We start from the raw sequence: 115,343 nt of genomic DNA on the forward strand, positions 1-115,343 counted from the left end.
CAGTCACCATGACTCCGTCATGGCTCCCTCCTCCGCCTTGCGATGCATCCATCTGGATCACCGCTCGCACGGAGGACGGTTCCCAGACGCGCTCTAAGACCGCATCTGCCACGATGGCGGTGTGATCGACCTGCGCACGACGCACGCCGCTGACCTGGACACCTCGGCAGCGGACGCGATCCGGGCCCTGCTGTGGGATGTGTTCGACGAGCTGACCGAGCACGACTGGGAGCACGCGCTGGGCGGCGTTCACGTGCTCGCGTGGGCGGATGGTGAACTACTCGGCCACGGTTCGGTGATCCAGCGGCGCCTGCTGCATGGCGGCACGGCATTGCGGGCCGGCTATGTCGAGGCCGTCGCGGTCCGCGCGGAGCACCGTCGCCGTGGTGTCGGCGGCGCGGTCATGGCGGAGCTCGAACGGGTCATCCGTGCCGCCTACGACCTGGGTGCGCTCAGTTCGAGCGACGAGGGCCTGGCGTTCTATGCCGCGCGCGGCTGGCAACGCTGGCAGGGGCCGACGTTCGCGCTGACGCCGGCGGGCACCGAGCGCACGGCCGAGGACGACGACAGCGTGTTCGTGCTGCCGGTCACCAGGCCGGTGGACCTGGCGGGTGAGCTGACCTGCGACTGGCGCGACGGCGACGTGTGGTGACGCCTGTTGTGGCGGTCTTGTGCCGCACGTGGGGTGTGCCACTGCCGCGCCGGGAAGGTCGTCACCGCCGCGGCGGTTGTACCGCTTATGCGGGCTGATCATGAGACGGAGGTCGCCGTCATCGGTGCCGGGCAGGCGGGATTGTCGGCGGCTTACTTCCTGCGCAGGGCCGGGCTCGGCAACGGTTCGGGCTTCGTCGTGCTCGACCACGGCAAGCGTGCGGGCGGCGCCTGGCAGTACCGGTGGCCGTCGCTGCGGCTCGACAAGGTGCACGGTCTGCACGACCTTCCGGGCTTCGCGCTCGGCGAAGCCAACGGAACCCGGCCCGCGGCGGATGTGGTTGCCGAGTACTTCGACCGCTACGAACGCACCTTCGACCTGCCGGTACACCGGCCGGTGGACGTGCTCGCGGTACGGCGGTCGGGCGATGGCCGATTCCTCGTGGAGAGCGCGACCGAGACCTGGGCCGCCAGGGGAGTGATCAACGCGACGGGCACCTGGGACCGGCCGTTCTGGCCGTACTACCCCGGCCAGGAGACCTTCACCGGCAGGCAGTTGCACACTGCCGACTACACCGGCGCCGCGGAGTTCCGCGGCAAGCACGTCGCCGTGGTCGGCGGCGGGACCTCGGCGGTACAGCTGTTGCTGGAGATCGCACCGCAGGCCGCCGGGACCACCTGGGTCACCCGCACGCCGCCGGTGTTCCGCGACGCGGAGTTCACCCCCGAGTACGGCCGCGAGGTGGTGGCGAAGGTCGACACCTTGGTGCGTGACGGCAAACCACCGCGCAGCGTGGTCAGCGTGACCGGCCTTCAGCTCACCGCCGAGGTTCGCCGCGCCCGCACGGCGGGGATCCTGGACCGCAAGCCGATGTTCGAGCGCATCACGCCGCACGGTGTGGTGTGGGCCGGCGGCCGCGAGCAGCGTGCCGACGTGATCCTCTGGGCCACCGGCTTTCGCGCCGCACTCGATCATCTGCGCCCGCTGCGGCTACGGGAACGCGGTGGCGGAATCCGGATGGACGGCACACGGGTGGTCGCCGCGCCGAGACTGCATCTCGTCGGCTACGGCCCGTCGGCCAGCACCGTCGGGGCCAGCAGGGCAGGCCGCAGCGCGGTTCGCGAACTGCTGCAGCTACTCGGTTAACACGCTCTCGCGCCTCACCCGCCCGGGTTAAGTTGATCTTCTGCCGTGACCTTCAGATAGGTGTCCTGGTCCTCACGCCGTGCACATGTCCAATGTGTACATTATTTTCCAAAGTGGAAGGACCATTGTGGACAATTCACGACCAAGACTGAGACGCAGGGGCCGGCGGATCGCGGCGATCGGCGGGGCGGCGTCCCTGCTGGCGATCGGTGGCCTGTTGGCGAGCGGTGCGTTCGCCGGTGCTGCGACCTCCTCGTCCCAGCAGTGGATGACGAGCGTGTCCACGCCCACGTCGCCGGGTGTCGGACAGACGATGACCGGCACGTTCGGTGACAGCGGCGTGACCGCGACGATCCAGGTCGTCTCGGGAACCAACAACGATGCGTGGCCACGCCCCAGCGGCCCGTTGGCAGGGGCCAATGTGGACGAATTCATCGAGCCTGATGTCCCCGCGGACTCCGCGAGTGTCCTTCAGGGGGTGGTGGGTGACGATGCGTTCACGCAGGTGATCACCTTCAACAAGCCGGTCATCGCGCCGATCCTGCATGTCGCCAACCTCGACAGCAGCTTTGTGTCCATCGGTGGCAGGACCACGACCGGTGCCCCGATCAGCCTGTCGACGCTGTCGAAGAACGACGAGATGGACGTCACCCCGGACGGCGACTCCACGTTCCTGAACCGCGAAACCTCACCGGCTGTGGTGGGTGGCTGCCAGGCCAACGATGGCTCCAACCCGGTCGGTGCCTGCGGTTCCTTCGTGCTGGGTGGCGGGCCCGTCCAGTCGTTCATGATCTACAACCAGCACGTCGACTCTGGTGATGGCTGGGTTTACTCGCTGTCGTTCCCGACCGCGTCGCTGACCAAGAGCTTCGACCCTTCGACGATCACTGAAGGCGACTCCGGGCAGCTGAGCTTCTTCATCACCAACCCGGTCAACGTCGGCCAGCCGGATCTGTCCCCATTGGACTTCACCGACACGCTTCCGGCCGGGGTGACGATGGCCGACTCGGCATTCACCACCAACGGTCAGTGCGGCACGCCATCGGTGACCAACCCGGCTGGTAACGCGCTCAGTGCCGGTGATCCGGGCATCAGGGCGGCCAACCTGTCGGTTGCGGCGGGTGCGACGTGCATCATCACGGTGAACGTGACGTCGAGCACGGCGGGCACCTACACCAATGACAACAGCAACCTGTCGACCGATATCGCGAACCTGGTTCCCGACACCAGCACCGACCTCGTAGTGGTGCCGGTGCCGCTGATCAGCCTGCTGGTCGGCGGGGCTTCCCTGGCACTGGGTGCCGGTGGGCTCGGCCTGGCTCGCCGCAGGACGCGCGTCCAGTGACGATTCGCTAGTTGTCGTTTGTGGACTGGTGGTGGCCCCGGCAACCGGGCCACCACCAGCCCACCTGTTCCGGAGGCTTCTGCGCTAGACCCCGACGGTGCCGTCGATGCCCTCGCGCAGGAAGTCGGCATGACCGTTGTGGCGGGCGTACTCGTGGGTCAGGTGCAGCATGACCAGCCGCAGCGACACCTGCTCACCCCAGCGCGCGTTGTACCCGGTGACATCGAGTGACTCGGCTGCCTGCTCGATCCGGCGGGAGTGCTCGACCTCGGCCTGCCAGACGCCGAAGGCCTTCGCGCGGGTGGCGGTGCTCGCATCGTAGGCCGCCTGGTAGTCCCCGTCAGCCGACCACACGAGCGGGACGTCCTCGCCGCCGATGACCCTGCGGAACCACGCGCGCTCCACCTCGGCCAGGTGCCGGACCAGGCCGAGCAGCGACAGTGACGACGGGGGCATCGACCGGCGGCGCAGGTCCTCGTCGGAGAGGCCGTCGCATTTCCCGGCGAGTGTGGCGCGGTGGAAGTCGAGGAAGGCACGCAGCATCTCGCGCTCGCCTGCGATCAGAGGTGGTGTGGGGCGATCGATCACCCCGGCATTGAACGCGGGGGCTTTCCATCCAGCACACTTGGCGGGGTCGGTGTCACGTCCCGCAGCCGGTTGCGGGCCTATACACTGACGCTCACAACTGAACATCGGCCGTCACGAGCCCGAGCGGGAGAGACCTCGTCGACAGACGGGGCACCGAAGGAGCAATTTCCCCGCCAATCTCTCAGGTACCAGATACCGCTCAGGCCAGGCCACTCTGGAAAGCAGGCGCGACGTCGCGCCTCACCCAAGGTGAAAGCCGCGCCGGCGGTGAAACTCTCAGGTGCCATGACAGAGGGGGAGTTCCCGAACCGCTGAGTGAGGAGCTCCCGGATGTCCACGTTCGCCGATCGTCACATCGGGCCCGCCGAGCACGAGCAGTCCAAGATGCTCGCCGAGTGCGGCTACCGCAGTCTCGACGCACTGGTCGCCGCAGCCGTGCCCGCCGCCATCCGCAGCGCGGGCGAGCTGGACCTGCCGCCCGCGGCCACCGAGGTGGAGGCCATCGCGGAGCTGCGGCAGCTCGCATCGCGTAACCGTCCGATGACGCAGATGATCGGCCTCGGCTACTACGACACGATCACACCCGCCGTGATCCGGCGCAACGTGCTGGAGAACCCGGCGTGGTACACCGCCTACACCCCGTACCAGCCGGAGATCTCGCAGGGCAGGCTCGAAGCGCTCCTCAACTTCCAGACCATGGTCGCCGACCTGACCGGGCTGACCACCGCCAACGCCTCCATGCTTGACGAGGGCACCGCGGTGGCCGAGGCCATGATGCTCATGCGCCGCGCGGCCAAGGCGAAGTCGGCGACGCTCGTGCTCGACGCGGAGTGCCTGCCGCAGACGATCGCCGTCGTGCGGACCCGCGCCGAGGCGGTCGGCATCAAGGTCGACGTCCGTGACCTCACCCAGGGCCTGCCCGCGGAGTTCTTCGGCGTGGTCGTGCAGTACCCCGGCGTGTCCGGCGTGCTGCGGGAGCCCGGCTTCTACACCGCCATCGGCGAGGCCGCCGAGCAGGCCAGCGCACTCTATTGCGTGGCAGCCGACCTGCTCGCACTGACGCTGATCAGCGCACCCGGCGAGTTCGGCGCCGACCTGTCCGCCGGATCGACACAGCGCTTCGGCGTCCCGCTCGGGTACGGAGGCCCGCACGCCGGATACCTCGCCGTGCGCGCCGGGCTGGAGCGCTCACTGCCCGGCCGCCTGGTCGGGGTGTCGATCGACGCCGCGGAAGCGCCGGCCTACCGGCTCGCGCTGCAGACCAGGGAACAGCACATCCGCCGGGAGAAGGCCACCAGCAACATCTGTACCGCGCAGGTGCTGCTCGCGGTGATCGCCTCGATGTACGCCGTCTACCACGGTCCGGATGGGCTCAAGCGCATTGCCGAACGCGTGCACGGTCACGCCGCGGCCCTGGCGGCCGCGCTGCGCGCCGGTGGGGTCGAGGTCGTGCACGACACGTTATTCGACACGGTGCTGGCGCGGGTACCCGGCAGGGCTGCAGAGGTGGTCGCGACCGCGCGCGATGCGCGCATCAACCTCGGCCACGTCGACGCCGACCACGTGCGGGTGGCGTGTGACGAGGCCACAACGCCGGAAATCCTCGCCGGCGTGCTGCGGGCCTTCGGGGTGCCCACCGGGGCAGGGCAGGCGAGTGCGCTGCCCCAGGCGTTGCTGCGCACCAGCGAGTACCTCACGCACGAGGTCTTCCACACCCACCGCTCCGAGACGGCGATGCTGCGGTACCTACGGCGACTCGCGGACCTGGACTACGCGCTCGACCGCGGGATGATCCCACTCGGTTCCTGCACGATGAAGCTCAATGCGACCACCGAGATGGAGCCGGTCACCTGGCCGGAGTTCGCCGGGCTGCACCCGTTCGCCCCTGCCGGGGACGCCGCCGGTTACCACGAGCTGGTCCGCCAGTTGTCGTCGTGGCTGTGCGAGGTCACCGGCTACGACAGCGTGTCACTGCAGCCCAACGCCGGCAGCCAGGGTGAGCTGGCCGGCCTGCTGGCGATCCGCGCCTACCACCGGGCCAACGGGCAGCCCGAGCGGGACGTGTGCCTGATCCCGTCGTCGGCGCACGGCACCAACGCCGCGTCCGCGGTGCTCGCCGGGATGCGCGTGGTGGTGGTCGCCTGCACTGCAGACGGCGACGTCGACCTCGCCGACCTGCGCTCCAAAGTGGACAAGCATCGCGACACCCTTGCCGCGATCATGGTCACCTACCCGTCCACGCATGGCGTCTACGAGACCGGCATCGCTGAGCTGGCGGGCATCGTGCACGAGGCAGGCGGCCAGGTCTATGTGGACGGTGCGAACCTCAACGCGCTGCTCGGCCTCGCCAAGCCGGGCGAGTTCGGCGGCGATGTCTCACATCTGAACCTGCACAAGACTTTCTGCATCCCGCACGGCGGTGGTGGTCCTGGCGTCGGCCCGGTCGCGGTGCGCGCGCACCTGGCGCCGTACCTGCCCAACCACCCGCTGCTCGACGAGGCCGGACCGGACACCGGCGTCGGTCCGATCTCGGCAGCGCCGTACGGTTCGGCCTCGATCCTGCCGATCTCGTGGGCGTACGTGCGCATGATGGGCGCGGCGGGACTGACCGAGGCGACCCAGGTCGCCGTGCTGGCGGCCAACTACGTCGCGGCCCGGCTAGCCCCGCACTACCCGGTGCTCTACACCGGACAGAACGCGCTCGTCGCCCACGAGTGCATCCTGGATCTGCGCCCGCTGACCAAGCAGACGGGCGTGACGGTCGAGGACGTGGCCAAGCGCCTGATCGACTACGGTTTCCACGCACCGACGATGTCGTTCCCCGTCGCGGGCACACTCATGGTCGAGCCGACCGAGAGCGAGGACCTCGCCGAGATCGACCGGTTCTGCGAGGCCATGATTTCGATTCGCCGCGAGATCGACGAGGTCGCGGCGGGCCGCTGGCCGGTGGAGCAGAGCCCGCTGCGGGGCGCCCCGCACACCGCGGAACAGCTCGCCGGGGACTGGGACCTGCCCTACGACAGGGCCCTCGCCGTCTATCCCGGCCGGACCGCGGCCAAGGGCAAGTACTGGTCGCCGGTGCGGCGCATCGAGGGCGCCTACGGCGACCGCAACCTCGTGTGCTCGTGCCCGCCCGTCACCTCCTACGAAGGCTGATGCACAGAATGCAGCGGCGGCACTCGACGCAACCACAGAGCGCGCTCCGGCCGAAGGCCCCGCGATCGCGTTGCGCGCGACGCCGCCACAACACAGAAGGCTGATCCGTCCAATGAAGACTCCACTGTACGAAGTACACGCAGGCCTCGGTGCGTCGTTCACCGATTTCGCCGGCTGGTCCATGCCGGTGCGCTATTCCAGCGAGCTCGCCGAGCATCGCGCGGTGCGGGAAACGGCCGGGTTGTTCGACCTCTCGCACATGGGCGAGATCGAACTGACCGGGCCACAGGCGGGTGCGGCGCTCGACTACGCGCTCGTCGGCCAGCTGTCCGCGGTCGCGCAGGGTAGGGCCCGCTACACCATGATGTGCACTCCTGCTGGTGGTGTGCTGGACGACCTCGTCGTGTACCGCCTTGCCGAGGACCGTTTCCTGGTGGTGGCCAACGCAGGCAACGCCGCGGTGGTCGCCGCGGAACTCGCCGTGCGCGCAGGCGGATTCGAGGCGGAGGTCACCGACCGCTCGGCCGGTACGGCACTCATCGCCGTCCAGGGACCGGCCGCCGCCACCATCGTCGGTTCACTCGCCGACGTGGACCTGCCGGCACTGAAGTACTACGCCAGCACACCCGCCGTGGTCGGCGGACAGGACGTGCTGCTCGCCAGGACCGGGTATACCGGGGAGGACGGCTTCGAGCTGTACGTGCCTGCCGAACAGGCAGCCGGAGTCTGGCGCGCGCTGGCCGAGGCGGGCGAGCCGCACGGCCTGCTGCCCGCCGGGCTCGCCTGCCGGGACACCCTGCGCCTGGAGGCCGGCATGCCGTTGTACGGCAACGAACTGGGCACCGGGCGTTCGCCGTCCGCTGCCGGGCTCGGCCGTGTCGTGAAGTTCGGTAAGCCCGGCGACTTCGTCGGCAGGGCGGCACTGGTGGCGCTGGGCGAACCCGAGCACGTGCTGGTGGGGCTGCGCGGCACCGGACGCCGCGCACCCCGGCACGGCTACCGGATCCTCGCCGACGGCGCCGAGGTCGGCGAGGTCACCAGCGGTGCGCTGTCCCCGACGCTGGGCTACCCGATCGCCATGGCCTACGTTTCCCGCGAGGTCGCCGAGCCCGGCACGGCCCTGTCCGCTGACATCCGTGGCCGCCTGGAACCGGTCGAGATCGTTTCCCTGCCCTTCTACAAGCGACAGTCCTGATCCCCGAGAGGCCTTCCATGAACATTCCGCAGAATCTCAGCTACACCAAGGAACACGAGTGGGTTCAGCTCGACGATGGAGTGGCCACCGTCGGTGTCACCGCGTTCGCGGCCGAGTCGCTCGGTGACGTCGTGTTCGTCCAGCTGCCCGCCGTCGGTGACACCGTCACCGCGGGTGAGGTGTGTGGGGAGATCGAGTCGACCAAGTCGGTCAGCGAGCTGTTCTCACCGGTCAGCGGCGAGGTGACCGAGGTCAATAAGTCTGTTGTGGACGCACCGGAGACCGTGAACGCCGATCCCTACGAGGCGGGCTGGCTGTTCCGGGTGCGTACCGCGACCGTGCCGGATCTGCTGGATGCCGCAGCTTACGCCGAGCTGATCCAGGAGGCGTGACCATGAGTTCGTTCGATGCCCCACTGTCTGTTGTGGACCCCGAGGTGGCGGCGGCGGTCGCGGCCGAGCTGGACCGGCAGCAGTCGACGCTGGAGATGATCGCCTCCGAGAACTTCGCACCGGTCAGCGTCCTCGAGGCGCAGGGCTCGGTGCTGACGAACAAGTACGCCGAGGGCTACCCGGGCAGGCGCTACTACGGCGGTTGCGAGCACGTCGACGTGGTGGAAACGCTGGCCATCGAGCGGGCGAAGGCGCTTTTCGGCGCTGAGCACGCCAATGTGCAACCACATTCCGGCGCGCAGGCCAACGCGGCGGCGATGGCCGCGCTGCTGGAGCCCGGCGACACGATCCTCGGCCTCGACCTTGCGCACGGTGGGCACCTCACCCACGGCATGCGGCTCAACTTCTCTGGCAAGCTCTACGAAGTCGTGGCCTACCACGTCGACCGCGAGACCGGCCGCATCGACATGGCCGAGGTCGAGAGGCTGGCCGTCGAGCACCGGCCGAAGCTCGTGATCGCGGGCTGGTCGGCCTACCCGCGTCAGCTGGACTTCGCCGAGTTCCGGCGCATCGCCGACTCCGTCGGGGCGTTGCTCATGGTGGACATGGCACATTTCGCCGGCCTGGTGGCGGCCGGCCTGCACCCGAACCCGGTACCGCATGCCGATGTGGTGACCACGACGACACACAAAACGCTCGGCGGTCCGCGTGGCGGCATCATCCTCAGCCGTGCCGAGCACGCCAAGAAGATCAACTCGGCGGTGTTCCCCGGTCAGCAGGGCGGACCGCTCGAGCATGTGATCGCCGGCAAGGCGGTGGCGTTGAAGATCGCCGCGAGCGAGGAGTTCCAGCAGCGGCAGGGGCGGGTGCTCGACGGTGCCAAGATCCTCGCCGCACGACTGTCGCATCCGGACTGTGCCGCCGCCGGAGTTCGGGTTCTCACCGGTGGAACCGATGTGCACCTCGTTCTCGTCGACCTCGTGGAGTCCACATTGGACGGAAAGCAGGCGGAGGACCGGCTGCATTCCATCGGCATCACGGTGAACCGCAACGCGGTGCCGTTCGACCCGCGGCCGCCCATGATCACCTCGGGATTGCGGATCGGCACACCGGCGCTGGCCACGCGCGGCTTCGGCGCCGACGACTTCACCGAGGTCGCCGACATCATCGCGCTCGCGCTGCGGTCCGACTTCGACGAGGCCACCCGGCGCGAGCTCGGCGCGCGGGTGACGTTGCTGGCCGAGAAGCACCCGCTGTACGCGGACGTGGCTGAGGCACCAGGGCCCGGAGTGCGGCAGTAGTGCGCCCGTGTCCGAACTGTTGCTGACGTCACTTGGGTGTCTCGAATGCCTGGGTTAGGCTCAGCTAAGCCTTCCCTAAGTGAGGGTTGGCTCAGCTAGCTAGTCGTCGGCTCGAGGGCAGTCGACCCGAGCCGGGAGTGAGTCGACCCGTGACACTGGACGTGGCCCCGCCGGAGGTGGCACAGCCTGCCGCCCTCGGCGTGCCGTTCGCCCAGGGGCTGGCCCGCTACGGTGACCGGCTGGCCATGGTCGGCCCCGACGGCACGGCCATCACCTATGCCGAACTCGCCGATCGCGTGGCGGCGACCGCGCAACGCCTCGGCACTGTCCGGCGCCTCGTCCTGGTGGCTGCCACGAACGACGTCGAGCCGCTCGTCACCTACCTCGCCGCGCTCGCCGCCGGGCATCCGGTGCTGGTCACCGCCGCCGACGAGGGCGGGCGCCTCGACTCACTCATCGCGGCCTACGACCCCGACGTGGTGCTGCGGCAACAGGGCCGTACCTGGCGGCTCACCGAGCGGCGCGCAGGTACCCGGCACCGGCTGCATCCCGAGCTGGCTCTGCTGCTGTCGACATCCGGCTCCACCGGGTCGCCGAAGCTCGTGCGGCTCTCGCGGGACAACCTGCAGTCCAATGCCACCGCCATCGCGGACTATCTCGGCATCCGCGGCACCGATCGCGTGCTCACCTCGCTGCCCCTGCACTACTGCTACGGGCTGTCGGTGGTCAACAGCAACCTGCTGAGCGGTGCCGCCCTGCTGCTCACCGCCGACTCCGTCGTCGAGGACGCGTTCTGGGAGCTGGCCCGGCGCTGGCGGGCGACCAGCCTGCACGGCGTGCCGCACACCTTCGAGCTGCTGGAGGCCGTCGGGCGGGAGCTGGACCTGCCGAGCCTGCGCTACGTCACGCAGGCGGGTGGGCGGCTCGACCCCGCCAGGGTCCGCGATCTGACCGCTCGCGCCGCGCGGCAGGGGTGGCGGCTTTTCGTCATGTACGGCCAGACGGAGGCCACTGCGCGGATGGCGTACCTGCCGCCCGAACTGGCCGCCACATACCCGGGGGCCATCGGGGTGCCGATCCCGGGCGGGTCGTTCGAGCTCGACGACGACGGCAGCGGTGAGGGCGAGCTCATCTACCGCGGACCGAACGTGATGCTCGGCTATGCCGAGTCGCCCGCGGACCTCGCGCTGGGCCGCAGCGTCCACGCGCTCGCCACCGGCGACATCGCCCGCCGCACCGACGCCGGGCTGTACGAGATCGTCGGCCGCAGGAACCGGTTCCTGAAACTGTTCGGGTTGCGCGTCGATCTCGGACAGGTGGAGCGGCTGCTCGCCGAGCACGGCTACACCGCGGCCTGCTCCGGCGACGACGAGGGGCTGGTCGTCGCGGTCACCCGGGACGCGGGCGGGGCGCGGGCACTGGTGTGCGAACGCGTCGGGCTGCCCCCGGACCGTGTCCACGTCACGGCGTCCGCCGACCTGCCGCGCCTGGCCAGCGGCAAGGTGGACTACACCCGCATCCGGCGTGCGCCCAGCACGTTGCGCGAGGCGTTCGGCAGGGTCCTCGGCCACACCGGCATCGACGGCGACGCCACCTTCGTGAGCCTCGGCGGCGACTCGCTGACCTACGTGCGCATGTCCATGGAGCTGCAGAAGCTCCTCGGCGCCGTCCCGGACCGCTGGCCCACGATGACCGTGCGGGAACTCGAACGGCTCACACCGCGGCGCCGCCTGCTGCGCACGGTGGAGACCGGCGTCGTGCTGTGGGCGGTCGCGATCCTGCTGGTCGTCGGCACGCACATCGCCCTGTTCGACATCAGGGGCGGCGCGCATCTGCTGCTGATACTGGCCGGGTGGAGCTTCGCCCGGTTCGGCCTCGCGCAGGCACAGCACGACAAGGCCGGTTCGCGTGTCCTGCGCGGCGCGGCCAGGATCGCGGTGCCCAGCGTGCTGTGGCTCGCCTACCGTGCCGTGACCGAAGGCGATGTCGTCCTGCCGAACGTGTTGTTGATCAGTAACTACGCGCCGGGCGCGGTCGCACGCGGCTACTGGTTCATCGAGGTGCTGGTGCAGACGTTGCTCGTCTTCGGGCTGCTGTTCTGCATTCCCGCCCTCCGGCGTTTCGAGCGCGCGCACGCCTTCGGCCTCCCGTTGGCCACGCTCGGCGGCGCGCTCGTGCTGAACCTCGCACTCGACGGTGTCGGCCAGGCCTTCGACAACGCCATGAGCACCCACGGCGCGCTGTGGTTCTTCGTGCTCGGCTGGCTGGCCCAGCGGGCGGCGACCAGACCACAGGCGTGGCTCGTCGCGGCGCTCGCACTGCTGCTCGTGCCGGGCTACTTCGGCAGCCAGGTGCGCGAGGCGGTCGTCATCGGGGGACTGGTGCTGCTGCTCGCGGTGCCGCGCCTGGCGTTGCCGGCGCCGCTCGCACGGCTGGCCGGCGTCGTGGCGAGCGCGTCACTGGCCATCTACCTCACCCACTACGCCGTCTACCCCGAACTGCTCCCGCATCTGTCCCCGCTGACGGTGCTGCTGGTCAGCGTCGTCAGCGGGATCGGTGCGTGGCTGATCGCCGACCGCGGTGTCCGCGCGGCCCGAACGTTGTTGTGAAACAAGGAGGATCTGTGTTGTTCCGTCATCGTGTCCGGGTCGGTGCGCTCGTCGCCGCGCTCGTTCTGCCGCTCGCCGCCTGTGGTGGGGACCAAGCGGGCGCCGACTCACTGGTGATCTACTCAGGGCGCAACGAGGGGCTGGTCGGCGGTCTGCTGGACCAGTTGGAGGACGCGGTCGGGATGCCGGTCGAGGTCCGCTACGGCGGCAGCGCCGAGATGGCCGCGCAGCTGCTCGAGGAGGGCGAGAGCACGCAGGCCGACGTGTTCTTCTCCCAGGACGCCGGCGCGCTCGGTGCGTTGAGCCAGGCGGGCAGGCTGGCCGCGTTGCCTGCCGACGTGCTCGACCTGGTGCCGGAGAAGTACCGCGCCCACGACGGCACCTGGGTGGCGACCTCGGCGCGCGCCCGTGTCGTCGCCTACGACCCGGCGCAGGTCGCCGAGGCCGACCTCCCGGCGAACGCCGACGACGTACTGGACCCGAAGTGGCGCGGCAAGATCGGCTTCGCGCCGACGAACGCGTCCTGGCAGTCCTTCGTCACCGGTCTGCGGGTGCTCCGTGGCGACGACGGCGCGCGTGAATGGCTGACCGCGTTCGCCGCGAACGACCCGCAGTCGTACAAGAACAACGGCGCCGTGCTCGACGCAATCGACAGCGGCCAGATCTCACTCGGCCTCGTCAACCACTACTACTGGTACGAGCGGGTCGCCGAGCGGGGCCGCGATGCGGTCACGACACAGCTGCACTTCGTCAGTGGCAACGATCCGCTCGCGCTGGTCAACGTTGCGGGTGCCGGTGTACTCGCGGGCAACGACTCCAGCGACGCGGCCGTGAGCGCCGTGCGCTTCCTGCTGTCCGAGCAGGCACAGCGCTACTACGCCGACACCACCGCCGAGTACCCGGTGACGCCAGGCGTGACTTCCACCGAGCACGATCTGCCGGCGCTGTCGGACGTGCAGTCACCGGACATCGACCTGTCCCAGCTGGCATCGCTGCAGGAGACGCTCGCCATGCTGCAGGAAGTGGGCCTGACCTGACCACCCTCGCCCGCGCCCGTTCGGCGCCCCTGCTCACCGCGGCCGCGCTCGTGGCCGCGGTGGCGGCGTTGCTGCCACTGGGGTACCTCGTCGTCCGGGCCTGGGAGGGCGGCGGTGACACGGTCTGGCGCGTGCTGTGGCAGGAACGCACGCTCGCGCTGGCCGCCCGCAGCATCGGACTCGCCGCGGCCGTCGCACTCGCCTGCCTGGTGCTCGGCGTGCTCGGTGCCTGGCTCGTCGTGCGCAGTGACCTGCCGGGCAGGCGGGTGGCGGGCACCCTGCTCGTGCTGCCGCTCGCCGTACCGTCCTATGTGGCCGCATTCACGTGGATCGCCCAGTGGCCCTCGCTCAGCGGGTTCGGTGGCGCGTTCCTGGTACTGACGCTCGTGCTGTTCCCGTACGTGCTGCTGCCCGTCGCCGCCGCGTTGCGCTCGGCCGACCCCGCGCTGGAGGAGGTCGCCCGCTCACTGGGAAAGTCGGCACCACGGACGTTCATGCTCGTGACGTTGCGCCACATTCGCCCGGCGGCGACAGCGGGAGCGCTGCTCGTCGCGCTGTACGTGCTCAGCGACTTCGGTTCCGTGTCGCTGCTGCGCTTCGACGCCTTCACCATGGGGATCTACACCAGCTACCAGGGCACCTTCGACCGCACGCCGGCGGCGATCCTCGGCTGCGTGCTCGTGGCGCTCGCACTGGTGCTGACCGCGGGGGAGCGGCGCGCCCGCGGCGCCGCGGCTGTCGCCAGCGCCCGTGGCGCCGCACGGGCGTCGGCGCCGGTTCCGCTCGGCAAGGCGCGGATACCTGCGCTGCTGGGTGTCGTCGTGCTCGTGGTGCTCTCGCTCGGCGTTCCCGTCTACAGCCTCGCGCGCTGGCTGCTCGTCGGCCGCTCGGCGGGCGTGGATGTACCGGACCTGCTCGCGGCGACGTGGGGCACGGTCACGGTTTCCGGGCTGGGCACCGCGCTCACGGTGGTACTGGCGATCCCGGTGGGCATCCTCGCCGCCCGGTACCCCGGCAGGCTGGCCAGGGGTGTTGAGCTCGGCAGCTTCGCCGGGCACGCGCTGCCCGGCATCACGGTGGGCCTCGCGCTGGTGTTCTTCGGCATCCGGGTCGCACCGGAGCTGTACCAGCGCACGCCGATGCTCGCTTTCGCCTACGCCGTTTTGTTCCTGCCGCTCGCCGTCGGTGCGGTGCGCACGGCGGTGACCAACGCCCCGCCGGTGCTGGAGGAGGTCTCCCGCTCGCTGGGCAAGGGCAGGCTGGCGACCCAGCTGCTCGTCACGATGCCGCTGGCCGCGCCCGGCGTGCTCGCCGGCGCGGCGCTGGTGTTCCTGACCTGTGCCAAGGAGTTGCCCGCCACGCTGATGCTGCGGCCAACTGGGACGGACACGCTGGCCACCGAGCTGTGGTCGAGCACCGAGATCGCCGCTTTCGCCGCCGCCGCACCGTATGCCGCGGTGCTGCTGATCGTGGCGGCGGTGCCCGCCGTGCTGCTGGATCAGTTCCTGCGCAGGGGAGGACGACAATGACCGCGTTGACCGTCGAGGGGCTCATCGCCGGATACGGGCCGGAGCCTGTGCTGCGTGGACTCGACCTCGCTGTGCCCGAGGGCAGCCTCGCTGCGGTGCTCGGGCCCTCCGGATGTGGCAAGACCACGCTGCTGCGGGTGCTCGCCGGACTGCACCCGCTGCGCGAGGGCCGCGTCGCGCTCGGCGAGCGGGTGCTCTCGGCGCGGAACGTCCACATTGCACCGGAGCGCCGCGGGATCGGTCTCGTTCCTCAGGAAGGCGCGCTTTTCCCGCATCTGAGCGTTGCCGGCAATGTCGCGTTCGGACTGTCGCGGGCGCAGCGGCGGGACGGCAGGGTGGACGAGCTGCTCGACCTGGTGGGGCTCGGCGGTTACGGCGCGCGGATGCCTGCGCAGCTGTCCGGTGGGCAGCAGCAGCGGGTGGCGCTCGCGCGGGCGCTCGCACCCCGGCCCGGTGTGGTGCTGCTGGACGAGCCGTTCTCCTCGCTCGACGCGGGGCTGCGTGAGGAGCTGCGTGCTGACGTGCGTGCCGCGCTGCGGGCCACCGGCGCGACGGCGCTGCTCGTCACGCACGATCAGGAGGAGGCGCTCGGCGTGGCCGATCTCGTGGCGGTGCTGCGGGACGGGACGATGGCGCAACTCGGTACGCCGCAACAGGTGTACCTGCAGCCCGCTGATCTCGGGGTGGCCCTGTTCGTCGGTGACGCCGTGGTGTTCGAGGCCCGCACCGGGGCCGGCGTCGCCGAGACGCCACTGGGCCAGGTGCCGGTCGAGGGCGGCGACACCGGCGTTGGCACCGTGCTGGTCCGTCCCGAGCAGGTGCACATCGATGCCGCCGGGCGGGCCGGCGTCGCCGCGACCGTGACGGACGTGTTCTTCCACGGTCACGACGCCACCGTGCTGCTGCGGCTGGACGACGGTGCCGAGGTGCGTTCGCGCGTGCAGGGGCCGCTGCAGGCCAGGCCAGGGGACGGCGTCGCACTGACGGTGTCGGGCACCGCGCGTTTCTTTCCCGCCGCTACTCAGCCGGTGACGAGTGCGATGGCGAGCCCGTCGTAGCCCTTGACGCCCACGGTCTGCACGGCCGTGGCGTCGACCCTCGGCTCCGCGGCCATCAGCTCGACCATGTGCTGGACGCCGCGGGCCGCGGGGTCGTCGCTGTCGCGGTCGGCCACCGCGCCGCTGCGGACCACGTTGTCGACGATGATCACGCTGCCCGGTCGGGTCAGCTCCAGCGCCCACCGGAAGTACTCCGGGTTGCCCGGCTTGTCGGCGTCGACGAACACGAGGTCGAACGGCGCCTCGCCGCGTAGGTTCGGCAACGTGTCGAGGGCGCGGCCGACACGGACGTCGACGACGCCGGACAGTCCGGCCCTGTCGATGTTCTCCTTGGCGACCGCAGCATGCCGCGGCTGGGCCTCCAGTGTGATCAGCTTCCCGTCGGCGGGCAGCGCCCTCGCAAGCCAGATGGTGCTGTAGCCGCCGAGCGTGCCGATCTCCAGGATGGTGCGAGCGCGCGCCATGCGTGCGAGGAGGTACAGCAGCTTGCCCTGGTTCGGTGCGACGGCGATCGCGGGCAGGTCGGCGTCGTTACTGGCCCGCAGCGCGGCATCGAGCGCGGCGTCCGGTGGGATCAGGTGCGAGCTGAAGTAGTCGTCGACCGCGGCCCAGGTCCTGTTCTCCATACGCCCGAGCGTAACAACGGATACCTACGAGTCGTCGTCCTCGACCTGGCTGCCCTGGTGGGCCTCGACCACCGCGTCCCGCAGCGCCGCGCGCAGCCTGCCGACGTCCAGCGGGCCGAGCACGGCCGCTTCACCCGGTGGCGCGATCAGGACCACGCGGTCACTGCTGACCAGAACTGTCAGTTCCCTTCTCCGGCCGGCGAGGTCCCGGCAGGAGACTGCCCACTCGTTTCGCACCGCCACGTCGATCGCCTCTCGTCCGCCTCCGCAGTCGCTTCGCGCGTGCGAGGGTGCGACGGCCGAACCGGGCCGTCATGACGCGAACGCGGCGACGTCTTGTGCGTTGTTCACCGGGCTGCCGCGACCGGCCTGGAGTTGTAGCGTCGGGATGGCGCAGGTCATAACCCGAGCGGGGGAGGAAGCATGGCTGAGCCGAGCCGGATCGTCGTCATCGGCAGCGGTCTCGCGGGTGCCTCGGCGGCCGCCGGGCTGCGGGAGCGGGGCTACTCCGGGGAGGTGCTGGTGCTGGGTTCGGAACCGCACCGGCCCTATGAACTACCCCCGCTGTCGAAGGGGCTGCTGCTCGGGGACACCGACGAGCCGGACTGGGTGCGCGAAGCCGGGTTCTACGCCGAGCACGACATCGACCTGTGCTCCGGCGTCACGGCGACGCGCATCGACACCGAGGCTCGACGGGTCGTGGACGAGCGCGGCGAGGAGCACGGTTACGACCGGCTGCTGCTGGCGACCGGCTCGCGCCCACGGTCGCTGCCGGTGCCCGGCGGCGACCTGCCCGGCCTGCGTACCCTGCGCACCCTCGACAACGCGATCGAGCTCCGGGAGGAACTGCGGGAGGCCGAGCGGGCGGTGATCGTCGGGGCGGGATGGATCGGCACTGAGGCCGCCGCCGCGGCCCGCAGGCACGACACCGAGGTGACAGTGGTGGAACCGGCCACGCTTCCGCTGCTGAGAACCCTCGGCGAGCCGGTGTCCAGGGTGTTCCACGACATGCACGCCGAGCACGGTGTGAGCTGGCGGCTGGGCGCGAAGGTCGCCGAGTTCACCCGCGCCGGCGACGGTGCGCCGGGGGTACGGCTGTCGGACGGCACGGAGCTGACCGGTGACGTCGTCCTGGTCGCCGTGGGGGCGGCACCCCGGGTGGAACTCGCCGACGCGGCAGGGCTCGGGCTCGCCGCTGACGGCGGTGTCCGCGTCGATGCCGGGCTGCGCACGACGGTGCCGGATGTCTACGCGGTGGGCGACATCGCGTCGCACGCCCACCCGCGCTACGAGCGGCCGGTGCGCGTCGAGCACTGGGCCAACGCGAAGGACCAGGGCGCGCATGTGGTGAGCAACCTCATGGGTGCGCACGAGCCGTACCTCAGGAGTCCTTATTTCTTTACTGATCAGTACGAGCTCGGAATGGAGTACCGCGGGCTCGCCGACGCGGCGTCTGATCGGCTGGTTGTGCGCGGTGACCTCGGTGCGCGGGAGTTCATCGCGTTCTGGTTACGGGACGGCCGGGTCCGGGCGGCGATGAACGTGAACGTCTGGGACTACGGCGATGCGCTCGAACGCATGGTGGACGGGCAGCTCGCCGTCGACGAGGCGACCTTGACCAAGGGGGATCTGGCGAGCGTCGAATAGCCTCACGCCTGAGCGGTGGCGTACTGCTGCACCGGGCGAACCCGGCGGCGCGTCAGCACAGCGAAGCTCAGCAGCGCGAGCACGCCGAAGGCGGTCATGATCGCCGCCATCGGCAGTGCCGAGGCGCCGCCGACGATGCCGGCGAGTGCGGAGGCGACGCCGCCGCTGCTGAACTGCACCACACCCAGCAGCGCTGAGGCCGTCCCCGCCGTGTCCGGGTGGTCGGCGAGGGCGAGCGAGGTCGCGTTGGGCATGATCATCCCGATGCTGGAGACCGCGAGGAACAGCGGCGGCAGCACACCGGTGAGGCCGAGATCGAGTGCCGTGGCGGCGACCAGGCCGAGCGAGCCCGCGGCGCCGGCGACGAGCCCAATGCGCAGCAGCGTGCGTTGCGGGACGCGGCCGACGATGCGGCCGTTGACCTGACCGGCGAGTACCAGGCCGAGGCCACCGGTGCCGAACACGAGGCTGTACTGCTGGGGACTGAGCCCGTACACCTCCTGCAGGACGAACGACGAGTTCGAGATGTAGCTGAAGAGCGCCGCGAACGCCAGGCCGCCCGCGAGTGCGTACCCGACGAACACGCGATCCCGCAGCAGGGTCCCGTAGGTCCGGACGATGGCGCCGGGTCGTGCCGGCTTGCGGAGCCGGGAGGGCAGCGTCTCCGGCAGTACGAACGCCGCGACCACGAGCAGCACGCCGCCGAACACGGTGAGCGCGGCGAAGATGCCGCGCCAGGAGGCGATTGCGAGGAGTTGCCCGCCGATGACGGGGGCCAGGATCGGCGCGAGCCCGGTGACCAGCATGAGCATCGAGAAGAACCGGGCCATCGCGACGCCGGAGTACAGGTCGCGCACGGCGGCGCGCGCGATGACCATGCCCGCGGCGGCGCCGAACGCCTGCACGACGCGAGCCGCGATGAGTACCTCGATGGACGGGCTGACCGTGCACACCACGGACGCCGCGATGAACACCGCGACCCCGGCCAGCAGCGGCCTCCGCCGGCCGAAGGCGTCGGACAGCGGGCCGATGACGAGCTGGCCGAGACCAAGGCCCACGACGAAGGCGGCCAGCGTGATCTGCAGTGTGGCGTCGCCGGTGCGCAGGTCGGTGGCCATGCTCGGTAGCGCAGGCAGGTACATGTCGACCGCGAGTGGGCCGAACGCGGTGAAGCCGCCCAGGATCAGCGCGTGGCGCGCGGTGCGCATCCGGCGCCCGGGTACGGCGGTGTCGAGGTGCTCGGGTCTGGTTGTGGTCTCTGCCGTCACGCTGTGTGGTCTCCCGCCGGTCGCTGCTGGGCCCTCACAACAACTTGCGTAGCGGTACTAAATATTCCCGCTCGCGGGAGACCGGCGGCTATGTCAGAGCCAGGCGGTGCGGATCTGGACCGTCTCGACCGCCAACTCGCTGTCGCGGCGGTTCGCCATGGTCCAGATCCCGGTGCCGTGTTGCGGTGTGCCGTAGAGGTAGTCGGCGTGGCCGCAGCCGAAAGTGGGCGGTTCGCCGTTCAGTGTCGGCAGTGTGTCGCCGGCTACCTGGGCGCACATCCTGCCGTCGGCGAGCTCGACGAACCACGGCTGAGGCGTACCGGCGTCCTGGCGCCGTGGCCCAAGGTCCGCGGTCATCGTGAAACGGACCGCCTCGGTGCTGGTGGGGTCGGGCAGGCACAGCGCGACGAAGTGCTGACCCGTCGGCGGCACGAAACAGGGGTCCAGCACGAGGAACACCGGGGTGACGCAGCGGCGCGCGGCGGTGTTGCCGACGCTGACGTTCGAGGGGGAGCAGGTGCCGGTCGTGTCCTCGACGACTCGCAGGCCGGGCGCGGGCTCGTCGTCCGGCGTGAACGGGTTGGTCATGACCTGCTCGGTCGCGGTGACCGGGGCCGTCCGCGGCTCGGGGGTGTTGGTGCAGGCGCCTGCGACCAGCAGGAGCACGAACAGTCCGGGCAGCCACCTCAGCCGGTTGTGCCGCACGGCCTGCCGCCTCCCTCCAGTGATACCGCCGCAGAGCCTAGCCGACGGGCGGCACACCGCCGTGCGGTGGCGCAGACTGGAAGGGGGTCGCCTTGCCGGCGGGCGATATGGCCCGCCTGGTGACCCGAGGAGAGCCAGGCGATGTGATGGAACACCCGCGCGTTCTCGCCTTCATCGCGGCGGTGCTCGGCATCACCGCGGCGATCGTCCTCAGCGATGGCTGGTGGTTCATGCTCGGGGTGATGGCGTTCACGGTGCTCCTGCTCTCCGGCGAGGAGCAGGCGCAGTGACTCCTCAGGCGGCGGTGTCCGTTGCCTGCAGCAGACCGATGATCTCGCTCAGCTCCTGCTGCTCACGGCTCCCCAGCCTCCGCTGGGCATGCAGCATCAACAGGGCCTGTGCCCTGGCGTCCCGGTCTTCGGCGCTGCCGAGGTCGGCGTAGCAGGCCGGCAGGAGCAGACACAGTGAGACCAGGTCCTGCTGCGTGCACAGCTGCCGCAGCAACGCGGTGAGGCGTTGCTCGCCCTCGGTGACCTCGGCGGTGTCCGTCTGCCGTTGCCCCTCGGCGATGCCGAGGCGCAGCCAGTTGCGGTAGGGCCCCGCTGGCACGGCGCCCAGGTGCGTGGCGGCGAGCCGGAAATGCTGTGCGGCCTGGATGTCGTCGCCGAGGTCGCGGTGGGCCTGGCCGAGGTTGACGTGCAGGGAGGCGTAGAACCCGGCGACGCGGTCGTCGCCGACGCGGTCCGCCCGCTCGAGGCACACCTGGTTCCAGTGCAGCGTGTCCCGCGGTGTCGTCTGGTGCCGGGCGACGTAGTGCGCGGCAACGCAGGCCTCGTAGTCGTCGGTGGCCGTGTCCCAGGCCTGCTCGAACAGGGCACGGGCGGCGTCGGCGCGGCCCTGTGCCTCGGCGCGCATGCCTTCCGAGCACAGGCGGATGACGGGGTTGGCGGTATCCATGCGATTTCTCCTTTGCGGTTATGGCAGCGCGACGGGCATGACGAGGGTGGTGAAGCTGCCTTGATCGGCCGAGCGCACCAGCACCGGCCGGTCGGCGGCGGCGATCTCGAGCAGCACGTCGGGACCGACCCCGGCTTCCAGCGCCGCACCGAGCACGGCGGGGTCGAACGCGATGCGCGGGCCTGTGGAGCAGATCGCGGGCATGGTCGCCCCGGCGAGGGCGAGCTCGTCGGAGCGCACGTCGAGCACCACCGGAGCCGGTCCGGCCGCGGCCAGCGCGTCGCGCAGCGCCGCGCGGTCGGCGAGCACGCGGTGCGCGGGCAGATCGAGCGCAGCCAGCAGGTCGCGGTAGGCGGGGAACTCCCCGTCGAGCACCGGCAGCGGGTAGCTGTCCTCACCTGCCACCAGGCGTAGTCCGGCGTCGTCGGCATGCACCGTCAGCACCGGGTGCCGCAGCGCCCACGCCGCGGCGGCGACCAGGTCGTCGGCGGGCACCAGTGCCTGCCGGGCGCCGCCGTCGGCGGCCAGTGGGGTGAGCTCGCGGATCGCGAGCCGGTAGCGGTCGGTGGCCACCAGCCGGACGTGGGTGTCGCCCAGTTCGAGGAGCACACCGCGCAGCTGGGGGAACTCCCCGCCGGTCGCCGCGGCAGGCACGACCTGGCGCACGGCGCTGGCCAGCTCGGCGCCGCCGATCCGGATCTGGACGGAGCCCTCCGGCAGCGCGGCCAGCAGCTCACCGAGCGTGGCCCGCGCGGCCGAGGCCTCCTCGCGCAGCCGGATGGCATGGGCCCGCAGCACCTCCCGCGCCTCGGTGGGGGAGCCGTCCAGCACCACGGCGATCCCGGCGAGCGCTACCCCGGCGGCGCGCAGCCGCCGCAGCAGCACGGCGCGCTCCTCCTGGTCGCTGCTGTAGTAGCGGTAGCCGGTGAGCGGATCCACCCGCGCGGGTGTGAGGATCGAGCAGTCGTCATAGAAGCGCAGGGCACTCGGGGTGAGCCCGACGCGGCGCGCGAACGCGCTGATGCTGTGCATGCCGGTGATTCTGGGCGTTCAACCAGCTCGAAGGTCAAACGCCTGCGCCCCGCGTAGGATCTCGCCCACACAATGGTGTGGGCCGGGGAGGTTACGTGGCTGAGCGGTTCGGTTCCTATCAGAACGAAATCTACCTGCAGGGCTACGGCGGCACCAAACCCGCGTTCTCCACCGATGCGACCCGGCTCGAGGAGTCGGCGGCGCAGGTGCTCGAACCGGAGCCGTTCTTCTACGTCGCCGGCGCAGCAGGTTCAGGCGCCACCGCGCGGGCCAACCGGGCGGCGTTCGACCGGTGGAAGATCGTGCCGCGCATGCTCACCGACGCCACCGAGCGGGACCTGTCCACCACTGTTCTCGGTACGCCGATGCCGGCGCCCGTGCTTCTCGCGCCGGTGGGTGTCCAGTCCATCGTGCATCCGGAGGCGGAGGCCGCCACCGCTCGGGCTGCGGCCGGGCTCGGCCTGCCGACCGTGCTGTCCACGGCGTCCTCGACGAGCATCGAGGACGTTGCGCGGGCCTGCGGCGACGGGGCGCGCTGGTTCCAGCTGTACTGGCCCAACGACCCGGAGGTGTGCGCCAGCATCCTCGGCCGCGCCCAGCGGGCCGGGTACTCGGTGCTGGTCGTCACGCTGGACACCTGGACGCTCGCCTGGCGGCCTGCCGACCTGGACCGGGCGTACCTGCCTTTCCTGCACGGGCTGGGTATGGCGGTGCCGTTCACCGACCCGGTGTTCCGGTCCCGCCTGGACAAGGCGCCGGAAGACGACACGCCCTCGGCGGTGCTGCGCTGGATCTCCATGGTCACCGGCACGGACCGCGACTGGACCGCGCTGCCGTTCCTGCGGGAGCACTGGGACGGCCCGATCGTGCTCAAGGGCATCCAGCACGTCGATGATGCGCGGCGCGCTGCCGATGCCGGGATGGACGGCATCGCCGTGTCCAACCATGGTGGCAGGCAGGTGGACGGGGCGGTCGCCTCGCTGGAGGTGCTCCCGGAGATCGCGGCGGCGGTCGGCGACCGGATCGAGGTGCTGTTCGACTCGGGCATCCGCACCGGTGCCGATGTCCTCAAGGCTCTGGCGCTCGGCGCGCGGGCGGTGCTGCTCGGCAGGCCGTACGTGTATGGGCTCGCGCACAGCGGTGAGGAGGGCGTGCGGCATGTGTTGCGTAGCCTGCTCGCCGATTTCGACCTGACCATGGGCCTGTCCGGATACCGGAAGGTCGCCGAGCTCACCCCGGCTGCCCTCCGACGCTCCTGACGACCACCACCTGCGCGAGTCCCCCGCTCCTGCGCGCGAGTCCCCCGCCCAGGCTCGCGAGTTGCCCGCTCAGGCTCGCGAGTCCCGCATTCAGGCTCGCGAGTTGCCCGCTCAGGCTCGCGAGTGCCCCGTTGGACGCGGCCCTAGCCGTTGTGCGCGAGGATCGCGAAGGCGTCGCCGACCATGTCCAGCGCTCTGGCGACCGTACGTTCCTCCTCGGGAAGGGCGGAGTAGGCCAGCAACGTGCTCCGCATGGCTCCCACTGAGGCCCGTGCCAGCACGGACGCACGGAAGGCAGCCGCGTCCGGCTCCGCCTCGGCGGCGAGGCGTTCGGCGAGCGCGGCGGCGACGCCCTCCTCGAACTCGAGCAGCACCGGGCTCGCCGAGCGCCCGGGGCTTGCCAGGAAGCGTGCCGGCGGGCCGCTGAACAGGATGCCGAGGCCGGACTCCCGGCGGGCCGCGATGGCGAGCAGAGCACCGAGCACGGCCTGGTAAGGACCCTCCGCGGCGGGCCTGCCGACGATCTGCTCGCGAAGCTCCGGGATCAGGTCGAGGACCTCCCCGAGTACCAGTTCCTCCTTGGCGGAGAAGTACCGGAAGAACGTCCGTTCCGTGACCCCGGCCGCCGATGCGACGTCCCGCACGGTCGTGTTCTCGTAGCCGCGCTCGGCGAACAAGCGCAGCGCCGCCTCCTGTAGCGCCGTGCGCGTCGCCGCCTTGTGCTGTTCCCGCCGCCCCAGCGTGGTCATGACCACAGTATCCCGGTTTTCGCAAAGTGTCAGTCCTGACACTTTGTAGTACGGTGATCGCGGCGTCGATTTCATCCGTTGTCGCTCGCGGGACCGGGAGTTCCTTTAATGGCAACAGTTCTCTACCGGGTCGGTCGGTTCGCATTCTGACGCCGCCGGTTCGTCCTCGCGGCGTGGCCGGCCACGCTCGCGCTCGTGGCTCGGAGTCGCAGCAGGCGATGGACCGGATGGCCACCGAGTTCCCCGCGGCAGCGGGTGCAACCGCGCAGATCGTGTTCCAGGCGCCGGAGGGCGCTACGCCGCTGCGATCAACGAAACCCTTGCGGCAGCAGCGAAAGCGCCTCAGGTGGCAGGCATCGTCGATCCGGCGACCGTCGGCACCGTGTCGGCTGACCGGCGCACTGCCATCGCGCAGGTGCAGTATCCCGTGCAGCGCGAGAAGCTGGCCGACGGCTCCCTCGACGGGCTCGAACAGACCACCGGGCCCGCCGAGCGAGCCGGGCCCGTCGAGGTGGGCGGTACCGCCTACGGCAACGGCATGGTGTCGATCAGTGTCCTCGAACTGATCGGTGTGCTGGTGGCGCTTGCCGTACTGGCCATCACGTTCGGCTCGCTGCTGGCCGCGGGCATGCCGCTGGTGACCGTGCTCATCGGCGTGGCGATCGGCATCGCCGGGCTGCTCATCGTCAGCGGAGTGGTCACGCTCTCGTCGACCGCGGTGACACCGGCCACGGATCTGCGCTTCGCCTTGCCAGACAACGGTTCCGCCGCAGCGGAGGAAACCCGCTGGCCAGCGAGCTCGGTAGCTTGCGCGGAGTCGCTGCTGTGGCGCCACCGCGGTACAACCCCGGGACCGGCAGCGCGGTGGTCACTCTCGTACCGACGACCGCGCCGCAGGACACCGCGACCCGTGAGCTCGTCGACGAGATCCGCGCCCAGGCGGCACAGCTGCGGGAGCGGACCGGTGCCGCCATCGCGGTCACCGGCAGCACCGCGATCAGCGCCGACGCCTCCGAACGGCTGGCGGACTCGCTGGTGCCGTTCCTCGCCGTCCTTTTCGGACTCGCCATGGACTATGGGGTTTTCCTCGTCTCCAGCATGCGTGAGGAGTGGGTGCGCACCGGGCAGCCACGGGCGGTCCTTGCCGGCGCGGGCGCCGCGTCGCGAGTCGTGACCGCTGCCGCGTTGATCATGTTCTCGGTGTTCGCGAGCTTCGTGACCACGGAGGACGCCGTCATCAAACCGATCGCCCTCGCGCTCGCGGTCGGCGTGCTCGTCGACGCGTTCGTGGTCAGGATGACCTTCGTGCCGGCCGTGCTGACCCTGGTGGGCCGCGGTGCCTGGCGGCTGCCACGGTGGCTGGACCGGCTGCTGCCCAGCGTGGACATCGAGGGGGACCGCCTTCGCCACAGCGACCAACTCGCACCGGCCATCACGTCCACAAAGGAGTAGACACTGGACCGCGAGGTGCGCGAGTCCCCCGCTCCAGCCCGCGAGTCCCCCGCTCCGGTGTGCGAGTCTCCCGCTCGGGCACGCGAGTTGCCCGTTAGGGCACGCGGGTGGCCGGACGGCGTGCCCCCCTCAGCGATCATGCCGCCTGCCGGGGTCGGTACCGGCCCGCTTCCGGTTAAGCTGGTCACCGTATGTCCACACGTTCCCCCCTCGATCAGCTGCGTTCCCGGTTGCCCGAGCTCACCCTGCGTGACGCCCACCGGCTGCGCCGCCGGATCGACGGCGCGCGCCGGGCACGTGACGCCGACGCGGTCACTGCCCGCATCGCCGCCGATATCGAGACCGCCCTGGCGCGGGTCGAACGGCGCCGTGCCGCCGTTCCGAAGATCGAGTACCCGGCGGAGCTGCCGGTCAGCCAGCACAAGGACGACCTGGCCGCGGTGATCCGCGAGCACCAGGTCGTGATCGTCGCGGGGGAGACCGGTTCGGGCAAGACGACGCAGCTGCCCAAGATCTGCCTCGAACTCGGTCTCGGGATACGTGGACAAATCGGGCACACGCAGCCGCGCCGGCTCGCCGCCCGCACGGTCGCCGAACGTATCGCGAGCGAACTCAGCACCGAGCTGGATGCGGCGGTCGGCTACAAGGTGCGGTTCACCGATACCTCCGGCGACGACACGCTGGTCAAACTGATGACCGACGGCATCCTGCTCGCCGAGATCCAGCAGGACCGGATGCTGCGGCAGTACGACACGATCATCATCGACGAGGCACACGAGCGCAGCCTCAACATCGACTTCCTGCTCGGCTACCTCAAGCAGCTGCTGCCGCGCAGGCCGGACCTCAAGGTCATCATCACCTCGGCCACGATCGACCCGGAGCGGTTCTCACGACACTTCTCCGATGCGCCGATCGTGGAGGTTTCGGGGCGTACCTACCCGGTCGAGGTACGGTACCGGCCGGTCGTCGACCCCGACGATCCGGACATCGATCCGGACCGCGACCAGGTGCAGGCGATCAGCGATGCGGTACGGGAGCTGATCGCCGAAGGCCCCGGCGACGTCCTCGTGTTCCTCTCCGGTGAGCGCGAGATCCGCGACACCCAGGAGGCACTGGGCGCGCTTGCGCTACCCAACACCGAGATCCTGCCGCTCTACGCGCGGCTGTCGGCAGGCGACCAGCATCGCGTGTTCCAGCGGCACAGCGGGCGGCGGATCGTGCTCGCCACGAACGTCGCCGAGACGTCGCTGACGGTGCCGGGCATCAAGTACGTCGTCGACCCGGGCACCGCCCGCATCTCCCGGTACAGCCACCGAACCAAGGTGCAGCGGCTGCCGATCGAGCCGATCTCGCAGGCCTCGGCCAACCAGCGCAAGGGCCGCTGCGGTCGTACCTCCGACGGCATCTGCGTCCGGCTGTACGCCGAGGCCGACTTCGAGTCCCGGCCCGAGTTCACCGACCCGGAAATCCTGCGCACCAACCTCGCGTCGGTGATCCTGCAGATGACCTCGCTCGGCCTCGGTGACATCGCGGCGTTCCCGTTCGTGGAACCGCCGGATCGCCGCCAGGTCACCGCGGGCGTTCAGCTGTTGACCGAGCTCGGTGCGCTGGACACCGGCAAGCTCACCGGCGTCGGGCAGCAGCTCGCGCAGCTGCCGGTCGACCCTCGGCTCGGCCGCATGATCGTCGAGGCTGCCGAGAACGGTTGCGTGCGCGAAGTGATGATCATCGCGGCAGGACTGTCCATTCAGGACCCTCGCGAACGGCCAGCGGACAAGCAGCAGGCTGCGGCGCAACAGCATGCCCGTTTCGCCGATCCGAGCTCCGACTTCCTCGCCTACCTCGCAATGTGGGAGTATTTGCACGAGCAGCAACGTGCGTTGTCCAACAACCAGTTCCGCAAGCTGTGCCGCACCGAATTCCTGAACTACCTGCGCGTGCGGGAGTGGCAGGACATCTACGGCCAGCTCCGCCAGCTGGCCAAGCCGTTGGGTATCACGCTCAACACCGTTGCCGGTGACCCGCAACGGATCCACACATCGCTGCTGGCGGGACTGCTGTCCCATGTCGGGCTGAAGGATCCGTCCAATGGCGACTACGTCGGTGCGCGCGGGACTCGCTTCTCGGTGTTTCCCGGCTCGGCGCTGTTCAAGAAGCAGCCACGGTGGATCGCTTCGGCCGAACTGGTGGAGACCTCGAAGCTGTGGGCACGGGTCAACGCGCGGGTCGAACCGGAATGGATCGAGCCGCTCGCGCAGCATCTGGTGAAGCGCACCTATTCGGAGCCGCACTGGGAACGCAAACAGGGCGCGGTGATGGCCAACGAGCGCGTGACGTTGTACGGTATCCCGCTCGTCGCCGGGCGCAAGGTCAACTACGGGCGGATCGATCCGGAGACCTCACGTGAGCTGTTCATCCGGCACGCGCTCGTCGAGGGTGACTGGGACACCAACCATCGCTTCTTCCGCGAGAACCTCGACCTGCTGGACGAGGTGGAAGACCTGGAGAACCGGGCCCGCCGCAGGGACATCCTCGTCGACGACGAGACGTTGTTCGCCTTCTACGACAAGCGTGTCGGGGCGGAGGTCGTGTCGGCACGGCACTTCGACACCTGGTGGAAGAAGGCTCGCCGCGAGCAGCCCGACCTGCTCAACTTCGAGAAGGCGATGCTCATCAACGTCGGTGCCGACGAGGTGCGTGCCGCCGACTATCCGGACACCTGGACGCAGGGTGATCTGCTTTTCCCGCTGACGTACCAGTTCGAGCCAGGTGCCGACGCCGATGGTGTGACCGTCCACATTCCACTGCCAGTGCTGAACCAGGTGAGTGTGGACGGTTTCGACTGGCTGGTTCCGGGGCTTCGCGAGGAGTTGGTGACCGTTCTGATCAAGTCGCTGCCCAAGGTGATCCGCCGCAACTTCGTGCCGGCACCGGACACCGCGAAGCTCGTACTGTCCAGAGTGGACGCGTCAGACGGCCTGCTGCTCGATGTGCTGGCGCGCGAACTCGAGGCGCTGCGCGGGGTTGCTGTCGATCCCGGGGCGTTCGAGCCGGATGTGATCGCCGACCACCTGAGGATGACGTTCCGCGTCGTCGACGAGCGCAAGCGGACACTCGCGGAGGGCAAGGACCTGGAGGTGTTGCGGCAGCGGCTCGATGACCGGCTGCGCAAGACCATTTCTGCCGCCGCCGACAGCGTTGAGCGGTCTGGCCTGCGTACGCCGACGTTCGGGGAGCTGCCCCAGGTGTTCCAGGCTCGGCGGCGCGGGCACGAGGTCAAGGCGTACCCGGCACTGGTCGACGAAGGTGACAGCGTGGCCGTGCGCATGCTCGACACGCCGGGGCAACAGCGCAAGGCTATGTGGGAGGGCACGCGGCGGCTGTTGCGGCTGAACGTGCCGTCGCCGATGAAGTACCTCAATCGTCACCTCAGCAACACCTCGAAGCTGGTGCTGACGCGCAACCCGCACGGCAGCGTCGGCGCGCTGCTGGAGGACTGCGCCGACTGCGCGGTGGACAAGCTCGTCGCGGAGGCCGGCGGCCCGACGTGGGACGAGGCGGGGTTCGCCACACTGCTGGGGCGGGTCCGGACGGGGCTGAACGGCACCGTCCTGTCGGTCCTGCGTGAGGTGGAGGACATTCTGCGGGCGGCACACGACGTGGAGGCCCGGCTGGCGGACACCCGTGGTGACGCGCTGCGGGAGTCCCTGGCCGACATCCGGGAGCAACTCGACGGTCTCGTGCGTCCCGGTTTCGTGACCGGCACCGGCTACGACCGGCTGCCCGATCTCGTGCGGTACGTCCGGGCGATCGAGCGCAGGCTGGAGAAGCTGCCGGCGGATCCGGTGCGCGACGTCGAGCGGCTCCGGGAGGTCCAGTGGCTCCGTCAGGAGTACCAGGCGGCGCTCGATGCGGTGCCGCCGCGTACCGATCCGAGCCCGGAACTGGGCGAGATCCGGTGGATGATCGAGGAGCTGCGGGTGAGTTTTTTCGCGCAGACGTTGCGAACCGCCTACCCGGTGTCGGTGAAGCGGATCCTGCGCGCGCTCGACGACGCTGCCGTCTGACGCCCGCGAGTCCCCCGCTCCTGCTCGCGAGTCCCCCGCTCCCGCCCGCGAGTTCCCCGTTCCGGACGGTGAGTTGCGCGGTCTGGACGGTGAGTTGCCCGTTCCGGACGCCGAGTTGCCCCATTTCGGGCGGTGGGTGGGCCATCGCACGGTTGCCGCCAGCCCGGCGCGGACCAGGTGGGTGCCGGGCGTGCGCCCCGTTTCCGGACCGGCAGCCGGTGTGGGGGACTCGCGCGTTGGGGTGGGCAACTCGCGCCCCAGAGCGCGGGACTCGCATGCCTGGGCGGGGGACTCGCGTGCTGGGGTGGGGGACTCGCGCCCCAGAGCGCGGGACTCGGGTGCTGGAGCGGGCAACTCGCGTGCTGGGGTGGGGGACTCGCGCGCTGGGGCGGGCAACTCGTGGTTACTTGGCGTCGGCGTACCGGTCCACGATGGCGGCGGGCATGGGGAAACGGACGGGGCAGGCGGAGCCGAACACCAGCGTGGTGGTGTCGTGTACCGCGGCGGCGAGGCACGCGACCACCTCGTCGGCCAGCTCGGCCAGCGTGTGCACGAGTACCTCGTCGTGCTGGAAGAACACCAGATGCGCCGGCGCGGGCAGGCGCTGCCGCAGGGTCGCCAGCAGCACCGCGGTCCAGTCGGCGGCGCTGGCCTGCACCACGAAGTTGCGGGTGAACCGGCCCCAGTCACGCGCGGCGCGCCGGGCCTGGTCCTCGTTGGCCGTACCGCCGGTGAGCGCCCGCCACGCGGCCGACGGCGGGGGCGAGGTGCGGCCGAGCCGCGAGCGCACCATTTCGCCGCGCTCGCCCGCCAGCGCGGCGCGCTCCACATAGGACGCGGCAGTCGGAAACCGCTGCCGCAGCAGTGCCAGCAGCGACGCCGCCTCGCCTGCCGTACCGCCGTACATGGCCGACAGCATGGCGATCTTCGCGCGACCCCGGTTGGCGGCATCCACAGGCACACCGGGGAACATCGCCTCGGCGAGGCTGGTGTAGAGATCAGCCGACGCGGAGACCTCGGCCAGCCTGCGGTCACCCGCCAGCGCGGCGAGGACGCGGGGTTCCAGCTGCGCTGCGTCGGACACCACCAGCTTCCAGCCGGGATCCGCGGTCACGCACGCGCGCAGCATGCGCGGGATCTGCAGTGCGGCGCCACCGCGGCTGGCCCACCGGCCGGACACCACTCCGCCCACCACAAAGACCGGACGGAACCGGTTGCCGTGCACCCACTGGTCCAGCCACGTCCAGCCGTGCGCGGAGTGCAGCCTGGCGAGCTCCTTGTACTCCAGCAGCGGCGCGACCGCGGGATGATCGATACCTCGCAGCACGTGGGCCCTGGCGGAGGGCACCGTGATGCCGGCGCGGCCGAACGCGCGCACGATGCTGCCGGGGTGGTCCAGGGTCAGGGGCCTGCCACCGAATGCCTGCTGGATCCGCTCGGCCAGCTCGGCGAGCCGGCGCGGCCGTTGCCCCGTGGGAACCCGTGGGCCGAGCAGTTCGGTGAGCAACGCGTCATGAACGTCCGCGCGCCAGGGCAGCCCATCGGCCGACATCTCGGCGGCCGCCAGCGCGCTCGCCGACTCCGCCGCCGCCAGCAGGCGCAGCCGTGCCGGGTGGGGAAGCCGCTCGATGCGGCGCCGCTGCTCGGCGTAGACCACCTCGGCGGCCTCGGCCGCGGCCACCCCGGCGGGCAGTCCCGAGCCGCGCGGATCGAACAGTGTGGGCTGCTCGTCCAGGTCGGGGTGGCCGGGGCCGGCCTCGGCGGGCGGTTCCAGCCCGCGTGCCCTGGCGTAGGCGGCGGCGAGCCAGCGTGCCTGGTCATGCCGTCCCTCGTAGGCGAGCAGGATCCCCTCGACCAGGGAAAGATCATGACAACGTCGCACCCGCACACCACCGCCGAGCAGTGCCGGATAGTCGTGCTCCACCGCCGCGAACACCCACCGCGGCCGCAGCTCGGCCTCCACCCGGGCCGCGTGCCGCACCAGCTCGGCCTCACCGAGCCGGGGCGGTAGCCCGGCATCGCCGCCGAGCGCGCGCACGGTGTAGCCACCGTCCGGTTCCCGCGCGACGATTACCTCCACGCCGATGATTGTCGACGGTGGCACCGACAGTCAGCGGACAGAGGATCGACGGAGCGGATAGATTGACCGATTCGAGCTGGAGGAGGTGCCCGGATGAGAAGGCCGCGCACTGTGGCCGAGGTGGCGACTCGCGTCACGGAAACGGCTCGCAGCGTCGAAGTGATGTGGCGAGCGGGACTGGTGCCGTTTCCGCGGCTCGACGAGAGTCTGCGCTCGCTGGTCACCACCCGCAGGTACGGCCCGCTCGCCGGTGCCGTGCGCATCGCCGCCCGGCGCGATCCGATGGCGATCGGCATCGTCGACGAGCGCGGGCCGCTCACCTTCTCGCAGCTCGACAGGCAGTCCAACGCGCTCGCCCGCGCGTGGACGCAGCGTGGGGTGCGTGCCGGCTCGGCCATCGCGGCACTGTGCCGCGATCATCGCGGACTGGTGGTCACCATGCTCGCCGCCGGCAAGCTCGGCTCGCCGCTGCTGCTGCTCAACACCGGCTTCGCCAAGCCGCAGCTGACCGATGTCGCCGCGCGCGAGCGGGTCGACGTGCTCGTGTCCGACGAGGAGTTCACCGAGCTGCTCAGCGGTGTCGAGGGCGTCGACCACTACCTGGCGTGGGCCGACTCGGACCTGGCAGTCCGGCAGTTCCCGGTACTCGACGAGGTCATCGCGAGCACCGACGACCGGCCGCTGCCCCCACCGGAGCAGCCCGGTGGGCTGATCCTGCTGACCAGCGGCACCACGGGCACGCCGAAGGGGGCGCCGAGGCCGAGGATCTCGCCGTTGGACTCCGCGCAGTTCCTGGACCGGATCCCGTTGAGGGTGGGCGAGGCGACGTTCATGGGTGCACCGCTCTTCCACGGCACCGGCATCTCGCAGTTCATCCTGTCGCTCGCGCTCGGGTGCACCATCGTGCTGCGCCGCCGCTTCGATGCGGAGGAGACGCTGCGCGGCGTGGAACGGTACCACTGCACCGCGATCGTGCTGGTGCCGACCATGTTGCAGCGCATCATCGACCTCGGACCCGAGGTGATCGGCAAGTACGACACCTCGTGTCTGCGGATCATCTTCGTCTCGGGCTCGGCGCTCGCGCCCGGTGTCGGCAACCGGGCCACCGAGCTCTTCGGTCCGGTCGTCCACAATCTCTATGGCTCCACCGAGGTGTCCGTCGCGACGGTCGCGACACCCGAGGACTGGCGCCAGGCACCGGGCACCGTCGGCCGGGCGCCCGTGGGTTGCCGGGTCGCGCTCTACGACCAGCACGACAACGAGATCACCGCGCCACACGCGACCGGCCGGGTGTTCGTCGGCAGCGGGCTGGCGTTCGAGTCCTACACCGACGGCAGGCGGAAGGAGACCATCGACGGGCTGCTGGCCACCGGCGATGTCGGGCACTTCGACGAGCGCGGGCTGCTGTTCATCGACGGCCGCGCCGACGAGATGATCGTCTCCGGTGGCGAGAACGTCTATCCGGTGGAGGTGGAGAACCTCCTCATGGGGCATGACGAGGTGGCGGACGTTGCGGTGATCGGTGTGCCGGACGAGGAGTTCGGCCAGCGGCTCAAGGCGTTCGTCGTGCGTGCTCCTGGAGCGGAGCTGGATGCCGACGCCGTGCGCGAGTTCGTCAGGCGGAACCTGGCGCGGTACAAGGTGCCGAGGGACGTGGAGTTCGTCGTGGAGCTGCCCCGCAACGCCACCGGCAAGATCTTGCGCAACACGCTGTCCTGACCCCCGGCGGGTCATCCGGTCCAGGCGATGCCGAAGACGCCGGGTCCGAAGTCGAGGGCGAGGGCCTGCACGCCGTTGTCGTCATCGAGCCGCAGCTCGCTGGACTCGGTCAGGCCGCCATGCGCAGGGCGCGCGTACCGCCAGCAGCGCTCGGGCAGTGCTGTCTGTCCAAAACGGACCTCCAGCAGGTATTCGGATACCGGGTGGAAGAACTCCCGGAAATGCGACTTCCGTGCCCGCCGGTGTCGTGGATGCTCGTAGCGCAGCGAGTACTCCACGAGCTGGGTTCCGCCGTCGTCGAGCGTGCGGCCGAACAGCAGTTCGGCAAGGGTGAGGCCGCGGGCATGGTCCACCTCGACCCGGCCGAGCGTGCAGTTGCGCTCCGCCCGCAGCACCGGCGGCCGCCCGCCGTTCTGCTGGCAGGTGAGCAGCCAGCGATCCTGCCCACTCGTGTCGGCCCGGAGGACGGTGGTGGCCGTCACCATGCTTTGCGTGCCGCCGGGGTCGACGTCGCACCGATCGCGCAGACTCAGCAGGGTCATGGCGGGAGTGTCCACAGTGAGTGGTTGGGTGCCCTTGCGTAGCGGCGGCAGCAGGCCCAACAGCGAGCCGGTGGGCAGGCCGAGGATCTCCTCCAGCGTGCGGACGGCAGACATGGAGCGCGGCCGTTCCGGCCGCCGCTTCCCGGACTGCCAGTAGCTGAGTGCCGTGACGCTGACGATGATTCCGCGCTCCTGCAGGCGTACCTGGATGCGGTCGAGGCCGAGGCCGCTGGCTGAGATCGCCTGCCGGAGCGCCGCGGAGAACGCGGTTTCGGCCATGTTGCCGTTCCCCCAACCCGAGCACCGGTGCCGCTCGGAGTAAAAGTACTGCTCCGAATGGTCTACAACTGTTGATTGTGAATTATTGCCCAACTATGCCGGCCCCGTTTGCATTACTCACATATCACTGCTGGGGAAGGGGAAGACCATGGGTAATTCGGGCAAGCTGCGGCGTGGCCTCACCGCGGGTGCCGTACTCGCGGGCGTGACGGGTCTGGTCGCTACCGGCGCGGGAGCGGCGGCCGCCGCGCCAATGGGGACCATCCTGTCGGCCAACACCGCCGATGCCGTCGACGGCAGCTACCTCGTCGTGCTCGAACAGGACTCGCTTCTCGGAACGGTTGCCGCGCTGGCAGGCGAGCTGGCCGGTGACTACGGCGCGAGCGTCACCCGCACGTTCGGCAGCGCACTGCATGGGTTCTCGATCCAGGCCACCGAGGCCGAGGCCAGGCGGTTGGCCGCGAACAGCGACGTGGCCTATGTCGTGCAGAACCAGCGCGTGCGAGCCTCCGATGGCGCAACTGCGCAGCAGGCGCCACCATCCTGGGGACTCGACCGGATCGACCAGCGTGACCTGCCACTGGACGAGACCTACACCGCCACCACGAACGCCGAGAACGTCACCGCCTACGTGATCGACACCGGTGTCGCCGCCGATCACCCCACCTTCGGCGGCCGGGTCTCCGGTGGTGTCGACTTCATCGACAACGACAGCGATCCGGACGACGAGAACGGTCATGGCACGCACGTCGCGGGGACCATCGGCGGCGAGGAGTACGGCGTGGCCAAGGGAGTGCAGATCGTTCCGGTGCGGGTGCTCGATGCCGACGGCAGCGGAACGACCGAGCAGGTCGTCGCCGGGATCGACTGGGTCGCCCAGAACGCCAGCGGCCCTTCGGTGGCCAACATGAGCCTGGGCGGCCCGGCCGACCCGGTCCTCGACGAGGCCGTGCGCGGCGCGATCGCAGCGGGTGTGACCTTCGGGATCGCGGCAGGTAACGAGGCACAGGACGCGGGCGGCACGTCGCCCGCTCGTGTCACCGAGGCGATCACGGTCGCGGCCAGCGACGAGAAGGACGCCGAGGCCGGTTTCTCGAACTACGGCACCGTCGTCGACCTGTACGCGCCAGGTGTGGACATCACCTCGGCGTGGCACGACGGTGGCGAGAACACGATCAGCGGCACATCCATGGCCACGCCGCACGTGGTCGGCGCCGCCGCGTTGTATCTGTCGGCCAACCCCGAGGCCACCCCGGCGGATGTCGAGTCGGCACTGGTCGCCGCGGCGACCCCCGACAAGATCACCAACCCGAGCGCGGGGACGCCGAACCGTTTGCTGTACACGGGCGAATAGCCCTTCCCGGTTCAACCTCCGACGGCCCGGTGCGCATCGCGCACCGGGCCGTCACACTGCAAAAGACTGCTGGTGAGGAGGCGTGATGATCGCGTTCGATGACGTTCAGCTCATCCCCGTCAACGGCTACGGACCCGAGGACGTGGTGGTGGATGGGCTGGGGCGGGTCTATACCGGACTTGCCGACGGTCGCATCATCCGGCTCTCCGACGAGGGCCGCCGGATCGATCTGGTGGCCGATACCGGAGGGCGGCCATTGGGAATCGAACTCTTCGGTGACGACGAGTTACTGGTGTGCGACGCCGAACGGGGTGTCCTCGTGGTGTCGCTCGGAGCGGGAACGGTGCGGACGCTCGTGGCCGAGGTCGCCGGTGCGCCGATGCTGTTCTGTAACAACGCCGCCGTCGGCCGTGACGGCACCGTGTACTTCAGTGACACGTCGACCCGGTTCCCGATCACGAGGTGGCGGGACGACCTGATCGAGCAGACGGGCACGGGGCGGTTGTTCCGGCGCAGTCCCAACGGGACCATCGACCTGCTGGCCGACAGCCTGCACTTCGCCAACGGCGTCGCGCTCGTGCCCGACGAGTCGTGCGTCGTGGTCGCGGAGACCTCGGCGCTGCGGTTGCGCCGAATCTGGCTGACCGGTGAGCGCGCGGGCACGAACGATGTCTTTCTGGGCGATTTGCGCGGGTTTCCGGACAACATTTCCACTGGCAGTGACGGCTTGATCTGGGTGGCGCAGGCGAGCCCGAAAGTGGCGGCGCTCGACCGGGTGCGGAGGTTGCCCGCGCTGCTGCGGTCGGTCGTGCGCAGCCTGCCGGACTGGGCCCAGCCGTCGCCGGCGCGCTCCTGTGGCGTGTTGGCGGTGTCCGCTCGTGGCGAAATCATGCACGACATGGGCGGTGAGATCGACGGCTTCCATCTGCTCACTGGTGTCCGGGAGTGCGCAGGCAGGCTGTACTTCGGTAGTCTCCAGGAGGGATGCGTGGCTACCACCGCTGCACCTGGGACGTGAGACCGGACACATTATTAATCCGTTGTCGTCACATTTCCGCGCCAGGTAGTCTGGATCTTTGGATGGGGAATTCTCTCAGGCACCCCGTTTTTTTGTCGTTGATTTCTCACGAGAAGCGGTTAGTTATTGATGGCGACTGTGGATTTGAATGCCGGCGGGGGTAGTCGGCCGGAGGATGACAAACTAGACCGGGGTGTGCTGAAGATCGCGAGCGTCGTGGTGCTCGGTGCCATCATGGCGATCCTCGACACGACGGTGGTCAACGTCGCGCTGCAGCAGCTGACCATCGAGTTCCAGACCTCGTTCGACAGGATCCAGTGGGTCGCCACGGGCTACATGCTCGCGCTGGCGACGGTGATCCCGGTGACCGGCTGGGCATCCGACAGGTTCGGCACCAAACGGCTCTACATGGTGGCGATCGCGCTGTTCCTCGTCGGGTCGATGGTGGCCGGGATGGCGTGGAACGTCGAGTCACTGATCGCCTTCCGGGTGATCCAGGGGCTCGGTGGCGGCATGCTGATGCCCGCGGGCATGACGATCATGATCCGCGCGGCGGGCCCGCAGCGTGTCGGCCGCGTCATGGCCGTGCTGGGCGTGCCCATGCTGCTCGGTCCGATCGCAGGCCCGATTCTCGGCGGCTGGCTCGTCGACTCGGTGAGCTGGCGGTGGATCTTCTACATCAACGTGCCGATCGGCCTGGTGGCGTTGTGGGCGGCGTGGCGGTTGCTGCCGAAGGACGAGCCGCAGCCGACGCACCGGTTCGACTTCCCCGGCATGCTGATGCTCTCGCCCGGCCTGGCGCTGCTCATCTACGGCGTGTCCGAGATCCCGGTCGCGGGCGGGATCGGCGCGACGAGCGTGTGGCTGCCGATGGCGCTTGGCATCGTGCTGGTGGCCGGGTTCGTCGTGCGTGCACTGCGGGTCGACAACCCGCTTGTCGACCTCAGGCTGTTCCGGAACAGGACGTTCTCGATCGCGGCTGTCACCATGGCGTTGTTCGCGGTCTCGTTCTTCGGGGCGATGTTGTTGCTGCCGACGTACTTCGTACTCGTGCGCGATGCCACGGCGCTGGAAGCCGGGCTGCTGCTGGCTCCGCAGGGCCTCGGCGCGATGGTGGTCATGCCGGTGGCGGGCAGGCTCGCCGACAAGATCGGTGCGGGCAAGATCGTGCTTCCCGGGCTGGTGCTGATCATCGCGGGTCTGGTGGTGTTCGCCAGGGTCGGCGCCGACACCCCGTACTGGGCGTTGCTGGCGTCGCTCTTCGTGCTCGGTATGGGTATGGGTATGTCGATGATGCCGATCATGTCGGCGGCCCTGCAGACGCTGACCAAGGCGGACGTCGCGCAGGCATCCAGCGCGCTGAACATCCTCCAGCAGACGGCGGGGGCCATCGGCGCGGCGGTCATGTCGATCATCCTGGCGTCGCGGCTGGCCGGGCAGTTCGGTGTGCCGACCAGCCAGGGACAGCTCGCGGCGACGGCGGCTGTGATGAATCCGGAGACGCACGATGCCGCGGCCGTGCTGGCCGCCGACTCCTTCGCGTCGACGTTCCTGTGGTCACTGGTGCTGCTCGCGCTGTGTGTGCTGCCGGCACTGTTCCTGCCGCGCCGCCCACCGGCCCGCGACGAGGAGGACACCGCGTCGGCACCCCCGGTGCTCACTCACTGAGGTACTGATAGTGCCCCCAAGGCCACCTTGGTTGCGCCCACCCGTCTCCCACCACCACCCAAACGGAGACGCTTCGCGCCGCAGTGTTCGAAAGCTGCAACCAAGGTGGCCTTGGGGACTTAACGGGAGTGGGGGAGGACCTCGGTGACGAGGGTGCGCAGGACGCTGCTCAGCAGCGTGTGCACCTGGGCGCGGTCGAGCGCCCCGCGGACGAGCCATTCGCGGCCGGCCGCCTTCACCATGCCGCCGTAGGCGCGCACGAGAGCGTTGTACTCGTTCCAGCGCGGGTCGCCCGGTTCGAACCCCATGGCTTCGAGCACCCGGTCTGCCGATTCCCGGTCGGCCTCATCGAGGATCCGCTCCACCTCGACGTCGCGGCCGATGCCCTCCGGCGTGATCGCGGCCAGCCACATCTTGCCCTGCTTGCTCACCATGTCGAGGAACCAGTCGACCGCCGCGTCGATCCGTTCCTCCTGTGGCCCCGCGGGAAGCCGGGTCACGGCGAAGTGCGGCACGGTGAGTGCCCGGCGTACCACCGTCAGATACAGTTCGCGCTTCGTACCGAAGTAGTGGTTGATCAAGCCACGGGCCACCCCGGCACGGGCAGCGATGTCCGATGTGGACACATCGGCGTAGGGTCGCTCACCGAAGAGTTCGGCCGCGCAGGCGAAGATCTGCTCCTTCCGCTGGTCCGGCCCCAGCCTCCGCCACCTCGGCGCCGATTCCGTGGACATGAGGTGCAGTTTCTCATGCGTCCCCGCGTCTCCGCTCAGAACAGCGTTTCTGCGGCAGAACCGGTGGTACTCGCAGATAGGCCGAGCGCGCCGTACATTGGTGCTAACGAGTGAACCTTAGGGTAACCTAAGCAAAGTCCCCTCAATCCGCGCAGTAGGGAGCCACGTATGGCGCAGCCACAAGACCGGAGTAGTGGCAAGCCGGTGACCCGGTTGCGGGTGCTCCGCACCGAGCGGCTCACGCCCCACATGATCCGGGTCGTCGCGGGTGGTCCGGGTCTAGCTGCCTTCACGCCCAACGGGTTCACCGACAGTTACGTCAAGGTGCTGTTCCCAGTACCCGGCGTCACCTATCCCGAGCCGTTCGACCTGCGCACCATCAAGGCGGAACTGCCGCGCGAGCACTGGCCCCGGCAGCGCAGCTACACGGTGCGTTATCACGACTCCGACGAGCTCACGATCGATTTCGTCCACCACGGCGACGTTGGGCTCGCCGGGCCGTGGGCGGCGAACCTGCGGCCCGGCGACGAGATCCTGCTGATCGGCCCAGGCGGTGCCTACGCGCCCAGCGCCGACGCCGACTGGCACCTGCTGGTGGGCGACGAGAGCGCGATGCCAGCGATCGGCGTTGCACTGGAGGCCATGCCCGCCGGTGCCACTGTCGAGACGTTCCTTCTCGTCGAGGACGCCGCCGAGGAGCAGCCGCTGGCGACCAAGGCCGCCGCGCAGATCCGCTGGCTGCACCGCTCAGCGGGAGACGACCTCGTCGAGGCCGTGCGGGCGTTGCGGTTCCCGGATGGGACCGTGCACGCGTTCGTGCACGGCGAGGCGGGCTTCGTCCGCGCGCTGCGGACGCACCTGCTGGCCGAGCGCGGGGTTGCCAAGGAGCAGCTGTCGATCTCCGGCTACTGGCGCCGCGGTAAGGCCGACGAGGCGTGGCGGGAGGAGAAGGCGGCGTTGAGAGCCGCCGAGGAGGCCGCCGGGCAATGACCATGGCGGCGCGCTGGCGACGCGGGGCGGCAGCCCTGCTGGCCACGCTCGCCGCGGTGGCCGCCTGCACGGGAGCCCCCACCCCACCACCGCCCGCCCCTGCCGTAACCGATCTGCCCGGCACGCCCGGCTGGCTGATCAGCGACCCCGGCCCGCAGCACGCCATCGACGGTTTCGCCGACCGCACCAGTGTGCTGCCGGGGCAGGACGTACGGCTGTTCGTCAGCACCACGGCGGTTTCCTACACGGTCACGGCCTACCGGATGGGTCCCTATCGCGGCGCGGACGCCCGGCAGGTCTGGATCTCACCGCAGCAACCGGGTCGCCGCCAGGCCGCGCCGGTGGTGCAGGAGCCGACCAACACGGTGGTGGCGCCGTGGCAGCCCTCGCTCACCGTGCAGACCAACGGCTGGCAGCCCGGCACCTACCTGTTCCGTCTCGATGGCGACAACGGCGCACAGCAGTTCGTACCGCTGACGGTGCGTACCCCGTCCAACGCGGGCAAGATCGTCTTGATCAACGCCGTGACCACCTGGCAGGCATACAACAAATGGGGCGGCTACAGCCTTTACGAGTCGCCGAGCGGCGGCAAGGCGCAGCGGTCAAGGGCGGTGTCGTTCGACCGGCCCTACCAGGCCGCGGACATGCAGGGCGCCGGCGACTTCCTGTACTTCGAGCTGCCGCTGGTGCGCTTCGCCGAACAAGCCGGCCTGCCAATGGGCTACGCCACCGACGTCGACCTCCACGCGGACCCGCAGTTGCTCGACGGCGCCCGCGCCGTCGTCACGCTCGGCCACGACGAGTACTGGTCCACCGCGATGCGCCAGCACACCACGGCGGCCCGTGACCGCGGTGTGAACCTGGCTTTCCTCGGCGGCAACGAGATCTACCGGCACATCCGAATGGAACCGACCGCACTAGGACCGGACCGGTTGCAGGTCGGCTACAAGTCCTTCACCGAGGACCCCATCCACACCAGCAACCCGCTGGAGGCGACCCCGGAATGGCGTTCGCCGCCGCATCCCCGCCCGGAGAGCGTGCTGCTGGGCAACTACTACCAGTGCAATCCGGTGCGTGGTGACCTCGTGGTGGCCAACGACGCCAACTGGCTGCTGAATGGGATCGTCCGCAACGGGCAACGGCTGCCAGGACTGGTCGGCAACGAGTACTCGAAGGTGGACCTTTCGGTGCCGACGCCGCGCCCCATCGAGGTGCTGTTCCGCTCACCGGTCACCTGCCAGGGCCGGTCCGACTTCGCCGACGTCAGCTACTACACCACGCCCAGCGGGGCGGCGGTGTTCTCCACCGGCACGCAGTACTGGATCTGTGCGCTGGACCCGACCTGCCCGGAAAGCGGCGGCGATCCGACCGCGCATCAGGCGATCAGTGCCATCACGCTACGCCTGTTCCAGGCCTTTGCCGACGGCCCCGCAGGCCGTGCGCATCCGGCCGTGGACAACCTCGCCGCGCTCGACATCCCCGGCGCCACACCGAATCCCGTGCCCACACTGCCGCCGGACAACTCCGGCGGGTCTTAGCCCTTGCGTGGTAGACACGTGCCATGACGACGGCGCTCAAGGTGGACACCGACCCGGCCGAGCTCGGGTTCGACGCCGCACGGCTGGCCAGGATCGACCGGCATTTCGCGCGATACGTCGACGATGGCCTGCTGCCTGGCACCTGCTGACCCACACCGCGGGTCTGACGTACGGCTTCCACCACGGTCACCCGGTTGATGCGCTCTACCGGGCGGACGGGTTCGAATGGGGCCCCCACCCGGCCTCGACCTCGCCGACTGCGTCGCGCGGTGGGCCGAGCTGCCGCTGGTGTTCCAGCCGGGGGCCGAGTGGAACTACTCGGTGGCGACCGACGTGCTCGGCCGCCTCGTGGAGGTCGTGTCCGGGCAACCGCTCGACGAGTTTTCAGCCAGCGCATCTTCGTGCCGCTCGGGATGACCGACACCGCCTTTCAGCGTCGGCGCCGAGGACGCCGACCAGCTCGCGGTGCTCTACATCCCGCGGCCCGGCACCCGCACGGCGGTTCGCAACGATGCGTTCGGTTCGATCGGCCGCACCCCACCCGACTGCCTTTCCGGCGGGGGCGGTCTCGTCTCGACGGCCGCGGACTGCCACCGGTTCACCCAGTTCCTGCTGGGCGGTGGCGAGCTCGACGGGGGCGGCGCGGCGAGCACCGCCTTCTGGGTGGACCCGGCGAACGAGGTGACGGCGCTGTTCTTCACCCAGTTGCTGCCCTCCAGCGCGCACCCGATCCGCCAGCACCTGCGCCAGCTCGTGTACCAGGCGCTGGTCTGAGAGCGCGTCAGCCGATTATGCCCTTGCCGTAGGCGGCCAGGGTCTGCTCCCGCTGGTCGTGCATCAGGTAGACGGCGAACTGGTCCACGCCCAGCTCGGCCAGCTCTGCGAGCCGCTCCCGGTGGGCGGAAGCTGGTCCCAGCAGGCAGAAGCGGTCCACGATCTCGTCGGGTACGAAGTCGGTGGACGGGTTGCCCGCCCTGCCGTGGTGCGCGTAGTCGTAACCGTGGCGCCCGGCGATGTAGTCGGTGAGCTCATGCGGCACCGGGCCCGAGTCGCCATACCGCGCGACGAGGTCCGCGACGTGGTTGCCGACCATCCCGCCGAACCAGCGCAGCTGCTCGCGCTGGTGCGGCAGGTCGTCGCCGACGTAGGCCGGTGCCGCGACGCACACGGTGATGCCCTCCGGGTCGCGCCCGGCGGCGCGGGCGGCGTCCCGCACCGAGCCGATGGTCCACCGCGCGATGGCCGGATCGGCGCACTGCAGGATGAACCCGTCGGCGTGCTCGCCGGCCAGCCGCAGCGCCTTCGGGCCGTACCCGGCCATCCACATCTCCAGCCTGCCGTCGCGGACCCACGGGATCTGGACGGCGACGTCGCCGAGTGTCACCTGCCTGCCTTCGGCGAGCTCCTTCACCACGTGCATGCAGTCCCTGAGGGTGGCCAATGTGGACGGTGATTTGCCGACGACCCGGTGTGCGGAGTCGCCGCGTCCGATGCCGCACACCGTGCGGTTGCCGTACATGTCGTTGAGCGTGGCGAACAGCGAGGCCAGCACCGACCAGTCCCGCGTGCCGGGGCTGGTCACCATGGGCCCGACCACCATTGACGACGTCGCCGCCAGAATCCGCGAGTAGATCACGAACGGCTCCTGCCACAGCACGACCGAGTCGAAGGTCCAGCCGTAGCCGAAGCCCTGGTCCTCGGCCAGCGCCGTCAGCCGGATGACCTCGCTCGCCGGTGGATCGGTCTGCAGCACCACCCCGAAGTCCATGGCGTCCTCCTCAGTTCAGGTACTGGCAGAGATCGCGGGTGAGGAACCGGCCGTGTCCTGCCGAGCCGTGGTACTCGCCGCCGTCGACGATGATGCGGCCGCGGGAGAGCACCGTGGTGACCGTGCCCGTGATCCGCATTCCCTCGTAGGCGGAGTAGTCGACGGCCATGTGGTGGGTCCGCGCGGAGATGGTCTGTTCCGCGGCCGGATCGTAGAGCACGATGTCGGCGTCCGAACCCGGCGCGATCACGCCCTTGCGCGGGTAGAGCCCGAACATCCGCGCCGGTGTGGTCGAGCAGGTTTCCACCCAGCGGGCCAGCGAGATCTCCCCGGCGACCACACCCTGGTGCAGCAGGTCCATCCGGTGCTCGACGCCCGGCATCCCGTTGGGAATCTTGGCGAAGTCGCCCCTGCCGAGCTCCTTCTGGTCCTTGAAGCAGAACGGGCAGTGGTCGGTCGACACCACGGACAGGTCGTTGGTGCGCAAGCCCCGCCACAGGTCCCTTTGGTGCTCCTTCGGGCGCAGCGGGGGAGAGGCGACGTACTTCGCGCCCTCGAAGTCCGGTTTGGCCAGGTCCTCAATGGACAGATACAGGTACTGCGGGCACGTCTCGGCGAACACGTTCTGACCCTCGTTGCGCGCACCCGCCACTGCCGCAAGCGCTTGCGCCGCCGACAGATGGACAATGTAGAGCGGCGCTCCGGTCACCTTGGCCAGCGTGATGGCCCGCGAGGTCGCCTCGCCCTCCAGTTCGGGTGGTCTGGTGAGCCCGTGCTGCACCGGCTCACCCCTGCCCTCGGCCAGCGCCTGAGCGACCAGCTGGTCGATCGCGATGCCGTTCTCGGCATGCATCATGATCATCGAACCGGTGTCGGTGGCCTTCTGCATCGCGCGGAGAATCTCCCCGTCGGTCGAGTAGAAGACACCGGGGTAGGCCATGAACATCTTGAAGCTGCTGACGCCGGCGTCCACACAGGATTCCATCTCCTTGAGCGTCGCGTCGTTGACGTCGGAGACGATCATGTGGAACCCGTAGTCGATCGCGCAGTCGCCGTCGGCCTTCTCGTGCCACTTGTCCAGTGTGGACATCAGCGAGGTGCCCTTGGCCTGTACGGCGAAGTCGATGACGGTGGTCGTGCCGCCCCATGCCGCGGCCCTGGTTCCGGTTTCGAAGGTGTCTGCGGAGAAGGTGCCGCCGAACGGCATCTCCATATGGGTATGGGCATCGATGCCGCCCGGCAGCACGTACCTGCCCGTGGCGTCGAGCACCGTGTCGGCCTGCTCCAGCACACCTGGCGCCGCCACGGCCGCGATGGTCTCACCGTCCACCAGCACGTCGGCCTCGGCAACGCCGGTGGTGCTCAGTACCGTGCCGCCCTTGATCAGAATCCGCATCGCGCTCACCACCTCACGGTTTCACGAGCGACTCGTAGGAATCGGGCCTGCGATCGCGGTAGAAGGCCCACAGCTCACGTACCTCGGCGAGCTTGTCCATGTCGAGGTCGCGCACCACGACCTCGTCCGCGGTGCCGGAGGCGGCCTCGCCCACCAGCTCACCCCGCGGGTCCACGAAATAGGACTGGCCGTAGAAGTCGTTGTCGCCCAACGGTTCCACGCCAACCCGGTTGATCGCGCCGACGTAGTACTCGTTGGCAACGGCGGCGGCGGGCTGCTCCAGCCGCCACAGGTACTGCGACAGCCCGCGGCTGGTCGCCGACGGGTTGAACACGATCTTCGCCCCGGCGAGCCCGAACGCCCGCCAGCCCTCGGGGAAGTGCCGGTCGTAACAGATGTAGACACCGATGCGTCCCACCGCGGTGTCGAAGACCGGGTAGCCCAGGTTGCCAGGGCGGAAGTAGAACTTCTCCCAGAATCCCTTGACCTGAGGGATGTGGTTCTTGCGGTATTTGCCGAGGTAGGTGCCGTCGGCGTCGATCACCGCCGCGGTGTTGTACAGCACCCCGGGCTGTTCCTGCTCGTACATCGGTACCACGAGCACAACGCCGTGACGCTCGGCGACCTCCTGCATCAGTGTGGTCGTCGGCCCGTCTGGAATGCCTTCGGTGTAGGAGTAGTACCCGGTGTCCTGCACCTGGCAGAAATACGGTCCGTAGAACAGTTCCTGCAGGCACACCACCTGCGCACCCTGCGAGGCCGCCGTGCCGATCGCGTCGACCGAGGCGGCGATCATGGAGTCCTTGTCACCCGTCCACCGCTGCTGCACCAGACCGGCTCTCACCAGCTCGCTCACTTGTCTCCTCCTGTCGCGTTGCGAAGTCCGCCCCTCGCGAGGCGGGCAGGGAAAGGGCCAGGTAGACCAGGAAGGCCGCCACCAGACCGACGACCCAGCTGTAGTCGTAGAAGCCATGGAACAACGGGATCAGGCCGTTCTCCGGGAACGGTCCCTCGCCCGGCGCCGAATAGGCACCGCCGACAGCCAGCACGGCGCCCACGGCGGTGGCAGCGAGTGCCCGCCAGTTCCAGCCGCCGGTGAACCAGTACCGGCCACCGCCGTCGGTGAACAGGTCGGCCAGCGCCAGCTGCCTGCGGGCGTGCACCCAGTAGCCGGCGACCAGCACACCGGCGACCGCGGCGAGAACGCCGCCGTAGAAGTTGAGCCACGCGAAGATGTAGATGTTCGGATCGGAGATCAGCCGCCACGGCTGGATCGCGACACCGATGACGCCCGTGATCACACCGCCGGCGCGGAAGCTGATGCGCTTGGGGAAGGCGTTGGAGAAGTCGTAGGACGGGCTCACGACGTTGGCGGCCAGGTTGGCGGACACGGTGGCGATGGCGAGGCCTACCAACGCGATCACCACGACCACCGGTGACTCGAAACGGGCTGCCAGCAGCACCGGATCCCAGATGGTCTCGCCGTAGATGACCATGCCGCCCGAGGTGATCATGATGGACACGATCGCCATGAAGGACATCGTCGTCGGCAGGCCGAGCACCTGGCCCCAGGCCTGCTTGCGCTGGCTCATGCCGAACCGCGTGAAGTCGGGCATGTTCAGCGACAGCGTGGCCCAGAAGGCGATCATGCCCATCAGCGAGGGGGCGAAGACGGTCCAGAACTCGCTGCCCCAGCCGAGCCTGCTCGGCTGCGAGAAGATCGGGCCGAACCCGCCCGCCTGCACCAGCACCCAGCCGAGCAGGATCAGGAAGCCGACCGTGACCAGTGGTGCGGTCCAGTTCTCGAAACGGCGGACCGCGTCGATGCCACGCCAGATGATGAACATCTGGAACATCCAGAACGCCGCGAAGCCAACCCACATCGTCCACGGCTGCCCCAGCACGGACGCGGCATTGGTCCAGCCGTCACCGACCAGCTCGCCGAGGATCACGAAGATGGCCTGCCCGCCGACCCAGGTCTGGATGCCGAACCAGCCGCATGCGACGAACCCGCGCAGCAGCGCGGCCAGGTTGGCACCCCGCACGCCGTAGAACGCGCGGGCGAAAACCGGAAACGGAATGCCGTACCTGGTTCCCGCATGACTGTTGAGCAGCATGGGGATCAGCACAATGAGGTTGCCGAGCGTGATGGTCAGAAAAGCCTGCACCCAGTTCATGCCGATGGCGATGAGGCCGGACGCGAGTAGGTAGGAGGGAATGTTGTGAGCCATTCCCATCCACAGCGCGAAATAGTTGTAGGTGCTCCAGGTTCGTCGCTCGACGGGCACCGGGGCGAGTTCGGCGTTGAAGAACCGGCTGCCGTGAAGTGACGACACATCGCGAAGTTCCACCCGGCCGTCCGGGTGCTGAATCTGGGCGGTGGTCGGCTCCATTGCGGCATCCTGCTCGCCCTGCGCGCACACCCGGCACTGGCAGAGTGTTCACTGTTGCCGGAGCCGAGTGACAGTGTGTCGATTGTGCCGTAGGCGCTGCCACTGGGTGTAGCCCCAGGGCAACCACGCGGAAACATTCCGCGTCGGTTGAAAGGGACCTCGTCAGAACGCGAAGACGCCGCCGGATTCGGCGTCGGCAACGCACTCGTTGGCGTATTCGGCGCGGAACCGGACCCACTCGCCCTGCCAGCGACCGTGCGCCTCGGCGCGCAGGGGCGCGTAGATCATCGGGCATGGTTGCAATGTCACCGGTAGGCGGCTGAAGTCACCGCCTGCGTCCTCCAGCGCGGCACAGGCCTCGGCGGCATCCGGGTGCGTGCCCGCCGTGGGATCGCAGGTCAGCTGAGCCGCGCGTGCGGCACCGTCGGCGGTGTAGAGGGTGAGGGTCAGTGACGATTCGGGCGGAGTGGGCAGCGGCCCGCCCGCGCACAGCAAGGCGAGTGCGCACGCGGCGGCCGTTCCGGCAGAGATGATGGGCATGTCTCGGATATCGGCAGCCGAGCGGCCGGCATGTGTCACTCGGGAGGACGGTCGCCGTCATTCGATTGGGCGAGCACGTCGTGTACGAGCAGTGCCACATGCAGTGACAGCATGGACTCGGGATCCTCCAGCTGCACGCCGAGCACCTGCTCGATCCGGGCGAGTTGCTGGTAATAGGCCGTTCGCGAGGTGTGCGCGGCCGCGGCGGCCGCCGACTTGTTGCCGCCGTGCTCGCAGAAGTGCCGTAGCGCCGGCACCAGCCGGGTGCCCGAACCGGCGTCCCGCGCGAGCAGCGGACCCAGCTCGCGCGCCGCGAAGGCGGTCACCCGGTCGTCGTCGCCGAGCAGGTGCAGCAGCCCGCGCAACCGGACGTCATCGAGGCGGTGGTAGCCCCGGCGCGGGTCGCCGCCCTGTTGCGCTGCCGCGGCGATGTGCGCGGCCTCGGTGAGGCTGCGCCCTGCGTCGGCAGCCGTCTCGACGCCGGTACCCACCGCGATCACCACCGGAACGGACGGCCGCGCCTGCCGTACCTCCCGCGCCAGCCGTCGCAGGACGGCATCGGTGTTGGCCTGCGGGGACAGCGACAGCAGCGCCCGCACGCTCGTGTCGTCGACACTCGCGACGAGCGCCGCCACCCGTGCCCGCCGGGTGGCCAGCGCGGTCGCCTCGGCGAGCTGACGCAGCAGCGGCAGTGCCGAGGCCGCCGCGGGCGGTTGCGCGGCCCCGGCCAGCCGGGGCCGGATCGCCACACCGACTAGGAGGTGCCCGGCCAGCGGCACGCGCAGTGCGGAGGCCCGCGCGGTGAGCTCGGCATTCGTCGCCGGGGAGGCCAGCAGCTCGGCGAGGACGGCACGGTGCGCCTGCCGTTCGAGACTGGTGCCGTCCGGGGCGAGCAGGTGATGCACCGCGAGTGCCGAGGCCGCGCGTTCCGCCACGACGACATAGCGATGCGGCGGCTGCTCGGGACACGGCACGATCAGCCGTCCCCAGTCGTGCCCGCGCGCGCCGACGATCGTGACCAGCCAGCCCGCCCTGGCGTGGTAGCCGGACCGGCCCCCGATGCGCACGCCGCGCGAGCGCTGCTGCCAGCCGCTGAGCAGTTCCGCCGGATCGGTACCGGCCGAATCGTAGGCCAGTACCTCGTGCGACAGCGTTTCCAGCACCACCGGCTGCCCGCTCAGCCGCGCCACCTCGCGCAGCACGACATGCGGTTCCGCGCCGGCCACGGTGAGCGCGGTGAACGTCTCGTGCACCTGTTCGGCGGCGCGCAGCTCGGCCACCTGCGCGTCGACGATGAGCCCGTTGACGGTCTCGGTCACCGCCACGTACCTGGTCTCCCTGGAGAGCGTGACCAGGGGGAGGCCGTGCTTGTCGGCGGCGGTCACCAGCGCCCGCGGCAGCTCGTCGTTCCAGTGCCGAACCAGCTCCACCACGAGCCCGGTGACGCCGACCCCGGCCAGTTCCTCGACGTAGCGGGCGAGTGCCAGATCGTCGTCGGGCAGCGCGATACCCGTGGTGAGAACCAGCTCGCCGCCCTTGAGCAGGTGCGCGATGTCGGTGATCTCGGCGACGTGCACCCAGCGCACCCGCCCGTCGAGGCCGCCTGCCCCGGCGACGACCCGTGGCCCGCCGTGGCGCACCACCGGCAGCGCGAGCACCTCCGCAACGGTCGGGTACATCGCCTCACCACCTGTCCCTGGCCGATTAGCAGACTGTACGGCGATGGGCGGTAGTCAGTACATGTTGTCGATGGCGTCCCCGCGCGCGGCGCGATGAGACTCGGACGCATGACTGAATCGGAACTCCTTCGCCGGCACCGTGCGGTCCTGCCCGGCTGGCTGGCGCTGTACTACGCCGAGCCCATCGAGATCGTCCGCGCGCGGGGCAGGCAGGTCACCGATTCCACCGGCCGCACCTACCTCGACTTCTTCGCAGGCATCCTGACCAACGCCATCGGCTACGACATCGCCGAGATCTCCGCTGCGATCCGGCGCCAGCTCGACACGGGAGTGCTGCACACCTCCACCCTGTACCTGATCCGCAAGCAGGTCGAGCTCGCCGAGCAGATCGCCGAGCTGTCGGGTATCCCGGACGCCAGGGTGTTCTTCACCAACTCCGGCACCGAGGCCAACGAGACCGCTCTGCTGCTGGCAACGCAGTACCGGCGCAGCAACCAGATCCTCGCCCTGCGCAACTCCTACCACGGGCGGGCGTTCGGCACCGTCGGCATCACCGGCAACCGTGGCTGGTCGGCCAGTTCGCTGTCCCCGGTGAAGGTGAGCTACGTGCACGGCGGCTACCGCTACCGCAGCCCGTTCGCCGGCTACTCCGACGCCGACTACATCGCCGCCTGCGCCGACGATCTGCGTGACGTGCTGCAGACGACGACCTCCGGTGACGTGGCGGCGCTCATCGCCGAGCCCATCCAGGGCGTCGGCGGGTTCGCGACGCCGCCGGACGGGCTTTTCCGTGCTTTCGCCGACATTCTCGACGAGCACGGCATCCTGCTCATCTCCGACGAGGTCCAGACCGGCTGGGGGCGCACCGGCGAGCACTTCTGGGGCATCGACGCCCACGGTGTGCGGCCCGACATCATGACCTTCGCCAAGGGCATCGGCAACGGGCTGGCGATCGGCGGCGTGATCGCGCGCCGTGACGTGATGGACTGCCTGACGGCCAACTCCATCTCCACCTTCGGCGGCAACCCGGTCGCCACCGCGGGCGCGAAGGCCACGCTGGACTACCTGCTGGACCACGACCTGCAGGGCAACGCCGCCAAGCTCGGCGACCGGTTGCTCGCCGGACTGCGCGACATCGGCAGCAGGCACGCCATCGTCGGCGATGTGCGCGGCAAGGGCCTCATGGTCGGCGTCGAGCTCGTCCGGCCCGGCGGCACCGACCCCAACCCGCCTGCCGCGGCGGCCGTGCTCGAGGAGACGAAGGCGCGCGGGCTGCTCGTCGGCAAAGGTGGACTGCACAACAACGTCATCCGGCTCGCGCCGCCGATGACGTTGACCGACGACGAGGCCCGACAGGCACTGGAGATCCTCGGCGAGGCGATCAGCGCCGTCGCCGGGGCAGGTGAGGAGCGCTCGTGACCAACCGCATCAGCCACTGGATCGACGGCAAGTCGTGGACGGGGGTACCTGAGCGGACCGGGGAGGTGTTCGACCCTGCCACCGGCGAGGTTCGCGCGCGCGTGGACCTCGCCGGTGCCGGGGAGGTCCACGCGGCCGTCGAGGCGGCGGCCGCCGCGTTCCCCGGCTGGCGTGACACCTCGCTCGCCGCCCGCGCGCGGGTGCTGTTCACCGCCCGTCACTTGCTCGAGGCCCGCCGGGACGAGCTCGCCGCCATCGTGACCGCCGAGCACGGCAAGGTGCTCTCCGACGCGGCGGGGGAGGTCCAGCGCGGGCTGGAGAACGTGGAGTTCGCCTGCGGCGCGGCACAACTGCTCAAGGGCGGCTTCAGCGAGAACGCCTCGCGCGGGGTGGATGTCTACTCGATCGCCCAGCCCCTCGGCGTCGTCGGCGTCATCTCGCCGTTCAACTTCCCGGCAATGGTGCCGCTGTGGTTCGTGCCCAACGCCATCGCCTGCGGCAACACGGTGGTGCTCAAGCCGAGCGAGAAGGACCCGTCGGCTGCCAGCTTCCTCGCCGAGCTGTTCGCCGAGGCCGGGCTGCCCGAGGGCGTGTTCAACGTGCTGCACGGGGACAAGGTGGCGGTCGACGGATTGCTCGGGCACCCCGAGGTGAGGGCCGTCTCGTTCGTCGGTTCCACCCCCATCGCACGCTACGTCTACGAGACCGGCACCGCGGCCGGCAAGCGCGTGCAGGCACTGGGCGGCGCGAAGAACCACATGGTGGTGCTGCCCGACGCCGACCTCGACCTCGCAGCCGATGCGGCCGTGTCCGCGGGGTTCGGTTCGGCAGGCGAGCGGTGCATGGCGGTGTCCGTCGTCGTTGCGGTCGACCCGGTCGGTGACGAGCTGGTGAGCAAGATCAGCGAGCGGATGGCGAAGCTGTGTGTCGGCGACGGCCGCGAGCCCGGCTCGGAGATGGGCCCGCTCGTCACCGCGGCCCACCGTGAACGCGTGGCCTCCTATGTCGACGCGGGTGTGTCGGCCGGCGCGGAGTTGGTCGTGGACGGCCGGGAACCCGGGATCGCGGGTGGCGGCTTCTGGCTCGGCCCCACCCTGTTCGACCGCGTCGAGCCGGGTATGTCGATTTATACCGATGAAATCTTCGGTCCCGTGCTGTCGGTCGCCAGGGCGAGTAGCTACGACGCCGCGCTGGAACTGGTCAACAGCAACCCCTACGGCAACGGAACCGCGATCTTCACCAACGACGGCGGGGCCGCGCGGCGCTTCCAGAACGAGGTGGAGGTCGGCATGGTCGGGGTGAACGTGCCGATTCCGGTTCCGGTGTCCTACTACTCCTTCGGCGGGTGGAAGAACTCGCTCTTCGGTGACAGTCACGCCTACGGCCCGGAGGGTTTCCACTTCTTCACCAGGACCAAGGTCGTCACGTCGCGGTGGCTCGACCCTTCGCATGGCGGCGTCAACCTCGGCTTCCCCCGCAATTTCTGACACAGGTCTTGACAATTCCGCTACCGAGGATCTCGACGAACCGGACTTGTCGCGCGAATGGGGAAATACCTATCGCAGCCTTGTCTCATCGTTCCTGTCGATTCTCATTGAATGCGTGGACGGCAACGCAGACTGTTGCACCCTGAGTATCCGCCCTCATGGCGAACTGGGGCGACGGGGGCAACTTTCGCCGCGATATCTGATCCTTCGTTGCTTGTCACTCGTATGGACCTGTCGTCGCGCCGTGCAGGTTGCAAAGCTCTAGCCGCACGGAGATGTCCGCTGCTCCCGGGTGCGTCCTTGGAGTGCACCATCTCAAGTGCTGAATTAGGGGGCGAATTCAGCCTCGGGGACGTCATTCGAGGATATTGAGGCGTAACGAGCCGCCGCCGCTGCGTGCAGCAAGCGGCGCGTCGGTGCTGTCTGAAAAACAACATCGATCACACTTGCAGAGGGGGCCGTCATGGATATCAACAAAGCCGTGCTCCTTGTTGATATGGACGGTACGTTAATCGATAGCGATGAGGCCCAAAGACGAAGCTGGACCACCTGGGCGACGAGCCATCAATTAGATCCAGGACTTTTTCTCGAAGCTCAGGGGTGGACCGCGCGGGAAAAGATCACACATTTCGCGCCATGGCTCGACATAGAGATGGAAACACGGGCAATTGCCACAATGGAGGCTGGTGAAAAGGCTGGTATCGCTCCGCTGCCAGGCGCGTCCCGGTTGTGGAAATCCACTCGGAGATTTGCTGTGGTGACCTCCGCTGACCGGCGGCTGGCCCGAGTGAGGTTGCAGGTTGCCGGCCTGACAGTAGATCGGCCGGAGACCATCATCACGGCTGATGACGTGAGTCGTGGAAAGCCTGACCCAGAACCCTATCTGCTGGCGGCCCGCCGTGTGGGGGCCGATCCTGCACAGTGCATCGTCATCGAGGATTCGCCAGCGGGAATCGAGTCGGGGCTGGCTGCCGGAATGACGGTCGTTGGCCTGACAACGACCCTCAGTTCAGACAAAGTCGCCATGGCCAACCTCGTCATGGAGAACCTGGACCAATTTCTTCTTGCCGAGCTCGACACATTGCGAAAGGCGAAGTTATGAATGGGGATATTGCGGCCACCGTGCCTGCGCGGTTGGCGGCGCGGGCGGCAGAGCGACCGCATTCAGTCGCGCTGGAAGTGGTCGATACCGGGCAGTTGACAATGGAAGAGTGGGAACGTCGCTCCAGTAGTGCCGCACGTGGGCTACTCGCCAACGGGGTTCGTCCAGGAGATCGCATCGTGTTGTGGTGCGACAATCACGACCTGCTGGAATATGCGGTCTCGTATGTCGCTGTGCACAAGGCCGGGGCGGTGGCAGTGCCAGTACAAAGGAGAATGGGGGAGAAGCACCTGCATCGAGTGGTGGGATACACCGATGCTGTTGGAGTGATCTCGGAATCGCCGGTCTCTGGCGAATCAGTATGGACGCGGCAGCTGGGTGACCTGGAACTCAGTGATTCGCAGGCGCCCATGACGCCGCGACTGCAGGCACACGACGATGCCGAGATTCTGTTCACGTCGGGAACGACGGGGACCCCGAAAGGCGTTGTCGCATCTCACGAGAACCTCTTGTACCCCCACAGCGCACAGGCTGTCGAGCAGGAGCCGCACAGCGTTCTGCACGCACTGCCACCGGCTTCGCTGGCGGGGCAGGGGCTGCTGTTGCAGCCCCTGGACGGGGTACCCCATCGTGTCATCGCGCTGCCGGACTACGAGGACGGGCGTTTTGTGGAGGCGATCAACGTTCATCGGCCCACGCATCTGGTGCTGGTGCCTGCCTTCGCGTTGTCGTTGATTCACAGTAGAGCCGCCGGTTCTCTCGATGCCAGCTCGGTCAAGGTCGTCCGCACCATCAGTGCGCCCATCGCTCCGGCGGCATTGCAACGACTTGCCGAGCTGTTTCCGCATTCTGCGCTGTTCAACATGTACACCTCCACAGAGGCGTTTCCTGCTCGTGTGCGGATCAAGTTCGACCCGGCGCGTCCCGCCTCGGTCGGCCGGGCGGCAGGGCAGGCGGGTGAGATTCGTATCGTCGACAACGATGGATCCCCAGTGTCTTCCGGCATACCCGGCAACGTCGAGCTCCGGAGTCCTCATGCGCCGCAACGTCGTTATCTCAACGACGACGCCGCGAGCGCCACGGTGTTCCGTGCGGGCGGTTGGGTCCGGACCGGTGACATCGGCAAGCTCGATGAGCGCGGGTATCTCTTCCTGCTCGATCGCAATCAGGACCTGATCATCTCGGGCGGCCTCAATATTTCGACGATCGAGGTCGAAGCAGTCATGCATGGCTTCGAAGGCGTGCGTGAAGCAGCGGCCTACGGAATGCCACATCCGACTCTGGGCGAGTACGTGGCCGCCGCGGTCGTACCCGGCGACGGCTTCGATCGCGACCGCTTCAACGAATACCTCAGTGACCACCTCGGCGCTGCGAAAGCGCCCAAGCGTGTCGTCGTGGTCGACGCCTTGCCACGCAACGAGCTCGGCAAGGTGCTCAAGCGTCGGCTGCACGAGGTCTCCGTCCGGCAGAGTGAGGTGAAGCGACCTGAAGATGGCGTCCGTCGTGGCGACTTCCATGACCGTGTACGAGACATCTGGGCCGCCGAACTGGGTGAGTCGGATCTCGACTGGTCGGCGGATTTTCTGGAGCTGGGCGGAACGTCGCTCACAGCGATGGCGGTGGTGGCCCGGGTGCGCAACGAGCTGGGACGTCACGTCGGTCAGCGTGACCTGTTCGAGGCGACCAGCCTGGGCGAGTTCGCGGACCGCGCAGAAGCGGCGCCGGCCGCCAGGCCGGATCGTAAACGCATTCAACGCGTGCGCCGGGCTGGCTGAACACCATTCCGGGACCGCAGGAAGGACTCACTGAGAATGCAACGTTTTCCGGCGACGTCACGGCAGAGATGGTATTTCCGTGCACACCACGATGGACAGTCGACACTCAACGTTCCCGTCGCCATTCAGCTCGGCAGCTGCGACGAACATGCTGTGAGTGAAGCGATCCACGGGCTCGTCAGCCGTCACGATGCACTGAGAACCACGCTGACTCGTTCCGGTACCGGCGTGGTCCAGCAGGTCAGTACGACGGCAGAAGAGGTTTCGTTGGACGTCGCCGACGTCGGTGACATCAGCCCGGACGAGCTACAGAAGTTGGTTCTGGCCATCCTCGACGAGCCGTTTCACGTCCATGACGGATCCCTGTTCCGCTCCCGTCTGCTGCGGCTGGGTGCTTCTCGGAGTGTCCTCGTCCTGAGTGTTCATCATGCGATCTGCGACGGGTGGTCCGCGGGCATCATCTTCCGTGACTTCGCTGAGCTCTATCGGTCGGCCCGAGACACTCGCGGGCCAGTGCTTCCCAGGCTCGATCTGCAGCTCCCGGACTACGCCACCTGGGAATGGAAACTCGCCACCGAGGATCCGCCGTACTACTGGCCTCACCTGCTCTCCTCGCAGAATCCTCGCTTCCCGTTGGGTAGTCGCGAGGCTGCCGACACCGGCGCGGGCGTGTTTCAGTCTTTTCCCTTGCCGACTGTCTCCGTGCAGACGGGCGCGGAGCTCGGCCGACTGGCAGTCGAGTGCCGCACGACGCCGGCCCGGGTGGTTACGGCGGCCGTTGCTGCTTCCCTGGCTCCTGTCGTTGGTCCTCGCCTGACGGTTGGGGTCTTCGTCGGCAACCGTGACCAGCCCGAATTGCTCAATGTGGTCGGTGATCTGGCGGACCGGCTGCCTGTTGTCGTCGACACAGCCGGCAATCCCAGCTTCGGCGAACTCATCGGACGGGTCGACGACGGTATCGCAGCCGCACTCGACCACTATGCGCCAATGGCGGCGCTGGCTCCGCTGATCCGGGCGAACCCCGAGCGGCGGGCAGGCCCTCTGGTGGACGTGACAGTGAACTATCTGCCACACCGCACACAGCTGAACCGCGCACCGGATGGAACAGTCGCGGATTCCGTGACAGAGCTGGAACCCGAGCTCGAGCACCGCAGTTTCCGCGTTGATCAGTGGCGCGAAGGCTTCGGCATCGTCGACTACCAGCACCGCCCGCGACCCGACGGCACGATCGGCGGTTATCTGCTCGCCAACATCAACGTGCTGACCCCCGAGCAGGCGCACGCGCTGGGCTCGATGACGAACGAGACGCTCGTTCGCCTGGTTACCGAACCCGGGCGGCGGGTTGCCGATCTCGCGAGGCCCGCCTTTGATCGTTCGATGCTAGGAAAGAAGATTGACTATGAGTGAAGCCGGTTCGGGTTCGCCCGTGTGGTGTGTATCGGCATCGTATCTGCAGCAGCAGTTGTATTACTCGGTCGACACTCGTCTGTCCAACTACAACGTGCTGGTGACCTGGGAGCTGCTCGGCGACGTAGACGATGGTGCGCTTCGGCAGACCCTGCGTGAACTGGTGGGTCGACACGAGATCCTGCGAACGTGCTTCCTCGATTCTGCCGGCGAAGTACAGCAGCGGGTTGGTGACGACCGGGAACCGGCGCTGTGGAAAGTGGATCTGACGTCGATGCCGGATCCCGGGACCGAGGCCCGCAACGTGGTGCTGACCGACGTCGCGCGCCCCTTTGCGTTGCGGGAGCCGCCACTCTGGCGTGCCATCCTCGCCAGCGTCGACACACGGCGTCACATCCTCGCACTCGTGTTACACCACAGTCTGTGCGACGGCTGGTCCAGCATGGTGCTGGAACGTGACCTGACGAGCTTCTATCACGCGATCGTCGGTCGCAGAATACTGTCCCTGCCGGACATGCCCATCCAGTTCGGTGATTATGCGGCGTGGGAGGCCTCCTTCCGAGATCCTGTGCTGGAACGGGAATGGTGTGAGCGATTGAGTCCCGCGTCCCAGGGGTTCCTGTTGCCATCGGCGTTACGTGACCAGCCGCCCTTCGAGCTGATCAGTCACCCGATCCCGCCGGTATCCGAAGCGGTGTTGACCAGACTCACCGAGTTCGCCCGGCAGCACGATGCGACGCTGGCGTCGTTGCTGTACGCGGCGGCGATCCTGACGCTCTCGCCTGTGCTGGGAGATGACGTCGTGTTCGGGCTCGCGCATGCCAACCGGACTGATTCCGAGCTGCAGCCGGTGGTGGGGCCGGTGTTCGACTATCTCCCGATTCGCGTCGAGCTGGGAGGTTCGCCGTCATTGGTTGAGCTGATGCAGCGTATCCGTGTGGAGGAAACGGCGGCCCGGGCGCGGCGGATTCCGTTGAGGACGGTAGCGCACGCGGTTGCCGGTGGACAGCGTCCCGTGTTCGATCTCGTCCTCAACTTCATTCCCCCACGTCGAGGTGCATCACAATTGCGCAGATCAACCGATGTATCACCGCGTTTCGTGCCGTACGCTCTCTCCAACGATTGGGCGCGTGTTCGTGTTGATCGGGACTTCTACGGTGCTGGTGCCCTGAGCTTTGTGCTGCGCCAGGGTAGCGAAGGCGCGCTCGGCGGGCATCTCTACGGCCACGGGACCGCAATGGGATGGCAAGGGCTTGCGCAGCTCGGTCGCCACTTCGGTTCCACTCTGGAGCGACTCAGTGCGGAGCCCGGTTACCGGGTCACGACGGTGGATATCCAGGCCTGAGGGCCGTAGTGGCACACCGGTCGGTCAGCGCCAGAATGCAGCGAGGTGTTCGGCGTGCTGACGCCCGATCTGCCGCCCGGCTCGTGCGGCTGGTGCACGGGTCGCAGGTGACAGTGGGTTCGTACCGAAGCTGGTGACAGAGATCGGGTCCGCGTGTATTCGCAGGAGCCGTTCGGGTGTGAGGCGGTCGAGTTCTTTCACCCACCGGTCGAACGGCGTGGGAGCGTCGGGGGCCGTTGGTGCGATGACGACAACGCGGCTGCAGTCGGCGGCGAGGTGCACGTTCGCGTTGGAAGGGATCCCACCGTCTACATAGGCGCGGCCGTCGATGACGACCTGCGGCCAGACACAAGGCACCGCGCAGCTGGCTGCCACCGCATCGACAAGGTTGACACCGGATTCCGCGTCGAACGCGACCAGGTCGCCGGAACCTGCGTCCACGGCAGCCAGCCTGATCGGCCGGTCCGGCCACTGTGGAACGGGAAGTCGCGCGAGGATCGCGCGATGTCGTGCCGCTTCATCGACATCAGTGAACCGCTCGAGACCGGCGATCCGCCGCCGCAGGTCGCGCACCGACGATGCCCGCGCGGCGACCATCGCGAATCTGTCCATCAATGCGTCCCACGACAGTTCGATGTCGATCTCGTGGTGCTCGGGTTGCAGTTGTGCGGCATACAGTGCCGACAAAGGGACATCGCTGGTGATCTGGGCGGCGACCGCTGATCCCGCGGATGTCCCGACTATGACGTCGGCGTCCAAGAGCGCTGAGGCCGATCCTGGTGCGACATCAGCGATGCCACGCAGGACGCCGAGTTCCCAGGCGATGCCTGCGACCCCGCCACCGGCAAGCACCAATGCTCGTCTCATGGCTCGTTCCCTCCACCACGCCTGCAGACATGGATCACCCAAGCACATCGTCGCGATGTGCGGCACTGAGCCGAGTTCAGGTGATTACTGGAATCTCGATGTGCGAAGGATGCTCTGCGTCGTGGTGAACCCGTTGCCGGGCGACGTGACTGTGCACTGCGTCTTGGTCACCGGTGTTGAGATTGCGATCCCACCGCGGGAACGAGCTGCTGGTGATGTGTACGCGAAGCCGGTGGCCGCGTAGGAACACGTTACTGGTGGACCACAGATCGATCTCGTACCGATCGACGCCGCGGGAAACCGTTGTCACCCGGACAATCCCGTCGCACAGGTTGATGGAGCGCCCATCAGGATGCACATCGCACAACCGGGCGACCCAGTCGGTTGAGGGGGCGGAACTGCTGGCGTAGAGGACAACGCGCACCCGGCCGGTGACGTCGAGGTCGTGGCTGAGCCTCGGCGACGTGAACACCAGCACGTCGTCTCGCGCTTCCACCGCCGCCTGATCCATCGGCCCGGACGGGCTGCCCGGCCACAGAACCCCATGCCCGCCCACAGTCGGAACCGGGTGCGTGGGGTCGTACTGGAAACCGGTCACGTCCTCGCGCATCTGTGGGCGCTCCGGCGTGAGCGTTCCCCCCGCGTGGAGATACCAGCGCTGTGCGATGGCGCGCGCGGGTGGCCACTGCGCTTCGTCTCGCCATTCGTTGCGGCCCATGACGAAGATCCGCACGGGGGCATCCAGTTCTCCACCGGCCGGCTCTGTTGTGAGGTGCCGGCGGAACCAGGCCAGCTGGAGATCGTTCCAGTCGCCGTGCCGGTGGACGGGAAACCCGTTGCGCATTGCGCGCATGCCGAACGACTGCTGGCCCACCGGATCGCCGAACGCGTGATGCGTCCAGGGCCCCACGACCAGGTTCGCCTCGCGGCCCCTCGCCGCCATCGCGGTGTAGTTGTCGAGCGTTCCCTGCAGGAAGATGTCGTACCAGCCCGCCGTGTGCAGGCTGGGGATGGCGACCTCGTCGTACAGATCGGTTATCCGGCTCCACGCCGCGGCCTCGGCATTGTCGATGTCGCGGAGTCCGCCGAGCGCGGGCACGCCGTGCCGTCGCAGCACAGCGACATCACTGACCGGCAGCTCCCAGTAGCCCAGGTCGGGCAACCGGTCCCACTCGTGCGCGACCGCATCCAGCCGTCGCCGGTGCTCGGCGGGGTCACCCTCGGCCCGGTCGAGGCAGTCGACGCTGTTCTCCAAAGCCCAGCGCAAGGCGAGGCCGAGTTCGACCGCTCCGCCTCTGGCCAGGAGCCCCTCCAACGGCTCAGACCAGGTCAGTGCTGGTGATATGGCCGCGAGTCCAGGTGGGCGGTCGGCTGCCGCCTGCCATTGGATGTTGCCGCAGTAGCTTCCCGAGTACATTCCGACACGTCCGTTGGAGCCCGGCAGTGCCGCAGCCCATTCGGCAGTGTCGAAGCCGTCCTGCCGTTCATAGCGGAATGGTTGCCAGTCGCCGTCAGAAGTGAAGCGCCCCCGTACGTCCTGTGTCACCACGAGGAAACCCTGGCGAGCTGCCTGCACTGGGTCGAGCCCACACCACACGTCCATGACCTGCCGGTTCTTGTCATACGGTGTGCGCATCAACAATGTCGGCCACGGCCCGGAGCCGTGCGGACGGTAGATGTTGGCCCGAAGCGTCGTTCCGTCTCTCATGCGGGCCGGAACGTCGAACTCCACGGTGACGCTGCCGGTGCCGTGCGCGAGCGTGCTGCCGGGGATGGCGTAGTCGGAGCGGTACGTCGCCAGGCTCATGGTCGCAACCCACTGCCGGGGACCACAAGGCTCCGCCACGACGACCAGCCGGCAACGCGGGTGGTCATTTCGGGCCCCCCGCCTCCAGATAGGCCTGGGCGTTGGTCCTGTCGACGATCCCGGCTCGGGTATACGTGGTTTCGGGAACCTGCTCTCCCTGAATGACCCTGGCCATGTATTGCACCGCGGTCCGTCCCATGCCGTATGGATCCTGAGCAGCATCAGCGCTCACCGTGCCGTCCAGGATGTTGGGCACGTTGGTGAGCGAGCCGTCAGCCGTGAGCTGCACAACCTGACTGTTGTCCTTCAGCGCTTGGAGTGTGCCTTGCCCGATCTGGGTGTTGGCGGAGAAGATCGCGCCGAGATCCGGGTGCGCCGTCAGCATGTTGGCGACCCCGCGACGTGTGCTGTCGAGAGACAGATCCGTGGTGACCGTGGCGACGACCCGGTACCCGTTCGCTTCAACGGTTTGCGTGAATCCCTTGACCCGGTCGTCGTTTGACGTGTACTGGCCCGGCGGCAGTGTGACCACTCCGACGTTCTTGGTGGGAGAGGGATGACTGACCAGCCACTCCCCGGCGAGCGTGCCCAGCTGTTCGTGGTTGGCACCGACGAAACTCGACTGGCATTTCACGCCATCGGCCGGGCTGTCGATGACGATCACCTTGATGTTCTTGTCACAGGCCTGGTTGAGCACCGGCGTCTGCGCCGCGGGGCCGCTCGGGAAGACGATCAACCCTGCCGGCTGCAACTGGCTACTCGTCTGAATCAAGTTGTTGAAGGCGACGTTGTCGCCATAGTTCACGCCGGTTTTGATGTCGACCCGGTAACCGGACGGTAGTTCGCTGGCGCCGGCGTTCACGCCATCGCACAGTCTGGTCGCATAATCATTGAGTTCACAGGGAAAAGACAAGGCGAAGACAATGAGCCTCGGATCGTCCGGACCGGCACCGCCCTGCGAGCCGCAGCCTGCGAGCAATGAACTCGTGACGACCGCCGCGGCCCCCAGGTGCGCCGCCAGTATTGATCGCCTTCGCCTGGTGGGACCAAAGAATCTGATGGACATGGTTATCTCCCGCTATTCCTGGCCTGTCTTTCCGTTGATGAGGGGGAGGCTGCCTCCGACGATCAACGAGACCATGGTCTCGTGATTCTCGGCGGTTGCCGCGACCTCGCCGACCATCTTTCCCTGTCGTAGAATTACGGCGCGGTCGGCGACCGCGATGACTTCTTCGAGATTGTGGCTGATCAGGATAACCGCAATTCCTGCCTCGGGAAGCTGGCGAACGAGACGGAGTACGTTTGTCCGCTCCCGGATGCCCAGTGCTGCGGTCGGCTCGTCGAGTACCACGATTCGTCGTGCGAACGCAATTCCTTTCGAGACGGCGATAGCCTGTCGTTGTCCTCCGGAAAGCAGGCCGACGGGGGTCTTGAGATTGGGAATCTTCACTTCAAGCCGGTGCAGGGTCCGGCGAGCTTCATCAAGCATTGTCCGGCGTTTGACGAGCCCGAAACCCCTGGGAAATCGTGGCCAGCACGGTTCTCGGCCCGCGAACAGGTTCTCCGCGACGGACATGTTGTCGAACAAGGCGAGGTCCTGATACACGACACCGATACCGCTGTCCTGACCGGCAACCGGGGATCCCTCCAGGTAGATACTGCCCTGGTCGGGGCGGTGAATACCCGAGATGCATTTGACGAGGGTTGATTTTCCCGCGCCGTTGTCACCGAGAAGCGCGACCACTTCGCGTTCCTGCACCGCGAAGCTCACCGTGTCGAGCGCGGCGTGGTTGCCGAAACGTTTGGTCACTCCAGCGACCTCCAGCACGGCGTTCGCTGTCATACCGCACCCCCTGCCTGGATCTGGGCCTGCCGGATACGCAGCTTTCCCTCCACCGAGGTGCGGAGCGTGTCCAAGCCGACCGCGGCGACCAGAACGGCACCTATCGCGAACGGCGTCCAGTTCGGTGACACCGACAACAATGTCAATCCATTGGTAATCGAGCCGAGGATGACCGCGCCGACGACCGTGTACCACACGCTCCCGCGTCCACCGGTCAGGCTTGCGCCGCCGATCACCACGGCGGCGATCGCCTGCAGGATCGACGTTCCGTTGTCGACGGTCCCGGAGTTGTTCAGGCCGGCCACCAGAATTCCCGTGACCGCGGCGAAAACGCTGGCGATGATGTACACGCTGAACAGCACTTTCCGCGTCGGAATGCCGACCTTGCTCGCGGCGTCGCGGTTGCCGCCGATCGCGACGATCCAGCGACCCCAGGCGACCCGGTTCAGCAGGAGCCACAACAGGCCCCCGCAGGCGATGACGAGCAGCACGGGGCCCGGAATGCCGAAAAGGCTTTCGTTGGCCAGTGCGATGACGTGATTCGGTACACCTGGAACCTGCGTTCCACCCGACACCACGTAGGACAGGCTCTGAATGACGTAGAGCATGCCGAGGGTCACGATGAAGGCGTTACCGATACGCAGGCTGACGATGCACAGCGCGTTGACGATGCCGATCGCGAGTCCTATGAGGAGCAACAGCGGGATGACGAACCACCCGAGCGACGGGTAGTCACGGAAGATCACCGCGCCGACGATCGTGCACAGCCCCACCGTGGAACCGAGCGAAAGGTCCAGCGAGCCGACCATCACCACGACCAGTGCGCCGAGTGCGAGCAACGCGACCGAACTCGACTGCACCAGGATGTTGGTGACGTTCGAGGTGCTCAAGAAGTAGGGACTCAGTAACGAGAACACGAGCCAGATACAGAGCAGCACCAGCAGCGGACCAGCAGCGATCAAGCGCAGTGCGACCGTCAGTGCCATGCTCCGCCGCTGCGAAGCCTGCGTCGTACCGTCTGGTTCGGGGTGTCCGGATACCAGCGTGCTCCCTAACGCGGGCTTTTTGAGTTCCACCACTGTCCAGTCCTTTCTGCCATGCGACGTTGGGGGCAGAAGTCGCTGCCGGCCGGCGTGAATAGGCACCCTGCAACACGTTTCGGCAGAAACTGCTCACAGAAACGGCGGCGAGCACGAGGCCAGGAGATCCGGCTCGGTAGACATCGCGTGGCTGCCGGGCCCATTTGCTCGGCAGGTGCGGCCGCCACGTGTCGGCTCGGCGAATCGCGCCGGGAGCGCCTCGCCTGGGGACTGAGGCAGGACTGCGTAAAGGTCGACGCAACAGCATCAGAGTTTCCGATCTGGTCGCAGCCGGCTACGTCCGCACTAGCTCCGTCCGGCACTCTCGGACAACGATGTCTCACCTATTAAAACCGCGGTTGCAAGAACGTGTCAATAGGATGCCGTTGAGGTGTCTTCAGTGTGATAGTGCCTGTTCAGCGCGTTATGTACACTGGCGTGCCCGAGAGGTCGTCAGGTCGGCGAAGGTGAGTCATCGTTGTCTGACAACAGGCGTGCGACCATGCGTGACGTGGCGCGACTCGCGGGAGTCAGCATCAAAACCGTCTCCCGTGTGGTGAATGGCGTGCCCACGGTGAATCCCGAGATCGCCGGACGAGTGCGCCGCGCCGCCCGGCAGCTCAGCTACCACCCGAACCTCACCGCCAGCACCCTGCGGCGTCGCGACGGTCGCTCCACGACGATCGGTCTGCTCGTCGATGACGTCGCAAACCCCTTCTCCGCCAGTCTTTACCGGGCGGTGGAGGACGTCGCCAACACCCACGAGGTGAGCGTCGCGGCCGGAAGCCTCCATGAGGACGCCGAGCGGGAGCGCCGCCTGGTCACCAACTTCATCGGCAGACAGGTCGATGGGCTCATCATCATGTCGCCTGCGCACGACCACAGCTACCTTCGGGACTACCAGCAGGCAGGCACGCCGATCGTGTTCGTCGACCGCCCACCGGTTTTCCTTGCGGCCGACAGCGTCCTGTCCGACAACAGGCGCGGCGCCGAACGCGCCACCGAATACCTCGTCGGCGTGGGCCACCGCCGTATCGCGTATCTGGGACACAAGACCAACAGGGTCACCGCGACGGAGCGCTTTCGGGGCTACCTCGACGCTCTCGCTCGTGGTGGCCTGCCCGAGGATCCGGATCTCATCCGGCATGATCTGAGCTCGCTCGAACTCGTGGAGGGCGCCATCGCGAGCATGCTCGCGCTGCCCGATCCGCCGACAGCTCTTTTCGCGAGCCAGAACCTCGTCACCATCCGCGTTGTTCGTGCTTTGCGTGGCAGGGGGAAGCAACACGACATCGCTGTGGTCGGTTTCGACGACTTCCTACTCGCGGAACTCCTCGAGCCGTCCGTGACAGTGATCGCTCAGGACCCGGCGGCAATGGGAACGATCGCGGCCGAGGTGCTCTTCCGGCGTATCGAAGGAGACGACGCACCCCCGGCGCAACGCACGCTCACCGCTGAGCTCATCGTCCGCGAATCGGGCCTGATCAAGGCTGCCGCGGCGCGCTGACCTGTTCCGCCTGGCAACACGTCGGCCCCCGGAAACATCAGACACCGTAAACTCGTTGTCAAAGGCGGCGAGAGGAGGCGCTGGTGGCAAGCGCGGATGAGCGGCGCTTCGAGGTGCTGCGCGCCATCGTCGCCGACTACGTGTCGAACCAGGAACCGGTCGGGTCCAAGGCACTGGTCGACCGGCACAACCTGGGTGTGTCGAGTGCGACCGTACGCAACGACATGGCGGCGCTGGAGGAGGACGGCTACATCACGCAGCCGCACACCAGCGCGGGGCGCATTCCCACCGACAAGGGATACCGGCTGTTCGTCGACCGGTTGTCCGAGGTCAGGCCACTGTCGGCGGCGGAACGCAGGGCCATTCGCAACTTCCTCGAAGGCGCGATCGACCTCGACGACGTGCTGCGCCGGTCGGTCCGGTTACTGGCGCAGCTCACCCGTCAGGTCGCGATCGTGCAGTACCCGACGCTGACCACCGCGACGGTCCGGCACGTCGAGGTCGTGCCACTGACGCCGGCGCGGCTGATGCTGGTCCTGATCACCAACACCGGCAGGGTCGACCAGCGTGCGGTCGACCTCGGCGACGTGACCAGCGAGGAGGGTGTCGCCCGGTTGCGCGACATGCTCAACGGTGCGCTCGCCGGGCACCGGCTGCCCGAGGCCGCCGCGAGGGTCTCCGAGCTGCCAGGGGAATGCCCCGCCGAGCTGCGCGACATGATGACGCGGGTCTGTACCGTTCTGGTCGAGTCGCTGGTCGAGCATCCCGAGGAGCGGCTCGTCCTCGGCGGCACGGCGAACCTCACCCGCAACGTCGCCGACTTCCCAGGCTCGCTCCGCCAGGTGCTGGAGGCGCTGGAAGAGCAGGTGGTCGTGCTCAAGCTGCTCGCCGCGGCACGCAACCCCGGTGCCGTCACCGTGCTCATCGGTGAGGAGAATGAAGACGAGCAGATGCGGAGTACCTCCATCGTTTCGATCGGGTACGGCTCCGACGAGCTGCTGCTCGGGGGTATGGGTGTGGTCGGTCCGACACGGATGGACTACGCCGGCACGATCGCCGCGGTCCGCGCGGTGGCGAACTACGTGGGCCAGATCCTGTCCGGCAAGTAGCCGGCAGGACGACACAGGAGGACGTCAAGACGGTGGCCAGGGACTACTACGGCATCCTGGGCGTAGCGAAGAACGCGTCCGATCAGGAGATCAAGCGCGCGTACCGCAAGCTCGCGCGCGAGCTGCACCCTGATGTCAACCCGTCCGAGGACGCGCAGCACAAGTTCGGCGAGGTCACCACCGCCTACGAGGTCCTCTCCGACCCGCAGAAGCGCAAGATCGTCGACCTCGGTGGCGACCCCATGGACAACGGGGCAGGCCGGGGCGGCGGCGATCCGTTCGCGGGATTCGGCGGGCTCGGCGACATCATGGACGCCTTCTTCGGTGCCGCCGCCGGTGGCGGGCGTGGACGGGGCCCGCGCAGCCGCGTGCAGCCGGGATCCGACGCGTTGCTCCGGCTCAGCCTCACCCTCGAAGAGTGCGCGACCGGTGTCCACAAGGAGATCGCCGTCGACACGGCCATCCTCTGCGACCGGTGCCGCGGCGCGGGTACCGCCGAGGGCGGCAGCGTCAAGACCTGTGACACGTGCGGTGGCCAGGGCGAGATCCAGTCGGTCCAGCGCTCGTTCCTCGGGCAGGTCGTCACGGCGCGGCCATGCCCGGTGTGCCGCGGTTTCGGCGAGGTCATCACCGACCCCTGCCAGCAGTGTGGCGGCGACGGGCGGGTGCGTGCGCGCCGCACCGTCACCGCGAAGATCCCGCCGGGCGTAGGCGACGGGATGCGGATCCGGCTTTCCGGGCAGGGCGAGGTCGGTCCCGGTGGCGGTCCCGCCGGTGACCTCTACGTCGAGGTGGACGAGGAGCCGCACGAGGTGTTCGCCCGGGAGGGCAACGACCTGCACTGCCAGTTGCGCATCCCGATGACCAGCGCCGCACTCGGCGCCGTCGTGCCGCTCGAGACACTGATCGACGGCGTGCATGATCTCGACATCGAAGCCGGTACCCAGCCCAACACCCAGCTGGTCCTGCCCGGCAAGGGCATGCCGCGGCTGCGGTCCTCCGGCCGGGTCGACGGCCGCGGCGATCTGTACGTCCACATCGAGGTCGTGGTGCCGACCAAGCTGGACGACGAGCAGTCCGCGCTGCTGCGCGACCTCGCCCAGCTGCGCGGTGAGGAAGCCCCCGCACTCGCCGGCAACGGCCACAAGCACGGTGGGCTGTTCGCGAAGCTGCGTGCCAAGACCCGGTGACCGACACGACACCTCCCGTCTTCCTGGTCGAGGCGCTGCCCGCCGACGTCCACGCCGTCCTCGACGGTGACGAGGCCCGCCACGCCGTCACAGTGCGGCGTATGCGGGCCGGGGAGCGGGTGACGATCTCCGATGGTCGTGGCGGCCTCGCCGACTGCGTGGTCGAGGCCATCCAGCCAGGTCGTGAACCGCGGCTGGACCTCGTCGTGCGGGAACGGCGTGCGGATCCGGAGCCCGCGCTGCGCGTGACGATCGTGCAGGCGCTCGCGAAGGGCGACCGTGGTGAGCTCGCGGTGGAACTGGCCACCGAGGCGGGCGCCGACGCCGTGCTGCCGTGGCGGGCGGCCCGGAGCATCGCGCGCTGGGACGCCGGTCCACGCGGGGCCAAGGCACTCGAACGCTGGCGCGGCACCGCACGCTCCGCGGCCAAGCAGGCACGGCGCGGCCGGGTGCCCGACGTCGGCGACCCTGTCGACACCCGGCAGCTCGCGGCTCTGCTCGCGGCGGCCGACTGCGCCGTGGTGCTCGACGCGGACGCGGCCCGCCCGATCACCGGAATCTCACTGCCCGCACGGGGTGAGCTCTTCCTCGTCGTCGGCCCGGAGGGCGGCATCACCGCCGAGGAGCTGGCCGCGTTCACCGAAGCGGGCGCCGTGGGAGTCCGGCTTGGACACACCGTGTTGCGCACCTCGACCGCAGGCGCGGTCGCTCTCGGTGCGCTCGGTGCCCTGACTGCACGCTGGGAGTAGGCCGATCGGCTGCCCCGGCCACCCCGTCAGTGCGCCAATCCCAGCCAATCATGGCGCGACGCCACCTTTTCCCACTACTCTTGTCGGCGATCGGGCACACGTTGTGTGCCGCAGACGCCGCCGGACACCTCCCCCCTCGGTCCGGCGGAGCCGCGGCGGCGAATGGAGCGACCCCCAGGCTTCATCGCCTCCGCGGCGCATAGTCGAGGACCTTCGGTCCTCTCCCGCCGGGCGATTCCGCAGTGTCTTCTGGGGGGATACCCCCCAGGCCCCCCGGATCGCCTCCGCGGCGCATAGTCGTGGACCTTCGGTCCTCTCCCGCCGGGCGATTTCGCAGTGTCTTCTGGGGCCCCCGGATCGCCGTCCGCGGCGCACAGTCGCGGCGTTGCCGTTTTCCCTCCTGGGCGATTTCTCTGCCCCCAAGGGCCCCTTGGTTGCGTTCAGCGCAACCAAGGTGGCCTTGGGGGACTCGGCCGGCTAGCCGTTAGGGTGCGGAGCATGAGCGACGCCGACACGCTGTTCGAGCGGATCATCGCCAGGGAGCTCCCGGCCGACATCGTCCACGAGACCGACACGACGCTGGCCTTCCGCGACATCCACCCGCAGGCCGCAACGCACGTGCTCGTGGTGCCCAAGAAGCGTTACCGCAACGTCGCCGAGCTCGCCGCCGCCGACCCGCAGCTGCTCGCCGACGTCATCGCCACCGCCTCCAAGGTCGCCGAACTGGAGGGGCTGGACGGCAACGGTTACCGGATCGTCTTCAACACCGACTCCCATGCAGGTCAGACGGTGTTCCACGTACACGCCCACGTGCTCGGCGGGGAACAGCTCGGTCACTTCGGTCGTTAGACGAGCGGGGCCGGTAATGTATGCGCCCCGATGCACCGATGCGGTTAACATCAAGACGTAGCCACCCGCGACGAGTAGCACGTACGTGCAGAAAGCAGGCCAGAGCCCACGTGGCCGGAACCGTTCCGCAGCAACCCGCAGCAGCCGCTTCGCAACCAGTGCAGCAGGCACAGTCAAAGTTCCCGATTCCCGATGCCGCCGCGCTCGTGCTGCTCGGCTCTCGTGATGAGAACCTCCGCGCCGCGGAAGACCTTCTGGACGCAGATGTGCACGTACGGGGCAATGAGGTCACACTCACCGGCGCTCCCGGTGATGTCGCCTTCGCCGAGCGGGTGTTCGCCGAGCTGGTGACGCTCGCGACCCGTGGCCAGCAGGTCGGGCCCGACACCGTACGTCGTACGGTCGCGATGCTGTCCACCGGGACGTCCGAGTCGCCTGCCGACGTCCTGAGCATGGACATCCTGTCCCGTCGCGGGCGCACCATCCGGCCCAAGACGCTCAACCAGAAGCGCTATGTCGACGCCATCGACAAGCACACCATCGTGTTCGGCGTCGGCCCCGCTGGCACCGGTAAGACCTACCTCGCAATGGCCAAGGCCGTCCAAGCGCTGCAGGGCAAGCAGGTCAACCGGATCATCCTCACCCGGCCCGCCGTCGAGGCGGGGGAGCGGCTCGGCTTCCTGCCCGGCACGCTGTACGAGAAGATCGACCCGTATCTGCGCCCGCTGTACGACGCGCTGCACGACATGGTCGACCCCGATTCGATCCCGCGGCTCATGCAGGCAGGCACGATCGAGATCGCGCCACTGGCCTACATGCGTGGACGGACGCTCAACGACGCGTTCATCATCCTCGACGAAGCGCAGAACACCACGCCGGAACAGATGAAGATGTTCCTGACCCGCCTCGGGTTCGGCTCGAAGGTCGTCGTGACCGGCGACATCACCCAGGTCGACCTGCCCAGCGGGCAGCGCAGCGGCCTGCGGATCGTCCGGGACATCCTGGAGGGCGTCGACGACCTGCACTTCGCCAACCTGACCAGCCACGACGTCGTCCGGCACAGGTTGGTCGGCGACATCGTGGACGCGTACGAGAAGTGGCAGGCCACGCAGGACGCCGCCGGCAACGGAAAGGCAGTCGGCGGCCGATGAGCGAGGTGGACGCGTGAGTATCGAGATCGCCAACGAGTCGGGCGTCAACGTCGACGAGACGTCCATCGTCGCGGCGGCCCGGTTCGCGCTCGACAAGATGGAGGTCAGCCCGCTCGCGGAGCTGTCCGTGCTGCTGGTGACACTCGAGGTGATGGAGGAGCTGCACGAGCGCTGGATGGACCTGCCCGGCCCGACGGACGTCATGGCGTTCCCGATGGACGAGCTGGAGTCCACCCGGCGGCCCGATGCACCCGACGCTTCGCCCGCGCTGCTCGGTGACATCGTGCTGTGCCCGGCCTTCGCCAAGGACCAGGCACGCACGGCAGGCCACTCCCTCATGGAGGAGCTGCACCTGCTGACCGTGCACGGCGTGCTGCACCTGCTCGGTTACGACCACGCCGAACCCGCCGAGGAGCGGGAGATGTTCGGGCTGCAGAAGCGGATCCTCGCCGACTTCCACGCGGCCGCGCTGGCCGCCCGGCGCCGTGACACGCAGCGCACCAACGACGACCGTCTACTCGGGGCGGCCGGGCTCGACGGAGGGGCGCACCAGGAGACGCCGTGACCAGTTCTGCTGTACTGCTCATACTGGCGGCGTTGCTGGTGCTTCTCGGCGGCATCTTCGCGGCCGCCGACGCCGCGATCAGCACCGCCTCGCACGCACGCGCCGAGGGCATGGTCCGCGCGGACCGCCCCGGCGCACGCCACCTGATCGCCGTGCTCGACGAGCGAAGCCGCCACATCAACCTGCTCCTGCTGCTGCGCATGGGCTGCGAGCTCACCGCGACCGTGCTCGTCACGATCGTCAGCGTGCGCTGGTTCCAGCCGGTGTGGCTCGCCGTCGTCGTGGCAGGCCTGATCATGGTCCTGGTCAGCTACGTCCTGGTCGGGGTCGGCCCGCGCACCGTCGGCAGGCAGCACCCGTACCGCATCGGCGTCATCGTCGCGGGCCCGGTGCGGATCCTCGGCACGGTGCTGGGCCCGCTCAGCCGGCTGCTCATCGTCCTCGGCAACGCGATCACCCCTGGCAAGGGATTCCGCGAAGGGCCGTTCACGACCGAGACCGAACTCCGCGAGCTCGTTGACCTCGCCGGTGAGCGCGGCGTCGTCGACAAGGACGAGCGCGAGATGATCCATTCGGTGTTCGAGCTCGGCGATACCGTGGCGCGCGAGGTCATGGTGCCCCGCACCGAGATCGTGTGGATCGAGCAGGGCAAGACCGTCCGGCAGGCGCTTGCGTTGTCGATACGCACCGGTTTCACCCGGCTGCCCGTGATCGGTGAGTCCGTGGACGACATCGTCGGCGTGGTCAACCTCAAGGACCTGGTCAGCGCCGCGATGGCGGCGGACGGCGGCGCCGCCAGGGAGGTGCACGAGCTGATGAACCGCGCCAACTTCGTGCCCGACTCCAAACAGCTGGACAGCCTGCTCAGGGAGATGCAGATGTCCCGCCACCACATGGCCATCGCCGTCGACGAGTACGGCGGAACGGCAGGGCTGCTGACGATCGAGGACATCCTCGAGGAGATCGTCGGCGAGATCACCGACGAGTCCGACACCGGCGAGCGCCCGCCCATCGAGCAGGTCGAGGACGGCGTGGTGCGCGTGTCGGCGCGGCTGGGCATCGACGATCTCGGTGAGCTGTTCGACGTGGACCTGTCCGACCACGACGTCGAGACCGTCGGCGGCCTGCTCGCGCAGCATCTCGGCCGGGTACCGTTGCCCGGCGCGGAGGCTGAGGTCGACGGCCTGCGGCTGCGGGCGGAGGGCGGCAAGGACCGGCGTGGCCGGATGCGGATCACGACGGTGGTGGTGTGCGCCCTCGACGACCAGCGAGAGCAGCCCCGGCAGCACGGAAGCGATGAGCGCGACAGGAGCGTCGAACATGCCTGACCTCGATCCCGAGGACGAGAAGATCATCATCCTGGCGCGCTCGACGCGGGCGAGGACCCAGGCCGCGGAGGGCGCCGCCGTGCGCGACCTCGACGGTCGTACCTACGCGGCCGCGACGGTCGATCTGCCGTCGCTGCGGCTGACGGCGCTGCAGGCCGCGGTCGCCGCCGCCGTGTCGAGCGGCGCGGAGGGACTCGAGGCCGCTGCCGTCGTCACCGAGGCCGCCGCGGTGCAGGAGGGGTCCGTGCAGGCCGTGCGTGACCTGGCGCCCGGCGCGCCGATCCTGCGTACCGACCTGTCCGGGGCCGTGCAGGAGATCATGCGTTGACCGAACCGCACCGTTCCGGGTTCGCCTGCTTCGTCGGGCGGCCCAATGCCGGCAAGTCCACCCTCACCAACGCGCTCGTCGGTACGAAGATCGCCATCACGTCGAGCAAGCCGCAGACCACGCGGCACGCCATCCGCGGCGTCGTGCACCGGCCGGACGCGCAGCTGATCATCATCGACACGCCGGGCCTGCACCGCCCGCGCACGTTGCTGGGCCAGCGGCTCAACGACGTCGTGCGCTCCACCTGGTCCGAAGTGGACGTCGTCGGATTCTGCGTGCCCGCCAACGAGAAGGTCGGCCCCGGCGACCGGTTCATCGCCGGCGAGCTCGCCAAGATCGCCCGGAGCACTCCGGTCATCGGCATTGTCACCAAGACCGATCTCGCGCGCCCCGAGCAGGTGGCCGAACAGCTCATGGCACTGCAGGACGTGCTCGACTTCGCCGAGCTCGTCCCGGTGTCCGCTCCTGCCGGCTACCAGGTCGACACGCTCGCCGACGTCCTGGTGCGGCAGCTGCCCGAGGGGCCGCAGCTCTATCCCGACGGTGACCTCACCGACGAGCCGGAGCAGACACTGGTCGCCGAGCTCATCCGGGAGGCCGCGCTGGAAGGGGTGCGGGACGAGCTGCCGCATTCCATCGCCGTCACCGTCGAGGAGATGCACCCCCGGGAAGGCCGCGACGACCTCATCGACGTCTACGCCCTGCTCTATGTCGAGCGTCCGAGCCAGAAGGGCATCGTGCTCGGCCACCGCGGCAGCCGCCTGAAGGAGGTCGGCGCGACCGCGCGCAAGCACATCGAGGCGCTGCTGGGCTCCAAGGTGTACCTCGACCTGCACGTCAAGATCGCCAAGGACTGGCAGCGCGACCCGAAGCAACTGGGCCGGCTCGGCTTCTGACCTGCGCACGCCCCCGCGTGGGACGATGACACCGTGAGTCTCTATCGGGACACCGGCGTGGTGCTGCGGGTCCACAAGCTCGGCGAGGCCGACCGCATCATCACGCTGCTCACCCGGCGGCACGGGAAGGTGCGTGCCGTCGCCAAGGGCGTGCGGCGCACCACATCCCGCTTCGGCGCGCGGCTCGAGCCGTTCGGGCATGTGGACCTGCAGCTCTACACCGGCCGCACGCTGGATGTCGTCACGCAGGTCGAGACAGTCGACGCGTTCGCGTTGCCGATCGTGGGCGATTACCAGCGGTACACGGCGGCCAGTGCCATCGCCGAGACGGCCGACCGGCTCACCGCCGAGGAGGGCGAGCCGGCGCTCAAGCTGTACCTGCTGGTCACCGGCGCGCTGCGGGCGCTGGCCGACGGCACGCGTGATGCGTCGCTCGTGCTCGACGCGTTCCTCCTGCGGGCGATGGCGTTCGCCGGCTGGGAGCCGGCGATCACCGAATGTGCCCGGTGTGGTGACCCTGGCCCGCACCGCGCGTTCAACGTGCAGGCAGGCGGCTCACTGTGCGGGCGGTGCAGGGTGCCCGGATCGGTCCACCCCGCACCCGAGGTGCTCGTGCTGCTGGCGGCGCTGCTGCACGGTGACTGGACGGTGGCCGAGGACACGACCTTCGCGGTGCGCCGCGACGCCAGCGGGCTGGTCGCGGCGCACCTCCAGTGGCATCTGGAGCGGCAACTGCGCTCGCTTCCGCTCGTCGAGCGCCGTGCCCGTGAGGCCGCGATGGCAGGGACGTTAGGGTCGGACGGGGTGTCCGGCGATTCGGAGGTGACAGGTGCTGCGCAGGGGACGCGAGGCGGCGACGTCGCGGGAAGTGGTGCGGGCGCCTGACCCGCACCCGTCCGGGGAACGCCCACCACAGATCCCGGCGGAGCTGGTGCCCAACCACGTCGCGCTCGTGATGGACGGCAACGGCCGGTGGGCCAACCAGCGGGGTCTGCCCCGCATCGAAGGGCACAAACGCGGCGAGGCCGTGATGATCGACGTCGCCAGCGGCGCGGTGGAACTCGGCGTCAAATGGCTGTCGGTGTACGCCTTCTCCACCGAGAACTGGAAGCGCAGCCCGGACGAGGTGCGGTTCCTCATGGGCTTCAACCGGGACACGATCCGCCGCCAGGTCGACTACCTCGGCTCGATCGGCGTGCGCATCCGCTGGGCGGGCCGCCGCCCGAAGCTGTGGCGCAGCGTCATCAACGAGCTGCAGGCCGCCGAGGAGAAGACCAGGCACAACACGCTGCTCAACATGACCATGTGCGTCAACTACGGCGGCCGTGCCGAGATCGGCGACGCCGTGAAGCGGATCGCGAAGCTCGCCGCCGAGGGCAGAATCAACCCCGACAAGGTCGACGAGCGCACAATCGCGAAGTACCTGTACCAGCCCGATCTGCCCGACGTCGACCTCTTCCTGCGCCCATCGGGTGAGCTGCGGACGTCGAACTTCATGCTGTGGCAGGCGGCCTACGCCGAGTTCGTCTTCCAGGACACGCTGTTCCCCGACTTCGACCGGCGCAGGTTGTGGGAGGCGTGCCTGGAGTACGCCAAGCGGGACCGTCGCTTCGGCGCCGCGGTCGACGCCGCCACGAAGGGAACAGCATGAGCTCGGAGGCCGCTGACACCGCGGTGCTGCTCACCGCCGCCAAGAAGGCGCTGGAGCTGTATCTGGACGTGCGTGTCGACGACGATGGCACGCTCACCTTCGCGCACTCCGACGTGCCGTGTGTCGTGCAGGCCATGCAGCTGGCCGATGGGCTTGCCGTGCTGAGCCTGACCTGTGTCGTCGCGTGGGATCTACCCGATGATCCGCAGCTGGCCGCGGCCGTGGCCGAACGCGCGGGGCAGGGCCTGTTCGGCACACTCGGCATCGTGCGCACCGAGCGGGGCATGGACCTGACCCTGCGCTACGCATTCCCGGCTCAGGGACTCGACCCGGCGCCGCTGGGAACCCTGCTGATGCTGGTGGTGTCCAGTGCGTCGCAGGTGCGCTCAGACCTGTTGCGCACGGGGTCGTGAGTGCCGCAGGACTCGTCCACCCGCGCTGAGCCACGCCCAGCCCCGCAACGCCGGGGGCGGATCACCTCGATCGAGGTGCTGTGCGTGCTGCTCGTGCTGGCGATCCTCGGGCAGTCCTTGCTCCAGTCGGCGTTCGACGTGCCGGCGTTGCGCACTGGTGCGACGGTGTTCGTGGCGGTATGCGTGCAGGCGCTGCCGTTCCTGGTGCTGGGTGTGCTGCTCAGCGGCGCGATCGCGGCCTTCGTGCCCGCCCGCGTGCTGCGCAGGGTGTTGCCCCGGTCCGAGAGCGCCGCGGTGGGCGTCGCCGGGCTGTCCGGTGTGGTGCTCGCCGGCTGTGAGTGCGCGTCGGTACCGGTGGCTCGCAGGCTCATCGGCCAGGGGGTCGCACCGGCGGCCGCGTTGACGTTCCTGCTCGCCGCACCGGCTGTGAACCCCGTGGTCATCGTGTCCACGGCGGTCGCGTTTCCCGGCGAGCCGGGGATGGTCCTCGCGCGTTTCGTCGCCTCGCTCGCCACCGCGATGGTCATGGGCTGGCTGTGGATCCGCTGGGGCAAGCTGGAATGGATCGCTGAGCAGGCGCTGCGCAGGCTGCCCGAGGTCGAGGGCAGGGACAGGTGGCGGGTGTTCACCGAAACCGCGCGCGCCGACCTCGTGGATGCCGGTGGTTTCCTCGTACTCGGTGCCCTCGTGTCCGCCGCACTCGGCGTGCTCGTGCCGGGGGAGTGGTTCGGTGCGCTGGCCGACCAGATCGTGCTCGGCATCCTCGTCATGGCGGTGCTCGCGGTGGTGCTGTCGTTGTGCAGTGAGGCGGACGCGTTCGTGGCGGCTTCGCTGTCGGCGCTGCCGCTGCTGCCGAGGCTGGTGTTCCTCGTCGTCGGTCCGGCGGTCGACGCGAAGCTGTTCGCATTGCAGGCAGGCACGTTCGGCAGGTCGTTCGCGCTGCGGTTCGCGCCGGCGACGTTCGTTGTCGCGATCTGCTGCGCTGTGGTGGCAGGCCTGCTGTTCCTCGGGGGCGCGCGATGAGGCGGGAAACGCAGAACGTCCTGCTGCTCCTGCTCGGCGGGGCCTTGCTGAAGATCGCCGTCACCGGGGACTACCTGCGTTACGTCAAGCCGGCGCACCGGCCGTGGCTGCTCGCCGCCGGTGCGGTGATCGTGCTGCTGGGTGCGGTCGCGATGATCCGGGACATCCGTGCGGCGCGGCAGCCCACCACTGTGCACGAGCATCACCATCCGGCGCGCTCGGCGTGGCTGCTGATGGTGCCGGTGCTCGCGGTGTTCCTCGTCGCGCCGCCCGCGCTCGGGTCGGACTCGGTGACCCGAGCCAGGGGCGGCACGGCCGCGCCGGCCGGTTCTGGTACGTCGTTCCCGCCGTTGCCGCCCGGTGCTGTGGTGGCGCTGCGGCTGACGGACTTCGTCAGCCGCGCGGGCTGGGACGAGGCCGGTTCGCTGAACGGTCGCACCGTGTCACTGACGGGGTTCCTGGTGCACTCCGAGCAGGGCACGCTGCTGGCGCGGATGGTGATCGGATGCTGCGCGGCCGACGGGTTCCCGGTGCGGGTGCAGCTTCGTGGTGAGCAGGCGGACGGGCTGCCAGCCGACACCTGGGTCGAGGTGACCGGTCAGGTCGTGCCGGACGTCAACACCGCCGCCAGCGGCGGGTACACCCCGGCGTTCACGGTGCGCACCCTGCGCCAGGTGCCCGAGCCGCCGGATCCCTACGAGTACTGAGGGCTAACCGCCGTCCGGGCTGAGCCAGATCGCCGCGGCGGTCAACAGCGCCTCGGTCGCCCGCTGCAGCGTCTGCTCGATCTCGGTCGGCACGAACTCGGGGGAGTGGTTGCCCGGTGCGGTGCCCGCCGCCACGGCACGCTGCGGCAGGTCGGGCCCCTCGGGGTAGAGGGCGGGGTCGAAACCACCGAAGTTCCAGAACACCGAGGGGACGCCGGCGGCGGTGCCGAAGCAGCCGAAGTCCTCACTGCCCGGTTTGCGGCCGGTCTCGTGCACCTGGTCCTCGCCGAACGACTCGGTAAACGCCGCTACCACCTTCCGGGTGGTGTCCTCATCGTTGACCAGCAACGGGAAGTCGTTGATCGGTGCGATCTCCGGTTCCCGTGGCGCCCCGGCGGCGGCCGCCTCCGCCTTGACGATGCGCTCCACCGCGGCGAGGACACGCCTGCGCACATCGGCATCGAAGGTGCGGATGTTGAGCTTAAGCTCCGCCTCCGCCGGTATCACGTTCTCCTTCGACCCGCCCCGGATCGCCCCGACGGTGACCACGGCGACATCGGTGGCGGCGATCTCGCGGGACACGATCGTCTGCAGCCGCAGCACGATCGCCGCCGCGATCACGATCGGGTCTACGGTCGCCTGCGGCATCGAACCGTGCCCGCCCCTGCCGAAGACCGTCACCCGCAGGCTGTCGGCGGCGGCCATGAACACACCCGGCCGTGCGTAGAGGTGCCCGCTGGGCGCCGACGTGATGTGCTGGCCGAGCGCGACGTCGTAGCGCGGGAACCGGTCGAGGAAGCCGTCGTCGAGCATCGCGCGGGCACCCGCGCCGATTTCCTCCGCGGGCTGGAACACGGCGAGCACGGTGCCCGACCAGTGGTCTCGCCGTGCCGCGAGCTGGTCGGCTGCCCCGAGCAGCGCGGTGACATGTGCGTCATGCCCGCAGGCGTGCATCACGGGACCGACGATGCCGTCCGGGCCTGCTGCCGTGGCTCGACTGCGGTAGGGAACCCTGTCCGCCTCCCCGACCGGCAGCGCGTCCATGTCCGCCCGCAACAGCACCGAGGGCCCGGCACCGTTGCGCAGCACACCGACAACGCCCGTGCCGCCGACCCCGGCCGTGACCTCGAACCCCGCCGCGGTCAGCCGGGCGGCCACCAGCGCGGCCGTGCGCTGTTCCTGAAAGGACAGTTCGGGGTGCTCGTGCAGATCTCGGTAGAGCTCGGCCAGCTCGGCGATGCGGTCGGAAAGGCCGGCGGACAGCGCGGCGGCGCGGGTCATTGCGTTCCTCGTTCCTCTTCTGCGGGGGGCTAGATGGGTGTGCCGGCGGGCAGGTCGGGTAGTTCGGCGGCGTGTTCGAACGCCGCCCGTTCCACCACCTGCCAGCGAGTGCGAAGCGCGGAGCGGCCGGTGTCACGCCACCACGGCCCGGCCGCGACGGCCTCGACCGCGGCGATCCGGGTGTGCTGGTGCAGTTGTGGAGCGGCCACGGTGTGCTCGAACCGGCGCAGCAGTGTCCAGCCGATCGTCTCCGTGCACAGGTCGCGCTCAGCGGTGGTGAGCAGCTCGATCGCCCGCCCGACCGTCGCGGCCAGCAGTTCGCCCAACGCGAGCCCGGTGCCCTCAGCCACCCGGTTGAGCCTCGCCGGGGCCAGCAGCGTCGCGGCCACGACATCCGTGCCGGCCGCGATCGCTGCCGCGGCGTCGAAGGATCCCGCTGTGCGGTGGTCGAACTGCCCCTCGCGGCGAGGGCGCCCGCCCGCCGGTGCAACCAGCAGGGGCCGGATGTGGTCGGGGACGCGCAGGAACTCCGGCGTCAGCAATGTGGTCAGCTCGTCCAGCGCGGCTCGCTGTCCCTGAGGCGGGACCGGCGTCGCCGTCCCGTCGAAGGACGGTCCGGCGGTGACGGCGTAGCGTCGCTCGATGCCGCCGATCAGCTTGGCCACGGCTGTGGCCTGGTGGCGGTGGAGCAGGTAGAGCAGCAGGAAGCGGCGTTCGAGCTCGTTGGCGTCGCTGCCGGGCGGCACGGTCGCCGTACCGAAGCGGCGCAGCGCCGCCCCACGCACGGCCAGCAGCTCCCGCAGCGCGGTGACCGGTTCCCCGTGGGCGATCCAGGTGGCACCGCAGCCATCGGCGGCGTCATCGCCGCGAGCGTCGGCATCGGTCACGTAGCGCAGCGAATCAGCTGTGCCCTCGACGGTCCCGTAGAGCGCCGCGACCTGGTGCCGGTCCCAGGGGCCTGGACCGCTCGCGTACGGCGTGGGCGCGATGGGGCGATCCCCGTCGAGCTCGAACGCCGGACCCGGGTAGTCCATGACCGAGGGATGGGGATGCTGGTGTGAGGCGAAGTTGTGCGCGAAACCCAGACCGTGGCCGATCTCGTGGGCGGCGAGCTGCCGCAGTCTGGCGGCGACCACTCCGGCCACCACGGTCGCGCCATCCTCCTGGTCGTACGGCGCCAGCACGCTCTCGGTGAGCGCACGCAACTGTTCGACCCGTTGTGAGCCGAGCCGGACGACGGCGCGCAGGATCTCCCCGGTGCGTGGATCGACCTGGGTCATGCCCATGGACCAGCCACGGTCGGCACGATGCACCCACAGCACGATGTTGTGCCGCGGATCGGTCAGCTCCACCCCGTCGGGTAAGGGCTCCACCCGGTACGCGCCGGTGAGTCCGGCCGCCGCGAACGCCTCCTGCCACCAGTTACCGCCGTCGAGCACGGCATCCCGGACAGCGGCGGGCATCGCGGGGTCCAGGTGGAACACGATCGGCTCGGCGAGGCGGAACCGGGTCGCCAGTGGGGTCTCGGCGTCGCGGGTGTCGATCAGGTCGAACCGGTGCACCGCGAGGTTCGCCGTGGCACCGATGGTCGGGTCGAGCCGTCGTGGCGAGTAACCGGGTGCCGGCAGCGGCCGCAGCGTCACCTGCTGCCGCACGCTCACGGTGTCGCCGGGAGCGGGATGGCCGAGCGGGGGCAGCGGTCCCACCCGCAGCGTCTGTCCGGTGACCGGCCGCGGCTGCTGCACACGGAAGGTCAGCACCGACTCGATCGCGAGCACAGTGCCGTACCACGCCACGCGCTCCAGCCGGCTCAGCGTCCGGTCGAGCGCGAACGTGGCATCGGCGGCGTCGCTCAGCCGGCGCCCGGCGTTCACCAGGTCCACCAGACCGAGCGGAGCGGGATCGAACGAGCCGGGTGTGGTCACCGGACAGCGTGCCAGCGCCGACTCGGCGAACGAGCGGGCCGCTGCCGCACGCTCGGCCGCGGTGGTGCCGGAATGGCCGAACGCCGTGTTGCAAGCGGTGACCATGACCTCGTTGCCGGGGTCATCCGGATCGGCACGGCACAGCAATGATGGTCCGATCTCACCGCGGTCGAGGCCCGTTGCCGACACGCCCAGCCCACCCGTGACGGTCGCGTGCACCAGGAATTGCGGCTCTGCCGCGATGCTCCAGTCGAGCGTCACCGGTGTCACCGCTGCCCCGGCACCGCGGCCAACAGCGTGCGGGTGTAGTCGGAGGCAGGGCGGGTGAACACGTCGCCGACCGCGCCGGACTCCACCACCTCGCCGTGATAGAGCACCACGACCTCGTCGCTGACCTGCTCCACCACAGCCAGGTTGTGCGAGATGAACAGCATCGTCAGGTTCAGCTCGTGCCGCAGCCTGCCGAGCAGCCGCAGCACCTCGGCCTGCACCGAAACGTCCAGCGCCGAGGTGATCTCGTCGGCGATGACGACCTCGGGGCGGGTGATGAGTGCACGGGCGATCGCGATGCGCTGGCGCTGGCCGCCGGAGAACTCGTGCGGGTACCGGTCGATGGCCTCACCTGGTAGCGCGACCTCCGCCAGCGCTGCCTCGATCTCCGCCCGGTGGCTGCGCACCCTGGCCCGCACCGGATCCAGCGCCTCCGCCAGCGTCTGCCCGACGGTGCGGCGCGGGTTGAGCGAGGAGTACGGGTCCTGCGGGATCATCTGGACCCTGCGCAGGAACGCGTGCCGCTGCCTGTGTCCCAACCCGCTGACCTCGGTCCCGTCGAGTCGCACCCGGCCCGCGGCGATGGGCACGATCCCCAGAATGGCCTTGGCCAGCGTCGACTTGCCCGATCCCGACTCGCCCACGAGCCCGACGGTGTGCCCGGCCGGCACGGTCACGCTGACGTTGTCGAGCGCGACGGTCGCCCCCACTCCGCGGCCGAACCGTACGGTGAGCCCGTCGACGGCGAGCCCCTCGGCAGGTCCGCTCATCGGCGGACCGCCCCGTGTCCGGACAGGCGCGGCACCGACTCCAGCAGCATCCTGGTGTAGGGCGAGCTGACGTCCCCGGCGCGTAGCGCCTCGCGGGACAGTTCTTCCACGATCACTCCGTCCTTCATCACCAGCACCCGGTCGCACAGCTCCTCGACCACCCCGAGGTCGTGGGAGATGAACAGGGTCGCCGTGTCGGTCTCGTCCCGAATCCGGGCGAGCTCACGCAGAATTCCCGCCGCGACGGTGACGTCCAGCGCTGTGGTCGGCTCGTCGGCGATGAGCAGCGCGGGCTCGGCGGCCAGCGCGGCGGCGATCATGGCGCGCTGCCGCATACCGCCGGACAGCTCGTAGGGGCGGGAGCGCATGAGGCGCTCCGGATCGGTGATGTGCACACCGGCGAGCAGGTCGGTGATGATCGTGCGAGCCTCCACTGTGGACTTCCCGCGGTGGACCCGCAACACCTCGGTCAGCTGAGCGCCCAGCCGGAGCGCGGGATTGAACGTCGTGCCCGGATCCTGATAGATCATCGCCACCGCGTCCGCCAGTTCGCGGCGCGACGGCCGGCCGAGCAGGTCGGTCTCGCCGGTGCGCAGCGCACTGGCTTCGGCGGTGAGCCCGTCTGGCAGCAACCTCGCCATTGACAGTGCGGTCAGTGACTTCCCGCTGCCGGATTCGCCGACGACGCCCAGGATCTCGCCGCGGTTGATCTCGAACGACAGGCCGTGCACCAGCGACGTCCCGTCCGCGCGCCGCACCACGAGGTCGCGGACCACGACCGGTGCGCTCGACTCGCTCTGCTGTTCGCTCTGCTGTGACTCCGGCACGGGCTCGGCTGAGCGGGGCCGGGTCGTCACGGCGGCCCTGCCGGCCGGTCTGCGGGCGAGTCGCGGATCGGCTGCCGCGGCGAGACCGTCGCCGACCAGCATCGCGCCGATCGACAGCAGCAGGATCAACAGCGTCGGCCCGACCACTTCCAGTGGGCGGGAGTAGATCGACGGCAGCCCGTCGGCGAGCAGGCGGCCCAGGTCGTAGTCGGGGGTCTGCACGCCGAGCCCGACGAACGACAGCGCCGACATCGCCACCAGACCGGTGGAGAAGCTGGCCGCGAGCTGGATGAGCAGTGGTTCGGCCATGTTGGGCAGCAGATGCCTGCTGATCAGCGCGCGGCGTGGCACGCCGGTCAGCCGCGCTGTGGTCACGAAATCCCGCTGGTGGATGGCACCGCTGAGGTTGGCGGTGAGGCGGGCTGTCGCCGGGATGTTCGCCAGCGCGACGGCCACCACCAGCTGCCAGCGGCCTGCGCCGAGGATCGCCGCGATCACCACCGCGATCAGCAGCTCCGGGTAGGAGACGGTGATCTCCACGATCCGCAGCGCGACCTCGCGCAGCCGGCGTGGTGCGGTCCAGATCGCGGTGCCGATCAGCACTCCGGCGATCATCGAGATCGCGGTCGCCGCCAGCGCCATGACCAGGCTCGCCTGTGCGCCGACCAGTGCCCTGGCGAGCAGGTCCCGGCCGAAGTCGTCGGTGCCGAGCCAGTGCGCCGCCGACACCGGCTGGGCGGTGTCGGCGCTCAGGCCTTCCGCGGTGCCACGCAGGGTCAGCGACGCGATGACCACGGTCACGCCGGTCAGCGCCAGCAGGACGGTACCGACGACGAGTGGGGGATTCCAGCGCAGCCGCCCCGGCCGCACTGCTGCCTGGTCAGCCATCGTGATCTCCCCGCACCCGCGGGTCGACGATCCCGAGCAGGATGTCGACGGCCATCGTCATCAGGGCGGAGACCACAGCGAGGACGAGCACGATGCCCTGCACGAGTGGATAGTCCTTTGTGGCCACTGCGTTGACCACGCCGAGGCCGAGACCGGGCCAGCTGAAGACCGTTTCGACGCTGATGGCCCCGCCGAGCATCCCGACCAGGATGATGCCGCTGAGCGTCAACGTGCTGGTGAGCACGTTCGGCAGCGCGTATCGCGTGGCGGTCCGCAGCGTGCCGAGCCGCCAGCCGCGCGCCGTGCGCAGGTAGTCCTGTTCGAGCACGACGGCCGTCTCCCGCCGCACGACCCTCGAGATGAGACAGATCGACGGGATGCTCAGTGCGAGCGCAGGCAGCAGCATCGACACGCCGGGCTGCGACCGCGTGTACGCGGGTGGCAGCAGCTGCAGCGTGACGGCGAACAGCAGCACCAGCAGCGTGGCCATCACGTACGGCGGGATCGCGGCGACGAACGCCGTCGTGTAGTTGAACGCCGCATCGAGCTTGCCTCGCCTGCCACCTCGGGTCAGTGCGCTGACCGCCATCCCGAGCGGTACAGCCACGACGAGAACGACCAGCAGGGCGAGGAAGGAGAGCCCCGCGGTGAACGGCAGCCGGCTCGCCACGATGTCGGCGACCGGAGCGTTCAGCGAGAACGAGTGCCCGAGATCGCCCTGCAGCAACCCGCCGACGTAGTCGGCGAACCGCTCGAACACCGGCCGGTCGAGCCCGAGCTCGGCGCGGGCGGCCTCGATCTGCCGGACCGTGGCGTCCGGCCCGGCCGCGCTGACCGCCGGATCGCCAGGGATCAGGGGAACGATCAGGAACGTCACCACCACGGCGGTGACCACGGTGCCCACGAGCCCGGCGAACCGCCGCATCGCGAACGCGGTCCACGACGACCCGCCGCGCGCCCGGCGTGCCCCCGGCCCGCGGGGCCGCGGGGCGGGGGTGTCCACAGTGTCCACACTCATGCGGCACCCAACCGCATGGTCGCCAGGTCGACGTAGTCGTCGAACACCGACACGGTCAGGTCCGGGCTGGTGACGTAGGTGTTCGGGTTACCGGCCAGCGGAACGATGTCGACGCGCTCGAACAGCGTTCGCTGGGCCTGTTCGAAGGCCGCGCACCGGCTTGCCTCGTCGGTGCTGGCAAGCCCTTCCGCCAGCGCCGCCTCGCCCTCGGGATTGTCGGAGGCGCTGTAGTTGCGGCCGCCCTCCTCGATGCTCGGGCCGATGACGCGGTCGAGCGAGGCGCTGATCGCACCCACGGAGTTCAGGTCACCGAGGAACACGATGTCCCAGTCGGAGCCGCCCTCGGCAAGCGTGCTCCAGAAGGTCGCGTTGTCGACCTTGTTCATGCTCACCTGCGCACCGGCATCGGTGAGCACCTGGTAGATGTAGTCCGCTCCGCCGCTGTACTGCCGGTTGGCGGTGTTGCCCATCAGCTTGATGTCCCCGAGCCCGGACAGCGCCGCGGCGGCAGCGTCCGGATCGTGTGGTTGCAGCAGCGAGCGATCGGTGTTCACGCAGGCGAAGCTCTCCGGCACCACGGAGGTCAGCAGCTCCGCTGTCCCCTTGCTGAACACGGCGTTGAACGCGGCCTGGTCGATCGCCGAGGCCACCCCGCGCCGCAGCTCGGGCCGGTCGGCGAACGGGCGGCCCTCGCGCTGGTTGAACACGACGTAGGTGGTAGCCGAGGTCACCTGGTACTGGTGCACGTCGGGTTGGCTGGCGAACCGCTCGGCCACATCCGGGTCGGCGAACTGGCCGAGATCCAGGTCTCCCGCGAGGATCTGGTTGGCCACAGTGGACTGATCGGTGGAGATGCCGACCTCGATCCGGTTCGGCGGCGTGCCGGTGAGCGGCGTGGCGAACTCCGGCCAGGCGGCGTAGTCCGAACGCAACGCGAAGGTGTAGCTCAGACCCTGCTCGGCTTCCTCCACAGTGTACGGTCCGGAGAACGCGCCGGGCACCGTGCCGGCGGCCAGCCCTTCCGGATCAGCCAGCCCCGCCGGGCAGACGATGCCGGACTGGGCGATCGCCATGCCCTGCGGGAGTGTGGTGAACGGTTCGGAGAGGGAGATCCGCACCGTCGACGCGGCGTCGTCGGCGGTGACCTCGACGGTGCCGAGGCCGAAGACCAGGTTGCGCCACGTCGACTCCGTTTCGGGATCGGCGAGCCTGCGCAGCGAATCCGCGACCATGGACGCTGTGATCGGAGTGTCGTCGGAGCAGGTGGCGTCCGAGCGGATGGTGAAACTGAACTCCGACGCGGATTCGGCCTCCCAGCTCGTCGCAAGTCCACCGACCAGCGCGGCGTCACTGTCCCGGCGGAGCAGGGTGTCGTAGAGCAGGCCCGCCACCTGGAAGGTCTGCTGCCCCTGCGCCTCCGCGGGGTCGAAGCTGGACGGGTCGCTGTTGAGAACCGTGCGCACGGTGTCTGTTGGCCCGGTGCCGATGGGATCGGCCGCGCAGCCCGCGAGGGCCGCGAGGCTGACGACGGATGTCAAGGTCACGAGCGTGCGGGGCAGCCGTGCGGTGCGGGGCGACGATGAGTGCTTCACAGGGAGCCTTCCTCCTGCAGTGCCGTCATGGTGGGGAAGTGCAGGGGCAGTGCTGCGGTCCCGGCGGTTCCGCCGCCGTCGACGCGAAGCACGGCCCCGGTGATGAACGCGGCGTCGTCGCCGGCCAGCCAGACCGCTGCCGCCGCGATCTCCTCCGCTCGGCCGGCGCGGCCGAGCGGATTCGCCGAGACGGCGCCGGCGTATTCCTCGGTGACCGGGTTGACAGGACTGTCCACTTCGACATAACCGGGTGCGACCGCGTTGACGCGCATTCCCTGGCCGGCCAGTTCGACCGCGCAGGCTTTGGTCACCATGTCCAGCGCGGCTTTCGAGGTGCAGTAGTGCGCGGCGCCCGGTCGTGCGCGGGTCGCTGCGGACGAGCTGATGTTCACGACCACCGCGGGCCTGCCCGCCGCGGCGACCGCCTGCGTGAGCAACAACGGCGCCCGCACGTTCACGTGCTGCACGTGGTCCCATGTGGACGGTGTCAGGTCGGCGAACGCGGTGGCGGGGTAGATTCCCGCGGCGTTGACGAGCACGTCGATCGGGCCGTCGGCGGCCGTGGCTTTGCCGATGACCGCGGCGCACCCCGGATCGGCGAGGTCGGCGATGAATGCCCTGCCGCCGAGCGGTGCCATCGCCGCGAGGAGCTCGGACTCGCGGGCGTCGACGCCGGTGACGATGTCGCCGCGTCCGGCGAACGCCATGGCGATCGCCAGACCGATACCGCCGGCAGCGCCGGTCACCAGAACGTGCCTGCTCATGTGTGCTCCATACCGTGAGTCGTCGTCGGGACGGGTGGGTTCGGCAGGCAGGTGCGCGCCACGTCCGCGTGCGTGCCGAACCACACCCCGGAGTGGTCTGCGATGTGCTCCAGTAGCCGGCGCAGCACCACCAGCCGCGAGCGGTGCCCGATGACGTGCGGGTGCAGGGTGAGCTGGAACAGACCACCATCGGCGTAGGCGGCGTCGAACTCGTCGCGCCAGATCTCCAGCAGCGCGCGCGGCGGGGTGTACGGGCGCAGCGCGCTGTGCCGTTCCATGCCGAGATACGGCATGTCGTCGCGGATCCACTCGACGGGTAGCTCGACGACCCCGGTCGGTACGCCATCGGCGAGCAGTTCGTACGGCTCGTCGTCGGCCATCAGCGACGAGTCGTAGCGCAGCCCGAGCTGGCGGATGATGTCCAGAGTGGACTCCGAGAAGTCCCAGCTGGGCGTGCGAATGCCGACCGGGCGTGTGCCCGAGAGCCGCTCGAGGGTGTCGCAGGCCCTGGCGGTGAGGTCCAGTTCGTCGGCCGGGCTCAGCAGCGTGTTCCGTTCGTGGATCCAGCCGTGCGCGGCGATCTCGTGCCCGGCCGCGACGTAGGCCTCGATCTCCGCGGGGTGCAGCAATGCGGACACGGCCGGTACGAAGAAGCTGGCCTGCACGTCGAACTCGGTGAGCAGCCGCAGGATGCGCGGCACGGCGGCCCTCGCGCCGTACTCGCCCTGCGCGAGCCTGCCCGGGCTGGTGTCGGCGTCGCGCAGCGGGATCGTTTCGTGGTCGGCGTCGAAGGAGAGTGCCACGGCCACCCTGGCCCCGCCGGGCCAGCTCGGTGGTGTCAGGTTCGCCCCGGCGCGGACCCGGTTGACGTGCCTGCGCCAGATCGGTTCGTCCCATTGCCACGGTTGCAGGTCGGTGTCGGTCATTCCGCGCGCCTGCCGTCGTCGTCGATGCGGACCCAACCACGCTTGAGGGTGCGGGCCTGCAGCGTCATGTCCGCGGCGTGGACGCCCGGTAGCGAGCCGACGACCTTGGTCAGGTAGTCGTACAGGTCGCCGTAGCCACGCAACGCACCATGCAGGCAGAGGTTGAACCGGCCCGTCGTCGCGCTCACGTAACGGGTCGATGGCTCCTGTGCCAGTCGGGTGCCCACGTTCTCCAGCTGGGCCGGCTCGACGGCGAGCCACTGCATGAAATTGACATCAAGCCCGAGGACCGGGGTCTCGAACAGGGTGCGGAAGCGCAGGCAGCCGCGGGCGACGAGGGAATCGACGCGCCGGGCGGCCGTCGACTCGCTGGCACCGACCGCGGCGGCGATCTGCGCATAGGTCGCGCGGCCGTCCTCGGCGAGCACCCTGGCGATCGCGAACTCCTGCTCCGTGAGCTGCTCGGTCTCGTGCCAGGACCGGTGATCGGTGACCGGCGCGGGGTGGCGCAGCTGCGCGGCGGCGTCGGGACCGAGCAGGCCGGTGTCCCACTCCTCGAACGCCATGAACTTGCGGACGACCACCATCGACTCGGTCTCCACGATGTCGTCGGGCCGCGGGAGATCCTCGACCAGCACTGCCGCGACGTCCTGATGTTGCTGGACCACGATCTCGGCGGCGACATCGGCACTACCCGAAACAACGGTGACGAAGCGCGTCACGGGCAGGTCGGCCAGTGCTTCGGCCACGCCGTTCGCCCTGCCGGGGCGGCACCGCAAGCGGACGATGAGGGAGATGCCGAGACCGCAGCGCAGGTGGTCGAGTACCCCGGTGACGCCGACGACGCGGGACTCGATCAGTTGTTGTCCACGCCGCGCGACGGTCGATTTCTTGGCGTCGATGACGGCCGCGATCTGCTGCCAGGACGCCCGGCCGTTGAGTTGCAGCGCGGCGACGATCCGCCGGTCTGACTCAGCAAGCTTGACGACTTCGCCCATGCGGGTAATTTGGCGTGAAGGTATCTCTCAAGTCAAGGAGAAAATATGGGTGACACACCCATTTAACGTGGGCGAAGTGATGGCCGACTGCGGCCGGGTGACGTTCTGGGTTCTAGCTGCCGGCGGCGGGCTGGTGGTCGAGCTGGGCTGCGCAGGCGGCGCAGGTGCCGACGATCTCGACGGTGTGGCTGATGTTGGAGAAGCCGTTGCCCGCGGCGATCTTCTCCGCCCAGCGTTCCACCGCGGGACCCTCGACCTCGACGGTGAAGCCGCAGGTCCGGCACACCAGGTGGTGATGATGGTGCTCCGAGCACCGCCGGTAGAGCGCCTCGCCGGATTCGGTGCGCAGCACGTCGATCTCGTCGGCCTCCGACAGCGACTGCAACGTGCGGTAGACGGTGGTCAGGCCGATGCCCTCACCGCGCTTGCGCAGCTCGTCGTAGAGTTCTTGCGCCGACCGGAAGTCGTCGATCTCGGCGAGCAGCTCCACGACGGCAGCGCGTTGTTTCGTCGCCCTGCGGCCCGGCATCGGTGCGCGCCCGCGGCTCAGCGAAGTGCTCATGGACGTTCCTGCTCCCCTCGTTCCTCGGTCCGCAGCAACGCCCATGAGGCACGAGCGCGCTGTGTCAATCTGAGCGATTCCTCCCTCCGGTCGTCATCGCTCATGCCCGGCCCTCCTCCTGCACGTGTGCGACGGCGTCGATGACGATATGAGCCAGGTGGTCGTCCACGAGGCGGTAGGCGACCTCGCGGCCGCGGCGCTCCCCGTGCACCACGCCCGCGGCCTTCAGTACCCGCAGGTGCTGGCTGATCAGCGGCTGGGCGACATCGAGTGCATCGACGAGCTCGTGCACGCACCGGTCGCCCTCCCGCAGCTGCAGGACGATCGCGATCCGCACGGGCGCGGCGAGCGCCCGCAGCAGCTCACCGGCGTCGGCGAGCGTCGCGCCGGGCAGCGTCGGCGACACCGGCTGCCGTTCGTGCGCCGCAGAGTGCTCGTGCCGCTCGGGCTCACCGGGCAGGGGAGTGTGCGCCGCGTTCGAGCTCGCCGTCGGCATGTTCGGTTCTCCAGCCCTGGTCGTCGCGGGTGATCACGGGATTGCCCTACCATCCTAGTGCTCCGGTGGCTGTGACCTCGGCTCCGCGACCTGGTGCCTGTCGCCGGAGGGGGTGGGTTCGATACGTTCGGTTCCGGGCGGTGCGTGTCGCGGGCCGCAGTGAGCGGTCGGCGCACACCGCGTTGTACTGGTTAGGGACCACGCTGGGGGAAGCATGAGTCGCTTCGTGAGCACGCTGGCTACCGGCGCTGCCGCACTCGTACTGGCCGGGCTGCCGGGCCTCGCGCAGGCACAGGAAGCCGTCGACGAGCGCACCGGCCCGGTCGCCTACGCCAACGCCGCGGCACTCGCGATCGGCGATGACGGCGGTTCGGTCATCAGCGAGACGCAACGCTCGCCGCTGGTGCCCGGCACCTCCACCCTCGCGCAGAACCGCTTCGCACTGCCGGGCAGCGACGGTGAACGGGATGCTGTCGGACCCAACTACCTGCTGACACTGGGCACCTTCGCCGACGGTGAGAGCCCGTTCCCTGATGGCGTAGCAAGCCGCTCGCACCGTGTCACGGCGACGCTCACGGACACCACCGTGCCGACAGCGACCGCCGAGGCCAACTTCGCGCTGCGGGACGTTGCCGCGGACGCGACGGTTGTGGCGTTCGAGGGCGCCAGGAGCCACGTCGAGTGCGCCGGGGCCGACTCGGTCACCAGCTCCACGACCGCCGAGAGGTTGTGGGTCCGCGACGAGGACGGCGAGCTGGAACCGGTGGACCTGCCCGAGGGCGACGAGCCGCTCACCCTGTCCAACCGTCGGTTCGGACCGCCGATGGAGGTGCCCGACGCCGCGCCGGAGACGACCGTGTCCGACGTCGCGATCAGCAGGGTCACCGCTTTCGAGCAGCTGCTCCGGCAGGAGCAGTGGCGTGACGGCGACGTGACGGCCGCCGCGGGCTGGCAGGTCGAGATCGTCAGCCATGTCAGGGATGCCGAGGGTGCCGATCTGCGTGACGTCACCACGCGGCTCGTGCTCGGCGGGGTCAGCTGCTCGCTGCCGGACGGCTTTACGCCGGCGACGGCCGACAGAGCTGACCTGGCTGACGAGACCACGCCACCACAGGTGCCTGTGAAGATCCCCGCAGGCGCCACCGCTCAGGACACCGCGAACGGTGCGCTGCCGTGGGGGCTCGGCCTGCTCGGCGGCGGACTGGTCCTGGGCACCGTGGCACTGCTACTCGTCCGGCGCCGCACGGCCGCACCCGTGGCCGAGCGGGAGCGGTGAGCGTGCGGCGCACCCGTCTCGCGGCAGGGCTGGGCGCGCTCGCCGTAGCCGCTGGGCTGGCCGGCGGGGTGGTCCTGCTGCAGGGTGAGCGGGCGCCGGAACGGGCGGCCGTCGCCCCGCCGCCGGCGGTCGGCACGACCATCGGGGCGACGGCGGCGCCACCCGTCGAGCCGGTGCCGGTCGCGGAGCCGGTGCGTGACCCCGCCGCGGCGGGGCAGGCGCCCGGCACCGTGCGGCTGCCGGGTGGCGGCACGGCCAGGCTCGTGCGCAAGGAGGTGTCCGCCGACGGCACCCTGCCCATTCCCGACGGCCTGGACGAAGCCACCTGGTGGGGCGCCACGCTGGGCGCCGACCGCGGGGTGGCCCTGCTGTCCGGGCACGTCAACTGGGCGGGGCAGACGGGGCCGTTCGCGGAGCTGTGGCGGACGGCGCCGGGGGCGGAGGTCACCGTCGTCGACGAGGGCGGCGGCCGCTGGGTGTACCGGGTCGCCGAGGTGCTCACCGTCCACAAGAACGAGCTGCCAGGGCAGGCCCAGCGGCTCTTCGGGCAGGACGGCCCGCACCGCCTGGTCCTCGTCACGTGTGGTGGCGACTATGTCGGCGGCACGGACGGCTATGTCGACAACCGGATCGTCACCGCGGAGCTGGTCACCCGTCCGTAGCCGGGTCGCGCACGCCGGATACGCTTGGGAATCTAGCCGCAACACAACTTTCCTTCCCGGAGCGTGGAGTGCCCGCCAACACCATCGAGACCGTCGTCAATCTGTGCAAGCGTCGTGGCTTCGTCTTCCCTTCTGGGGAGATCTACGGCGGCACCCGGTCGGCGTGGGACTACGGACCGCTCGGTGTCGAGCTCAAGGAGAACATCAAGCGCCAGTGGTGGAAGACCATGGTGCAGAACCGGGACGACGTCGTCGGCCTCGACTCGTCGGTGATCCTGCCGCGTGAGGTGTGGGTCGCCTCGGGTCACGTCAACGCCTTCCACGATCCGCTCGTCGAATGCCTGTCGTGTCACCGCCGGTTCCGGTCCGACCAGCTGGCCGAGGAGTACGCCGAGCGCACGGGTTCCGCCGTGAACGAGGACGATCTCTCCGAGGTGCCCTGCCCGAACTGCGGTACGCGCGGGCAGTACACCGAGCCGCGCGAGTTCAACATGATGCTCAAGACCTACCTCGGCCCGGTGGAGTCCGAGGAGGGCCTGCACTACCTCCGTCCGGAGACCGCGCAGGGCATCTTCGTGAACTTCCTGAACGTGCAGACGACCTCGCGCAAGAAGCCGCCGTTCGGTATCGGCCAGATCGGCAAGTCGTTCCGCAACGAGATCACGCCGGGCAACTTCATCTTCCGCACGCGTGAGTTCGAGCAGATGGAGATGGAGTTCTTCGTCGAGCCGGGCGAGGACGAGAAGTGGCACCAGTACTGGATCGACCTGCGCACCGACTGGTACACCGACCTCGGTATCGCGCGGGAGAACCTGCGCCACTACGAGCACTCGAAGGAGAAGCTCTCGCACTACTCCAAGCGGACGGTCGACATCGAGTACCGGTTCCGGTTCTCGGCCGGCCAGGAGTGGGGCGAGCTGGAGGGCATCGCCAACCGCACCGACTTCGACCTCACCACCCACTCGAACCATTCCGGTGTGGATCTGTCCTATTTCGACCAGGCGTCCGGCCAGCGGTACCGCCCGTTCGTCATCGAGCCGGCAGCCGGTGTGGGGCGCCCGATGATGGCGTTCCTGCTCGACGCCTACACCGAGGACGAGGTGCCCAACGCCAAGGGTGGCGTGGACAAGCGCACGGTGCTGCGGCTCGACCCGCGGCTCGCACCGTTCAAGGTCGCCGTGTTGCCGCTGTCGCGCAACGCCGACCTCACGCCGAAGGCCCGCGACATCGCGGCGGCGCTGCGCAAGCACTGGAACGTCGATTTCGACGATGCGCAGTCCATCGGCAAGCGTTACCGCCGCCAGGAGGAGATCGGCACGCCCTACTGCGTGACCGTCGACTTCGACTCGCTGGAGGACCAGGCGGTGACCGTGCGCGAGCGCGACTCGATGGCGCAGGAGCGCATTGCCATCGACAAGCTCGAGTCCTACCTCGCCGCACGCCTCGTCGGCTGCTGAATCGCTCCCGAGGGACGTCGAATTGCTCCCAAGGCCACCAAGGTGGCCTTGGGGGATTTCTGAACATCCGCACAGGGCTCCTGTTTTTGGTAGGAATGGACCAGTGACCGGCACTCTTCGGCACACCCGGGCGCACAGCTGGGTCCGCCGGGCGTTCTTCGGCACCGGCCTCGTGGTGCTGCTCATCGTCGGCGGGACCGCCTTCCGGGTGTGGCACGTTGCCAGGGCGGACGAGCGGCCGCAGGTCGACGCGATCGTGGTGCTCGGAGCCGCCCAGTACAACGGCACCCCGTCCAGGATTTTCGCGGCCCGGCTCGCCCATGCCAGGGACCTCCTCGCGGAGGGCGTCGCCACCCACATCGTGACCTCCGGCGGCAAGGGCAGGGGCGACGTCTTCAGCGAGGCCGCGGCCGGGGCGAGCTGGCTGGCGGCAAACGGGGTGCCGGAGGAGAACGTCATCGCCGTCGGTGCGGGCAATGACACCCTCGGCTCGCTGCGTGCGGTGGCCGGGGAGCTGGGCGCCCGGGGCTGGAGCACCGCCGTGATCGTGAGCGATCCATGGCACTCGCTGCGGGCAAGGACGATGGCCGAGGACGTCGGCTTCCGCGCCTGGACGTCGCCGACCCACACGGGACCGATCGTGCAGACTCGCGAGACGCAGGCCCGCTACATCGTCAGGGAGACCGGCGCGCTGTTGTACTACCGGTTGTCGAAAAACCCGGCCGACAACATCGGCGGCACGGGCTTGCCCTAGCGCATACAGTGGCGCGATGGACGCCGTGTACACCGAGCACGATCGCGAGCGACGGCAGCCCGAGCCGCCCAAGCGTGCCGCGCTGCCCGGTGCCCGCGGGGACGGGCGAACACCGTTCGCCAGGGACCGGGCCCGGGTGCTGCACTCGGCCGCGCTGCGCAGGCTCGCCGGTAAGACACAAGTCGTGGGCCCGGGGGAAGGCGCGGAGGTCAGCGGCGTACCGCGTACCCGCCTCACCCACTCGCTCGAGGTCGCCCAGATCGGCCGCGGGATCGCCGAGGAGCTCGGCGCCGATCCCGATCTGGTGGACACGGCCGGTCTCGCCCACGACATCGGCCACCCGCCGTTCGGGCACAACGGTGAGCAGGCACTCGACGAGGCGGCGCGGCCGTGCGGCGGCTTCGAGGGCAACGCCCAGACGCTACGCATCCTCACCCGGCTGGAGCCGAAGGTGCTGGGAGATGGTGACGCGGCCTTCGGGCTGAACCTCACGCGTGCGTGTCTCGACGCGGCGACCAAGTACCCGTGGCCGCGCCGCTCGGGGGTGACGAAGTTCGGCGTCTACCCCGACGACCTCGACGTCTTCGCCTGGATGCGTACCGGCGCACCGGAGGGGCGCACCTGCATCGAGGCGCAGATCATGGACTGGGCCGACGACGTCGCGTACTCGGTGCACGATGTGGAGGACGGCGTCCTCGCCGGCCGGATCTCGCTGGGCGTGCTCGGCGATCCGGACGAGCGCGCCGCGGTGGCCGAGCTGGCCGCGCGGCACTTCATCACCAGCTCGGTGTCCACTGTGGAAAGTGCGGCGAAGGAACTGCTGAACCTGCCGGTGGTGGCGGAGCTGGCGGGGTCGGGATACGACTCGTCGCTGGCGGCTCAGGTCGCGCTGAAACGGCTCACCAGCGAACTGGTGGGCCGTTTCGCCTCCGCTGCCGTGACCGGCACCCGTGCCGCGCACGGCGAGGGCCCAGTGCGCCGTTACGACGCCGCGCTGGCCGTGCCGGAGCAGGTCGGCGCGGAGGTGGCGCTGCTGAAGGCACTCGCACTGCGGTACGTCATGAGCGACCGCAGGCGCCTGGTGATGCAGGAGGGACAACGCCAGCTGCTCGCCGAGCTCGTCGAGGTCGTGGCACGGCAGGCACCGGAGTCGTTGGACCCGATCTTCCAGTCCGCCTGGCACGCGGCCGGCGACGACAGGGAACGGCTCCGGGTGGTGATCGACCAGGTCGCCTCGCTCACCGACGCGCAGGCCTACGCCTGGCATGCGTGGCACACGGGGCGGCACAGCTAGCGAGCGAGGAAGGCGGTAACGTCGGAGAATGCCTGTCAGCGCCTCAGAACGGGCCCACCTGCGGTTCGCCCTCGCGGTGCATCGCACCGTCGCCGGTACCGGCGACTCCTGCTTTTCGCCGTACTCCGCAGCCAGCGCGCTCGGGCTGGTGACGACGGCGGCGCGTGGCGCCACGGCGGAGGAGACCGCCGCACTCCTCGCGGGCGAGCAGGAGGACGTGCAGGCACAGGCCGACCTGCTGAGCAAGGCCGCCGTTCTGGAGGCGCGCACGGGCCAGGAGGAGCCGGTTCTCGCCGTCTCGAACACGCTGTGGGCCTGGGACGCCCTGCCGCTCAAACAGGAGTTCGTCGACGAGCTCGCCGGCTGGCCGTCCGGTGGGGTCGCGCTGGCGCCGTTCGTCGAGGACCCCGAGGGCGCACGTGCCGCGATCAACGCCGACGTCGCGGTCACGACCAGGGAGCTGATCCCCGAGCTGCTGCCGCCGGGAACGCTCGACGAGGACACCGTCGCGAGCCTCGTCAACGCCCTGTACCTGCGGGTCGGCTGGACGTTCCCGTTCCGGGGCGCCGCGACCGAGGAAGCGGACTTCCACACGCCGTCGGGACCGGTCGGTGTCGCCATGATGCGCCAGTCGGAGCGGCTCGGCTATGCCCGGCAGGGCGGGTGGGAGCTGGTGTCGCTGCCTGCCGTCGGGGGAGTCGAGGCGGTGGTGTTGCTGCCGGAGCGGCGACTCGCCGAACACGAGTCCACCTTGGACGAACAACTGCTGGCGGAGCTGTTGGCGGCGCGTCGGGACACGATGGTCGACCTGGCGCTGCCCAGGTTGGCGCTCGACGTCCGCACCCAGCTCAAGCCTGCTCTGCAGGCGCTGGGCGTGCGCACCATGTTCACCCCGGCCGCGGATTTCGGCGGCCTCACCGAGGACCCCCGCCTGCAGGTGTCGGACGTGCTGCACGAGGCGGTGCTGCGGCTCGACGAGTCCGGCCTCGAGGGCGCTGCCGCGACAGCGGTGACCATGCGGCTGGTGGCGATGCCGGCCGGTAAGCCGGTGACGGTCGAGGTGAACCGGCCGTTCCTGCTGCTCGTGCGCCACAGTGGGACCGGGGCGGTCTACTTCCTCGCCAGGATCGTCACCCCGTGACGGCCACCGCCGAGGTGCGGCCCCAGGCCGCACCGGATCGACGTGTGCCCCGGATCGCCCCACAACACCTCGCCGACGCCGCGGTCATGGCAGGCTTCCTGGTCGTCGCGTTCCTCATCTACCGTCCACTGTGGATGAACCTGGGCAGTGGTTACCTGACGAGCAGTGGCCAGGACCAGAACATGTGGGAGTGGTTCTTCGCGGTCACCGCGCGTTCCGTGCTGACACTGGACAACCCGCTGTTCAGCGACCTGCAGAACTACCCGCTCGGCGTGAACCTGATGGCCAACACGGTCATGCTCGGCCTCGGCGTGCCGCTCACACCGGTCACCGTCGTCTTCGGGCCGACCGTGACCTGGGCCCTCGTGCTCACCGGTGGGCTCGCCGGCACCGCGGCCGCCTGGTACTGGGTGCTTTCCCGGCACCTCGTGGCGACGCGCATCGGCGCCGCCATCGGGGCCGCGTTCTGTGCGTTCGCGCCGTCGATCATCTCCCACGCCAACGCGCACCCGAACTTCGTGGCGTTGTTCGTGTTGCCGTTCATCGTCCTGCAGTTGCTGCGGCTCGTGCGCGGCGAACGCGTGGTGCGAAACGGTGTGCTGCTCGGCCTGCTGGTCGCCTACCAGGTCTTTCTCGGTGAGGAGCCGCTGCTCATCGCGGCGACCACGATGCTCGTGTTCGCCATCACCTACGCACTGTCGCGCCCGGAGGAGGCGCTGGCGATGGTGCGCCCGCTGGGCACCGGGATCGCCGTGGGAGCCGGGGTCGCGCTGGTGCTGGTGGCGTTCCCACTGTGGTGGCAGTTCGCGGGCCCGCAGAGCTACGCCGGTCTCGAACACGGCCTGAAGGGCAACGACGCCGCCGCGTTCACCTCGTTCGCCACGGAGTCGGTCGCCGGTGACCCCGAGGCGGCCAGGGAACTCTCCATGAACCGGACCGAGGAGAACGCCTTCTTCGGCTGGCCGCTGGTGGTGCTGCTCACCGGCGTGAGCATCGCGCTGTGGCGGGTCGTGTCGGCGAGGGCGCTCGCGGTGGCGATGTTCGTGCTGGCCTGGATCTCCATGGGTGTCGTCCTCGTCGTCAACGGCGCCGGGACAGCGATTCCCGGACCATGGCTGCTGTTGTTCGACCTGCCGCTCTACGACTCCGTGCTGGAGTCGCGGTTCGCGATGGGCAGCGTGCCCGTCGCCGGGATCCTGCTGGCGATGGCGACCGAGCGGGTGCTGCGCTACCGCGCTCCCGACGAATGGCGCTACACCGCACGGATCGCCTGGTTCAGCGCACTGACGTTCGCGCTCGTCCCCATCGCGCCCACCGAGCTGCGGGTGCACGAGCGCGAACCGACGCCCGAGTTCTTCACCGCGGGAACGTGGCGGAACTTCGTGGAGCCCGGCGGTTCGGTGGTGGTGGTCCCGTTACCCGACACCGGCGATGCGAAGGCGTTGCGCTGGCAGATCGATGCCGGGCTCGGCTTCCCGCTCGCCGAGGGCTATTTCGTCGGGCCCTACACCGATGGGCGCGGCGCCTACGGTGCGGTCCGCAGACCCATGTCGAGTCTGCTCGAGGACATCGCCGACACCGGAACAGTGCCGGCCATCGCCGCCGGCGGGACGGCGCAGGCGATCGCCGACCTGCGGTACTGGGAGGCCGACGTGGTCGTGCTGCCTGCCGACGCCGGCGAGGTCGACGCGTTGCGCTACACGATCGAACAGCTGCTCGGCGAGCACGGCCGGCTCGTCGACGGCGTGTGGTTGTGGGACGTCCGCGTGCTCACCCCTGGCTGAGCTGCCGGACGATCCTGGCCAGCTTCTCGGGGTTGGCCTGGTCGTAGATCGCGACGATCAGCCCGTCGCGCACGGTCATGGTCTGGACGTGTGCGTCGAGGTCGCGGTAGCCCTCGCCGCCCGGCGCAGCGGGCACGTACATTCCGAGGTCGCCGTTGACGAGCACCGGCTGGGCGGTCAGGAACGCGCCGGGCCGGTAGGTGGTCAGCAGTCCCTGGAAGAAGCGGGTGATCTTCTCGGCGCCGACCATGGTCCGGCGCGTGGTCCTGGCGCGGCCGTCCGAGTCGCCGACGAACACCACGTCCGGGTGCAGCACCTCGGCGACGGCCCGCACGTCGCCGCTGGCCACCGCGGCCATGAAGCGCTCGAGTACCTCGCGCTGGTCGTCCAGGCTCGCCCGTGACGGCGGGTCCGCGGCCGCGACGGCACGCCTGCCGCGTGACGCGTGCTGCCGGGCCGTGTCGGCCGAGCAGCCAAGAATCTCGCCGATCTCGGCGAACGGGACGGCGAACGCGTCGTGCAGCACGAACGCCACCCGCTGCTCGGGCGACAGTGTGTCCAGCACCACCATCGCGGCCATGCGCACGCCGTCCTCACGCACCACCGCGTCCAGCGGGTCCTCGCCGGGCTGCCCGCCGAGCGGGGTGATGATCGGCTCCGGCAGCCAGTCCCCGACGTACTGTTCGCGGCGCGCCGTCGCTGAGCGGAGCCGGTCGAGGCAGATGCGCCCGACGACCGTGGTCAGCCAGGCACGCAGCTCCTGGATGGCGTCGCGTTTGGCGGCGGGCAGCGTGCGCAGGCGCACCCACGCCTCCTGCACGGCGTCCTCGGAGTCGGCGAGTGATCCGGTGAGCCGGTAGGCCACCGCGATCAGGTGGGACCGCTGCGCAGAGAACTGCTCGGTCAGGGCGTTCTGCACCGGAGCCATTGGGTGAGTATGGCCGAAGCGCGTGGGTGCCTGTGGCCTAGAGTGGTGCCGTGGCGGGAAGGATCCGGGAAAGCGACATCGCGCAGGTCCGCGAGCGCAGTCGGATCGACGAGGTCGTCGGCGAGTACGTGGCGTTGCGCCGGGCCGGTGGTGGCGCGCTGAAGGGGTTGTGCCCGTTCCACGAGGAGAAGACGCCGTCGTTCAACGTGCGGCCCACTCACGGCACCTTCCACTGCTTCGGCTGCGGCGAGGGCGGCGACGTCATCAAGTTCGTGATGCAGATCGAGCATCTCGGCTTCGTGGAGTCGGTGGAGCGCCTCGCCGACCAGATCGGGCTGCGGCTGACCTACGAGGGCGGCGGCGCCAGCGTCCGGCGCGACCGCGGGACCCGGCTGCGGCTGGTCGAGGCACACAAGGCCGCGCAGGCGTTCTACGCCGCGCAGCTGGCCACTCCCGAGGCACAGCGTGCGCGGGAGTTCCTCGCCGAGCGCGGTTTCGACCAGACCGCCGCGGCCACGTTCGGGTGCGGTTTCGCGCCGGGCGGCTGGGACAAGCTCACCAAGCACCTGCTCAACAACGGCTTCGAGCTCGCCGAGTTGTACAAGGCGCAGATCGCCAAGGAGGGCAGGCAGGGGCCGATCGACCGGTTCCACCGTCGGCTGGTGTGGCCGATCAAGGACCGCGGTGGCGACGTCGTCGGGTTCGGTGCGCGCCGGCTGTTCGACGACGACCCGATCCAGGCCAAGTACCTCAACACCAGCGAGAGCCCGATCTACAAGAAGTCACAGGTGCTGTTCGGGCTCGACCTGGCCAAGCGCGAGATCGCGCGGCGGCACCAGGTCGTGGTGGTCGAGGGCTACACCGATGTCATGGCCATGCACGAGGCCGGTGTGCCCACAGCGGTGGCGTCGTCCGGTACCGCGTTCGGCGAGGACCACATGCGGGTCCTGCGGCAGCTGATGATGGACGACGACGCCTTCCGCGGTGAGGTGATCTTCACCTTCGACGGTGACGAGGCGGGGCAGAAGGCGGCGCTGAAGGCGTTCGAGGGGGACCAGACCTTCGCCGGCCAGACCTATATCGCGGTCGCCCCGGATGGTATGGACCCTTGCGAGCTGCGGCTCGCCAAGGGCGACACCGCGGTGCGCGACCTCGTGGCGCGCCGCATCCCCCTGTTCGAGTTCGCGATCCGCAGCCTGCTCGCCGAGTACGACCTCGATTCGGTGGACGGCCAGGTCGCCGCCCTGCAGCGGACCGTGCCGCTCGTCGCGCAGATCAAGGACCGCGCCAAGCGGGACGGCTACGCCACGAAGCTGGCGTGGTGGGTCGGCTGGCAGGACGAGGCCATGGTGGTGCGCCGGGTCAGGGCGAGCTCCGGGATGCCGGTGAAACTCGCCAACGGCGGCAGGCCCGCACGCAACGGGGCGGCGCCCGAACGCGGCCCCGACGTGGAACGGCCCGATCCCCGCCATCCCGGGCTGCTCGCCCAGCGTGAGGTGCTCAAGGCCGCGTTGCAGGAGCCGGCACTCGCCGGGCCCGCCTACGACGCCCTGCCCGAGGATGCGTTCACGCATCCCGCGTACGTCGCCGTGCACCGGGCCGTGCTCGGTGCAGGCGGCACCGGTTCGGGGTTGTCCGGTCCGGCGCTGATCGATGCGGCGAACCAGCACGCTCCACAAGGGACGATCGACTCGTTGCTGTCCGAGCTGGCGGTGGAACCCATGCAGGCCAAGGGAGAAGTCGACATCCGGCATGTCGCCGGGATGCTGGCGGCCGTGCAGGAGAACCTGGTGGGCCGCCAGATCGGTGAGCTGAAGTCGAAGCTGCAGCGGCTTTCGCCGGTCGATGCGGCCGACGAGTACCGCGCGCTGTTCGGCGACCTCGTTGCGCTGGAGCAGTACCGCAAGGCACTGCGTGAGCAGGCTGCCGCCGGGTTCGACTCATGAGCTGGCTGCGCCGGATCTTCGGGGAGCCGTTGCCGGAGGAGCTACGTGGCGTGCTCGCCGAGGACGAGCACGTGCTCGGCGCCGCCGCGACCAGCACGGGCGGGCACGTGGCCGTCACCGCGCTCGGCCTGTGGCTGCCTGAGGCGGCGGGTGCGCGGCGGGTCGGCTGGCATCTGATCAGCAAGGCCGTGTGGCAGGGCGACACGCTGACCGTCACCGAGGCCGAGGAGGAAGGGTACGCGGGCAGGGCGGTCGTACTGGCCGACCGCCCGCCGGTGCGCTACGTGCTGCCGAGGCCCGGCAAGGTGCCGTTGCTGGTGCGTCAGCGGGTGGAGGACGCCATTCGCGCCCGGTACCGCAAGGACCTGCCGGAGGGGGGCGCGTGGTTCCTGATCCGCAAGGTTCCCGGCACCGACGGCGTGGTGCTGCAGGTGCGCCCGGACCCCGGCGCCGACCGCGAGCTCGTGGCGAGCATGGCCGAGGAGGCCGCCGACAAGCTGGCCGGTGGATCGCCATAGCAGTACGCTCGTACTGGGAGGCGATATGTGGGATCCAGCGAAGTACCTCGACTACGGCGACCTACGCGCCCGGCCGTTTTTCGAGCTCGTGGCGCGGATCAGCGCCGGGGAGCCGCGGCGGGTGGTGGACCTCGGCTGCGGGCCCGGCAACCTGACGGGCACGCTGGCCCGGCGCTGGCCGCAGGCAACGCTGGAGGCGATCGACAGCTCAGCCGACATGGTGGCGGCGGCGCGGGAGGCAGGCGTGCCCGCACGGGTCGCTGACGTGCGTGAGTGGTCGCCGGGGCGGGACACCGACGTGGTGGTGTCCAACGCCGTGTTGCAGTGGGTGCCCGAGCACCGGCACCTGCTCCGCCGCTGGGTCGGCGAGCTTCCCGCGGGTGCGTGGCTGGCCATGCAGGTGCCGGGCAACATGGACGCCCCGTCACACACGCTGACCAGGCGGCTCGCGGCGAGCCCTGGCTGGGCGCCGAGGCTGGCCGGTGCGGTGCTGCGGGAGGACGACGTCGGCACCCCGCAGGAGTACGCCGAGCTTCTCGCGGATCTGGGTTGCCAGGTCAATGCCTGGGAGACGACCTATGTTCAGCGCCTCACCGGTTCGCAGGCGGTGCTGGAGTGGCTGACGGGCACCGCGTTGCGCCCGGTCAAGGCTGCCCTCGATGCGGGCGAGTGGGAGGCCTTCCGCGAGCAGCTGGCGCCTCTGCTCGACAAGGCCTACCCGCCACGACCCGACGGGACGACGTGGTTCCCGTTCCGGCGCGTGTTCGCGGTCGCACGGGTGCCGTAGCTACGCCTGGGTGGCCTTCGGCTCCGGCGCGTACTGCCCGTTCGTGTCGTGTGTGGCACGCTGCCGGTGCACGAACGGCAGCCGGCCGCCGACCTTCTCGCTGACTTTCGCCCTGGCGACACCGGCGGCGCCCTGTACCGCGGGGTGGTCTGCAATCTTGCGGTAGGTGCGCACGATCTGCTCGTACCGGGCACGCCCGGCCCGCGCGCCCAGCACATAGCCCACGGCTGCGCCAAGCAGGAAAGTCTTCATGCTCTCGATGCCTCCCTCGTGCTCCTCGACCTGGGGCTCCATTGTTGCGCAGTCACCCCCGGCCTGCTCGGATCGTGCGGGCCGGGGGTGGTTTCGGGCGTTGATCGGGCATGGTCTACAGTGTGTATCCGTTGGCCGGAGCGATCCGGTCGGCGAACAGCGTTCCCCTGTAGCTCAACTGGCAGAGCATTCGGCTGTTAACCGAAGGGTTGTTGGTTCGAGTCCAACCGGGGGAGCAGGGCAACAAGGCCTCCAAATTCATTTGGGGGCCTTGTTTGCATTCACGGTTGACATCAGTTGTCGTCGGCTAGCCGGTTCATTCGCTCGGCCATCTTCCGCAACGACACAGGCGACTTGCTGATGATCGAGCGCACCGACAACGGACTCTGGGCCATCCCAGGCGGCGCCCAGGACATCGGGGAAACCATCACCGACGCGGTTGTCCGCGAGGTGTGCGAGGAAACCGGCATCGAGGTCGAGGTGACCGGCCTCTCCGGCATCTACACCGACCCCCGCCACGTCATCGCCTATGACGACGGCGAAGTCCGCCAGGAGTTCTCCATCGACTTCCACGCCCGCCCCATCGGTGGCGAGGTCCGGACCAGCAACGAGTCCCGGCAAGTCCACTGGGTACCGCCTGACAAGCTCGACGATCTCACCATTCACCCATCCATGCGGCTACGCATCCAACACGGCTTAGAGGACCGCATACAGCCGTATCTCGGCTAGCAATCGTCGTTCATCGCCGCGACCGTTACGCGGTCGTCAAGTGGTGAAACCGCGCCACAGCCTGGGCATTCCACCTCGCCGGACAGGTGCCTGAAGGTTAGAGGCGAGGGCGTGTTCGTTGACGCTGACGGCCAGCTCGTGGAGTCGTCGGCCGAGGCGCCGTAGGTCCACTGGAGGCGAGGGTCGGAGGGGACAGCGCTCGCCGCTGGGGTTTTCGGAGAAGGATCCGTCAGCGTCACTGATCGTGACGAGTAGTCCGAGTCCGCAAACACGACAGCTGATCTCGTACTCGCCGTGGACCAGCCGGTCGAGTTCGCGGCCCCACACCGGTACGCCCTCCAGCGCCAAGTACGCCTGCAGTCGGTAGACATATCCCTCGCCTGGATGGTGGAGCAGTTCTTCGGCGGCGCTCTGCAGGCCGGTGATTTCGGCCGCGTAGCGTTGCTTGATGGGGCCAGCCTGGTCAGGGGTGGACGCGACGATCGCTCCGGCCAGCAGGACCGCATGTTCCCTCTGACTGTCGTCCTCTCCCCGGGCAACACCTGCCAGCCATGGGAACGCAGCGAAGCTGGCGGAGTAGGTGCTGCCTTGGTGGCACAGCCGCGACCACAGCTCTCCCCACAGCTCGCCGGTTGGTTCCGTCTCCAGACGGTCGAGTAAGGCCGGAAGGTCCTCTGCTGAGCCGTAGGCGTGGTTGAGAGCGGCCCAGTTCGTCACTCGACGATCCAAGCAGAGGCGCGCGGCAAAGAGTCAACCTGCCCGGGGCCCATTGGCCTGAACCACCGCTCCGTCACAGCTGGGCGGACAGCCGTTGCTCGGTGCGCTCGACGGCTGCCAGCAGCTCCGGAGACGCGCCGGTGATGAACCGCGTGACCAGGTCGTCCGGGCCGTAGCGTTGCTTGATCTCGGCAATGCGCTGGTCCGCACGGACGGTCTCGCCATCAGGCGAAGTGGTCAGGTCGCAGTACCACAGTGCATCGCGGATGGGGCCGCCCTCATCGCGGTAGCCGGCCATGTGCTGACTCAGCCTCCGCAGCTCCGCTTCGTAGATAGCGCAAGAGTGGTGCGCCACTAGGTGCACCAGCCGATCCGGCGCCCCGATGCTGGTCAGGTAGGCCGCGCCGTCGATTGGGTGGAACCCCGTGCTAACCAGGTCCGGGGCGTAGCCGACATCGTGCAGTACCCCCGCGGCTTCCAGCAGCTCAGCATCCGCACCAGTAACGGCCCGCAGGGTCCGGGCCTGCCGCGCGACTCCCTGCACGTGCGCCCAGCGACGCGGCAACGGGGCGGCCAGCTTGCCCTCGGCCACGTCGTTGCCCAATCGACCAGCGCCATCGCGCCAACCTACCGAACCAGCGCCGTTCACGCGTCGGGCAGTTCGAAGGCAGCCTCAACCGCTGTCTCGACTCCGGTGACGTCGATACCCGCCTCGCCGGCTTCGCAGGTACCGAGTTCGAGCAGGTGACGCGCTCGCCGCCGTAGCACCGGCAAGACCGCATCGTCGCCATCGTCTTTGCGCTCGTAGAGCCGACCAACGTCCGCATCCACCGCACGGTCGATGCGGCGCAACATGGCATCCGGGTCATCGGTCGGAACGGCCAGTTCATCCCCTGGCTGGCTACTCAGACGGGCCAGTGTCTGGAGGCTGGTCAAGACTCGCTCGAGCACCCCGGCGAGATCCCGCAGATCATCGACCACGGTCGGGCCTGAACCGTTCGGCGAGGCTGGGACCTGCGCCACTGGCAGACCTGTCCGCTCAACCACAGAGCAGGCGTGCTCCAGCAAGTGGGCACCGAGCTGGCGCAGAGAGTGCGCGAGCCGATCGTCACCGGCCTCCCACCGCTCGAACAAGTCGGCGATCTCGGACCGGATGGCACCATCCAGCCGCCGCATTGCCGACGCCAGATCGACGTCGGCCGGAAGACGCAGCGAACGGACGTGCGTTGCCCACTTGCGTTCTTGCTCGGTGAAGCTCTCCTTCGCAGGCAGCGCCTCGCGTGGGTACCGCGCCGCGTACAGCATCACCTCAGCCTTGCCTACGTCGTCGTCGGCCAACGCCGACGCGATCTCCGCACACTGCTCCTCCGTCAGCACCACGGGCTCCTCACGCTCACTCCCAATCACGACACATCGCCACCTACGAGCACGGTGAGGCCGTGACCAGCAGAGTTCCGCGTACTCATGTCCATCCCTTCGTCCACCGTCAACTGGCGACAACGTGGAGCGGCCCGAGACCCGGGCAACACCAGGAAGACACGAGCCGCACCCACGATCACGTGCGGGGGACAAGCCCCACCGGCTCATGACAGGGATCGGAACCGCCCGGCACAGGCGGCAACAACCGATCCACCGGCGGCCCTCCGGTACCACCTCAACCAGCAGCTTCGGCACCAAGGGCACACCGCCACAGTATCCGATTTTGGGATACTCGCAAGCGCTGCGGTCGGCTTGCCCAGTGGAGAAGTCGATCTACTCGGCCGAATACCAGCGCCTCTGCCAGCTCCTCCGCGAGGCGCGCCACGAAGCAGGCCTCACCCAAGTCCAAGTCGCCGAGCGACTCGGCGTACCCCAGTCCTTCGTCAGCAAGTACGAAACCGGGGAACGACGACTGGACGTGATTGAGCTACGGCACGTCGCACAGGCACTCGCGCTATCGCTAAGCACAATCGTCTCCCGCCTCGGTCTAGAACCGTCGGACGATCACTAAGCCTTGCCGGTGCTTCAGGAGGCGGGTACGGCGTCTCGTGTCCATCGACGATCTCAAAGCCAGTCCGTTGTCGGCGCGTTGCACGTCACAGATAGATCTCGATCCGACGCCCGCTAGGCGGAGTCGCTAACGTTCAGTCACCACCAGTCGACTCGATGAGGTGATCTAGTGCCGGGAAGGAGTTGGATCGTTGAAGGCACGTGTGCATGAGCTCGCGCGAGAGTTGGGTGTCACTTCAAGGACTGTCTTGACTCGCTTGCAGGAGCAGGGCGTCTCTGTGAGGAGCGCATCTAGCACCGTCGATGCAGGGGTCGCCAGACGGCTGCGGGATTCCTTTGGCCACTCTGAAGTTGCCCTCCAAGCTGGAGCCTCTACAGCTCGCCAGTCGAGCTGGCGAGCCGGTGCCATCAGGCACCGCCGTCGAGTCTCGATTTGGTCCAACGGATCAGTAATCTTAAACGTGCCTTTTCAATCGCCCACGAGCACGACCGATTACTTCAAGCGGTCGGATCTGCAATCGTATACGCGGCGCCTTGTAGAATAGCTGGATTTGACGAGTGCCATGTTGCAATGGTCCGATTTAGTGGAGCTATTGAGTCCGCGTTCGGGTTGACTCGCGAGGTAATGTCATTTTATTCACCTCATCCGGATCTGCAAATAAGAACATTTCGGGCGGCGAAGCAAGCATTGCGCGAGATGCCTCGAGAGATTACGCCCGATCTAGTGTTCTTCTGGAGCTCGGATCAACGCCTACGTGTCAAGCTAGATGATTGGAACTCAGGCGCTTTCCTTGCGATACCCCTGAATATCACCGACGACGACGGGCCGGTAGGGTTCGTTTCTCGTCTCCGGGACTATATATTCGCTCGGGACCTGTTCTATGAAACAACGCCCGTTCGAGGTGACAGCTTCTTTGGTCGTAAGCAGCTTTTGCAAAATCTAAAAGATGATATCGAACAACGTCGTGTAAGTGGACTGTTTGGCTTGCGCAAGGCGGGAAAACAAGTGTACTTGCCGAACTGAAAGACGTTCTCTCTAGCGAACATACAATTCTTATTCTACGCGATCTAGAGAGCCTTCCGTCCCCTCCGGCGGATCCTGTTCCGGACCTCCTAATGGATCTAATTGACGATATCACGGCAGAATTGCGTTCGCGCAGTTTCGGCACGATAGATCTACAGCGAGTAACGCAAAATAAGTCAATATCTGAGTTCAAGCGTGGTTTGCAGCGGGTTCTTCGAAAACTGGCCGCCTCTGATGTGTCGCTTGTCATCATGTTCGACGAGATCGAATACCTAACACCTTCGGACAGAATCGATATCGCCGAAGGTGATATGGCTTCGATTGCGCAATTGCTCGGTACGCTGCGAAGCCTGGTCCAGGAGAATGAAAACTTCACTTTCCTCCTTTCTGGTCTAACAAGCGCAATTGTTGAGAGTGGGCGACTATATGCTCGCCCGAATCCACTCTTTTCCTGGGCTAAGGCGCATTTTCTAGCACCATTCGAACGGAGCGAGGCGGACGAGTTAGCTCAGTCCGTCGGCAGTAAAATGGGGATCACAATTGAAGATGACTCCCTCGAAGCGCTATTTGACGCGTCCGGTGGGCACGCGTTTCTGTACAGGCACCTGGCCTCGACCGTTGTTAAAGACTTACCGGTAGATGTATTTCATAGAAAAATGTCGCGGCCGAACGTCCTCCGGGCTATTGAAAAGTGGCGCGGCTTAGCGGCTGGCAATATGCGTGAGATGCTCGATCATATAAAGCGGTACTATCCGGATGAATCTTACCTCCTGGAAATACTGCGTGAAGACCCTGCGGTGTTCGCCTCAATTGCTCAGGAAGAACCCCAAGCCGTAGGTCATTTAACCAATCTTGGCCTGGTACGCCAGGTAGGCCGCAAGTATGAGTTAACGCCAGTGTTGGAGTTGTTGTGACCGACATGCTGGTGCAGAAAGCGGCAATTAAACGAGCTACTGAGCTGCGCCAAAAAATGAGGCGTAATAGATTGGTATTTGTCCAACTCGGCGCCGTGCACGATGTACTTCGCACATCGATCTTGGAGTCGATGTCTTCAACCATTAAGAGTGCCGTCGAATTCTTGGAAGAGCCTTTCGAGATTGAGTTGATAGAGTCAAGCTCTATCGTGCTGACCGAAATTGAAAAGTTTTCTGATGGAGGCCCGAGAGGAAGTCTGCGACTTGGCGCACTTCGTCAAAAAATAAACGAAGTTCTCGATGACGATATAGACGTATGCATGATATCGCGTACGCCGCGGGCTAGCTTTGGGTCAGTACCCGGAAGTTCAATTATTGAAGACTCGTCAATTTATTGTCTACCGCTATTGGACGATAGCGAGCGCGTCGACGATTACAAGCCCCATCCCGCTGCGGCGCTGCCCTGTTGCGGATTGGGAGGCTGCGAGGATCTCTCTGCTCTGTTTCACGATTCTCTGGCGGAACTCGGGGTAAGCGTGCTGGCGGCGTTGGATCAGGCAATATTCGAAGCGCCGCCCAGGGTAAACTTTTTGGATCGTCTCGATATTAGGGATGTTGAAGCACTTCGGGGTGCGGGGTTAGTTGTCGTCAACAACGAGGGGATTGGCTTCACCGTAGACAACAGAACAAGCGAGTTTCGCGAAGCCGTGGCTGATGTATTGGCAGGCGTTACGACCCCGCAGTCGGATCTTCCGGCGATAATCCAAGGTCTTTGGTCTATTGAAAGGATCATACGACGGTCCCTTAGAGATGCTGCAGTCTCTAATTTTGGTAACAAGTGGCGGGTTCGGGTATTGCATGGCGATCTGCCACAAAAAGTCCTTGAGCGAGCACGCTTGGATGTTCACGTTTCGGCACGATCGGTATCCGAGTTGCGCGATCCGATCGAATGGCTTTCCCTTGGGGAACTGATCGAAGTTGCAAACTCGCACACGTTCGATGGACTGAAGTTCGATCAGATCGCATGGGGAAAGTTCAAAGAAAAGGTAATGCCCATCAGGAATCGTATATCTCACATGCGGCTCATGCGCAAGGGTGACAAGCAGGTCGTTGAGATGTGGCACGCGCTCGTTCACCGTAATTTCTCATGAGTTGATAGTCCTGACTTCCGTCATGGAGACTGAGGTTTTGAACCTCCACGACCGGCGCAATGTTGGCTAGTACTCCAGCCGAGCTTTGTGATTGGGGCTGGTGAGGGGCAACGTGCAGTTCGCGACCAAACCTGCTCTGGCCTCAACCATGATTACGCCGGAGTCGATGTGCCGGGGGTGACGGGCGACGAGGTCGATGGTGCCGACCCCCGGCGGCGCGCGGAGCTGGAGGGCCGCAGCGTCGGCTACATCCTGGCGATCGGATGCGACCGGGGCGTTACCACCGGCCCCGGAACGCTCCCCCGGCGAGTTGGCAACACGGCTACCCAGACACGGGCGTCCTCACCGCAGAACGAGCAGACAGCACGATTCCAGCTCGGCATGCGCTCCGGCTGGGACCTGACACCCGACATCAACGGCGCGATCTTCCTGCGCCACCCTAACCACACGCACCAGCACACTGTCGCCCTCGAGCCGACGCACAGGCCCGCTGTCACGAAGGAGCAGGCGAGGGGCCTCGACGTGTCGTTTCGCGACCCGCGCATTCGGCACACCGAACGCGAATGCTGTCCGACGCCAGGGGGCGGTTCACCGGCGGCCGCGGCCATGAATCCGGCCTCTCCGTCTCGGTTCACCCAAGGAGGGGAAGCCTGCATCCGTTCACGCATTTGGCGGTATGTGGCTTGTTGGGCATGATGCCGGGAGTCAGACTTCCGGCGATCTTGAGGCTCGCCAAGTGGGGGAACGAAATTGGGGGAAAATTGAAATGTGCTCTTACTTTTTGGCGCTAGTTCTACGAGCGTTGCGGACGATCTGGACGCCGTGATTGGCGTCAACTTCGCCCGTGGTCACTCTGTCACGGAATTTTGTATTCGCTGACGTTTGTCCAGACTCCACTTTCAACCCATTTGGGTGTTCATCAGGAATACTGATATCTCCCGTCGACTCGACTGAGCGGGAGACGTATGTGTCAAGAACGGAGCGAAAATGAGAACAAATCGTGTCCGGTCTTGGATGGCAGCAGGACTCACCGCCGCCGGACTGACGGTTGGTCTGATCGCCGCGCCAACCGCTGCGGCAGCGTCAGCCACGACCGTGCCGCAAGCCGTTTCAACGACAGCCGAGGCGCCGATCACCGTCTACGCGCGTAGCGGCTCCAACAACATCAAGGGCGGCTGGAGGATGGGGAACAACCAGTCGGTGTACTCCCCAGACGGCAAGACCCGCCTAACCCTCTTGCGCGGCCTTCTGGAGGTCTGGGTGGATGGGCAACACCGCTGGACCGCGAATCAGAGCTCTGCCGGCCATTACGTCACCTTCCAGAATGACGGCAACCTCGTGGTCTACAGGGACAACGGCGGGGCGGTCTGGTCAAGCAGGACGAGCATCGCGTGCTCCGGCTGGGCTGGCTGCCACCTTGCGATCGAGAACACCGGCAACGTCGCGGTCGAAAACAGCTTGGACTACTACAACTACTGGGAGTCCAACACCGAACGCTAAGCGCAGGAGGGGAGCGGTCGCCAACCTGGAGACCGCTCTCCCCTCTAGTCAGCCTTCGAAAGGACCAACCTCAAGGGATGCTGAGGGGATACCAAACCAGGGCCATTCCGCTGTCACTTCGAACTTCCCGGTCGGCCGAGGCCACAACCACATCGTTTGCCGAGTGTCGAGCCGTGGCCCGTCGATCTTGAAACCGGGCCCGCCCAGGGTCGAAAGGCAGGGCTGCGTTGGCTCGGTTGTTGAGTCGGCAACGTGGTCGAGCGTGCTCGCGGTGCTCTCGTCGGACAGCCGCACCCTAAACCGCAGGGCGGAAGGCGCGGGGTCTTCGTCCGACGCCATGCCTTCGCGTAGTTCCTCGCCCGCGTCGCCCTTCTCGCTCATGGCATTGGCCTCGATCGTGATAGCCAAGCCAGTGGAATACGTATCGACACTGATTATCTTGATTGAGGCGCGGGATGCCTCGGCCAGGTAGCGTTCAATTTGGTGTGAAGATATGGGATTGTCGTCGGCTCCCGGGCCTACCCAAGGAGCGTTTCCCCCGCTGTGTGTCATCCCCCGACCGTAGCACGCGAAACAGCAGGCCGTCCCGAGGCGAAATGCCGCTCGTGTAGTGCGAGTGGGCGCCCGTGCCGTGGACGAGCTCGTGGATCTTGGCGGACAGCCCGCCGCGGGAACGGCCGAGAGCGTGGTCAGGCGGCGACCCCGCCCCGACGAGCTGGCCACGCGGCTACCCAAACACGTGTGGCAATGCTTGTCGGCCTGCCTGGATCAGCACCAGGTCTGCCGCTGGCTCTCGTGGCACCGCTGGACCGTTCTGGCGATGCTCGAATACGCGTTCCTCACCGTCGTTGCAGCGACCGAACGCGCCCGAGGACCGGCATCGACCGACTCGATTCCCTTGATCTGCAACGAAATCCAACACCTGTTCGCCACGCTCGCCATCACGCCGATCAAAGACAGTGCGCATCGACTTGGCGTCTCGGCCTGGCGGCAAATGGCATCAACATCGAGCCCGCCAGGCCCACTACCAGCAGCAATCCACCCGGACAACCATGATCATCACGATCTACGGCTGGAGTACTAGCTGACTGGACGCGGTGAGGACTTTCTGTACGGTTTCAAGCCGCCCTGCCGGGCGGTCGCGCGGGCCGAACTGGCGCGCGGCCGAGCTGGGTCGCTCCGCTTGGCCCGGCCGCGCCGGACGCCGTCGGCCACGCGCGCTGAGCACGGCAGTGCGCATACCGAACAGGAAGAGTGCTCAGCGTCGGCGGCTGCCGGTGGGCACACCATCCCCGCGATGGCCGCATGGTCAAAGCCGGGCCAGACGCTGTCAACCCCGCTTCGCGCCGATCACGCCGGCTGTGGTCGCCTTGCGTCCGCCCAGTCATGATCCGTACTTCGTTCAGTAGGCGTGATCGGTTACAGGGTTGACAGCGCCCGTCCCGGCTGTGGGCGGCTGAGGATCGCGGGAACGGTGGCGCCTGCGTGGCTGCCGGGCAGCTGACCAGGGCGGCAACGGTTGTGGCCCGCCGTGCGGATGACATCCATTTGTGACATCAGCCGGGGTGAACAGCGGTGGACCAGACCGGTCCGACATGGCGGTTCGAGAACCTATCTGCCGTGGTCAGGCCCAGGTCAGGAGAGTGGATCATGTAACTGTTAACCGGAAACGACAAACAGTCGCGGCTGGGTTCGTGGCTCATCGACACCTACAGCGCAGCCTTCACCCCGCTGGTGGCGCACCACCTCACCACTGTGGTCCTTGAGGCCGCCTGGCGCCGCACGATCACCGAACACTGCCAACGCATCCTGCAGGCGGTGGAGGACAGCCCCACCGACGTGCTGGCCAACCTCGTCGCCAGCACCGAGGTCGTCGACGAGGCGTGGCGTCGCTACCGACGTTCCCTTGACGGCGCCACACGCGGCCCCTACCCGCTGCCCGAGGCCGCCTGAGATCCCGACTTGCACGCGCCGGTCACGACGGACACCGTCCGTCTGCGCTCCTGTGGCACCTGCTGCGCGACGGGGCCGGAAGAACCTTGTGCACCAACAACCCCTGCGCGAACGGAGTTCCCACCATGTCCACGTCCACCCTCCCGGCGCGGCAGCCAGCCGCCCCGAGCAGCACCCTGGAGATCGGCACGATGACCGACCCCGCCTGGCACGGCGGGGCCACCCTTCGCGTCACGGCCGCCAGCTCCGGGGCGTGGAAGCGATGAAAGCGATTACCACCGTGCTGCTTGCCGCGACCGTCGGCGACATTGCGCTGATCGGTTCCAGCTACTTCCACATCACCGGGGTTGCCGACCCCACGTATCCAGCCGCAGGCGGCGTGGTCTGGCACGGCTACTGGTGGCGCTCCGACCACGGACACTGGGGCGAGCCGACTGTGTTCCACATGCACGAGGGCAAACCCGTACCGCAACTGCTCACCGCCGCCGAACGCCAGGCGTGTGGATGGGGTGAGCTGCCGTGATTGACCTTGCCCCGGACTCGCCCCTGGCCGAGCGCATCAACCGCGCGATTGCCACCGTCGACAACGCCCAGGAGCAACTGCACATCCTGCGGATGCTTGACGTCGCTCGGATCGCGCGTGAGGCCGTGCCCACCGCCGAGGCGGTTATCGTCGATGACTCCGACTACGGCGTCGATCCCGATGGCCTACGGCTCCACGCGATACTCGACGACAGTGACAAACCACTGTGGACCCGGCGGTCAGCACTGCCGATCACGTCGACCTCGTTCGCCGAGTCGTCCGACGGCACTGACTGGGAATACGTTGTCGTCTCCATCGAGTACGTGCTGAGCCGTTCGCTCGGGGCCGCCCCGCCGCGATCGTGGTGGCAGCCGGAGGGCGAACCCGCGGAGGAAAACCTCTATCGAGCCGAGCTGCCCAGCCGTGACGCCGTCGCCGAGGCACTGGACGAGCAGACCACCCCACCTGACCGCAACTCCGACTCCGCTACCGGCGCCCCGAACGCCCGAGGCCCACTGGCATGTGGCCAGCCCCTCTTGCCACGACGCTGCATCGCAGACTTCAGCAAGGGGCCGGATTCGATCATTGATCCGTGCCTTGCCGCCACGGCGTGGCACGCGAGCGCCTCCAAACTCGACGTAAACGACCTTCGTTTGGCCGCGCTGTCCGATGAGGCCGAGCGCACCGGCAACTTCGCGCCCTACGACGAGCACCGCGGCTACGAGGTCTACGACGCTCTCCGGGAGACGGTCGCCGCGGCCGAGTCTCTACTGGCTTGCTACGGACACCGTGTGCCGAGTCCTGAGTGACATCCGATCGGCCCGGGGCAGTTCCATGCCCCACCTTGTGTGGTCGCGGCCGAGGTGATCAGTACTCGATGCCGGCGAGTCCGCGCCGATCACCCCGGCTGCGACACGTGTCGAGCGATCTGTGAGACGGCGCGCGAGCCGTCGCGGCCGGTGGGGCGACGCAACTCTGCGCCGGCGTCGGGTCGCGCCCACCCGCCACGACGGGTCGGGCACCAACCTACGTAGCGAAGGGGACTACTGCTATGACCACCACAATCGGACCCGCGGCTGCTCCAGAGCTCCCTGAGCCGACGCTCCACCTGAACATCGAGACGGTGTGGGTGTTGCAGCGCGCCCTGGCTGACCAGGTTCGCGATCGCTGGGACGATCACCGCGGGCTGCTGGCCCTCCCGGACAGTCCAGCAGATCTCACCGACAGCGCAGCCGTGCAGGCCTTCTACCGCCAGGATCTCGGCGGCGACCTGCCGCGCAAGGGGCAGCTGTTCGACGTCGGCTACGACATCGCCGAGCACCGCGTCCACGGCGCACCCGGCCGGACCACCGACGACGCGTCCGTGCACGGCGGATGGCCGGCCGACGATCCCGCTCCGCAGATGCTGCCCGGACACCGCAGCGGCGAGCAGTTGCCGTCCGAGCCCCTCGAGGCCCACGACTCGACCGACATCGACCGGGCCAGCCTCAGTCTCCGCCCGACAGGGGGCCGCGGTGACCTGCCCGGCGCTGTTCGAGTTCCAGCACACTGGTCCCACTCCGGTGTGCTGGAGCTACGGCATGGGCGCCGAATCCACCGCCGGCATCATGCGCACCTTGCTCGACCCTGGTTTCCGCCCACCTGAGCTGCTCGACGACCTGTCCAACCTGATCGTGATGACGGCCCAGACAGGTGACGAATAGTCGTCCACTGCCGAACTGGTCAAGCAACACGTGCTTCCGCTGCTACGCCAGTACCAGGTCCGGATGGTCGAGGTGGCCCGCGCGGGCCCGGCACAGCGCGACGGGATCGTGGTCTTGCAGGACACGCGCAACCCCAATCGGATGCACGCCGACCCGGACGAGCACGGCTTTTACGCGCTCAGCGCAGAACACCGCGGCAACGGGGTGCTCCCCCAGCTCGGCGGATCAAGAAAGTGCTCAGCCAAGGCGAAGGGCTGGCCGCTCGATATCTGGCGCGCCCGTGAGGTCGGCTCCCGCCCCTACCCACGCTGTCGGATTCAGTGCCGCCGAGGGCAACCGGATCGTCGGCGACGCCGCAGTCACCCTCGGCGGGCAACGTCAGGCGATCTACCCGATCCACGCCGACGGCATGACCCGCGAAGACTGCCGGGCGTATCTGCACGAGTTGTTCGGCATGTCGGCAATGCTGCTTCTGCGGAGGGAAGACCGGGGGCCGGAGCAACTGGCCCGGTTCCGAGAGCTTCCCGCCGAGGGAGCGCCACATCTGGTCAACGGCGGCCGTGGCGGCCGTCGGACGCTGCCCACCGTTGGGGGCCGAGGCGCGCTGCCGGAACACCCGCCGACCTGTCGGTCATCGGTCAAGAGGCTTCGAGAAGAACCAGCGGGATCTCGCGCGTCGTGCGAGCCTGGTACGCGGCGTACTGGGGAAAGGCCTCGACCGCCCGCCGCCACCACAGTTCCCGCTCCGTCCCCGAAAGGAGCTTGCAGGCGTAGTCCTTTCGCACAGGGCCGTCCTGGAGCTCCACCAGCGGCGACGCCATGATGTTGTGGTACCAGCTGGGGCTGGTGGGTGCTCCGCCGAGCGAGGCCACGACCAGGTACCGCCCGTGGTGCTCCACGCGCATGACAGGGCTCTTTCGGAGCTTGCCCGACCGCTTGCCGACTGTCGTGAGAACGAC

General features: G+C 68.5%; 106 protein-coding genes, 1 tRNA gene, 2 pseudogenes and 1 riboswitch (1 of these 110 running past the window's edge). Of the genes and pseudogenes, 69 read left to right on the forward strand and 40 right to left on the reverse strand.

The window, feature by feature from the left end; translation table 11 throughout:
* The first annotated feature begins 121 nt into the window (after positions 1-121).
* The 3 genes from ABZ863_RS12235 (at position 122) to ABZ863_RS12245 (ending at position 3,143) form a co-directional block, all read left to right on the forward strand.
* Positions 122-652 carry a GNAT family N-acetyltransferase gene (locus ABZ863_RS12235; protein ID WP_358534412.1) on the forward strand — a complete coding sequence of 177 codons (531 nt, stop codon included), beginning with the start codon at positions 122-124 and terminating at the stop codon, positions 650-652.
* Positions 653-739: 87 nt separating this feature from the next.
* Complete coding sequence (locus ABZ863_RS12240; RefSeq protein WP_358534414.1) at positions 740-1,798, forward strand: NAD(P)-binding domain-containing protein; 1,059 nt, start codon at positions 740-742, stop codon at positions 1,796-1,798.
* Between the two features lie 127 nt (positions 1,799-1,925).
* A complete protein-coding gene (locus ABZ863_RS12245) occupies positions 1,926-3,143 on the forward strand; it encodes a hypothetical protein (RefSeq protein WP_358534416.1) in 1,218 nt (405 codons plus the stop codon).
* A gap of 84 nt (positions 3,144-3,227) precedes the next feature.
* Here the strand turns inward: ABZ863_RS12245 and ABZ863_RS12250 are convergent, their stop codons facing one another.
* Entirely contained in the window at positions 3,228-3,686 is a 459-nt protein-coding gene (locus ABZ863_RS12250) for a DinB family protein (RefSeq protein WP_358534752.1), read from the reverse strand.
* A gap of 159 nt (positions 3,687-3,845) precedes the next feature.
* A riboswitch (glycine riboswitch) is annotated at positions 3,846-3,939 on the forward strand.
* 122 nt (positions 3,940-4,061) lie between these two features.
* Here ABZ863_RS12250 and gcvP point away from each other — a divergent pair.
* From gcvP to ABZ863_RS12290, 8 genes are all read left to right on the forward strand, one after another.
* A complete protein-coding gene (gene gcvP / locus ABZ863_RS12255) occupies positions 4,062-6,887 on the forward strand; it encodes an aminomethyl-transferring glycine dehydrogenase (protein ID WP_358534418.1) in 2,826 nt (941 codons plus the stop codon).
* A gap of 112 nt (positions 6,888-6,999) precedes the next feature.
* Complete coding sequence (gcvT, locus tag ABZ863_RS12260) at positions 7,000-8,082, forward strand: glycine cleavage system aminomethyltransferase GcvT (RefSeq protein ID WP_358534420.1); 1,083 nt, start codon at positions 7,000-7,002, stop codon at positions 8,080-8,082.
* Between the two features lie 17 nt (positions 8,083-8,099).
* On the forward strand, positions 8,100-8,474 hold the full coding sequence (gene gcvH, locus ABZ863_RS12265; RefSeq protein ID WP_358534422.1) for a glycine cleavage system protein GcvH: 375 nt from the start codon (positions 8,100-8,102) through the stop codon (positions 8,472-8,474).
* Positions 8,475-8,476: 2 nt separating this feature from the next.
* Positions 8,477-9,775, forward strand: a complete 1,299-nt coding sequence (gene glyA / locus ABZ863_RS12270) for a serine hydroxymethyltransferase (RefSeq protein ID WP_358534424.1) — start codon at positions 8,477-8,479, stop codon at positions 9,773-9,775.
* Between the two features lie 149 nt (positions 9,776-9,924).
* Positions 9,925-12,384, forward strand: a complete 2,460-nt coding sequence (locus ABZ863_RS12275; RefSeq protein ID WP_358534426.1) for an AMP-binding protein — start codon at positions 9,925-9,927, stop codon at positions 12,382-12,384.
* A gap of 14 nt (positions 12,385-12,398) precedes the next feature.
* Positions 12,399-13,421, forward strand: coding sequence for an iron ABC transporter substrate-binding protein (locus ABZ863_RS12280; protein WP_358534428.1), 1,023 nt, complete (start codon positions 12,399-12,401; stop codon positions 13,419-13,421).
* 50 nt (positions 13,422-13,471) lie between these two features.
* Positions 13,472-14,950, forward strand: coding sequence for an iron ABC transporter permease (locus ABZ863_RS12285; RefSeq protein ID WP_358534430.1), 1,479 nt, complete (start codon positions 13,472-13,474; stop codon positions 14,948-14,950).
* Positions 14,947-16,008 carry an ABC transporter ATP-binding protein gene (locus ABZ863_RS12290; RefSeq protein ID WP_358534432.1) on the forward strand — a complete coding sequence of 354 codons (1,062 nt, stop codon included), beginning with the start codon at positions 14,947-14,949 and terminating at the stop codon, positions 16,006-16,008. Before ABZ863_RS12285 ends, ABZ863_RS12290 begins: the two co-directional genes overlap by 4 nt.
* Here the strand turns inward: ABZ863_RS12290 and ABZ863_RS12295 are convergent.
* Positions 15,972-16,634: an O-methyltransferase gene (locus ABZ863_RS12295; protein ID WP_358534434.1), complete on the reverse strand. Its 663-nt coding sequence runs from the start codon at positions 16,632-16,634 to the stop codon at positions 15,972-15,974. The two genes, ABZ863_RS12290 and ABZ863_RS12295, sit on opposite strands and share 37 nt — an antisense overlap.
* Positions 16,635-16,658: 24 nt before the next feature.
* On the reverse strand, positions 16,659-16,877 hold the full coding sequence (locus tag ABZ863_RS12300; protein ID WP_358534436.1) for a hypothetical protein: 219 nt from the start codon (positions 16,875-16,877) through the stop codon (positions 16,659-16,661).
* Between the two features lie 180 nt (positions 16,878-17,057).
* On the opposite strand from ABZ863_RS12300, the gene ABZ863_RS12305 reads away from it, so the two are divergent.
* Positions 17,058-18,281, forward strand: coding sequence for an FAD-dependent oxidoreductase (locus tag ABZ863_RS12305; RefSeq protein WP_358534438.1), 1,224 nt, complete (start codon positions 17,058-17,060; stop codon positions 18,279-18,281).
* A gap of 2 nt (positions 18,282-18,283) precedes the next feature.
* Here the strand turns inward: ABZ863_RS12305 and ABZ863_RS12310 are convergent, their stop codons facing one another.
* Together ABZ863_RS12310 and ABZ863_RS12315 are read right to left on the reverse strand one after the other, a co-directional pair.
* Complete coding sequence (locus tag ABZ863_RS12310; RefSeq protein WP_358534754.1) at positions 18,284-19,489, reverse strand: Bcr/CflA family multidrug efflux MFS transporter; 1,206 nt, start codon at positions 19,487-19,489, stop codon at positions 18,284-18,286.
* 153 nt (positions 19,490-19,642) lie between these two features.
* A complete protein-coding gene (locus ABZ863_RS12315) occupies positions 19,643-20,254 on the reverse strand; it encodes a hypothetical protein (protein ID WP_358534440.1) in 612 nt (203 codons plus the stop codon).
* Between the two features lie 146 nt (positions 20,255-20,400).
* Between ABZ863_RS12315 and ABZ863_RS12320 the strand changes: the two genes are divergently transcribed.
* Positions 20,401-20,544: a hypothetical protein gene (locus ABZ863_RS12320; protein WP_358534442.1), complete on the forward strand. Its 144-nt coding sequence runs from the start codon at positions 20,401-20,403 to the stop codon at positions 20,542-20,544.
* A 4-nt stretch (positions 20,545-20,548) separates the two neighbouring features.
* Here the strand turns inward: ABZ863_RS12320 and ABZ863_RS12325 are convergent, their stop codons facing one another.
* Entirely contained in the window at positions 20,549-21,211 is a 663-nt protein-coding gene (locus ABZ863_RS12325) for a hypothetical protein (RefSeq protein WP_358534444.1), read from the reverse strand.
* Positions 21,212-21,229: 18 nt separating this feature from the next.
* Positions 21,230-22,243, reverse strand: coding sequence for a MerR family transcriptional regulator (locus ABZ863_RS12330; protein ID WP_358534446.1), 1,014 nt, complete (start codon positions 22,241-22,243; stop codon positions 21,230-21,232).
* Between the two features lie 95 nt (positions 22,244-22,338).
* Here ABZ863_RS12330 and ABZ863_RS12335 point away from each other — a divergent pair, with 95 nt between their 5' ends.
* Positions 22,339-23,502 carry a lactate 2-monooxygenase gene (locus ABZ863_RS12335; RefSeq protein WP_358534448.1) on the forward strand — a complete coding sequence of 388 codons (1,164 nt, stop codon included), beginning with the start codon at positions 22,339-22,341 and terminating at the stop codon, positions 23,500-23,502.
* A 143-nt stretch (positions 23,503-23,645) separates the two neighbouring features.
* On the opposite strand, the gene ABZ863_RS12340 is transcribed toward ABZ863_RS12335, so the two are convergent.
* On the reverse strand, positions 23,646-24,251 hold the full coding sequence (locus tag ABZ863_RS12340; protein ID WP_358534450.1) for a TetR family transcriptional regulator: 606 nt from the start codon (positions 24,249-24,251) through the stop codon (positions 23,646-23,648).
* 346 nt (positions 24,252-24,597) lie between these two features.
* Here ABZ863_RS12340 and ABZ863_RS12345 point away from each other — a divergent pair.
* From ABZ863_RS12345 to hrpA, 3 genes and pseudogenes are all read left to right on the forward strand, one after another.
* Positions 24,598-24,915, forward strand: a pseudogene (locus tag ABZ863_RS12345) (MMPL family transporter); the annotation flags it as partial.
* A gap of 161 nt (positions 24,916-25,076) precedes the next feature.
* Complete coding sequence (locus ABZ863_RS12350; protein ID WP_358534452.1) at positions 25,077-25,703, forward strand: MMPL family transporter; 627 nt, start codon at positions 25,077-25,079, stop codon at positions 25,701-25,703.
* 191 nt (positions 25,704-25,894) lie between these two features.
* Complete coding sequence (gene hrpA, locus ABZ863_RS12355) at positions 25,895-29,770, forward strand: ATP-dependent RNA helicase HrpA (RefSeq protein ID WP_358534454.1); 3,876 nt, start codon at positions 25,895-25,897, stop codon at positions 29,768-29,770.
* A gap of 403 nt (positions 29,771-30,173) precedes the next feature.
* On the opposite strand, the gene ABZ863_RS12360 is transcribed toward hrpA, so the two are convergent.
* The gene (locus ABZ863_RS12360; protein WP_358534456.1) at positions 30,174-31,850 is read right to left on the reverse strand and encodes a bifunctional 3'-5' exonuclease/DNA polymerase; all 1,677 of its coding nucleotides are present in this window, start codon (positions 31,848-31,850) and stop codon (positions 30,174-30,176) included.
* Between the two features lie 93 nt (positions 31,851-31,943).
* Here ABZ863_RS12360 and ABZ863_RS12365 point away from each other — a divergent pair, with 93 nt between their 5' ends.
* Positions 31,944-33,569: an acyl-CoA synthetase gene (locus ABZ863_RS12365; protein WP_358534458.1), complete on the forward strand. Its 1,626-nt coding sequence runs from the start codon at positions 31,944-31,946 to the stop codon at positions 33,567-33,569.
* 11 nt (positions 33,570-33,580) lie between these two features.
* Here the strand turns inward: ABZ863_RS12365 and ABZ863_RS12370 are convergent, their stop codons facing one another.
* Positions 33,581-34,390, reverse strand: coding sequence for a hypothetical protein (locus ABZ863_RS12370; RefSeq protein ID WP_358534460.1), 810 nt, complete (start codon positions 34,388-34,390; stop codon positions 33,581-33,583).
* A gap of 148 nt (positions 34,391-34,538) precedes the next feature.
* Between ABZ863_RS12370 and ABZ863_RS12375 the strand changes: the two genes are divergently transcribed.
* The 3 genes from ABZ863_RS12375 (at position 34,539) to ABZ863_RS12385 (ending at position 38,430) form a co-directional block, all read left to right on the forward strand.
* Positions 34,539-35,744, forward strand: coding sequence for a S8 family peptidase (locus tag ABZ863_RS12375; RefSeq protein ID WP_358534462.1), 1,206 nt, complete (start codon positions 34,539-34,541; stop codon positions 35,742-35,744).
* An 88-nt stretch (positions 35,745-35,832) separates the two neighbouring features.
* Positions 35,833-36,762 (forward strand): SMP-30/gluconolactonase/LRE family protein, encoded by a 930-nt coding sequence (locus ABZ863_RS12380; RefSeq protein ID WP_358534756.1) that lies wholly within the window; start codon positions 35,833-35,835, stop codon positions 36,760-36,762.
* A 129-nt stretch (positions 36,763-36,891) separates the two neighbouring features.
* A complete protein-coding gene (locus tag ABZ863_RS12385) occupies positions 36,892-38,430 on the forward strand; it encodes a DHA2 family efflux MFS transporter permease subunit (RefSeq protein ID WP_358534464.1) in 1,539 nt (512 codons plus the stop codon).
* 119 nt (positions 38,431-38,549) lie between these two features.
* Here ABZ863_RS12385 and ABZ863_RS12390 read toward each other — a convergent pair whose 3' ends face one another.
* On the reverse strand, positions 38,550-39,164 hold the full coding sequence (locus ABZ863_RS12390; protein WP_358534466.1) for a TetR/AcrR family transcriptional regulator: 615 nt from the start codon (positions 39,162-39,164) through the stop codon (positions 38,550-38,552).
* A 168-nt stretch (positions 39,165-39,332) separates the two neighbouring features.
* On the opposite strand from ABZ863_RS12390, the gene ABZ863_RS12395 reads away from it, so the two are divergent.
* The 3 genes and pseudogenes from ABZ863_RS12395 (at position 39,333) to ABZ863_RS12405 (ending at position 42,466) form a co-directional block, all read left to right on the forward strand.
* Positions 39,333-40,154: a siderophore-interacting protein gene (locus ABZ863_RS12395; protein WP_358534468.1), complete on the forward strand. Its 822-nt coding sequence runs from the start codon at positions 39,333-39,335 to the stop codon at positions 40,152-40,154.
* The gene (locus tag ABZ863_RS12400; protein ID WP_358534470.1) at positions 40,151-41,692 is read left to right on the forward strand and encodes a N,N-dimethylformamidase beta subunit family domain-containing protein; all 1,542 of its coding nucleotides are present in this window, start codon (positions 40,151-40,153) and stop codon (positions 41,690-41,692) included. Before ABZ863_RS12395 ends, ABZ863_RS12400 begins: the two co-directional genes overlap by 4 nt.
* A gap of 23 nt (positions 41,693-41,715) precedes the next feature.
* Positions 41,716-42,466, forward strand: a pseudogene (locus ABZ863_RS12405) (serine hydrolase domain-containing protein).
* A 7-nt stretch (positions 42,467-42,473) separates the two neighbouring features.
* On the opposite strand, the gene ABZ863_RS12410 reads toward ABZ863_RS12405, so the two are convergent.
* From ABZ863_RS12410 to ABZ863_RS12435, 6 genes are all read right to left on the reverse strand, one after another.
* A complete protein-coding gene (locus ABZ863_RS12410; RefSeq protein ID WP_358534472.1) occupies positions 42,474-43,460 on the reverse strand; it encodes a TIGR03842 family LLM class F420-dependent oxidoreductase in 987 nt (328 codons plus the stop codon).
* Between the two features lie 10 nt (positions 43,461-43,470).
* Positions 43,471-44,856 carry a dihydropyrimidinase gene (hydA, locus tag ABZ863_RS12415; RefSeq protein ID WP_358534474.1) on the reverse strand — a complete coding sequence of 462 codons (1,386 nt, stop codon included), beginning with the start codon at positions 44,854-44,856 and terminating at the stop codon, positions 43,471-43,473.
* A 13-nt stretch (positions 44,857-44,869) separates the two neighbouring features.
* Entirely contained in the window at positions 44,870-45,712 is an 843-nt protein-coding gene (locus ABZ863_RS12420; protein ID WP_358534476.1) for a nitrilase-related carbon-nitrogen hydrolase, read from the reverse strand.
* Positions 45,663-47,249 (reverse strand): NCS1 family nucleobase:cation symporter-1, encoded by a 1,587-nt coding sequence (locus ABZ863_RS12425; RefSeq protein WP_358534478.1) that lies wholly within the window; start codon positions 47,247-47,249, stop codon positions 45,663-45,665. Before ABZ863_RS12425 ends, ABZ863_RS12420 begins: the two co-directional genes overlap by 50 nt.
* Positions 47,250-47,411: 162 nt before the next feature.
* The gene (locus tag ABZ863_RS12430) at positions 47,412-47,789 is read right to left on the reverse strand and encodes an SSI family serine proteinase inhibitor (RefSeq protein WP_358534480.1); all 378 of its coding nucleotides are present in this window, start codon (positions 47,787-47,789) and stop codon (positions 47,412-47,414) included.
* 35 nt (positions 47,790-47,824) lie between these two features.
* The gene (locus tag ABZ863_RS12435; RefSeq protein WP_358534482.1) at positions 47,825-49,468 is read right to left on the reverse strand and encodes a PucR family transcriptional regulator ligand-binding domain-containing protein; all 1,644 of its coding nucleotides are present in this window, start codon (positions 49,466-49,468) and stop codon (positions 47,825-47,827) included.
* 108 nt (positions 49,469-49,576) lie between these two features.
* Between ABZ863_RS12435 and ABZ863_RS12440 the strand changes: the two genes are divergently transcribed.
* The 6 genes from ABZ863_RS12440 (at position 49,577) to ABZ863_RS12465 (ending at position 58,003) form a co-directional block, all read left to right on the forward strand.
* Positions 49,577-50,887, forward strand: a complete 1,311-nt coding sequence (locus tag ABZ863_RS12440; protein ID WP_358534484.1) for an aspartate aminotransferase family protein — start codon at positions 49,577-49,579, stop codon at positions 50,885-50,887.
* Positions 50,884-52,374, forward strand: coding sequence for a CoA-acylating methylmalonate-semialdehyde dehydrogenase (locus tag ABZ863_RS12445; RefSeq protein WP_358534486.1), 1,491 nt, complete (start codon positions 50,884-50,886; stop codon positions 52,372-52,374). The genes ABZ863_RS12440 and ABZ863_RS12445 overlap by 4 nt, the downstream gene beginning before the upstream one ends.
* A 463-nt stretch (positions 52,375-52,837) precedes the next feature.
* Positions 52,838-53,476 (forward strand): HAD-IA family hydrolase, encoded by a 639-nt coding sequence (locus tag ABZ863_RS12450; RefSeq protein ID WP_358534488.1) that lies wholly within the window; start codon positions 52,838-52,840, stop codon positions 53,474-53,476.
* Positions 53,473-55,251: an AMP-binding protein gene (locus tag ABZ863_RS12455; RefSeq protein ID WP_358534490.1), complete on the forward strand. Its 1,779-nt coding sequence runs from the start codon at positions 53,473-53,475 to the stop codon at positions 55,249-55,251. Before ABZ863_RS12450 ends, ABZ863_RS12455 begins: the two co-directional genes overlap by 4 nt.
* Positions 55,252-55,287: 36 nt before the next feature.
* Entirely contained in the window at positions 55,288-56,658 is a 1,371-nt protein-coding gene (locus ABZ863_RS12460) for a condensation domain-containing protein (RefSeq protein WP_358534492.1), read from the forward strand.
* Positions 56,651-58,003: a condensation domain-containing protein gene (locus tag ABZ863_RS12465; protein ID WP_358534494.1), complete on the forward strand. Its 1,353-nt coding sequence runs from the start codon at positions 56,651-56,653 to the stop codon at positions 58,001-58,003. The genes ABZ863_RS12460 and ABZ863_RS12465 overlap by 8 nt, the downstream gene beginning before the upstream one ends.
* 24 nt (positions 58,004-58,027) lie before the next feature.
* On the opposite strand, the gene ABZ863_RS12470 is transcribed toward ABZ863_RS12465, so the two are convergent.
* From ABZ863_RS12470 to ABZ863_RS12490, 5 genes are all read right to left on the reverse strand, one after another.
* Positions 58,028-58,870, reverse strand: coding sequence for a patatin-like phospholipase family protein (locus ABZ863_RS12470; protein ID WP_358534500.1), 843 nt, complete (start codon positions 58,868-58,870; stop codon positions 58,028-58,030).
* Positions 58,871-58,946: 76 nt separating this feature from the next.
* Positions 58,947-60,677 (reverse strand): CocE/NonD family hydrolase, encoded by a 1,731-nt coding sequence (locus tag ABZ863_RS12475; RefSeq protein WP_358534502.1) that lies wholly within the window; start codon positions 60,675-60,677, stop codon positions 58,947-58,949.
* A gap of 64 nt (positions 60,678-60,741) precedes the next feature.
* The gene (locus ABZ863_RS12480) at positions 60,742-61,743 is read right to left on the reverse strand and encodes a sugar ABC transporter substrate-binding protein (RefSeq protein WP_358534504.1); all 1,002 of its coding nucleotides are present in this window, start codon (positions 61,741-61,743) and stop codon (positions 60,742-60,744) included.
* A gap of 12 nt (positions 61,744-61,755) precedes the next feature.
* A complete protein-coding gene (locus ABZ863_RS12485) occupies positions 61,756-62,520 on the reverse strand; it encodes an ATP-binding cassette domain-containing protein (protein ID WP_358534506.1) in 765 nt (254 codons plus the stop codon).
* Positions 62,517-63,599, reverse strand: a complete 1,083-nt coding sequence (locus tag ABZ863_RS12490; RefSeq protein ID WP_358534508.1) for an ABC transporter permease — start codon at positions 63,597-63,599, stop codon at positions 62,517-62,519. The genes ABZ863_RS12485 and ABZ863_RS12490 overlap by 4 nt, the downstream gene beginning before the upstream one ends.
* 478 nt (positions 63,600-64,077) lie before the next feature.
* Here ABZ863_RS12490 and ABZ863_RS12495 point away from each other — a divergent pair, with 478 nt between their 5' ends.
* The 15 genes from ABZ863_RS12495 to ABZ863_RS12565 all read left to right on the forward strand — a co-directional run bounded on the left by ABZ863_RS12495 (position 64,078) and on the right by ABZ863_RS12565 (position 77,065).
* A complete protein-coding gene (locus tag ABZ863_RS12495) occupies positions 64,078-65,106 on the forward strand; it encodes a LacI family DNA-binding transcriptional regulator (protein ID WP_358534510.1) in 1,029 nt (342 codons plus the stop codon).
* A gap of 83 nt (positions 65,107-65,189) precedes the next feature.
* Complete coding sequence (gene hrcA / locus ABZ863_RS12500) at positions 65,190-66,215, forward strand: heat-inducible transcriptional repressor HrcA (RefSeq protein WP_358534512.1); 1,026 nt, start codon at positions 65,190-65,192, stop codon at positions 66,213-66,215.
* A gap of 32 nt (positions 66,216-66,247) precedes the next feature.
* Positions 66,248-67,405: a molecular chaperone DnaJ gene (gene dnaJ, locus ABZ863_RS12505; protein ID WP_358534514.1), complete on the forward strand. Its 1,158-nt coding sequence runs from the start codon at positions 66,248-66,250 to the stop codon at positions 67,403-67,405.
* The gene (locus tag ABZ863_RS12510) at positions 67,402-68,154 is read left to right on the forward strand and encodes a 16S rRNA (uracil(1498)-N(3))-methyltransferase (protein ID WP_358534516.1); all 753 of its coding nucleotides are present in this window, start codon (positions 67,402-67,404) and stop codon (positions 68,152-68,154) included. Before dnaJ ends, ABZ863_RS12510 begins: the two co-directional genes overlap by 4 nt.
* 498 nt (positions 68,155-68,652) lie before the next feature.
* On the forward strand, positions 68,653-69,003 hold the full coding sequence (locus tag ABZ863_RS12515; RefSeq protein ID WP_358534518.1) for a histidine triad nucleotide-binding protein: 351 nt from the start codon (positions 68,653-68,655) through the stop codon (positions 69,001-69,003).
* 110 nt (positions 69,004-69,113) lie between these two features.
* Positions 69,114-70,154, forward strand: a complete 1,041-nt coding sequence (locus tag ABZ863_RS12520; RefSeq protein WP_358534520.1) for a PhoH family protein — start codon at positions 69,114-69,116, stop codon at positions 70,152-70,154.
* Positions 70,155-70,167: 13 nt separating this feature from the next.
* The gene (ybeY, locus tag ABZ863_RS12525; RefSeq protein WP_358534522.1) at positions 70,168-70,719 is read left to right on the forward strand and encodes an rRNA maturation RNase YbeY; all 552 of its coding nucleotides are present in this window, start codon (positions 70,168-70,170) and stop codon (positions 70,717-70,719) included.
* Positions 70,716-72,047 carry a hemolysin family protein gene (locus ABZ863_RS12530; protein WP_358534524.1) on the forward strand — a complete coding sequence of 444 codons (1,332 nt, stop codon included), beginning with the start codon at positions 70,716-70,718 and terminating at the stop codon, positions 72,045-72,047. Before ybeY ends, ABZ863_RS12530 begins: the two co-directional genes overlap by 4 nt.
* The gene (locus ABZ863_RS12535; protein WP_358534526.1) at positions 72,040-72,375 is read left to right on the forward strand and encodes a cytidine deaminase; all 336 of its coding nucleotides are present in this window, start codon (positions 72,040-72,042) and stop codon (positions 72,373-72,375) included. The genes ABZ863_RS12530 and ABZ863_RS12535 overlap by 8 nt, the downstream gene beginning before the upstream one ends.
* Positions 72,372-73,271: a GTPase Era gene (era, locus tag ABZ863_RS12540; protein WP_358534528.1), complete on the forward strand. Its 900-nt coding sequence runs from the start codon at positions 72,372-72,374 to the stop codon at positions 73,269-73,271. Before ABZ863_RS12535 ends, era begins: the two co-directional genes overlap by 4 nt.
* 33 nt (positions 73,272-73,304) lie before the next feature.
* A complete protein-coding gene (recO, locus tag ABZ863_RS12545) occupies positions 73,305-74,156 on the forward strand; it encodes a DNA repair protein RecO (protein ID WP_358534530.1) in 852 nt (283 codons plus the stop codon).
* Complete coding sequence (locus ABZ863_RS12550; RefSeq protein ID WP_358534532.1) at positions 74,101-74,922, forward strand: isoprenyl transferase; 822 nt, start codon at positions 74,101-74,103, stop codon at positions 74,920-74,922. Before recO ends, ABZ863_RS12550 begins: the two co-directional genes overlap by 56 nt.
* On the forward strand, positions 74,919-75,335 hold the full coding sequence (locus ABZ863_RS12555) for a hypothetical protein (RefSeq protein ID WP_358534534.1): 417 nt from the start codon (positions 74,919-74,921) through the stop codon (positions 75,333-75,335). Before ABZ863_RS12550 ends, ABZ863_RS12555 begins: the two co-directional genes overlap by 4 nt.
* Positions 75,336-76,358 carry a permease gene (locus tag ABZ863_RS12560; protein WP_358534536.1) on the forward strand — a complete coding sequence of 341 codons (1,023 nt, stop codon included), beginning with the start codon at positions 75,336-75,338 and terminating at the stop codon, positions 76,356-76,358.
* On the forward strand, positions 76,355-77,065 hold the full coding sequence (locus ABZ863_RS12565; RefSeq protein ID WP_358534538.1) for a TIGR03943 family protein: 711 nt from the start codon (positions 76,355-76,357) through the stop codon (positions 77,063-77,065). Before ABZ863_RS12560 ends, ABZ863_RS12565 begins: the two co-directional genes overlap by 4 nt.
* A 3-nt stretch (positions 77,066-77,068) precedes the next feature.
* Here ABZ863_RS12565 and ABZ863_RS12570 read toward each other — a convergent pair whose 3' ends face one another.
* The 11 genes from ABZ863_RS12570 to ABZ863_RS12620 form a co-directional block, all read right to left on the reverse strand.
* The gene (locus ABZ863_RS12570; RefSeq protein WP_358534540.1) at positions 77,069-78,346 is read right to left on the reverse strand and encodes an amidohydrolase; all 1,278 of its coding nucleotides are present in this window, start codon (positions 78,344-78,346) and stop codon (positions 77,069-77,071) included.
* A 29-nt stretch (positions 78,347-78,375) separates the two neighbouring features.
* Positions 78,376-80,532, reverse strand: coding sequence for a zinc-dependent metalloprotease (locus ABZ863_RS12575; RefSeq protein WP_358534542.1), 2,157 nt, complete (start codon positions 80,530-80,532; stop codon positions 78,376-78,378).
* Between the two features lie 5 nt (positions 80,533-80,537).
* Complete coding sequence (locus ABZ863_RS12580; RefSeq protein WP_358534544.1) at positions 80,538-81,311, reverse strand: ABC transporter ATP-binding protein; 774 nt, start codon at positions 81,309-81,311, stop codon at positions 80,538-80,540.
* Positions 81,308-83,026, reverse strand: a complete 1,719-nt coding sequence (locus tag ABZ863_RS12585) for a dipeptide/oligopeptide/nickel ABC transporter permease/ATP-binding protein (protein WP_358534546.1) — start codon at positions 83,024-83,026, stop codon at positions 81,308-81,310. Before ABZ863_RS12585 ends, ABZ863_RS12580 begins: the two co-directional genes overlap by 4 nt.
* On the reverse strand, positions 83,019-84,044 hold the full coding sequence (locus ABZ863_RS12590) for an ABC transporter permease (RefSeq protein WP_358534548.1): 1,026 nt from the start codon (positions 84,042-84,044) through the stop codon (positions 83,019-83,021). The genes ABZ863_RS12585 and ABZ863_RS12590 overlap by 8 nt, the downstream gene beginning before the upstream one ends.
* The gene (locus ABZ863_RS12595) at positions 84,041-85,582 is read right to left on the reverse strand and encodes an ABC transporter substrate-binding protein (protein ID WP_358534550.1); all 1,542 of its coding nucleotides are present in this window, start codon (positions 85,580-85,582) and stop codon (positions 84,041-84,043) included. Before ABZ863_RS12595 ends, ABZ863_RS12590 begins: the two co-directional genes overlap by 4 nt.
* Before the next feature lie 50 nt (positions 85,583-85,632).
* Positions 85,633-86,400, reverse strand: a complete 768-nt coding sequence (locus ABZ863_RS12600) for an SDR family oxidoreductase (protein ID WP_358534552.1) — start codon at positions 86,398-86,400, stop codon at positions 85,633-85,635.
* A complete protein-coding gene (locus ABZ863_RS12605; protein WP_358534554.1) occupies positions 86,397-87,326 on the reverse strand; it encodes a polysaccharide deacetylase in 930 nt (309 codons plus the stop codon). Before ABZ863_RS12605 ends, ABZ863_RS12600 begins: the two co-directional genes overlap by 4 nt.
* Positions 87,323-88,324 carry an Lrp/AsnC family transcriptional regulator gene (locus ABZ863_RS12610; protein ID WP_358534556.1) on the reverse strand — a complete coding sequence of 334 codons (1,002 nt, stop codon included), beginning with the start codon at positions 88,322-88,324 and terminating at the stop codon, positions 87,323-87,325. The genes ABZ863_RS12605 and ABZ863_RS12610 overlap by 4 nt, the downstream gene beginning before the upstream one ends.
* A gap of 112 nt (positions 88,325-88,436) precedes the next feature.
* Entirely contained in the window at positions 88,437-88,886 is a 450-nt protein-coding gene (locus ABZ863_RS12615) for a Fur family transcriptional regulator (RefSeq protein ID WP_358534558.1), read from the reverse strand.
* Between the two features lie 100 nt (positions 88,887-88,986).
* The gene (locus ABZ863_RS12620; RefSeq protein ID WP_358534560.1) at positions 88,987-89,382 is read right to left on the reverse strand and encodes a metalloregulator ArsR/SmtB family transcription factor; all 396 of its coding nucleotides are present in this window, start codon (positions 89,380-89,382) and stop codon (positions 88,987-88,989) included.
* Between the two features lie 226 nt (positions 89,383-89,608).
* On the opposite strand from ABZ863_RS12620, the gene ABZ863_RS12625 reads away from it, so the two are divergent.
* From ABZ863_RS12625 to ABZ863_RS12655, 7 genes are all read left to right on the forward strand, one after another.
* Positions 89,609-90,658 carry a hypothetical protein gene (locus ABZ863_RS12625; protein WP_358534562.1) on the forward strand — a complete coding sequence of 350 codons (1,050 nt, stop codon included), beginning with the start codon at positions 89,609-89,611 and terminating at the stop codon, positions 90,656-90,658.
* Between the two features lie 2 nt (positions 90,659-90,660).
* Positions 90,661-91,320: a class F sortase gene (locus ABZ863_RS12630; RefSeq protein ID WP_358534564.1), complete on the forward strand. Its 660-nt coding sequence runs from the start codon at positions 90,661-90,663 to the stop codon at positions 91,318-91,320.
* A gap of 68 nt (positions 91,321-91,388) precedes the next feature.
* A complete protein-coding gene (locus ABZ863_RS12635) occupies positions 91,389-92,777 on the forward strand; it encodes a glycine--tRNA ligase (protein ID WP_358534566.1) in 1,389 nt (462 codons plus the stop codon).
* A gap of 172 nt (positions 92,778-92,949) precedes the next feature.
* Complete coding sequence (locus ABZ863_RS12640; protein WP_358534758.1) at positions 92,950-93,531, forward strand: YdcF family protein; 582 nt, start codon at positions 92,950-92,952, stop codon at positions 93,529-93,531.
* 16 nt (positions 93,532-93,547) lie between these two features.
* Positions 93,548-94,825 (forward strand): deoxyguanosinetriphosphate triphosphohydrolase, encoded by a 1,278-nt coding sequence (locus ABZ863_RS12645; protein ID WP_358534568.1) that lies wholly within the window; start codon positions 93,548-93,550, stop codon positions 94,823-94,825.
* Positions 94,826-94,853: 28 nt separating this feature from the next.
* Positions 94,854-95,966 (forward strand): serpin family protein, encoded by a 1,113-nt coding sequence (locus tag ABZ863_RS12650; RefSeq protein ID WP_358534570.1) that lies wholly within the window; start codon positions 94,854-94,856, stop codon positions 95,964-95,966.
* Positions 95,967-96,052: 86 nt separating this feature from the next.
* Complete coding sequence (locus tag ABZ863_RS12655; RefSeq protein WP_358534760.1) at positions 96,053-97,750, forward strand: glycosyl transferase; 1,698 nt, start codon at positions 96,053-96,055, stop codon at positions 97,748-97,750.
* On the opposite strand, the gene ABZ863_RS12660 is transcribed toward ABZ863_RS12655, so the two are convergent.
* The gene (locus tag ABZ863_RS12660; RefSeq protein WP_358534572.1) at positions 97,737-98,678 is read right to left on the reverse strand and encodes a sigma-70 family RNA polymerase sigma factor; all 942 of its coding nucleotides are present in this window, start codon (positions 98,676-98,678) and stop codon (positions 97,737-97,739) included. The genes ABZ863_RS12655 and ABZ863_RS12660 overlap by 14 nt on opposite strands.
* A gap of 50 nt (positions 98,679-98,728) precedes the next feature.
* Here ABZ863_RS12660 and dnaG point away from each other — a divergent pair, with 50 nt between their 5' ends.
* The 3 genes from dnaG to ABZ863_RS12675 are packed head-to-tail and all read left to right on the forward strand — an operon-like array spanning position 98,729 to position 101,929.
* Positions 98,729-100,624, forward strand: coding sequence for a DNA primase (gene dnaG / locus ABZ863_RS12665; RefSeq protein WP_358534574.1), 1,896 nt, complete (start codon positions 98,729-98,731; stop codon positions 100,622-100,624).
* Positions 100,621-101,142 (forward strand): hypothetical protein, encoded by a 522-nt coding sequence (locus ABZ863_RS12670; protein ID WP_358534576.1) that lies wholly within the window; start codon positions 100,621-100,623, stop codon positions 101,140-101,142. The genes dnaG and ABZ863_RS12670 overlap by 4 nt, the downstream gene beginning before the upstream one ends.
* Before the next feature lie 25 nt (positions 101,143-101,167).
* Entirely contained in the window at positions 101,168-101,929 is a 762-nt protein-coding gene (locus ABZ863_RS12675) for a trans-aconitate 2-methyltransferase (protein WP_358534578.1), read from the forward strand.
* On the opposite strand, the gene ABZ863_RS12680 is transcribed toward ABZ863_RS12675, so the two are convergent.
* Positions 101,930-102,181, reverse strand: coding sequence for a hypothetical protein (locus ABZ863_RS12680; RefSeq protein WP_358534580.1), 252 nt, complete (start codon positions 102,179-102,181; stop codon positions 101,930-101,932).
* A 163-nt stretch (positions 102,182-102,344) separates the two neighbouring features.
* Here ABZ863_RS12680 and ABZ863_RS12685 point away from each other — a divergent pair.
* Positions 102,345-102,417, forward strand: a tRNA-Asn gene (locus ABZ863_RS12685).
* 61 nt (positions 102,418-102,478) lie between these two features.
* A complete protein-coding gene (locus tag ABZ863_RS12690) occupies positions 102,479-102,910 on the forward strand; it encodes an NUDIX domain-containing protein (protein WP_358534582.1) in 432 nt (143 codons plus the stop codon).
* 36 nt (positions 102,911-102,946) lie between these two features.
* Here ABZ863_RS12690 and ABZ863_RS12695 read toward each other — a convergent pair whose 3' ends face one another.
* The 3 genes from ABZ863_RS12695 to ABZ863_RS12705 all read right to left on the reverse strand — a co-directional run bounded on the left by ABZ863_RS12695 (position 102,947) and on the right by ABZ863_RS12705 (position 105,004).
* Entirely contained in the window at positions 102,947-103,627 is a 681-nt protein-coding gene (locus ABZ863_RS12695) for a hypothetical protein (protein ID WP_358534584.1), read from the reverse strand.
* A gap of 73 nt (positions 103,628-103,700) precedes the next feature.
* Positions 103,701-104,231, reverse strand: a complete 531-nt coding sequence (locus ABZ863_RS12700; RefSeq protein ID WP_358534585.1) for an HD domain-containing protein — start codon at positions 104,229-104,231, stop codon at positions 103,701-103,703.
* 41 nt (positions 104,232-104,272) lie between these two features.
* Positions 104,273-105,004: a hypothetical protein gene (locus ABZ863_RS12705; RefSeq protein ID WP_358534587.1), complete on the reverse strand. Its 732-nt coding sequence runs from the start codon at positions 105,002-105,004 to the stop codon at positions 104,273-104,275.
* Between the two features lie 208 nt (positions 105,005-105,212).
* Here ABZ863_RS12705 and ABZ863_RS12710 point away from each other — a divergent pair, with 208 nt between their 5' ends.
* From ABZ863_RS12710 to ABZ863_RS12735, 6 genes are all read left to right on the forward strand, one after another.
* Positions 105,213-105,617, forward strand: coding sequence for a helix-turn-helix transcriptional regulator (locus ABZ863_RS12710; protein ID WP_358534589.1), 405 nt, complete (start codon positions 105,213-105,215; stop codon positions 105,615-105,617).
* Between the two features lie 202 nt (positions 105,618-105,819).
* Entirely contained in the window at positions 105,820-106,161 is a 342-nt protein-coding gene (locus tag ABZ863_RS12715; protein ID WP_358534762.1) for a translation initiation factor IF-2 N-terminal domain-containing protein, read from the forward strand.
* Positions 106,162-106,340: 179 nt separating this feature from the next.
* A complete protein-coding gene (locus ABZ863_RS12720) occupies positions 106,341-106,640 on the forward strand; it encodes a hypothetical protein (RefSeq protein ID WP_358534591.1) in 300 nt (99 codons plus the stop codon).
* A gap of 92 nt (positions 106,641-106,732) precedes the next feature.
* Complete coding sequence (locus ABZ863_RS12725) at positions 106,733-107,554, forward strand: hypothetical protein (RefSeq protein WP_358534593.1); 822 nt, start codon at positions 106,733-106,735, stop codon at positions 107,552-107,554.
* The gene (locus ABZ863_RS12730; RefSeq protein ID WP_358534595.1) at positions 107,551-108,705 is read left to right on the forward strand and encodes a hypothetical protein; all 1,155 of its coding nucleotides are present in this window, start codon (positions 107,551-107,553) and stop codon (positions 108,703-108,705) included. Before ABZ863_RS12725 ends, ABZ863_RS12730 begins: the two co-directional genes overlap by 4 nt.
* Positions 108,706-109,719: 1,014 nt before the next feature.
* Complete coding sequence (locus ABZ863_RS12735) at positions 109,720-110,205, forward strand: hypothetical protein (protein ID WP_358534597.1); 486 nt, start codon at positions 109,720-109,722, stop codon at positions 110,203-110,205.
* A 48-nt stretch (positions 110,206-110,253) separates the two neighbouring features.
* On the opposite strand, the gene ABZ863_RS12740 is transcribed toward ABZ863_RS12735, so the two are convergent.
* Positions 110,254-110,757 carry a hypothetical protein gene (locus ABZ863_RS12740; protein ID WP_358534599.1) on the reverse strand — a complete coding sequence of 168 codons (504 nt, stop codon included), beginning with the start codon at positions 110,755-110,757 and terminating at the stop codon, positions 110,254-110,256.
* Between the two features lie 79 nt (positions 110,758-110,836).
* Here ABZ863_RS12740 and ABZ863_RS12745 point away from each other — a divergent pair, with 79 nt between their 5' ends.
* The 6 genes from ABZ863_RS12745 (at position 110,837) to ABZ863_RS12770 (ending at position 114,326) form a co-directional block, all read left to right on the forward strand.
* Positions 110,837-111,289, forward strand: coding sequence for a hypothetical protein (locus ABZ863_RS12745; protein WP_358534601.1), 453 nt, complete (start codon positions 110,837-110,839; stop codon positions 111,287-111,289).
* Positions 111,290-111,939: 650 nt separating this feature from the next.
* Entirely contained in the window at positions 111,940-112,158 is a 219-nt protein-coding gene (locus ABZ863_RS12750; RefSeq protein WP_358534602.1) for a hypothetical protein, read from the forward strand.
* A 125-nt stretch (positions 112,159-112,283) separates the two neighbouring features.
* Positions 112,284-112,424, forward strand: a complete 141-nt coding sequence (locus ABZ863_RS12755; RefSeq protein ID WP_358534604.1) for a hypothetical protein — start codon at positions 112,284-112,286, stop codon at positions 112,422-112,424.
* Positions 112,421-112,681 (forward strand): hypothetical protein, encoded by a 261-nt coding sequence (locus ABZ863_RS12760; protein ID WP_358534606.1) that lies wholly within the window; start codon positions 112,421-112,423, stop codon positions 112,679-112,681. Before ABZ863_RS12755 ends, ABZ863_RS12760 begins: the two co-directional genes overlap by 4 nt.
* Positions 112,678-113,490, forward strand: coding sequence for a hypothetical protein (locus ABZ863_RS12765; protein WP_358534608.1), 813 nt, complete (start codon positions 112,678-112,680; stop codon positions 113,488-113,490). The genes ABZ863_RS12760 and ABZ863_RS12765 overlap by 4 nt, the downstream gene beginning before the upstream one ends.
* 242 nt (positions 113,491-113,732) lie before the next feature.
* On the forward strand, positions 113,733-114,326 hold the full coding sequence (locus ABZ863_RS12770; RefSeq protein WP_358534610.1) for a hypothetical protein: 594 nt from the start codon (positions 113,733-113,735) through the stop codon (positions 114,324-114,326).
* 696 nt (positions 114,327-115,022) lie between these two features.
* Here ABZ863_RS12770 and ABZ863_RS12775 read toward each other — a convergent pair.
* On the reverse strand, positions 115,023-115,343 hold the 3' portion of the coding sequence (locus ABZ863_RS12775; protein ID WP_358534612.1) for a nitroreductase family deazaflavin-dependent oxidoreductase. 114 nt of this gene lie beyond the right edge of the window; the window shows 321 of its 435 coding nt (coding positions 115-435); its start codon lies beyond the right edge, outside the window; the stop codon is at positions 115,023-115,025.

Origin of the sequence: Saccharomonospora sp. NPDC046836 (assembly GCF_040645195.1) — a bacterium.
Classification (GTDB): domain Bacteria; phylum Actinomycetota; class Actinomycetes; order Mycobacteriales; family Pseudonocardiaceae; genus Prauserella_A.

Bases quoted from the DNA above. Each gene is read 5' to 3' on its own strand.
- ABZ863_RS12425 (WP_358534478.1), bottom strand. From the start codon at position 47,249: ATGGAGCCGACCACCGCCCAGATTCAGCACCCGGACGGCCGGGTGGAA.
- ABZ863_RS12305 (WP_358534438.1), top strand. From the start codon at position 17,058: ATGGCTGAGCCGAGCCGGATCGTCGTCATCGGCAGCGGTCTCGCGGGT.
- ABZ863_RS12735 (WP_358534597.1), top strand. From the start codon at position 109,720: ATGGCAGCAGGACTCACCGCCGCCGGACTGACGGTTGGTCTGATCGCC.
- ABZ863_RS12675 (WP_358534578.1), top strand. From the start codon at position 101,168: ATGTGGGATCCAGCGAAGTACCTCGACTACGGCGACCTACGCGCCCGG.
- ABZ863_RS12320 (WP_358534442.1), top strand. From the start codon at position 20,401: ATGGAACACCCGCGCGTTCTCGCCTTCATCGCGGCGGTGCTCGGCATC.
- ABZ863_RS12460 (WP_358534492.1), top strand. From the start codon at position 55,288: ATGCAACGTTTTCCGGCGACGTCACGGCAGAGATGGTATTTCCGTGCA.
- ABZ863_RS12295 (WP_358534434.1), bottom strand. From the start codon at position 16,634: ATGGAGAACAGGACCTGGGCCGCGGTCGACGACTACTTCAGCTCGCAC.
- ABZ863_RS12325 (WP_358534444.1), bottom strand. From the start codon at position 21,211: ATGGATACCGCCAACCCCGTCATCCGCCTGTGCTCGGAAGGCATGCGC.
- ABZ863_RS12515 (WP_358534518.1), top strand. From the start codon at position 68,653: ATGAGCGACGCCGACACGCTGTTCGAGCGGATCATCGCCAGGGAGCTC.
- ABZ863_RS12620 (WP_358534560.1), bottom strand. From the start codon at position 89,382: ATGCCGACGGCGAGCTCGAACGCGGCGCACACTCCCCTGCCCGGTGAG.
- glyA (WP_358534424.1), top strand. From the start codon at position 8,477: ATGAGTTCGTTCGATGCCCCACTGTCTGTTGTGGACCCCGAGGTGGCG.
- ABZ863_RS12605 (WP_358534554.1), bottom strand. From the start codon at position 87,326: ATGACCGACACCGACCTGCAACCGTGGCAATGGGACGAACCGATCTGG.
- ABZ863_RS12480 (WP_358534504.1), bottom strand. From the start codon at position 61,743: ATGTCCATCAGATTCTTTGGTCCCACCAGGCGAAGGCGATCAATACTG.
- ABZ863_RS12340 (WP_358534450.1), bottom strand. From the start codon at position 24,251: ATGACCACGCTGGGGCGGCGGGAACAGCACAAGGCGGCGACGCGCACG.
- ABZ863_RS12465 (WP_358534494.1), top strand. From the start codon at position 56,651: ATGAGTGAAGCCGGTTCGGGTTCGCCCGTGTGGTGTGTATCGGCATCG.
- ABZ863_RS12240 (WP_358534414.1), top strand. From the start codon at position 740: ATGCGGGCTGATCATGAGACGGAGGTCGCCGTCATCGGTGCCGGGCAG.
- ABZ863_RS12400 (WP_358534470.1), top strand. From the start codon at position 40,151: ATGACCATGGCGGCGCGCTGGCGACGCGGGGCGGCAGCCCTGCTGGCC.
- ABZ863_RS12370 (WP_358534460.1), bottom strand. From the start codon at position 34,390: ATGGCCGAAACCGCGTTCTCCGCGGCGCTCCGGCAGGCGATCTCAGCC.
- ABZ863_RS12740 (WP_358534599.1), bottom strand. From the start codon at position 110,757: ATGACACACAGCGGGGGAAACGCTCCTTGGGTAGGCCCGGGAGCCGAC.
- ABZ863_RS12310 (WP_358534754.1), bottom strand. From the start codon at position 19,489: ATGCGCACCGCGCGCCACGCGCTGATCCTGGGCGGCTTCACCGCGTTC.
- ABZ863_RS12755 (WP_358534604.1), top strand. From the start codon at position 112,284: ATGTCCACGTCCACCCTCCCGGCGCGGCAGCCAGCCGCCCCGAGCAGC.
- ABZ863_RS12455 (WP_358534490.1), top strand. From the start codon at position 53,473: ATGAATGGGGATATTGCGGCCACCGTGCCTGCGCGGTTGGCGGCGCGG.
- ABZ863_RS12395 (WP_358534468.1), top strand. From the start codon at position 39,333: ATGGCGCAGCCACAAGACCGGAGTAGTGGCAAGCCGGTGACCCGGTTG.
- ABZ863_RS12615 (WP_358534558.1), bottom strand. From the start codon at position 88,886: ATGAGCACTTCGCTGAGCCGCGGGCGCGCACCGATGCCGGGCCGCAGG.
- ABZ863_RS12725 (WP_358534593.1), top strand. From the start codon at position 106,733: ATGGATCTAATTGACGATATCACGGCAGAATTGCGTTCGCGCAGTTTC.
- ABZ863_RS12570 (WP_358534540.1), bottom strand. From the start codon at position 78,346: ATGACCCGCGCCGCCGCGCTGTCCGCCGGCCTTTCCGACCGCATCGCC.
- ABZ863_RS12485 (WP_358534506.1), bottom strand. From the start codon at position 62,520: ATGACAGCGAACGCCGTGCTGGAGGTCGCTGGAGTGACCAAACGTTTC.
- ABZ863_RS12760 (WP_358534606.1), top strand. From the start codon at position 112,421: ATGAAAGCGATTACCACCGTGCTGCTTGCCGCGACCGTCGGCGACATT.
- ABZ863_RS12585 (WP_358534546.1), bottom strand. From the start codon at position 83,026: ATGGCTGACCAGGCAGCAGTGCGGCCGGGGCGGCTGCGCTGGAATCCC.
- ABZ863_RS12250 (WP_358534752.1), bottom strand. From the start codon at position 3,686: ATGCTGCGTGCCTTCCTCGACTTCCACCGCGCCACACTCGCCGGGAAA.
- ABZ863_RS12670 (WP_358534576.1), top strand. From the start codon at position 100,621: ATGAGCTGGCTGCGCCGGATCTTCGGGGAGCCGTTGCCGGAGGAGCTA.
- ABZ863_RS12565 (WP_358534538.1), top strand. From the start codon at position 76,355: ATGAGGCGGGAAACGCAGAACGTCCTGCTGCTCCTGCTCGGCGGGGCC.
- ABZ863_RS12385 (WP_358534464.1), top strand. From the start codon at position 36,892: ATGGCGACTGTGGATTTGAATGCCGGCGGGGGTAGTCGGCCGGAGGAT.
- ABZ863_RS12450 (WP_358534488.1), top strand. From the start codon at position 52,838: ATGGATATCAACAAAGCCGTGCTCCTTGTTGATATGGACGGTACGTTA.
- ABZ863_RS12645 (WP_358534568.1), top strand. From the start codon at position 93,548: ATGGACGCCGTGTACACCGAGCACGATCGCGAGCGACGGCAGCCCGAG.
- ABZ863_RS12770 (WP_358534610.1), top strand. From the start codon at position 113,733: ATGACCACCACAATCGGACCCGCGGCTGCTCCAGAGCTCCCTGAGCCG.
- gcvH (WP_358534422.1), top strand. From the start codon at position 8,100: ATGAACATTCCGCAGAATCTCAGCTACACCAAGGAACACGAGTGGGTT.
- ABZ863_RS12365 (WP_358534458.1), top strand. From the start codon at position 31,944: ATGAGAAGGCCGCGCACTGTGGCCGAGGTGGCGACTCGCGTCACGGAA.
- ABZ863_RS12535 (WP_358534526.1), top strand. From the start codon at position 72,040: ATGCCTGACCTCGATCCCGAGGACGAGAAGATCATCATCCTGGCGCGC.
- ABZ863_RS12470 (WP_358534500.1), bottom strand. From the start codon at position 58,870: ATGAGACGAGCATTGGTGCTTGCCGGTGGCGGGGTCGCAGGCATCGCC.
- gcvP (WP_358534418.1), top strand. From the start codon at position 4,062: ATGTCCACGTTCGCCGATCGTCACATCGGGCCCGCCGAGCACGAGCAG.
- ABZ863_RS12410 (WP_358534472.1), bottom strand. From the start codon at position 43,460: ATGGACTTCGGGGTGGTGCTGCAGACCGATCCACCGGCGAGCGAGGTC.
- ABZ863_RS12390 (WP_358534466.1), bottom strand. From the start codon at position 39,164: ATGTCCACGGAATCGGCGCCGAGGTGGCGGAGGCTGGGGCCGGACCAG.
- hydA (WP_358534474.1), bottom strand. From the start codon at position 44,856: ATGCGGATTCTGATCAAGGGCGGCACGGTACTGAGCACCACCGGCGTT.
- hrpA (WP_358534454.1), top strand. From the start codon at position 25,895: ATGTCCACACGTTCCCCCCTCGATCAGCTGCGTTCCCGGTTGCCCGAG.
- ABZ863_RS12655 (WP_358534760.1), top strand. From the start codon at position 96,053: ATGGCAGGCTTCCTGGTCGTCGCGTTCCTCATCTACCGTCCACTGTGG.
- gcvT (WP_358534420.1), top strand. From the start codon at position 7,000: ATGAAGACTCCACTGTACGAAGTACACGCAGGCCTCGGTGCGTCGTTC.
- ABZ863_RS12475 (WP_358534502.1), bottom strand. From the start codon at position 60,677: ATGAGCCTGGCGACGTACCGCTCCGACTACGCCATCCCCGGCAGCACG.
- ABZ863_RS12580 (WP_358534544.1), bottom strand. From the start codon at position 81,311: ATGAGCGGACCTGCCGAGGGGCTCGCCGTCGACGGGCTCACCGTACGG.
- ABZ863_RS12435 (WP_358534482.1), bottom strand. From the start codon at position 49,468: ATGTACCCGACCGTTGCGGAGGTGCTCGCGCTGCCGGTGGTGCGCCAC.
- ABZ863_RS12590 (WP_358534548.1), bottom strand. From the start codon at position 84,044: ATGAGTGTGGACACTGTGGACACCCCCGCCCCGCGGCCCCGCGGGCCG.
- ABZ863_RS12710 (WP_358534589.1), top strand. From the start codon at position 105,213: ATGACAGGGATCGGAACCGCCCGGCACAGGCGGCAACAACCGATCCAC.
- ABZ863_RS12375 (WP_358534462.1), top strand. From the start codon at position 34,539: ATGGGTAATTCGGGCAAGCTGCGGCGTGGCCTCACCGCGGGTGCCGTA.
- ABZ863_RS12430 (WP_358534480.1), bottom strand. From the start codon at position 47,789: ATGCCCATCATCTCTGCCGGAACGGCCGCCGCGTGCGCACTCGCCTTG.
- ABZ863_RS12610 (WP_358534556.1), bottom strand. From the start codon at position 88,324: ATGGGCGAAGTCGTCAAGCTTGCTGAGTCAGACCGGCGGATCGTCGCC.
- ABZ863_RS12600 (WP_358534552.1), bottom strand. From the start codon at position 86,400: ATGAGCAGGCACGTTCTGGTGACCGGCGCTGCCGGCGGTATCGGTCTG.
- ABZ863_RS12290 (WP_358534432.1), top strand. From the start codon at position 14,947: ATGACCGCGTTGACCGTCGAGGGGCTCATCGCCGGATACGGGCCGGAG.
- ABZ863_RS12660 (WP_358534572.1), bottom strand. From the start codon at position 98,678: ATGGCTCCGGTGCAGAACGCCCTGACCGAGCAGTTCTCTGCGCAGCGG.
- ABZ863_RS12330 (WP_358534446.1), bottom strand. From the start codon at position 22,243: ATGCACAGCATCAGCGCGTTCGCGCGCCGCGTCGGGCTCACCCCGAGT.
- ABZ863_RS12680 (WP_358534580.1), bottom strand. From the start codon at position 102,181: ATGAAGACTTTCCTGCTTGGCGCAGCCGTGGGCTATGTGCTGGGCGCG.
- ABZ863_RS12440 (WP_358534484.1), top strand. From the start codon at position 49,577: ATGACTGAATCGGAACTCCTTCGCCGGCACCGTGCGGTCCTGCCCGGC.
- ABZ863_RS12555 (WP_358534534.1), top strand. From the start codon at position 74,919: ATGAGCTCGGAGGCCGCTGACACCGCGGTGCTGCTCACCGCCGCCAAG.
- ABZ863_RS12650 (WP_358534570.1), top strand. From the start codon at position 94,854: ATGCCTGTCAGCGCCTCAGAACGGGCCCACCTGCGGTTCGCCCTCGCG.